Below are 114,824 nucleotides of genomic sequence, written 5' to 3'. Positions count from 1 at the left end.
CCGAGATCGTGGTTTCCTTGACCACCTCGCGGGCCATGGTCACCGGCGAATAGGCGCGCAGTAGCTCCTCCACGGCGGTCGGGATCAGGGCGGGCTCTGCGATCAATCGCTCGCGGTCGGCCGGTGTCCGGGCGAGATGCCACAGCGAGGAGCCGATCGCGCTCCAGGTGGTGTCGATGCCGGCGATCAAAAGCAGGCGCAGCGAGCCCAGCACGTGCGAATCCTCGAGCGGGTTGCCCTCCTTGTCCTTGGCGTTCATCAGATAGGAGATGAGATCGTCGGTCGGCCTCGATCTGCGCTCCTCGATATGCGTCCTGAAATAGTCGCTCATCTCGTGCACGGCCTGGAGCAACATATTTTCGTCCTTGATGCCGAGCTCGAGGATCATGTGGATCCAGTCGACGAAAAGGTCGCTGTCGCTCTCGGGAATGCCGAGCATATGCGCGATGGCCCGAACCGGGATGTACTTGCTGTAGCGCGCGGCAGCATCAACCTTGCCGTCGGCGACGAAGCCGTCGATCAGCTCGTTACAGATCGCGCGAACCCGCGGCTCGAGCTTCTTCATCGCATCCGGCGTGAACGGCGGCAGCAGCAACTGCTTGGCCGGCTTGTGCACGGGCGGATCGGACGTGATCGGAGGGGCGGCGTTCCTGGAAATTTCCGGCCGCACGTCGCGGACAATGATCCGGCGCGAGGAGAAATGCTCGGTGTCGTTGGCGATCTCGCGCACCGCCTCGTAAGTCGTCGGCATGTAACAGCCGAGGAAGCGTTCGGTGTGCACGACCGGGCTTGCGGCGCGCAGCTCATCCCAGATCGGGAACGGATCGTCCGTCCATTGCGGGTCGGTGTGGTCGAAATCGTTGACCCAGTTGGTGACGGGAGGATGGGCGACGGGCTGGCTGACGTCGGACATGTCGGGGGGATCCTCGGGCTGGTGGTCGCTGGAAACACGCGCACGCGGGCGCACGGGACGCGCGCGCTACTCCTCGATCACATCGATTGCGATTTCCGGGCAGTTGGATTTGGCAAGCCACGCCTTGTCTTCGAGTCCCGGCGGGACGGTACCATCGCCGGCTTCATGCGCGTTGCCGTATTCGTCGAGCTCGAACAGCTCCGGCGCCAGCGCCTTGCAGCGGGCGTGGCCCTGGCATTTGTCGGGATCGACGTGAACCCTCAGTCGCTCTGTCATGGCGGCTTCCTCGGTCGTTCGCGAGCACGAAGGGCGGCCCGCGTTTCCTCATGTCAATTCTATCGGCGGCATTTGCCGCTCGCTTTAAGTTATATGCTATTACATTCGCGGCGGGCTTCCCCTGTCAAGCGCAAACTTATAGGCTTCGCCGCAACATGCGTTCACAACTCGCTCGCAAGTCCGAGAACACCTACCACCATGGCGATCTCCGCGACGCCCTGATCAAGGCCGCGTTGCGCGAGGCGGAGCAGGGTGGGGCGGAAGCGATCAGCATCAAGGCGCTGGCGAAACAGCTTGGCGTCTCACAGCCGGCGCCGTACAGGCATTTTGCCGACCGCGAGGCCTTGCTTGCGGCGGTGACGACAGAAGCATTCCGGCAGCTCAGTGCAACCTTTCGGGCGGCGATGGCGAAGCCGTCAAAGCAGTCGAAGCTGTCGCTGCTGGCGCAGGCAATGCTCGACTTCGGATTGCGCCGCAACGGCATCTATCGCCTGATGTTTGCGTCCCGCACAGTGTCCTGCGCCGCCAAGGGCGGCGAGCTGCATGAAGCCACGCGCGAGACGTTTGCGCTTGTCATCGAGGCCCTGGAAGTGCCTGCCGTCGGCTATTTGCGCGAGCGGCAGGCCCTCAAGATCTGGGCGGCGCTGCATGGTGTAGTGATGTTGGCCGAGCAGGGGCTCTTCACCGGCGAAGCCGCGCACGCCACGCGCGAGGAGCTGGTCGAGGATTTCGTCAACGAGACGAAGGCCGCGTTGACGGCTGCGATCAAGGATGCGCGGCGGCGGAAAAAGGCCGGCGTTTAGGCCTTCGCCTGCAGCAGTTTCATCAGCTTGTCGACAGCACTATCGGGAGTGGTCACGACGGGGCGGCCAGTGGCCTCCGCGACCAGCGGCGCCGTCGCTGCGATGCTGAACTGCGCCAGAGCGATGACGTCGCAATCGCGTAAGTCGCGCGAGGCCTCCGCGATCAGCCGGTCATGTGTGGCGCGGTCGCCGCGGTCGAGCGCCGCCAGCGCGCCCTCGGCGAGTTTCGGCACGACCTGGACCGAGGCGGGGAATTCCGGCGGCATCGAGACCAACGTTGGCGGGAAGGTCGAGAGCAGGCCGATTCGCTGGCCCATCGTCACCGCGCGCTCGATCATCGCTTCGTTTGGCTTCAAGACCGACATCGGCGCATGCGCCCGTGCGACGGCCTCGATGCAAGGACCGAACGCCGAGCAGGTGAACAGGATCGCGTTGGCCCCCGTCGCCGCCGCGTAGTCGCCGAGCGCGAGAAAACGCTCGGTCATGGCATCGTTGAGCTGGCCGTCGCGCGCGAGATCCGCAGACAGGCTATCGTCGAGCAGGTTCATCAGCCGCGCCTCGGGCCACGCCCTCGCGAATGCCGCCTCGATCGGGGCGATGGAGTGCTTGAGGGCGTGGATGAGTGCGATGCGAGGGGGCGTCGTCATTGAACGTGACTACCTGGTAGGTCTCGTGCCCCGGACGCAGCGCAATGCGCAGTATTGCGCTGCAGAGCCGGGGCCTATTGTGGCCGTTGGGTCCCGGCTGCGCCGCAGCGCTGCACGCTGCAGCGCGTCCGGGACACGCCGTCCTTTACTTGAACGGCACCGCGTACATCAAGCCGCCCTTGCTCCAGAGGCCGTTGAGGCCGCGATCGAGCTTGAGCGGGCTCGCCTTGCCGACATTGCGCTCGTAGATCTCGCCGTAATTGCCGGTGGCCTTGATCGCGGTGACCAGCCATTTGTTGTCGAGCCCAAGTCGCGAGCCGAGATCGCCCGAAGCACCCAGCAGGCGCTGGATCGCCGGCGTCTGCGACTTCGTCATCTCCTCGACATTGGCTTGCGTGACGCCAAGCTCCTCGGCCTCGATCAGGCCGTAATGCAGCCAGGTGATGATGTCGCTCCAGACCTCGTCGCCGTTGCGGGTGAAGGGACCGAGCGGCTCCTTGCTGATGGTCTGCGGCAGCACGACGTAGTCGGCCGGATTCGGTGCCGCAGTGGTCACCGCGCCGGCGAGCGCGGAGGCGTCCTGGGTCATGGCATCGCAGCGGCCGCCGAAGAAGGTCTGGTACATGGTGTCGACGCGGTCGAACACCAGCGGCTTCCAGTCAATGCCGTTGGCGCGGCCGTAATCGCCGAGCGTGACCTCGTGCGTGGTGCCCTGCGCGACGCAGACCGTGGCGCCCTTGAGGTCCTTCAGCTCCTTCACGCCGAGGTCCTTCTTCACCACAAAGCCCTGGCCGTCGTAGAAGTTGATCGGGCCCTGGCGCAGGCCCAGCGTCACGCCGCGCAAATAGGTCTGCGTCGAGTTGCGGTAGAGCACGTCGATCTCGCCCGATTGCAGCGCGGTGAAGCGGTTTTGCGCCGTCAGCGAGACGTAACGTACCTTGCTGGCATCGCCGAGCACGCCGGCGGCGAGCGCGCGGCAATAGTCGACGTCGAGGCCCTTGTAATTGCCTTGCGAGTCCGGCGCGGAGAAGCCGGCAAACCCGGCGCTGACGCCGCACACCAGCGTGCCGCGGCTCTTCACCGTGTCGAGCGTCGCCGCGTGCGCAACAACCGTCGATGCCGCGAGCACGCCCGCTGCGATAACCACGTTCCTCATACTACTCTCCCCTCAGTGATTGACACTACGCAACACGTTGTCGACGGCCGTGCCGAGCTTGTCGACGATCTGATCGATCTCATCTGCCGATGCGATATAGGGCGGCGCCAGCAGCACATGATCGCCGCGGACGCCGTCGACGGTGCCGCCGCCGGGATAGCAGCCGAGCCCGTTGGCAAAAGCCTCGGCCTTGATCTTCTGGTGCAGCTTGAGCGCGGGATCGAACGAGGCGCGCGTCGGGCGATCGGCAACGAGCTCGATCGCCCAGAACAGCCCGCGGCCCCTGATGTCGCCGACATGGCGGTGGTTGCCGAAGCGCTCGGTCAGACGCTGCTCGAGCTGCCGGCCGCGTTCCTTGACCTTGTCGAGCAGGCCGTCCTCGCGGATCACATCCTGCACCGCGAGCGCGGCCGCGCAGGCGAGGGGATGTGCGAGGTAGGTATGGCCGTGCTGGAAGGCGCCCGAGCCCGCGCGGATCGCGTCGATGATCTTCCCACTCGCAAGCATCGCGCCGATCGGCTGGTAGCCGCCGCCGAGACCTTTTGCGATCGCCTGGATGTCAGGGGCGACGCCTTCCTGCTCCCAGGCATGCGTGGTGCCGGTGCGGCCCATGCCGCTCATGACCTCGTCGAGGATCAACAGCGCGCCGTGCCGGTCGCAGATCTCGCGGACCGCCTTGAAGTAACCGTCGGGGGCCGTCACCGCGCCCGCAGTGGCGCCGACGACGGGCTCGGCCAGGAATGCCGCCACAGTGTCAGGGCCAAGCCGCTGGAATTCGGCTTCGAGCTCCGCGGCCAGTCGCGCCACGAACCGTGCGTCGGATTCCTCCTCGCGCTTCTCGTGATAGGCAAAGGCCGGCGTGACGTGGCTGAATGCTGCGGAAAGCAGCGGTGCATAGGGCGCACGGCGCCAGGCATTGCCGCCGGCGGCGAGCGCGCCGAGCGTGTTGCCGTGATAGCTCTGCCGCCGCGCGATGAAATGCTGCCGCTGCGGCTCGCCGCGCTCGATGAAATATTGCCGCGCCAGCTTGATGCTGGCTTCGATCGCTTCCGATCCGCCGCTGACGAAATAGGCATAGGCGAGGCCGCCGGGCTCGTGTCCGACCAGCCTCTCGGCCAGCGCTTCGGCCGGCTCGGAGGAGAAGAAGGCGGTGTGGGCATAGGCGAGCGTCGAGGCCTGTTTCGCCATCGCCGTGATCACGCGCGGATGCTGGTGGCCGAGGCAGGAGACGGCCGCGCCGCCGGAGGCGTCGATGATGCGGCGGCCGTCTTCGGCAAATAGATAGACGCCTTCGCCGCCGATCGCCTTCGGCGGAGTCTCACGCAACGAACGGTGCAGCACGCGGCTGGTGCGAGTGCTCATGGATCAACCTTTCTCCGAGACGTAGGTGGAGGCCGCGGCAAGCCGAGCCTCGGTATTTTCCAGACGCTTCTTCGCGGCGACGCCGCCAAGCGAGAACGTCACCGCCGCGAGCGACTGCGCGATCGCGATCGCGCCCGTAAGACTGGGGAAAAAGCCGGGCGACGACGCCGCCTCGAACAGCAGCACGTGGTCGGCGCCCTCGGCCATTGGTGCCGAGAGGCTGTCCGCAATCGCGATCAGCGTTGCGCCGCTGCGATGAGCGGCCTGCGCGACGCGGACGCTCGCATGCGTGTAAGGCAGGAAGCCGACGACGATGACGGCTTCGCCGGGACGGAACGCGCCGAGATCGAGATCGTCGGGGCCGGATGCGCCGATGAGCTGCACCTGCTCGGGGCGGAACAGCCGCAGCTCGTAGTTCAACAGCTCCGCCACGCTGCGGCAGCTCCGATAGCCTGCGATCCAGATCCGCTTCGCCTCGTGCAGCGCGCGTGCGGCTTCTGCAATCGGGTGCGCCGGAATGCGTGGAAGGCCGGCGGCCTCGGCTTCGAGCTTGTCGATGACGAGCGCGACATCGGCGTTGGGGCCGTGGCGGCGGCTCTTCGCCCGGCCGGAGAAGGGCGAGGTCTGCGAGGGCCGCCGCGCTTCCGTCAGTGCGGCGCGCAGCTCGTCCCAGCCTGAATAGCCGATCGCCTTGGCGAGCCGCGTGAACGCGGCAGGGTCGGCGCCGGCTTCGGCAGCGAGATCGCGCATCGAACGGGTGGTGGCGTCGTAATCATTGGCGGCGACGAAGCGGCCGACCTCCTGCAGGCGCAGGGGGAGCGATGGCAATGCGATGCGCAGTTCGCTCAGGGGCGAGGATTTCGCGGGCTCGGCCATGAAACATTTGTTGCATGAAACGAGGTTTGGTGCAACAGTTGACGTGCGCCGCCGGAAATCGCTGCATTTGAGAAGGATTTTTGTGCTGTGACCGCCGATCATCCCAGACCGCCGCCGCGCCGCCGCTTCTTCGCGCTCGGGCGCAACGAATTGAAGGGCCTGTTCTGGCAGGTGCTGGTGGTCGGGATCGCGGTCGGAGTGATCGCCTTCCTCTGGTCCAACACAGTCACCAACCTGTCGGCCCGCCGCATCACCACCGGCTTCGCCTTCCTCGGCCGCGAGGCCGGCATGCCGATTGCCGACAGCCTGCTTGCCTACAATCCGAGGGATACGTATCTCTGGGCCTTCGTCGTCGGCATCGCCAACACGCTGCGTGTCGCGGTGATCGGCATCGTGCTCGCGACCGTCCTCGGCACGCTGATCGGCGTCTCCCGGCTGTCGGCCAACTGGCTGCTGTCGCGGCTCGCCGCGGTCTATGTCGAAACGCTCCGCGACATCCCGCTGCTGCTCCAGCTGCTGTTCTGGTACGTCCTGATGCAGGCGCTGCCCGCCGCGCGCGCAGCGTGGCGGCCCGTCGAGGGCGTGTTCCTCTCCAATCGCGGCCTGATCCTGCCGGCGATCCCGTTCGGGCCGCCACAGCTCTGGGTGCTCGGCGCGGCGGTGCTGGGTCTGGCTGTGTTCTATATCATCCGGCGACGGCTGATCGCCCAGCAGATGCGCGACGGCAAGCCGCGACCGGCCTGGCCCTTTGCGCTCGGTCTCATCGTCGCGCTGCCGGCGGCCGTCTCGCTGGTGCTCGGCGTATCCTGGACGATCGAGTGGCCGCAGCTGCGCGGCTTCAACTTCGTCGGCGGGCTGACGCTCGCCCCGGAATATTTTGCGCTGCTGATCGCGCTCGTGACGTACACCTCGGCCTTCATCGCCGAGATCGTCCGTAGCGGCATTCAGTCGGTGCCGCGTGGCCAGTGGGATGCCGCCAATGCGCTCGGCCTGCGCCGCAGCTTCATGCTGCGGCAGATCATCCTGCCGCAGGCGCTGCGCGTGATCGTGCCGCCGATGACGAGCCAGTATCTCAACCTGACCAAGAATTCCTCGCTGGCGGTCGCGATCGGTTACCAGGACGTGGTCTCGGTCGCCAACACCACGCTGAACCAGACCGGGCAGGCGATCGAGGCCATCGCGCTGATCATGGCGGTGTTCCTGACCATCAGCCTTTCCATCAGCTTCTTCATGAACTGGTACAACGCGCGCATCGCGCTGGTGGAGCGCTGAGCATGACTGCGATCACCGACATGCCCGATGCACCCCGCGCCGCCCGCCGGCCGCAGATCGGCAATCCGGTGCTGCGCTGGTTGCGCAAGAATCTGTTCTCGTCGATCCCGAACGGTATCCTCACGATCGTGCTGCTGGCGATCCTCGCCAAGGGCATCTTCAGCTTCTTGCAATGGGGCATCGCCAACGCGGTCTGGTTGACACCGGCCAACGATTCCAGTGCCTGCAAGGCGGCGCGCGGTCTCGGAGCCTGCTGGGCCATCATTCCCGAGAAATACCGCTTCATCCTGTTCGGCACCTATCCTTTCGACGAGCAGTGGCGACCGGCGCTGGCAGTGCTGCTGTTCATCGCGCTGTACTATCTCTCGACCCGCCGCGCGCTGTGGCGGCGCGAGCTTGTCTATCTCTGGATCGGCGCACTGGCGCTGATCAGCGTGCTGATGTGGGGCGGCGTGTTCGGCCTGTCCTTCGTCTCGCAGGACCGCTGGGGCGGCCTTCCCGTGACGCTGATCCTGGCGACGTTCGGTCTTGCCTTCGGCTTCCCGCTCGGCATCCTTGTCGCGCTCGGCCGGCGCTCGAAGCTGCCGGCGATCCGCTCACTCAGCGTGCTCTATGTCGAGCTGATCCGCGGCGTGCCGCTGGTCAGCCTGCTGTTCATGGCGAGCGTGATGTTTCCGCTGTTCATGCCCAGCGGCTTCAACATCGACAAACTGCTGCGCGCCCAGATCGCGATCATCCTGTTCGCCGGTGCCTATCTTGCCGAGGTCATCCGCGGCGGCCTCCAGGCCGTGCCACGCGGACAGTATGAAGCGGCCGACGCGCTGGGACTGTCCTACTGGCGCAAGCATCGGCTGATCGTCCTGCCGCAGGCGATCCGCCATGTCATCCCGCCGCTGGTCAACACCTTCATCGCCTTCTTCAAGGACACCAGTCTCGTCCTGATCATCGGCATCTTCGACCTGCTGACGACAGCCAAGACCGCGATCATCGATCCTGCCTGGCAGCAGTTTTCGGTCGAGGTCTACATCTTCGTGGCCGCGATCTACTTCGTCTTTTGCTTCGCGATGTCGCGCTACAGCCGAAGTCTTGAGGCAAGCACCGCCTCGCGGTAATCCGGGAACACGAACTCTTTATGTCGTGCCTACAACGCGACACGGGATTTCGACTGGGAATCCTACGTCGCGGGATCCACCTGTTCTTTGCTGGTGGCAGTCAACAAGAGGCACGTCGAATCATGATCAAATCTGTTCTCGCCGCGTCGGCCGTTGTGGTCGCGCTTTGCTCTGCCGCCTCAGCCCGCGAGGTGGTGCACCATCCATATGTCGCTTCTGAAACCGCTGCCGGGATGTCGCAGGTGCACCCGGGCTCCATGAGCTCCGCGGCCATGGCGGAGGACGCGGGCTACGATGCGCATCAGTACCACGGCGGCCCGAAGGTGAATGACTAAGAGCTGACCCAGGGCGCCGAGACTCTGGCGACCACGCAAAGATCATTGACGGCGGAAATGCCGGCACCGGCGAAGGCGTGATGCCCTCGCCGGTGCGGCTCCGCTCTATGCCTTCACTTGGGATCGATCGGCGTCGTCCCGCGCAGGCCCAGAATGTCTTCCAGCACCTTCGCGCCGGCAATCACCTGCGCATCGGCGCGCGGGGCGCCGACGACCTGCACGCCGACCGGCAGGCCCGACGCCGTGAAGCCGCACGGCAGCGACAGCGACGGGCAGCAGGCGAGCGTGATGGCGTAGACTATGCCGAGCCATTCGATGTAGTTCTCGAACCTTTTGCCGGCGCATTCGGCGACGTAGCGGTTTTCGATCGGGAAGGGCGGCACGATCGTCGTCGGTGTCAGCAACAGATCATAGCTCTTGAAGAACTCGACCGCGCGGGCGGTCATGCCGACGCGCTGCGCCTCGGCGCGCGCGAGCTGCTCGACCGTGAGCTTGAGGCCCTCCTCGATATTCCAGATCACCTCGGGCTTGAGCAGGTCGCGCTTGGTGCGCAGCAGATTGGCCTTGGTGATCGCGAAATCGAAGGCGCGCAGCACGTGGAAGCATTCATGCGCCTCGCGCCAGTCCGGATGGGCCTCCTCGACGATGGCGCCGGCTTCCGCGAAACGATCGGCGGCCTTCCGCGTGATCGCCTTCACTTCGGGATCAACAGGGGTGATGCCGAGATCGGGCGAGTAGGCGATGCGCTTCGGTCTCTTGCCCGCCTGGGCCGCCGACAGGAACGAGGTTGTGGGGGCGGGCAGCGACAGCGGATCGTCCGCATAGTCGCCGCTCATGGCATCCAGCAGCAGCGCGAGATCCTCGACGTTGCGCGCCATCGGGCCGACCACGCCGAGATTGCGATCGATGCCCGATTTGGGGGTATGCGCGACGCGGCCGATGCTCGGCCGCATGCCGACGACGCCGCAGAATGCCGCCGGGCTGCGCAAGGAGCCGCCCATGTCGGAACCTTGCGCCAGCCAAGCCATGCCGGTCGCGAGCGCCACGGCCGCGCCGCCGGACGAGCCCGCTGCCGATTTCGTCGTATCCCAGGGATTGAGCGTCGCGCCAAACACCTCGTTGAAGGTGTTGGCGCCGGCGCCGAACTCCGGCGTGTTGGATTTGGCGTAGACCACCGCGCCGTTGGCTTCGAGATTCTCGACCATGAGGTCGGACTTCGCGGGAATGTTGTCCTTGAAGATCGGGGAGCCCTGCGTGTTCAGCACGCCCGCGACGTCGGTCAGGTCCTTGATCGGCACCGGCAGGCCTGCGAGCAGTCCGCGCGCACCGGCCGGTTTCTGCATCATGGCTTTCGCATTGGTCCGCGCGCGATCGAAGCACAGGATCGGCAGCGCGTTCACCTTGCCGTCGACCTCACCGATGCGCTTCTCCAGCACATCCAGCAGCTCGAGCGGCGAGACGTCTCCGGAGCGCAGCTTGTCGACGAGGGTGCTGGCGGTTTCGCGGATCAGGTCTTGAGACAACTATCTTACTCCTGTGCTTATTTTAGTTCGTCATTGCGAGCGTAGCGAAGCAATCCAGACTGCTACCCGCGGATAAATTCCTGGATTGCTTCGCTGCGCTCGCAATGTCGAAGGATAGGGCTAACCCCAGCCTGCGCTGATGCCGCCGTCAACCGTGTAGATCACGCCCGAGGTATAGCCGGCGCGATCCGAGGCGAGGAACGCCATGAGGTCGCCGATCTCACGCGCGTGCGCGGGGCGGCCGAGCGGCAGGCTCTTCTGGAATTCCTTGTAGCGGCTCTCGTCGCCGAACTGGTGCTTTGCGCGCGTCTTGAGCAGGGTGAGGTGGCGGTCGGTGCCGACAGGACCGGGATTGATGCCGACCACGCGGATGTTGTCGGCAAGGCTCTTGCCGCCGAGCGCGCGGGTGAAGGCCATCAGCGCCGCATTGCCGGCGCTGCCGCAGATGTAATTGGCGTCGAATTTCTCGCCGGCCGCGCCGATGTCGTTGACGATGACGCCGCCGCCCTTCGCCTTCATCCGGGCGTAGATATGCCGCGTGAGGTTGATGTAGCCGAACACCTTCAATTCCCAGGCGTGCCGCCAGGTCGCCTCGTCGATCTTGTCGATCGAGCCGCCGGGGATGTCGCCGGCGTTGTTGACGAGGACGTCGATGTCGGCTGCTTCCTTGGCAAGCCGCGCCACGTCCTCTTCCTTGCGCAGGTCGACAATGCTCGTTGCGGCGTCGATCTGGTGTGCGGAGCGCAAGCGATCTGCCAGCACCTTGAGCTGGTCGCCGCTGCGGGCGGCGAGCAGGAGATGCGCGCCTTCCTCGGCAAACGCCTCGGCGGCGGCTGCCCCAATGCCCTTGGACGCGCCGGTGATCAGGACGCGCTTGCCGCGCAGATGCAGATCCATGGGGAGTACTCGCGAGGATGGGAACAGGATAAAATCAGTAGGCGCCCGGCTGCGCCATGGTCAACATTGCAGTGCAGCGTTGCACTGCCGTCGACTTTGGTTCATTGCAGTGCGGTCAAAAAAGACGGCGCTGCCGGACCAACCAAGGACGTTCTCGATGAGCAAGAAGCAATACCGGATCGCGGTCATTCCCGGCGACGGCATCGGCAAGGAAGTGATGCCGGAAGGCCTGCGCGTTCTGGAGGCGGCCGCGAAGAAGCATGGAGTCTCCGTGCATTTCGACCATTTCGACTTCTCGTCCTACGATTATTACGAGAAGCACGGCCAGATGATGCCCGATGACTGGAAGGAGAAGATCGGCAAGCACGACGCGATCTATTTCGGCGCGGTCGGCTGGCCGGCCAAGATTCCCGATCACGTCTCGCTGTGGGGCTCGCTGATCAAGTTCCGCCGCGAGTTCGACCAGTATGTGAATTTGCGTCCGGTGCGGCTGATGCCCGGCGTGCCGTCGCCGCTGGCGGGCCGCAAGCCCGGCGATATCGATTTCTGGGTGGTGCGCGAGAACACCGAAGGCGAATATTCCTCGGTCGGCGGCCGCATGTTCCCGGACACCGACCGCGAGTTCGTCACCCAGCAGACGGTAATGACCCGCACCGGCGTCGATCGCATTCTCAAGTTCGCCTTCGAGCTCGCCCAGTCGCGGCCGAAGAAGCACCTGACCTCGGCGACAAAGTCGAACGGCATCTCCATCACCATGCCCTATTGGGACGAGCGTGTGGAGGCGATGGCCAAGAAGTTCCCGGGCGTGAAGTGGGACAAGTACCACATCGACATCCTGACAGCGAACTTCGTGCTGCATCCGGACTGGTTCGACGTCGTGGTCGGCTCGAATTTGTTCGGTGACATCCTGTCCGATCTCGGCCCCGCCTGCACCGGCACGATCGGCATCGCGCCGTCAGGCAACATCAATCCCGAGGGCGATTTCCCCTCGGTGTTCGAGCCGGTGCATGGCTCGGCGCCTGACATCGCAGGGCAGGGCATTGCCAACCCGATCGGTGCGATCTGGTCGGGCGCGATGATGCTCGAGCATCTCGGCGAGAAGGAAGCCGGCAAGTCGATCGTCGATGCGATCGAGCGGACGCTCGCCGAACGCACGCTGCGCACCAAGGATCTCGGCGGCAACGCCGACACCACGGCCTGCGGGAAGGCGGTCGCGGATATGGTGGACTGAGTGTCTCACCCTCTCTCCTTGTGGGAGAGGGTGGCTCGCCGCGCAGCGGCGAGACGGGTGAGGGGTCTGTCTCCGCGGAGACAGGCCTCTATCAATTGCAAAGTAGTTCGCCGAGAGAACCCCTCATCCGGCGCTTCGCGCCACCTTCTCCACAAGGGGAGAAGGGAAGAAGCGCATTCTACACATAAGACTTCCGCGCCGGATCGAAGATCGGCGGATAATCGTTCTCGTCGAGCAGATCGAGAAACGGGTCGAGACCCCTGGTCTTGATGAGCCCGAGCTCCTGATGCGAGATCAGGTTCACGGTCAGGATCTCCACGGGATCGCCCGCGATCTCCAGCGCCTCGGCGATCTGCTTATCGGGGCCGATGATCGGTGTGAGAAACAGGAACGTCTGGAAGTCCGTTCCTGCAACCGGCGGCCACGGCAGCGCGACGCGATGGCCGAAGCCGAACCAGGTCGTGTCGATGAACGGCAGATTGGCCAGCCAGCGCAGATTGGCGCAAACCTCCTCTGTCGGTTCGCGGACATACCACATCAGCTCGGCACGCGGCTTTGCGTCCCCAGGCACCCCCGGCATCCGTTGCTCGCTCATGCCGTTGGTCAGAAGCACGTAGCCTTCGTCAGATCCCTCCTGGCACACCGGCACGAAATCGCGGCCAAAGGCGTGGATGTCGATGCGGCGCTCCGCGCTTTCCTTGAAGCTGTACTCGGGCTCGCCAAGCTCGCTCTCATAGATGGCGAGCCGTTGCCGGTAGGGGTCGGCTGCGTGTGATGGCTCCGCGGAGCCGGATATGAGCTTTGCGAGACGGGAGAGCATGTGAACCTCGAGAGCGGATGTGTGCCGGGATATCCGCGTTGTCGCGAGACGACGCCAGCCGGTTCAAATCCGCCCTTCCGCCATGGCGATCCTTCGCCGTCGTCCACACTCCCGTGCGCAATCGTCCATGAACTCGGAACGACGCTGACGATGCGCTTCGGTCTCGACTAGCCCGCGATCTTCTCGATCGCCGCCTGATCCAGTCCGAACTTCTTCCCGGCTTCGAGAATCTCCTGCCAGGTGGTCGGATCGACCGAAATGCCTTCGGCGAGGCGCTTCCTCTTGGTTTCGCGCTCGGGCTCGCCGGCGATCAGTACCTTGTCGACGCCGGGGCCGGGAGGCGAGCCGGTGTGCCAGGCAACAAAACTCTCGACCTCGCGCGCGAGATTTTCGCCGGTGCCGAGCTTGCCCGGGTCGATGACGATCGAGAGCATGCCGTTGAGGACGTTGTACTTGCCATCGGACGGGCCCTTGACCACCTGCCCGCCGGAGAGCGCGCCGCCGAGGATTTCGCACACGAGCGCGAGCCCCGAACCCTTGTGCTCGCCGAACGGCAGGATCGCGCCGTATGGCGGGATCACAGTGTAGCGCGGGTTGACCGTGGGCTTGCCTTCATTGTCGATGATGGTGCCGGGCTCGAGTTCGACGCCCTTGTTGTGGGCGACGCGGGTCTTGCCCTGCGCGATCCTGCTGGTGGCGAAGTCGAGCACGATCGGGTCCTTGCCCCTGCGCGGGATGCCGACGCAGAACGGATTGGTGCCGTGGCGGGCATCGCTGCCGCCCCAGGGCGCCACGATCGGGCGCGAGATCACGTTGACGAAGTGGATCGAGACCAGCCCGTGGTCGATGCACTGCTCGGCCCAGTGGCCGATGCGGCCGATATGGTGCGAGTTGGAAAGGCCGACGAGGCACACGCCGTTGCTCTTGGCGCGCTCGGCCGCCAGCTCCATCGCTTCATGGCCGATCACCTGGCCGTAGCCGGTGAGGCCGTCGAGCGTGAGAAGGGGACCCGTGTCGAGCACGATCTTGACGTGCGCGTTCACGGCGAGGCCGCCATTGGTGACGCTCTGGACATAGCGTGGAATCATGCCGACGCCGTGCGAGTCGTGTCCCCTAAGGTTGGCCTCGACGAGATTGGTGGCGACGAGCTCGGCCTCGCGATCCGAGGAGCCGCCCGCCTTGACGATGGCGCGGATGGCGTTGGTGAGCGGCTCTGCCTTGAAGGTGCGATAGTCGGCCATTGTTGCTGCTCTTATCCTTTCACGATCCGGCGGCAGTGAACCCACGCCGCTTCAATCAGGTTCTCGCTGGCCTCCGGCGTGCGGAAGGCGGAATGCGCCGACAGCGTCACGTTCGGAATCTTCGTCAGCGGATGATCCGCCGGCAGCGGCTCGATGTTGAAGACGTCGAGGCCGGCATGGCGGATATGGCCCGACTTCAGCGCGTCGATCATCGCGGCTTCGTCGACGATCGCGGCGCGGGCGGTGTTGACGAGGATGACGCCAGGCTTCATCGCAAAGATCCTCTCTCGGGTGATCATGCCGCGCGTCTCGTCGTTGAGCAGCAGGTGCAGCGACACGACGTCGCTCTTGGCCAGCACCGTATCGAGATCGGTGAATTCGACGCCGGGATAGCTCTTCGGCGAGCGGTTCCAGGCGATCACCTTCATGCCGCTGCCTGTGGCGATGCGCGCGACCTCCGCGGCGATGCCGCCGAAGCCGATCAGGCCGAGCGTCTTGCCGGTGAGCTGCATGCCGTCCTCGCGCAGCCAGCTGCCGGCGCGCATCTCGCGATCCATCATCGCGATGACGCGGGCCGAGGCCCACATCAGCGCGATCGCGGATTCCGCCACGGCGGTGTCGCCATAGCCCTTGATGAGGTGCACGGAGATGCCGAGCTCGGCGAGCTCCTCCGGGTTCATGTAGCTGCGCGCGCCGGTGCCGAGGAACACGACGTGCCTCAGACCAGTGCACTTCTTCGCGACCTCGGTCGGCAGCGTCGTGTGGTCGACGATCGCGATCTCGGCGCCGTCAAGGATCTCGGGATATTGCTCGGGCTTGATGTCGGGATCCCGGTGGATCCGCACCTCGGGGTCGCCAGGCTTCTCCAGCCGCTCCATGATCACGGCGAGGGCTTCGTTGGCGTCGACGAAAACTCCGCGCATGGCTCTCTCCGGTCAGGATGCGACGCCGGCAATCGCCAGCACGGTATGCATCAGCACGTTGGTGCCAGCAGTGCAGTCGGGCTGGGTGGCGTCCTCCAGCTCGTTGTGGCTGATGCCGTCCTTGCAGGGCACGAACACCATCGCGGCCGGCATGATTGTGTTGAGGTTGCAGGCGTCGTGGCCGGCGCCGGAGGTGATGCGGCGGGAGGAATAGCCGAGCGTCTTTGCCGCGTTCTCGACCGCCGCGATCAGCTTCGGATCAAAATGTGTCGGCGGCTTGCGCCAGACGAGATCGACCTTGACCTCGACCTTGCGGCGCGCGGCGATCTCGGCGATGGCGGCGCGCAGGTCGCGGTCGAGCGCATCCATGATGGCGCCATCCGCGCTGCGGCAGTCCATGGTGAAGGCGATCTCGCCGGGAATGACGTTGCGCGAGGGGTTTGCGATCACGGCTTCGCCGATGGTGCCGACCGCGTTCGGCCCATGCTTCTTGGCAATCGCCTCCATCGCAAGCACGATCTCCGACAGCGTTGCTAGCGCATCGCGCCGCAGCGGCATCGGGGTCGAGCCCGCATGGCTCTCGAAGCCGGAGATCTTGCCGTCGTACCAGAGCACGCCCTGGCCGGAATCGACCACGCCGATGGTCTTGCCCTCGGCCTCCAAAATCGGGCCCTGCTCGATATGCAGCTCGACGAAGCAGCCGAGCTTCTGGAAGCCGATCGGCTTGTCGCCGCGATAACCGATGCTGTCGAGCGCCTGGCCGACGGTCGTGCCGTCGATGTCCTTGCGCGACAAAATGTCGTCGGTGGTGAAATCGCCGACATAGGCGGCGGAGGCCATCATCGCCGGCGCGAAGCGCGAGCCTTCCTCGTTGGTCCAGTTGACGACGCAGATCGGCGCCTCGGTCTCGATGCCGGCGTCGTTCAGCGTGCGGATCACTTCCAGCGCGCCGAGCGTTCCCAAAATGCCGTCATACTTGCCGCCGGTCGGCTGGGTGTCGAGATGCGAGCCGATGCCGACGGGCAGCTTCGACATATCGCGGCCCTTGCGCAGGCCGAACTGCGAGCCGAGCGCGTCGACATGCACCTCGAGGCCGGCGTCCTCGCAGGCCTTGCGGAACCAATCGCGCACCTGCTTGTCCTCGGCGCTCAGCGTCAGCCGCCGCACGCCGCCCTTGGCCGTCGCGCCGAACTGCGCGGTCTCGTGAATGGAGCCCCAGAGGCGGGCGGAATCGATTTGCAGGTTGGTGGCGGCTCGGCTCATGCGTCTCATCCATTGGTCGCTGTCATTCCGGGGCGCCCGCAGGGCGAACCCGGAATCTCGAGATTCCGGGTTCTCGCTTCGCGAGCCCCGGAATGACGGTAGAAAATCCGGCACTTTTTCAATGACCCGCCAGCGCGGGCGCGTCAACCGCGAGGCTGCTCTGCGCAATCTGACATGCAAGCTCGGCGACGCGCTCCACGGCGACGACGTCGGGTGAGGCGAGCCAGCTTGCGGTGAAGGTCAGCGGTGCGATCGCAAGATCGGTGTCGAGCAGCTGCAACCGGCCGTCGGCGAGTTCGTTCTCGACGATGGCATCGGGGATCACGGCGATGCCGAGCCCCTCGACCGCCATGTGGATCACGGTCGCCAGCGAAGCGGACGCATGCAGCCGGATCGGCGGCAGCTCCGGCCGGTCGAACACCTCGCGCACGACCTCGTAAGGCTTGGTCTTGCGCGGGAAGGTGATGATCGGAAACCGCGCGAGCTCCGCCGGCGTGACCGGGCCCTTGCCGAGTCCGAGCGAGGGGCTTGCGAGGAAACCGATCGGGTAGTCGGCGAGCACGCGGTTATGCACGCCGGAGGCCGACAGCGGCCCGACCACGAAGGCGAGCTCGATCTCCTGCGCGAGCAGGCGCGCGGTGAGGTTCGGCGTGATGTCGACCTCGATTTCGAGCGACAGGTTCGGATAGATCTCGTTCACGCTCTTCACGAGGCGCGGCAGCCAGGTGTGCACGATGGTTTCGGCGACGCCGAGCCGCATCACGCCGCGCATCGCCGAGCGGTCGCCGATCTCCGCCATCATCTGCGCGCGCAGGCCGATCAGCTTCTCCGCGTAGACCATCATCTGCCGGCCGCTCGGCGTCGGCGAGGCGACGCGATGATCGCGGTTCAGGAGCTTCACGCCCATCTCGCGCTCGAGCTGGGCGATGCGCTGGGAGATTGCCGGCTGGGTGGTGTTGAGCCGTGCGGCGGCGCCGCGAAAGCTGCCGAGCTTCACAACCCAGAGGAATGTCTCGATCGACCTGAAGTCCAGCATTGGAAGGATTTTCCCAGTCGATAAATTGGATTTATCGATATTGATTAGAAAGGAAGATTAGACTTTATAGCACGCTTGGTGTTGGCTTGTCTTTGTCGAGTTTATAGGCAGGTCAATCGCATGACTGTTTTGGTGGCAGCGCAGCAAACTGAAACACCTGACGCCCTTCCGAGCCGCCAGGCGCGGCTCGCCTATCGCGCCGGCGAGGTGGGATCGACCGCCGGGATCGCCCCCGGCTTCGTCCAGGGCAATCTGGCGATCCTGCCTGCCGAATATGCCAGCGCCTTTCACCGTTTCTGCCAGCTCAATCCGAAACCGTGCCCGATCATCGGCATGTCCGACGTCGGCAGTCCGCATATTCCGGCGCTGGGCGCCGATCTCGACATCCGCACCGATGTTCCCCGCTACCGCGTCTGGCGCGACGGCGAAGTCGTCGCCGAACCGACCGATGTGAAGAGCTACTGGCGCGACGATCTCGTGACCTTCGTGCTCGGCTGCTCGTTCTCGTTCGAGGAGGCACTGCTCGACGAGGGTATGCCGATCCGCCACATCGAGCAGAACGTGCGCGTGCCGATGTACCGTACCAACATCGCCTGCGGTGAGGCCGGCCCGTTCGCAGGCCCCATGGTGGTGTCGATGCGCCCGTTCAAGCCGGCCGATGCGATCCGCGCGGTGCAGATCACCTCGCGCTATCCCGCAGTGCATGGTGCGCCCGTGCATCTCGGCCATCCGCACCTGATCGGCATCAAGGACATCGCCAAGCCCGACTACGGCGACCCCGTACCTGTCGCCGATGACGAGATTCCGGTATTCTGGGCCTGCGGCGTGACGCCGCAATCGGTGATCAACGCGGCGAAGGTACCCTTCGCGATCACGCATTCGCCCGGCCTGATGCTGGTGACGGATCTGAAGAACAGGACCATGGCCGTGATTTAATGGGCAGCGTTTGCTGCTTCTTCAGGCTTTACGCTATCTGCCAATCGCTTCATTCGATACGCGCAAAATTCGGATAACAGGGGACTTTGCCAATGACGATCAATCGCCGCGACGTTCTGCTCGGAGCCACCGCCGCCGCTGCGCTGCTGCCGCTAGCTGCGCGCGCGCAAACCTCTGAAGTGGTGATCGGCGCAACCTATCCGCTGTCGGGCTCCGGTGCCCAGGTGGGCGTCGATGCGCAGCGTGCGTTCGAGACCGCGATCGACATCATCAACAACGACCAGGACTTCGAGCTTCCGCTGGCAAAGGGCGTCGGCTTGCCGGGCCTCGGCGGCGCCAAGATCCGTATCGTCTATGCCGACACCCAGGGCGACCCGCAAAAGGGGCGCGCCGAAGCCGAGCGCCTGATCACGCAGGAGAAGGTCTCCGCCATCCTCGGTTCCTACCAAAGCGCGGTCGCAGTCACGATCAGCCAGATCTGCGAACGCTACCAGATTCCGTTCATGTCGGCGGACAACTCCTCCCCGAGCCTGCATCGCCGCGGTCTGAAGTATTACTTCCGCGCCTCGCCGCATGACGAGATGTTCTCGGCCGGGATGTTCGACTTCCTCGATGCGATGAAGAAGAAGGGCGCCAAGGCCCAGACGCTGGCGCTGTTCCACGAAGACACCATCTTCGGCACCGACTCCGCCAACGCCCAGACCAAGCTCGCGACCGAGCGCGGCTACAAGATCGTCGCCGACATCAAGTACCGCGCCAACTCGCCGTCGCTGTCGGCTGAGGTGCAGCAGCTCAAGGCTGCCAATGCCGACGTACTGATGCCGTCGAGCTACACCACGGACGGCATCCTGCTGGTCAAGACCATGGCCGAGCTCGGCTACAAGCCGAACGCGATCGTGGCCCAGGCGGCCGGCTTCTCCGAAAAGGCTCTCTACGACGCCGTTGGCGACAAGCTCGAGGGTGCGATCACCCGCGGCAGCTTCTCGCTCGATCTCGCCGCCAAGCGGCCGATGGTCGGCAAGATCAACGATCTGTTCAAGGCGAAGTCGGGCAAGGACCTCAACGACAACACGTCGCGGCAGTTCATGGCCATGATCATCATGGCGGACGCCATCAACCGCGCCAAATCGACCGACGGCGAGAAGATCCGTGATGCGCTGGCCGCGACGGAAATGCCCGGCGAGCAGACCATCATGCCCTGGAAGCGCGTCAAGTTCGACGAGATGGGCCAGAACAACGATGCCGATCCGGTCCTGCTGCAATATGTCGGCGGCAAATTCGTCACCATCTTCCCGTCGCAGGCGGCGGTGGCCGAGCCGATCTGGCCGATGAAGTAAGCGATCAGACCAGCGGGCGGGGGACGAAGCGACGTGACAGCTGAAACGATTATCCAGAGTCTTGCGAGCGGCCTGCTGATGGGGCTGCTCTACGGACTGATCGCCGTCGGCCTGGCGTTGATCTTTGGCCTGATGGACGTCGTCAACTTCGCCCATGGCGAATTCCTGATGCTGGCGATGTACGTGACGTTCTTCCTGTTCACGTTCTTCGCGATCGATCCGCTGCTGTCGGCGCCGCTGGCCGCTGCCGCCCTGTTCGTTCTGGGGGCGGCGGTCTACCTCGTGATCGTGAGGTTTGCGATGCGGGCCAAGGCCAATGTCGGCATGGTGCAGATCTTCGCGACCTTCGGCCTCGCGATAGTGATGCGCGGTCTGGCGCAGCTGTTCTTCACGGCCGACTATCGCAGCGTCCCCAACTCGTGGCTCGGCGGCAAGACGGTATCGGTCGCCGGGATCTTCCTGCCGCAGCCGCAGCTGTTCGGTGCGCTGGTCGCGATCGCCGCGTTCGGCGGGCTCTACCTCTTCATCAACCGCACCGATTTCGGCCGCGCGCTGGAAGCGACCCGCGAGGATCCCGGTGCGGTGGCCCTCGTCGGCATCGACAAGAACCGCGTGTTCGCGCTCGGCTGGGGCCTCGGCGGTGCGCTGGTCGGGCTTGCCGGCGCCATCATGGCGACCTTCTTCTACATCTATCCCGACGTCGGCGCGTCCTTTGCGCTGATCGCCTATGTCACGGTGGCGCTCGGCGGCTTCGGCAGCGTGTTCGGCGCCTTTGCCGGCGGTATCGTCGTCGGCCTGGTCGAAGCCACCACCGCGTTGATCCTGCCGCCATCGTTGAAGTCGGTCGGCATCTACGCGGTCTATCTGCTCGTCGTGTTCATTCGGCCGCGTGGCCTGTTCGGGTCGATGTGATGGACAAGCAATTCGTCGAGCGGCGCCGCCGCGACCTCATCACCGCCGCCGGTCTCGCCGCCGTCGCCGCGATCGTGCCGCTGTTCGTCAAGGACGTCTACGTCCAGAACATCATGGTGCTGACGCTGATGTACGCGGCGTTGTCGCAGAGCTGGAACATCCTGTCCGGCTATTGCGGACAGATATCGCTCGGACACGCGCTGTATTTCGGGCTCGGTGCCTACACCACCGCGCTGCTGTTCACGAAGTTCGGCGTGCTGCCCTGGTTCGGCATGATCGCCGGCGGGCTGATCTCGGCCGCAATCGCGATGGCGCTGGGCTATCCCTGCTTCCGCCTCGGCGGCCACTACTTTGCGATCGCCACCATCGTGATCGCCGAGATCGGATTGCTGCTGATCCAGAACTGGGATTGGGCGGGCGCGGCCCTCGGCATCGACATTCCCGTGCGCGGCGACAGCTGGCTGAAATTCCAGTTCACGCGCTCGAAGCTGCCATACTTCTACTTCGCGCTGGTGCTCGCCTGCGTCGCCTGGTTCGTCACCTGGTGGCTGGAAGATTCCAAATGGGGCTATTGGTGGCGCGCGGTGAAGGACAATCCGCAGGCGGCCGAGAGCCTCGGCGTCGTCGTGTTCAACTCGAAGATGGGCGCGGCGGCGGTCTCTGCCTTCCTGGTCGCGGTCGGCGGCAGCTTCTATGCGCAGTTCGTTTCCTACATCGATCCCGGAAGCGTCATGGGGTTCCAGTTCTCGCTCTTGATGGCGTTGCCGGCAGTGCTGGGCGGCATCGGCACGCTGTGGGGGCCGATGCTCGGCGCCGTTATCCTGATCCCGATCACCGAGCTGACGCGCTCCTATATCGGCGGCTCCGGCCGCGGCGTCGACTTGATCGTCTATGGCGCGCTGATCGTCCTGATCGCACTCGCGCGGCCGGAGGGTCTGGTCGGCCTGTTCTCGCGCCGGCGCAAGGAGGCCACGCGATGACGGCGCTCCTGGAAACCCGCGGCGTCTGGCAGCGCTTCGGCGGCCTGATCGCCAACAGCGACGTCTCGATCTCGGTTGGCCGCGGCGAGATCGTCGGCCTGATCGGCCCGAACGGCGCCGGCAAGTCGACGCTGTTCAACCTGATCGCCGGCGTGTTGCCGCCAACCCAGGGCTCGATCATCTTCGACGGCGAGGATGTCACCAATCTGCCGGCGGCCGCGCGCTGTCAGCGCGGAATCGGGCGCACCTTCCAGGTGGTCAAGAGCTTCGAGACCATGACGGTCATCGACAACGTCATCGTCGGCGCTCTGGTGCGCAACACCGTGATGCGCGAGGCCCGCCGCAAGGCGCATGAGGTGCTGGAGTTCACTGGCCTGGCCGCGCGCGCCGACGTGCTCGCGAGCGACCTCGTGCCGGCCGAGAAGCGCCGCCTCGAAGTCGCGCGTGCGCTCGCGACCGAACCGAAGCTGTTGCTGCTCGACGAGGTCCTCACCGGCCTGACGCCGACCGAGGCGCAGACCGGCGTCGCGCTGGTGCGCAAGGTGCGCGAGACCGGCGTCACCGTGCTGATGGTCGAACACGTCATGGAAATCGTGATGCCGCTGGTCGACCGTGCCATCGTGCTCGACCTCGGCAAGGTGCTGGCCGAGGGCAAGCCCTCCGACGTCGTCCGCGATCCCAAGGTGATCAGCGCATATCTGGGAGATCGTCATGCTGTCGGTGCATGAAGTCACGACCGCCTATCAGGGCCTGGTTGCGATCTCCGCGATCTCGATCAATGTCGAGAAGGGCGAGATCGTCTGCGTTGCCGGCGCCAATGGCGCGGGCAAGTCGACGCTGCTGAAATCCATCGCCGGTGCCGAGCGTCCGCGCTCGGGCACGGTGACGTTCGACGGCAAGCGCCTCGACGGCATGGCGCAGCATCTCATCACCGCAACAGGCATCGCCTATGTGCCGGAGAACCGCCGTCTGTTCCCGCGGCTATCGGTGCGCGACAATCTGCGCCTCGGCAGCTACCTCTACCGCGGTGATGCGAATCGCGAAGGCCCGCTGGATCTCGTCTTCACGCTGTTCCCGCGGCTCCAGGAACGTTTGGAACAGCGCGCCGAGACGCTCTCCGGCGGCGAGCAGCAGATGCTCGCGATCGGCCGCGCGCTGATGACGCGCCCGCGGCTGTTGATGCTGGACGAGCCCTCGCAAGGAATCATGCCGAAGCTGGTCGACGAGATCTTCCAGGCGGTGAAGCGCATCCGCGACGCCGGCATGACCGTGCTGATCGTCGAGCAGCGCATGGCCGAGTGCCTCGAGATCGCCGACCGCGCCTACATCCTGCAGACCGGCCGCGTGCTGATGCAGGGCCCGTCCGCGGAAATCAAGGGCAATCCGGACGTCAGGAAGGCGTATCTCGGATTGTAGCCGCTCGCTACGATCCCTATCCCGATTGCTTCTTGTTCCGGTTCTTGCTTGCGCCGCGCAGCGTCGACGCGGGTGCCGAGGGTTGCCCGAAGCCATTCATCTGGATGCAAGAGAGCAGGTCGACATAGCTTTCGATGCCACCGGCGGTGGCCTCGGTGTAGCATTGGGTACGAATTGTCTCCGGCGTTGTCGTCCAGATGGACCCGAGCTGTTGCTGCGCGGTTTGCTCGTCGTTCATGCAGGCCTCGTAGGACTGCGGCTCGGTCAGCGACTTGTCGATTTCCTGAGTTGCCTTGCAGTTGACCTCGACCTTGAGATCGGGGACACGCGCGGACGTCTGGGCGTTCGCGGAAAGTGGCAAGACAATAAAGCAGGCGGCAGAGAGGAGGGCGCAGGATACTTTGAAATCCATGACAATTCTCCTGGCGATCGATGAAACAACTCCTTCAGTCAATTGCAGGGGGATCATGTGCCCGCGATCCCGCTGATGCAAATCAATTCCGGCAGTGTCAGACGGTGTCGTAGCCCGGATGAGCAAAGCGATATCCGGGCCGCTGGTCCCGCATATCGCTCCGCTCATCCGGGCTACGATCGTCTCGTTCCGCAATCTCTGCCGTCATCCTGAGGTGCGCGCTCTTCGCGCGCCTCGAAGGATGGGCCGCGAGCGCTTGTAGCCCATCCTTCGAGGCTTCACCTTGCGATGCGTTTGCATCGCAAGGCTCGCACCTCAGGATGACGGCGGAGTATGCGGCTAATGTCCGTGCTCGTGCCCGTGCTCCGGCAACGTCACCCCGAACACCTTCACCAGATCCTTCACCTGCTCCGGCGACAGATACCGCGGGTTCAGCCCGCGCAGCAGCAGGTAGAGCCTCGCCGTCTCCTCCAACTCTTCCGTGGCGAACACCGCGGCCTCCAGCGTGTCGCCGGCGACGACAGGGCCGTGATTGGCGAGCAGCACGGATGAATACTTCCCCGCCAGGCGCTTGATCGCGTCCGCCACCGCGGGGTCGCCCGGACGGTAATAGGGCACGAGCGCGGTGGCGCCGCACTTCATCAGGTAATAGGCTGTCATCGGCGGCAGCGCGGCGCGCGGGTCGATCTCGGGCAGCATCGAGAGCGCGACCGAATGGGTGGAGTGCAGATGGACGATCGCACGGGCACTGCCGCGCGTGTCGTAGAGCGCCGTGTGCAGCGGAACTTCCTTGGTCGGGGCATCGCCCGAAACCAGCCGGCCGGTTTCGTCCAGCCGCGACAGCTTTGCGGGATCGAGGAAGCCGAGCGAGGCGTTGGTCGGCGTCACCAGCCAGCCGCCGCCGTCCAGCCTGACGCTGATATTGCCGGAGGATCCCGGCGTCAGCCCGCGCTCGAACAGGGAGCGTCCGAAGCGGCAGATATCCTCACGCAGCCGTGTCTCGTTGCTCGTTTCAGTTCTCATGGCCGTCATGCCCGCTTGTCTCACGCTTTGGCAGCGCGGCCAAGCCGTGTTATTCGGTTGCCAAGCTGCCGCAAAGGGCGGCTATTCGGGAAACGTTCGCAAGGATCAGTTGCATATGTCCGCCTCCACGTCACAAAATCAGCGTATCGCCGTCGTCGGGCTCGGCTCGATGGGGTTTGGCATGGCGACCTCGCTGCAGCGCGCCGGCCACGCCGTCACCGGCTGTGACGTCTCGGCCGATGCGGTGGCGCGCTTCGTGAAGGACGGCGGCGCCGGCGCCAAGACGCCGGCCGAGGCGGCCAAGAGCGCCGACATCGTCGTCAGCGTCGTCGTCAATGCCGCCCAGACCGAGGCGATTCTGTTCGGCAAGGACGGGGCCGCCGAGACCATGCCGAAGGACAGCGTGTTCGTGTCCTCCGCCACCATGGATCCGGAGGTGGCGCGGCGCCTCGCCAAGCAGTTGGAGGCGACTGGCCGGCATTATCTGGATGCGCCGATCTCCGGCGGGGCGCAGCGCGCCGCGCAGGGTGAGTTGACGATCCTGGCCTCCGGCAGTGCCGCTGCTTTTGCGAAAGCGCGACCAGCGCTCGATGCCATGGCGGCAAAGCTCTACGAGCTTGGCGATGCCGCTGGCCAAGGTGCCGCCTTCAAGATGATCAACCAATTGCTGGCCGGCGTGCACATCGCCGCCGCCAGCGAAGCGATGGCGTTCGCGGCCAAGCAGGGGCTCGACATCCGCAAGGTCTATGAGGTGATCACCGCCTCTGCCGGCAATTCCTGGATGTTCGAGAACCGCATGCCGCACGTGCTCGACGGTGATTACACGCCGCGCAGCGCCGTTGAGATCTTCGTCAAGGACCTCGGCATCATCCAGGACATGGCGCGCAGCGCCAGATTCCCGGTGCCGGTCTCGGCCGCCGCCCTCCAGATGTTCCTGATGACGGCGGCCGCCGGCATGGGCCGCGATGACGACGCGTCGGTCGCGCGCATGTATGCGCAGGTCACCGGCGTCAAGCTGCCCGGCGACAAGTAACAAGAGGATCTGCAATGCCCCGTTTCGCCGCCAACCTCTCGATGATGTTCACCGAGGTTCCGTTCCTCGACCGCTTCGATGCCGCCGCCCAGGCGGGCTTCACCGCCGTCGAGTTTCTCTTTCCCTACGAGCATCCGGTGGAGGCTGTCGGCGAGCGTCTCAAGCGCAATGGCCTCACCCAGGCGCTGTTCAACCTGCCGCCGGGCGACTGGAATGCCGGCGAGAAAGGCTTTGCGGCGTTGCCGGCGCGCTTCAATGATCTCAAGGCGAGCCTGGAGACCGCGCTGCCTTATGCCAAGGCGACCGGCGTCAAGCGGCTGCACCTGATGGCCGGCATCGCCAATCGCGGCGAGCGGGTCGCGATCGAGGCGTTCTACAAGTCGGTGGCGTGGGCCGCTGAATTCTTCGCGCCGCACGGCATCGACATCGTGCTCGAGCCGATCAATGCCCGAAACGTGCCCGGCTACTTCCTCAACGATTTCGGCTTCGCGCGCGACCTGATCCAGGAACTGCGGCTGCCGAACCTGAAGCTCCAGTTCGACATCTATCACTGCCAGATCATCCACGGCGACGTCACCATGCGCCTGCGCGAGATGATGCCGATCATCGGCCACATCCAGATCGCCAGCATTCCCTCGCGCAACGAGCCCGACGGCGAGGAGCTGAACTATCCATTTCTGTTCGAAGAGCTCGACCGGCTCGGCTATGCCGGCTTCGTCGGCTGCGAATACAATCCGCGCGGCAAGACCACCGATGGTCTTGCCTGGTTCAAGCCCTATGCGGGAGTGAAGCCGTGACCCTTGCATTGGGCTGCATCGCCGACGACTACACCGGCGCCTCCGATCTCGCCAACACGCTGACGCGCGCGGGCCTGCGCACGGTGCAGACCATCGGCGTACCTGCCGACGATCTGGCGCTGCCCGAGGTCGATGCCGTCGTGGTGTCCTTGAAGAGCCGATCGATCGAGGCCGGCCTTGCCGTTTCGCGCTCGCGCGCAGCGGACAAATGGCTGCGCGGCCGCGGCGCGAGCCACGTGCTGTTCAAGATCTGCTCGACCTTCGATTCCACCGACGCCGGCAATATCGGCCCCGTCATGGACGCGCTGCGCGCCGACTGCGGCGAGGCGAACGTGCTGGTGACGCCGGCCTTTCCGGAGACCGGCCGCACCGTCTACCAGGGCAATCTGTTCGTCGGCGCGGTGCCGCTGAACGAGAGCCCGCTGAAGGACCATCCGCTCAACCCGATGCATGATTCCAACCTGGTGCGCGTGCTGGCGCACCAGAGCAGGACGCAAATCGGCCTCATCGATCTCGCCACCGTCACGCGCGGGGCGGACGCCGTGCGGGCGCGGCTGGCCGAGCTCGCCGCCAAGGGTATCGGCGCTGCGATCATCGACGCTGTCTTCGACCGCGACCTCGAGACCATCGGTCTCGTCGCCGCCGAACATCGGCTGTCGGTCGGCGCCTCCGGCATCGGCCTCGGGCTGGCGCGGGCGCTGGTCTCGACCGGCAAGGTCAAGTCGGCTGCGGCGAGCACCGAAGCCAGCGCTGCGGTGGGCGGACCGGCGGCGTGTCTTGCCGGAAGCTGCTCGCAGGCGACGCTTCAGCAGATCGCGAATGCCGAGCGTGTCATGCCGGTGTTACATCTCGATCCGGACCGTATTCTTGCGGGAGCGGGGGAAGCGCAGCGTGCACTGGACTGGGCAAGGCCGCGACTGGCCGAAGGTCCGGTGCTGATCGCATCGAGCTCGACACCCGATCAGGTCGCCGCGCTTCAGGCGCGTCACGGTCGTGATGCGGCCGGGCACGCCATCGAGCAGACGATGGCCGACATTGCTGAAAGCCTTGTGCAATCAGGTGTCCGGCGTTTGGTCGTTGCCGGCGGCGAGACATCCGGTGCCGTGGTCGATCGGTTGAAGATTCCCGGATTTCTCGTAGGGGTAGAAATTGCCGCCGGCGTTCCGGTGCTGCGTGCGGTCGGTGCTGGCGGCGAGATGTTGCTCGCTCTGAAGTCCGGAAATTTCGGCGGCGCGGAGTTTTTCTCGGACGCGCTTAGGCTCATGCGCTGAGCGCAGGGCATTCTTAGCTGCCTGTTCATTTGTTTCGGGCTTTCGTACTTGTACGGAGTCGTAGTTAACATCTGCGCAGGTGCTCTGGTGTTGGATGTCGGTGCTGCTCCCTTTGGTTGATTCGTAAAACTTCCGGACGCGCCACCGCGCCAGCACAAAGAGACCCGATAATGCTCGCCACCATTTCCATCCGCGCCAAGATCATCAGTGTCGTGGCGTTCCTGCTGGTCGCGATGGCCGGCATGGGCCTGCTCGCTGTCATGAAAATGCGGTCGATGAACGCCAACACGGTCGACATCACCACGAGCTGGATGCCGAGCGTGCGAGTGCTGGGCGAGCTCCGGGCCTCGGTCATCACCTATCGCAGCGTGGTCCGCGAGCACATGCTGGCCGAGACCCTGGAAGAAAAGCTCGCGATGGAAAAAACTGCGGTCACCACCAGCGAGACCCTGGCCAAGGCCCGCCAGAGCTACGAGACCATGATCACCTCGCCGGAGGAGCGGGCGCTCTACACCGAATGGTCCAAGCTGTGGGACGATTACAAGAAGAGCGCCGACGAGGTCTTTGCGTTGTCGCGCAAAGAGGTGGGCAAGGTCCCGCACGAGGCGCATGAGCTGAACGTCAAGACCGCCAACAAGATCGGCATCCAGTCCGACGAAATCCTGCGCAAGGACATCGATCTCAACACCAGGGGTGGCGACCAGGCCGCCCGGGACGCGGACAGCAGCTATTCCTTCGCGTTCATGCTGCTCTCGATCATCCTCGGCGCCGCCATCATCGCCGGCGTCGGCGTCGGCTTCTATCTCGTCCACGACGTCTCCAGCGGCATCAACTCGATCACCTTGCCGATGCAGGCGCTGGGCAGGGGCGACCTCTCCGCCGAGGTCCCGCACCGCGGCGAGAAGACGGAGATCGGCGCCATGGCTGACGTGCTCCAGGTCTTCAAGGAAGCGCTGATCGCCAAGAAGGCTGCTGACGAGGCCGCCGCAGCCGACGCCGAAGCCAAGATCGAGCGCGGCCGCCGTGTCGACAACATCACCCGCGAATTCGAGACGATGATTGGCGAGATCGTCCAGACGGTGTCGTCGGCCTCGACCCAGCTCGAAGCTTCCGCCTCGACGCTGACCTCGACCGCCGACCGCTCCCAGCGGCTGGCGACCACGGTGGCCGGCGCGTCGGAGGAGGCCTCGACCAACGTGCAGTCCGTGGCCTCGGCCACGGAGGAGATGGCCTCGTCCGTGGGCGAAATCAGCCGTCAGGTGCAGGAATCGGCGCGGATGGCGGGCGATGCCGTCGGCCAGGCCCGGGCCACGACCGAGCGCGTCAGCGAGCTCTCCAAGGCGGCGTCCCGCATCGGTGACGTCGTCGAATTGATCAACACCATCGCCGGCCAGACCAACCTGCTGGCGCTGAACGCAACCATCGAGGCGGCGCGTGCGGGTGAAGCCGGCCGCGGCTTTGCCGTGGTCGCCTCCGAGGTGAAGGCGCTCGCCGAGCAGACCGCGAAGGCGACCGGCGAGATCGGCCAGCAGATCTCGGGCATCCAGGCGGCGACCAACGATTCGGTCGGCGCGATCAAGGAGATCTCCTCGACCATCGAGCGCCTGTCGGAAATCTCCTCGGCGATCGCGGCGGCCGTGGAAGAGCAGGGCGCGGCGACGCAGGAGATTGCCCGCAACGTCCAGCAGGCCGCCCACGGCACGCAGCAGGTTTCGTCCAACATCACCGACGTGCAGCGCGGCGCGACCGAGACCGGCACGGCCTCCTCGCAAGTGCTGTCGGCGGCGCAGATGCTGTCGAATGACTCGAACCGGCTGAAGAACGAGGTCAGCAAGTTCCTGACCAACGTCCGCGCGGCTTAAATCCTCGCGTGACCTGTTTATCGAACGACGAGCGGCGCCAAAGGCGCCGCTCGTTTTGTTTGACCTGTAGCATCATCGAAATCGGCATGTTCCTGAACTCGTCCGCGCCGCATGGGCCCGGCCGCATGGCTGCGATGCCAATTTCGCAGTGCGGTAGCAGGGAAGTGAATGCAGGATAGTGCCTGGTAATTAGCGTTTCCGGTGGTGCTCGGGTAAAGGGGAATGAGGATCCCCATGGGGGCGGACTCCGTATCCCTGCCTGACCTGGAATTGCCTGGCGCATGATTGCTCTGGTCCGTATTGCCCTGAGCCGGCCTTATACGTTTGTCGTGCTGGCGCTCCTGCTGCTGATCATCGGCCCGCTCGCAGCGCTGCGGACGCCGACCGACATCTTCCCGGACATCCGCATCCCCGTCATCGGCGTGGTCTGGCAGTACACCGGCCTGCCGCCGGACCAGATGTCCGGCCGCATCACCACGCCGTTCCAGCGCGCGCTGACGACGACCGTCAACGACATCGAGCACATCACGGCCAATTCCTATAATGGCTTCGGCATCATCAAGATCTTCTTCCAGCCGAACGTCGACATCCGCACCGCCAACGCGCAGGTCACAGCGATCTCGCAGACGCTGCTCAAGCAGATGCCGCCGGGCGCAACGCCGCCCCTGATCCTGAACTACTCGGCTTCAACCGTGCCGATCATCCAGGTGGCGCTGTCGGGCGACGGCCTCACCGAGCAGAACCTCGCCGACATCGGCATCAACCAGCTGCGCACGCCGCTGGTCACCGTGCCCGGCGCGGCGATCCCCTATCCGTTCGGCGGCAAGCAACGCCAGGTCCAGATCGATCTCGATCCGACTGCGCTCCAGGCCCGCGGGCTATCGGGCCAGGACGTCGCCAATGCGCTCGCCGCCCAGAACCTGATCACGCCGGTCGGTACCCAGAAAATCGGCCAGTTCGAATACAACATCCAGCTCAACAACTCGCCGCTGAAGATCGACGAGCTCGGCAACCTCCCGATCAAAACCGTCAACGGCGCCATGGTCTATGTGCGCGACGTCGCGACCGTGCGCGACGGCAATCCGCCGCAGACCAACATCGTCCATGTCGACGGCAACCGCTCGGTGCTGATGATGGTGCTGAAGGCGGGCGCGACCTCGACGCTCGATATCATCGCCGGCATCAAGCAGAAGGTGATCGAGGTCAAGGACCAGCTCCCGGACGCCCTGAAGATCGGCTTCATCGGCGACCAGTCGGTATTCGTCCGCGGTGCGATCGAGGGCGTCGCCTTCGAGGGCGTGATCGCGGCATTGCTGACCAGCGTCATGATCCTCCTGTTCCTCGGCAGCTGGCGCTCGACCATCATCATCGCGGTGTCGATCCCGCTCTCGGTGCTGGGCGCCATCATCATGCTGTCGGCGATCGGCGAGACGCTGAACATCATGACGCTCGGCGGTCTCGCGCTCGCGGTCGGCATCCTCGTCGATGACGCCACCGTGACGATCGAGAACATCAACTACCATCTGGAACAGGGCAAGCCGGTCGAGCAGTCCATCCTCGACGGCGCCAACCAGATCGTGACGCCGGCCTTCGTCTCGCTGCTCTGCATCTGCATCGTGTTCGTGCCGATGTTCTTCCTCACCGGCGTCGCGCGCTTCCTGTTCGTGCCGATGGCGGAAGCTGTGATGTTCGCGATGATCTGGTCGTTCATCCTGTCGCGCACGCTGGTGCCGACCATGGCGAACTATCTGCTCAAGGCGCATGTCCATCACGAGGGCGCCCCGCCGAGGTCGCGCAATCCCTTCGTTTGGTTCCAGCGCGGCTTCGAGAAACGCTTCGAGCGCATTCGCGGCGGCTACCACGATTTCCTCGGCCTGGCGCTGGCGCATCGCACCGTGTTCGTGATCGGCTTTATCTGCGTGGTCGGCGCGTCCTTCGCGCTGGTGCCGTTCCTCGGTCGCAACTTCTTCCCCGCGGTCGATGCCGGCAACATCCTGATGCATGTGCGCACGCAAGTAGGCACCCGCGTCGAGGAGACCGCCAACCAGCTCGCCGACGTGCAGAAGGCGGTGCGCAAGCTGATCCCGGGCGAGATCGAGACCATGACCGACAACATCGGCATGCCGATCTCCGGCATCAACATGACCTACAACAACACCGGCGTGATCGGCCCGCAGGACGGCGACATCCAGATCAAGCTGAAGGAAGGCCACAAGCCGACCGAAGAGCACGTGAAGGTGCTGCGCGAGCAACTGCCGCGCCTGTTCCCCGGCGTCAGCTTCGCGTTCCTGCCGGCCGACATCGTCAGCCAGATCCTGAATTTCGGCGCGCCGGCGCCGATCGATCTGCAGATCCGCGGCGCCAATATCAGCGCCAACTTTGCTTACGCCAATAGCCTGCTGGCGGAGGTCCGGCGCATTCCGGGCGTGGCCGATGCGCGCATCCAGCAATCGCCGAGCAATCCGACCTTCAACATCGACGTCGACCGCACCCGCGCCCAATATGTCGGCCTGACCGAGCGCGACGTCACCAACAGCCTCGTGGTCAATCTCGCCGGCTCGTCGCAGGTCGCGCCGACCTATTATCTCAATCCTGACAACGGCGTGTCCTACTCGATCGTGATGCAGACGCCGCAATACCAGATCGACTCGCTCAGCGCGCTGCAGACCCTGCCGATCACCGCCGCCGGCAATGCGCAGTCGCCGATCCTGGGCGGCATCGCCGACATCAAACGCTCGACCTCGAGCGCAGTGGTCTCGCAATACGACATCCAGTCGATGGTGCAGATCTTTGCGACGACCTCGGGCCGCGATCTCGGCGCGGTCGCCGCCGACATCCGGAGGGTGATCGCCGACACAGCGAAAGAGGTGCCGAAGGGTTCTTCCGTGGTGCTGCTCGGCCAGGTGCAGACCATGAACAGCGCCTTCACCGGCCTCTTGTTCGGCCTGCTCGGGGCCGTCGTGCTGATCTACTTCCTGATCGTGGTGAACTTCCAGTCCTGGTCCGATCCGTTCGTGATCATCACGGCGCTGCCGGCCGCGCTCGCCGGCATCGTCTGGATGCTGTTCGCGACGGAGACCACGCTGTCGGTGCCGGCGCTCACCGGCGCGATCATGTGCATGGGCGTTGCCACCGCCAACAGCGTGCTCGTGATCTCCTTTGCGCGCGAGCGCTACGAGGAGCTCGGCGATCCCGTCGCCGCGGCGCTCGAAGCCGGCTTCGTCCGGTTCCGCCCCGTCCTGATGACCGCGCTCGCCATGATCATCGGCATGGCGCCGATGGCCCTGGGGCTGGGCGAGGGCGGCGAGCAGAATGCGCCGCTCGGCCGCGCCGTGATCGGCGGCCTGATCTTTGCAACCTTCGCCACGCTGATGTTCGTTCCCGTGGTGTTCAGCATGGTCCATAAGAAACAAGGCGCCAAAGCCGCCGCCTCATTGGAGACTCCGCATGTCGCCCACTGAATCCCGCTCGGCGGTGTCGCACCGGAAACTGGGCGTTGTCGGCGTGGTGGCGCTGATTGCGGCAGGCCTTGTCGTCGGCACCGGTATCCGCGCCCGCGAGGAGCAGGGCAGCAAGCTGAAGGAATGGACCGATGATCAGGCCGTTCCCAGCGTCGCGGTGACCCTGCCGAATGCCAAGGCCCTCAACGCCACCATCGATCTGCCGGGACGGCTGGAAGCCTATTATCGCGCGCCGATCTTCGCCCGCGTGAGCGGCTATCTCAAAGGCTGGAGCGCCGACATGGGCGCCCGCGTCAAGGCCGGGCAGGTGATCGCCGAGATCGAGGCGCCCGACCTCGACCAGCAGCTGTTGCAGGCCCGCGCCGACCTCGCCAGCCAGCAGGCCAGCGCCAGGCTGTCGGAGGCGACGCTGAACCGCCGCAAGACGCTGGTCGCCTCCAACTTCGTCTCCGCGCAGGAAATCGACGAACGCACCGCCGATCTCTCCAACAAGAACGCCGCCGTCAATTCGGGCAAGGCCAATGTCGAGCGGCTGGAAGCGCTGGCCGGCTACAAGAAGATCACCGCGCCGTTCGACGGCGTCGTCACCGCGCGCGACACCGACGTCGGCGCGCTGATCAATGCCGGCGGCGGCTCGGGCCCGGCGATGTTCGTGATCTCCGACATCACCAAGCTGCGCGTCTACGTCAACGTGCCCCAGAACTACGTGCCGGCGATCAAGATCGGCGCCAAGGCCACCATCACGCTGCCGGAGTACCCAAACCGAAACTTCCAGGCGACGGTGGAGGCTTCCTCGCAGGCCGTCGACGTCGCCTCCGGCACCACGCGCATGCAGCTCGGGCTCGACAATTCGAGCGGCGAGTTGATGCCCGGCGGTTATGCCAGCGTGAAGCTGAACCTGCAGCGCGACGCCGCCCCGCTCAGCATTCCCGCGAGTGCCCTGATCTTCAACGGCAGCGGCCTACGTGTCGCAACGGTTGGGGCGGACGACAAGGTGCTGTTCAAGACCGTGACCATCGCCCGCGATCTCGGCCGCGAGATCGAGCTCGCCTCAGGCATTGCAGCGGATGACCGCGTCATCACCGCGCCGCCGGACGGTCTTGCGGATGGCGATGCGGTGCGCGTCGTCGGCGCCAAGGGCAAGCCGGCGACGGCGTCGGAGAAGCAGCCGCCGAAGAGCTAGGGCGCTTTTGTAGGGTGGGTTAGCCTTGCGACTGCGCAAAGCGCAGTTCGCATGGCGTAACCCACCACTTCTGTCTCCGCGGATACGAACAGTGGTGGGTTACGCCTTCGGCTAACCCACCCTACGAAGCTACGCCACCCGCCACTCCGGCACGCCATCGGCGGCCATCGTGATCTCACCGAGCGAGCCGACCGGCGTGCGATCCATGTTCAGCAAATGCCCTAGCGTCGCGCCATCGCTGGCCGGGACGCGCGCCAGCGTACGCCGATCATCCGCAGTGCGCAGCATCACCACGCCGTGCTCGACATCGCCGCCTCGGCCGTAGAGCACCGTGAAGCTCTCGACCTTGCCGTTGCCCGAGGCTTCCGTCACGAACTCCGGCGCCGCGCGCCTGTTGCGATCGGCCTCGCCTTGCACGCTCGTCTCCTGCGCCAGCGCCTCGCGCGTCGGCGTCTTCGAGACCACCAGCGCGTGATGCTTGGTGACGAAGCCGCCCTGGCCGTAGAGCAGGCCGAGTTTTGCACCATCGCGCACACGCCGCACCATCGCGCAGGCCGCATGCGTCATGTAGGTGTTGAGCGGCGCGCCGAAGAAGGTGAGACCGCCGGTCACGGTCGGCTGCACGTCGGCACCCAGGCCCAGCGTCCGCCGCGCCATCTTGGGCACGCAGGGGAAGCAGCTGTAGAGCTCGATCGCGTCGAATTTCTTGCCGTCGCCCCCGGCGAGGTCCGTCACCGCTTTCAGCACCGCATTCTGCGGATGGCTCTCGTAGAACTGGTCGCGCAGCAGGTAGTCGCGCGGCTCCTCCGCCGAGGCGCCGCCGAGCGGATAGACCAATTTGTCCTCGGCAATGCCCGCTGCGCGCGCCTTGGCGAGGCTCGTCAGCAGCAGCGCGCTGCCCATGTTGACGCTGGGGTTGGCGACCATCAGCTTGTTGTAGGGCCATGCGATCAGCCGGTTGTCCGCCGTCGGCGTCGTGATCTCCTCAGGCGTATAGCGCCGCTTCAGCCAGGCATTGGGATTCTGTGCGGCGGCTTCCGAATAGCGCGACCACAGCGTTCCCGATTCCGCCATCGCCTCGCGCGGCGTCTGGCCCCAATGGGCGGAGGAGGCGGCTTCATAGAACGGATAGACCGTGACGGGCCGGAACACGCCGAGCTTTACCGCCAGCGGCTTCTGGAATGCCGCGCCGCGCTTGGGCTCCTCGACGTCATGCGCGAACGGCGTCCATGGCAGCTTTGCCCCGGCGCGCTCCGCCTTGGTCGCGGTCGACTGCGCCTCCGCGCCGCAGATCGCGGCGACGGTGCATTCGCCGCGCGCGATGCGCTTGGCCGCCTCATGGATGTAGCGGACCGGGCTCTCGCCGCCGACCGGGCCGTAATAGCAATGCGCGGGCGCGATGCCGAGGCGCTCAGCCAAAAGCTTTTCCGGATCGCGATAGCGCCAGCTCAGGAAGTTGACGACGTCGAGCGACTGCACCTCGCCGAGCAGCTTCGCGCCGGCATCCGCCTCGGCGCGCCGCAGCGCCTGCTCGAGCAGATCCAGCGGCTCGAGCCCCTCGGTGATCTCCTTCGGGCGGTCGACGATCTCGCCGATGCCGACGATGACGGGGATGCGGTCTTCGGGATTCTTGGTCTTGTCTGTCATGCTTCAATTCACGATGTCAGTTGTTTCGTCATTGCGAGCGCAGCGAAGCAATCCAGGATCTTTCCACAAAGGCAGTCTGGATTGCTTCGCTGCGCTCGCAATGACGAGAGGGCCATCACTCCGCCACCAGCGCATTCATGTGCTCGACGGCTTCGGCAAAATCTTCCTTGAACTCCTGCACCACCGCGCCCGCCGACTTCACGCTGTCGATCAACCCGACGCCCTGGCCGACGAAGTAGCTGACGAGGTCGCGCGCCTTGGCGTTGCCGCTTGCGGCCGCGCGATCGATCGCGTTGAAGGCGTCGCGGCTGACGATGCTTTGCAGCGGCATCGGCAGCGCGCCGGGGCTCTCCGGCGCGCGGTCCCAGGCATCGGTCCAGACGGAACGGAGCTGCCGTGCCGGCTTGCCGGTGCGTCCCTTCGAGCGCACCGCGTCACGCGAGGACGCTGCGATCATCTTCTCGCGGAAGATCTCCGTGGTCTCCGCCTCCACCGTCGCAAGCCACACCGAACCGGTCCAGGCGCCGGCCGCGCCCATCGCCATGCAGGCCGCCATCTGCCGCCCCGTCATGATGCCGCCGGCCGCCAGCACCGGCACGTCGCGGATGGGCTTGATCGCCTTGATCACCTCCGGCACCAGCACCATGGTCGAGACCTCGCCGCAATGGCCGCCGGCTTCGGTGCCCTGCACCACGAGGATGTCGACGCCGGCCGCGACCTGGCGCAGCGCGTGCTCCTTGGCGCCGACGAGCGCCGCCACCGGCACGCCGTGCGTCTTGCCCATCTCGATCATCGCCTTCGGCGGCACGCCCAGCGCATTGGCGATCAGGCGGATCGGATGATCGAAGGAGACCTCGAGCAGTTGAAGTGCGGTCTTCCCGTCGAACGGCTGCGGCTGATTGTCTGCCACGTCAGTGGTGGTCAGCTCGATATCGTATTTCTTCAGAAGATCGCGCGTGTAGTTGCGGTGCTCTTGCGGCACGCGCGCTTCCAGGCTCTTCCAGGTGACGTCCTTCTCGCCCGCCGTGGAGATGTTCTCGGGGATCAGCACGTCGATGCCGTAGGGCTTGCCGTCGACGTGGTCGTCGATCCATTTCAGCTCGCGTTCGAGCGTGTCGGGCGTGTGCACGGTGGCCCCTAACACGCCGAAGCCGCCGGCGCGGCTGACGGCGGCGACGACATCGCGGCAATGGCTGAAGGCGAGCAGCGGGAACTCGATGCCCAGCATGTCGCAGATCGGCGATTTCATGGCTCTCTCCCCGGCATCTTCGCGTTGGTGTTGTTGCTTTCGCTGCGAAGACCGTTCGACGCTAGCTCATCATTGCCTGCGATGCCATGCCGGATTCGGTCGCGCATCTTGCGTGCAGGCGCCGTGTGCCGGTTGAGCCATTCCGCTGCACAAAATAAGCAAGCCTGGCCCTGCCGATTTGCCTCTTGCGCTTCGGCATGCCCCGGAGAATGCTGGTGCACAACAACAGAAAACAACGAGGGAGCGCCAACCGATGTCGCCAACGCAGTCGAGTCCGTCCGAGGCCGCGGAGACCTACGATGTTGTCGTCGTCGGCGCGGGCTTTGCCGGCATGTACATGCTGTATCGCCTGCGCAGGCTCGGCCTCTCGGCGCGCGTCTACGAGCAGGGCAGTGGCGTCGGCGGCACCTGGTACTGGAACCGCTATCCCGGCGCGCGCTGCGATGTCGAGAGCATGCAATATTCCTACTCCTTCTCCGAGGAGCTCCAGCAGGAATGGGACTGGAGCGAGCGTTACGCGCCGCAAGCAGAGATCTTGAAATACGCCAACCATGTCGCCGACCGTTTCGATCTGCGCCGCGACATCCAGTTCGACACGCGCGTCGAACGCGCCGTGTTCGATGAGCGCGGCAAGCGCTGGTCGGTGACGATCTCCGACGGCAAAACGGTCGAAGCCAAATTCATCGTGCTCGCCACCGGCTGCCTTTCCAACGCGCGCAAGCCCGACATCAACGGCCTCGAAAACTTCAAGGGCCCCGTCTACCACACCGGCAACTGGCCGCATGAGCCCGTGGACTTCACCGGCCTGTGCGTCGGCCTGATCGGCACTGGATCGTCAGGCATCCAGTCCGCGCCCATCATCGCCGAGCAGGCGAAACATCTCACCGTATTTCAGCGCACCGCGAACTTCTCGATTCCCGCCCGCAACGCCGCGCTCTCCGCCGGGGACCGCGATGCGTTCCGCAAGAACTATCCGGAGATCCGCCGCTTCGCCCGCGAGGTCGCGCGCAACGGCATTTTTGCAGAGCAGCCCGATCGGGGCGCGCTCGACGACAGCGACGATACCAGGCGCGGCAAATACGAGAAGCGTTGGGAGCACGGCGGTCTCACCTTCATGTATGCCTACAACAATCTGGGCCTCGACCGAACTGCGAATGACACCGCCGCGGATTTCGTACGTGGCAAGATCGCGGAGATCGTCAAGGACCCGGCGGCCGCAAAGCTGCTGCAGCCGAACAGCCATCCGATCGGGACCAAGCGCATCTGTATCGACACGGATTATTTCGCCACCTTCAACCGGCCGAACGTCTCGCTGGTCGACATCAAGACAACGCCGATCGAGGAGATCACCGCGCATGCGGTTCGCGTCGCGGGGAAGGATCACGAGGTCGACGCGCTGGTGCTGGCCACCGGCTTCGATGCCATGACCGGATCGGTTGCGAAGATCGACATTCGCGGCCGGGAGGGTTGGACCTTGAACCAGAAATGGGCGGAAGGCCCAAAGACCTATCTCGGGCTGATGAGCGCCGGCTTTCCAAACCTCTTCATCGTCACCGGGCCCGGCAGTCCGTCGGTGCTGTCGAACATGATCGTGTCGATCGAGCAGCATGTCGACTGGATCGCCGATTGCCTGACCAACATGCGCAAGCGCGGCCTTGCGACCATCGAAGCGGGCAGGGACGCGGAGGAAAAATGGGTCGCGCACGTCAACGAGGTGGCCCAGGGCACACTCTATCCGCGGGCCAATTCCTGGTACATGGGCGCCAACATCCCCGGCAAGCCGCGCATCTTCATGCCCTATATCGGCGGCGTCGGCACCTACCGGCGGATCTGCGACGAGGTCGCGGCGAAGGGGTATGAGGGATTTTTGCTGGGGCGGGCGGAGCAGGGACTGACTGCGGCCGCGTTTTGAGCCCGGCTCTTTCGGCCGTCATTCCGGGGCGTCGCGGAGCGGCGAGCCCGGAATCCATTTCTCCGAGCATTCATGAGGCCTGATGGATTCCGGGGTCACCCTCCGGGTGCCCCCGGAATGACGTGGGGGAGAGGCGGGCCATTCCAAAACGGCGAGGGTCCTCGGCCATCCCTGCATTTCCGCGCCCTTGTCATCGGCCATCCCAGCGCTAATTAATGCAGGCGCATCTTTCCGCCGGAGCCCCGCATGACCGACGCCCCCGCCTACGAGCCGCCCAAAGTCTGGACCTGGAACAAGGAGAATGGCGGGCAGTTCGCCAGCATCAACCGCCCGATCGCCGGCCCCACCCACGACAAGGAGCTGCCGGTCGGCAAGCATCCGCTCCAGCTCTATTCGCTGGCGACCCCGAACGGGGTGAAGGTCACGGTGATGCTGGAGGAGCTGCTGGCGCTCGGCCACAAGGGCGCCGAATACGACGCCTGGCTGATCAGGATCGGCAATGGCGACCAGTTCGGCAGCGGCTTTGTCGACATCAACCCGAACTCGAAAATTCCCGCGCTGATGGATCGCTCCGGCCCGGAGCCGATCCGTGTGTTCGAGTCCGGCTCGATCCTGTTCTACCTCGCCGAGAAGTTCGGCGCCTTCCTGCCGAAGGACATCAAGACCCGCACCGAAGCGATGTCCTGGCTGTTCTGGCAGATGGGCAGCGCGCCCTATCTCGGCGGCGGCTTCGGCCATTTCTACGCCTATGCGCCGTTCAAGATTGAATATGCCATCGACCGCTTCGCCATGGAGACCAAGCGCCAGCTCGACGTGCTCGACCGTCGCCTTGCCGACAACGAATATCTCGCAGGCAACGAGTACACCATCGCCGATATCGCGGTGTGGCCCTGGTACGGCGCGCTCGCCAAGGGGCTGGTCTACGGCGCCGGCGAATTCCTCTCCGTGCAGGACTACAAGCACGTGCAGCGCTGGACCGACCAGATCGCCAAGCGTCCGGCCGTGAAGCGCGGCCGCATGGTCAACCGCGTCTCCGGCGATCCCGCCAGCCAGCTCCACGAGCGCCACGACGCCGGCGATTTCGAGACGAAGACGCAGGACAAGCTCGAGGCCGCGACGTAGGGCGGTTGCTTCTTCACCTCTCCCCGCTTGCGGGGAGAGGTCGGAATTGAAACTGCGGATTCCGGGTGAGGGGGTACAGATCTCACTGCGATCTCAGTCTCGTAGGGTGGGCAAAGCGAAGCGTGCCCACCACGTCTTGCGCCGGCCGCAGCTGGTGGGCACGGCGCGCGAAGTGCGCGCCTTTGCCCACCCTACGGCTCTTCCCGAGCGGGGAGAGGCGACGCGTTACGCCATGCTCAGTTCGTGCCGTCCCACCACCATCCAGTGCACCTCGTCCGGACCGTCGGCAAAACGCAGGTGTCGCACGTCCTGATACATCTCCGCGAGCGGGGTCCAGTGCGAGATGCCGGTGGCGCCGTGCATCTGGATTGCCTGATCGATGATCTTGCAGGCACGCTCGGGCACCATGGCCTTGACCATGGAGACCCAGACGCGGGCCTCCTTGTTGCCGAGCACGTCCATCGCCTTGGCGGCCTTCAGCACCATCAGCCGCATCGCCTCGATCTCGCAGCGCGCCTGCGCGATGATCTGCATGTTGCCGCCGAGATGGGCGATCTTCTTGCCGAAGGCTTCGCGGGTGAGGCCACGCTGCACCATCAGATCCAGCGCCTTCTCGGCCTTTCCGATGGTGCGCATGCAGTGATGGATGCGGCCCGGACCGAGGCGCAGCTGCGAGATCTCGAAACCGCGGCCTTCGCCGAGCAGCATGTTCTCCTTTGGCACGCGCACATTGTTGAAGCGCATGTGCATGTGACCGCGCGGGGCGTGATCCTGGCCGAACACGTACATGGGGCCGAGCACCTCGACGCCGGGCGTGTCGCGCGGCACCAGGATCTGCGACTGCTGCTTGCTCGGCGCTGCGTCCGGATTGGTCTTCACCATCACGATGAGGATCTTGCAGCGGGGATCGCCGAGACCGGAGATGTAATACTTCTCGCCGTTGATGACCCATTCGTCGCCGACGAGCTTGGCCGTGGTCGAGATGTTCTTGGCGTCTGAGGAGGCGACGTTCGGCTCGGTCATGACATAGGCGGAGCGGATCTCGCCGTTGAGCAGCGGCTTCAGCCACTTCTCCTTCTGCTCCTTGGTGCCGACGCGCTCCAGCACCTCCATGTTGCCGGTGTCCGGCGCCGAGCAGTTCATGGTCTCGGAGGCCAGCGGGCTCTTGCCGAGCTCGACCGCGATATAGGCATAGTCGAGATTCTTCAGGCCCTGGCCGGTGTCGTCATCGGGCAGGAAGAAGTTCCAGAGGCCTTCCTGCTTGGCCTTGTTCTTGGCCTTCTCCAGCACCTCGAGCTGCTTCGGCGTGAAGCTCCAGCGATCCTCCTTGCCTTCGCCCGCCTTGGCGAATTCGATCGACATCGGCTCGACGGTGTCGCGGATGAACTTCTTGACGTGATCGTAGAGCGGTCGGACTTGGTCCGACATGCGCAGGTCGTTGAGCTCGTCGCCCGGATTGAGCGCGTAGTTGGTGATGCGGGGAATGTAGGTGTGTTTTGTCATTGGTCCTCCCGGGGGCGCTGAGTTCGCGTTGGCCGGCAGAATAGTCGTAGCGACGCCAAAGTGCGAGCGCGTATTTTTCACGTGGGGCCATTGCCACGCGATGGAATTTCGCGAGAGCGTTTGAAATGTTGTTTGAATGGGGGGCGGCGCGCAAGTGGGCTGGAGCGCCGTCCGATCCCCAGGACTCCGTCATTGCGAGCGCAGCGAAGCAATCCAGTATCTTTACCGCGGCGGCAGTCTGGATTGCTTCGTCGCAGGAGCTCCTCGCAATGACGAGGAGAGTCCGGTCGGTCTCAAGCCGGCATTCGGTGCATCGCGCAGATCTTGTTGCCGTCGAGGTCGCGCAAATAGGCGAGATAGAGCTTGTTCCCCGCGCCCTCGCGGATGCCGGGCGGATTTTCAATCGGCGTTCCGCCGGCGGCGATGCCGGCTGCGTGCCATTTGTCGACCTGCTCCGGCGAGTTGGCGGCAAAGCCGATGGTGCCGCCGTTCGCACAGGTCGCCGGCTCGCCGTTGATCGGCCTCGTCACCGAGAACACGCCGGTCTTGGTGAAGTAGAAGATGCGATGGCCGTCGACCTTGGCCGGCCGCACCTCGAGCGTGCTCAGCAGGCTGTCGTAGAACGCCTTGGCCTTGTCGAGATCGTTGGTGCCGATCATGATGTGCGAGAACATTTGCCCATTCCCCTCAGAGTTTGTAGCCCGGATGGAGCGCAGCGTAATCCGGGTCTTGCTTGCTTCTGGAAATCCCGGATTACGCTTCGCTCCATCCGGGCTACGGGCGTCAAAACGCCGTATATCCGCCGTCGATCACGAACGTGTCCGCGGTGTGATACGACGACGCCTTGCTCATCAGGTATACGGCGATGCCGCCGAAATCGGAGGCTTCCCCGAAGCGGCGCTGCGGAATCCGCGGCATCACGTTGGCGACGAATTTCTCGTTGGCCATGAGACCTGATGTCATGTCGCTCTTGATCCAGCCGGGCAGGATCGCATTCGCGGTAACGCCGTGGCGCGCCAGCTCGACGCCGAGCGCGCGCACCAGCGCGTTGATCGCGGCCTTGGTCGCGGCATAGTGCTCGTTGCGCGCGGTGCCGAAGATCGAGGCGAGGCTCGAGGTCGCAACCAGCCGGCCGAAGGGATCGCCGGCATTGGCGCGCTCGGTCATGTGTTTCGCGGCGGCCTGGAACGCGTGGAAGACGCCGTCGAGATTGGTCGCAAACATCGTGCGCCATTCCTCATCGGTGCGCTCGATGAAGGAGCGCCGGCCACCGCCGCCGATGCCGGCATTGGCGAAGCAGCCGTCGACCCGGCCGAAGGTGTCGAGCGTGGCCTTCATCGCGGCATTCACGGAAGCTGGATCGGTGACGTCGCAAACGCGGGTATCCACCTTGCCTGACAGCCCCGCCATGCTCGCGGCAGCAGCCTTGTTCTTGTCAGCATTGCGGCCCCAGATCGAGACGTTGCAGCCCTGACCGGCAAGCGCCTGTGCGATGCCGAGCCCGATGCCGCCATTGCCGCCGGTGATCACGGCGACGCGGCCGGAGAGGTCGAAAATGTTCATGGCGCGTTTCCTGGTCCTGGCGAGGTTTCTTGGCAAGGTTTCTTGGCAAGGTTTCTTGGCAAGGTTTCTTGGTATGGCGCGCGTCAGCCGGTGCGCGCAAGATCGTGCGATATGACGGTGGGGTATGCTTTCGTCACCATGGACAAGACCGCGCCAAAAATCAAATATGCGCCCCGGCAAAAAGTAATTCCGGTCTGCGAAACTGACGCAGGCCGCAACTGACGAGGAAACAATGCAGTTCAAACACGTCACGCTCGATTTCGATGGCTCGGTCGCGATCCTCAAGCTCGACCATCAGGAGGTGATGAACGCGGTCTCCATCGACATGCTCGGCGGGCTTGCCGAGGCGCTCGACACGATCGAGGAGAAGAAGGACGAGGTGCGCTGCATCGTGCTGACCGGCGCGGGCCGCGCCTTCTGCACCGGCGCGAATCTGCAGGGCCGCAACAACCAGTCGAAGAAGACCAAGGCCGGCCTGACACTGGAGACCGGCTTTCATCCCTTCCTGCGCCGCATCCGCAACCTGCACTGCCCGATCATCACGGCGGTCAATGGCCCGGCTGCCGGCGCCGGCATGAGCTTCGCGCTGCTCGGCGACATGATTCTGTGCGCGCGGTCCTCTTACTTTCTTCAAGCGTTCCGGCGCATCGGCCTCGTGCCTGATTGCGGCTCGACCTGGCTGCTGCCGCGCCTCATTGGCCGTGCCCGTTCGATCGAATTGTCGCTGATGGGCGAACGGCTGCCGGCCGAGAAGGCGCTGGAATGGGGCCTCGTCAACCGCGTCTATGACGACGGTGTGCTGATGGAGGAGGCGATGAAGCTCGCGCGCGATCTCGCCAGTGGCCCGACGGTGGCGCTGTCGCTGATCCGCAAGCTCTATTGGGACAGCCCGGAAAATTCCTTCGAGGACCAGCTCAACCTCGAATTCCAGTGCCAGCTCCGCGCCGGCGACACCCAGGACTTTCGCGAGGGCGTCGGCGCGTTTCTTGAGAAGCGTCCCGCGCAGTTCAAGGGCAAATGATCGAGACGGAGCTTTCCCGCAGCGTTCAGCGCTGGTGCAAGGGCGCGACCGGCGTCACCGGCGCGGCAAAACTCTCCGGCGGCGCCAGCCAGGAGACCTGGCGCTTCGACATCGTGCATCCCAAGGGGCCGATCGGCGCGATCCTGCGCCGCTCGCCGAAAGGCTATGGTGCCGCGCCGACGCGCGCGGCAGGCCTCGCCGCCGAAGCGCAGCTGATGCAGCTTGCCTTTGAAGCCGGTGTGCCGTCGCCGCGCGTGATGCATGTGCTGACGGCCGAGGACGATCTCGGCACCGGCTTCATCATGCAGCGGGTCGAGGGCGAGACCATCGCGCGCAAGATTCTTCGCGATGAGGAGTTTGCCGCGGCGCGGCCGCTGCTCGCACGGCAGATCGGCGGCATTCTCGCGGGCCTGCACAGGCTGCCGCAGGACAAATTGCCCGAGCTGCGCAGCCGCGGCGCGACCCAGGAGATCTCTGAGTTCGAGCGCGACTATCGCAGCCTGAATTGGCCAAAACCCGTGTTCGAGCTGGCGTTGCGCTGGCTGCGCGACCACGATCCCGGCCCCTCAGTCGAGACCACGCTGGTGCACGGCGATTTCCGCAACGGCAATCTCATCATCGGCGTCGACGGCGTCCGCGCCGTGCTCGACTGGGAGCTGGCCCATCTCGGCGACCCCATGGAGGATCTCGGCTGGGTCTGCGTCAACTCCTGGCGCTTCGGCGAGATCGACAAGCCCGTCGGCGGTTTTGGCTCACGCGAGGAGCTGTTCGCGGGCTACGAGGCGGCAGGCCGAAAAGTCGATCCCGCGCGCGTAAAGTTCTGGGAAGTGATGGGGACGCTGCGCTGGGGCATCATGTGCGGCGGCATGATGCAGCGGTTTCGCGAGGGTCCGGACCATTCCATGGAGCGCGCCATGATCGGCCGCCGCGCCTCCGAGACCGAGATCGATCTGTTGCGGCTCTTGGCGCCGCGCGGGAGTTGACGCATGCAGGACGAACCGACACCGATCGAGCTGACCAAGTCAGTCGCCGACTTCCTCCGCAGCGACATCACGCCGCTGATCTCCGGCCATCAGGCCTTCAAGCTGCGCGTCGCCATCAACATCCTCGAGCTCGTTACGCGGCAGCTGACGCAGGAGGAGGGGAGCGAAGCGAAGGAGGTGGAGCGCCTGCGCGCGCTGCTCGGCGTCGACGGCTCGGTGACCGAGCTCAACCGCGTGCTTGCGGAGCGCATCGCCAGGGGCGAGGTCGATTTGGCGACGCCGGGGCTCGCCGAGCATCTGTGGGCGACCACGATGGACAAGCTGGCCGTGGATCAGCCGAACTACGCGTCGTACAAGCGGGAGCTGGGGCGAGATTCGTAGGATGGGTAGAGCGAAGCGAAACCCATCATCTCGCACCTTGCTCTGCCATTGATGGGTTTCGCTGCGCTCTACCCATCCTACGCACTCTATCCGCCGTCATTGCGAGGAGCCCTTGCGACGAAGCAATCCAGACTGCCTCCGGGGCGAGATTCTGGATTGCTTCGCTGCGCTCGCAATGACGATGGAAAGACCGCGTTACCTCCCCACCCATTTCGGCGGCCGCTTCTCCGAGAACGCCTTCGGGCCCTCGATGTAATCCTGCGACGCCACCATCGCCTGCACGGCCGGATAGTCGCGCTGCTCCGCTATCGCCTGCTCCAGTGATACGCCAAGCCCCCGCTGAATGGCTTGCTTGGACGCCCGGATCGACATCGGCGAGTTCTTGGTGATCGTCTCGGCCCAGCGCAGCGCGGCGACGAGCGCTTCGCCCTGCGGCACCACCTCGTTGACGAAGCCGAGCTCAAGACCTTCCTTGGCGCTGACATGGCGTGCGGTGAGGATCATGCCCATGGCGCGCTTCAGCCCGATCTGACGTGGCAGCCGGTGCAGGCCGCCGGCGAGCGCGGCAAGGCCCACGCGCGGCTCGGGCAGGGCGAAGGTCGCGTTCTCCGCGGCGATGATCAGGTCGCAGGCGAGCGCGATCTCGAAGCCGCCGCCCATCGCAACGCCGTTCACCGCGGCGATGATCGGCTTGTCGCAGTCGAATCGCGAAGTCAGGCCGGCGAAGCCGCCCTTGTCCCAGCCGCGCTTGCCGCCCGCCGCCTGCCACTTCAGATCGTTGCCGGCGCAGAACGCCTTGTCGCCGCTGCCTGTGACGATCGCAATCCACTGCTCGGGATCGGCCGAGAAATCGTCGAATACCTTCTGCAGCTCGAAATGCGCATCCGTGTGCAGCGCGTTGTAGACCTCGGGCCGCGACAGCGTGACGATCGTGATCGGTCCCTTGCGTTCCACCTTGGAAAATTTCAGCTCCATCGCGCGCTCCCGCATTTTCTCGTGAAGGAATATCGGCGTCATACTAACGCGCGTCACCGCATGAGCACCATCGAATTGCGCAACGCGCTTTGCGCGGCCGGCACATCTCGGCTTGCTTGACTTGCATGGGCTCTTCTCACCTTAATCGCGCGAAGCAAAGATGCGCCTAGCGCCTTAACGCAAAACGAGAAAATCAATCCGGGAGAGAGTCATGGATTTCTCATTGCCTGCCGACCTCGTCGCCTATCTCGGAGAGCTCGACCGCTTCATCGAACGCGAGATCAAGCCGCTGGAGGCGGCCGACGACAACATCCGCTTCTTCGACCACCGCCGCGAATGGGCGCGTACCGATTTCGAGAATGGCGGCCTGCCGCGTCATGAATGGGAAGCGCTGCTGCGCAAGGCCAAGGATCTCGCCGACGCCGCCGGGCATCTGCGCTTTCCGGTGCCGAAGCAATATGGCGGCAAGGACGGCTCCAATCTCTGGATGGCCGTGATCCGCGAGCATTTCGCTGCCAAGGGCCTCGGCCTGCACAACGATCTCCAGAACGAGCATTCCATCGTCGGCAATTTCCCCGTCGTCACCATGCTCGACCGCTACGGCCGCGACGACCAGAAGGCGATGATCGACGGCTCGATCAGGGGCAAGTACCGCATCACGTTTGGCCTGACCGAGCCGCATCACGGCTCGGACGCCACCCACATGGAGACGCGCGCGGTGCCCGCGACCCGCGACAACGTCAAGGGCTGGATCATCAACGGCGAGAAGATGTGGACCACCGGCATGCACGTCGCAACGCACTGCGCGCTGTTCGCGCGCACCAGCGGCAATGACGGCGATGCCCGCGGTATCACCTGCTTCCTGGTGCCGGCAAAGAGCCATGGCGTCAAGGTCGAGGAATACATGTGGACCTTCAATATGCCGACCGACCATCCACGCGTCAGCTTCACCGACGTGTTCGTGCCTGAGGATGCTCAGTTCGGCGAGGTCGGCCGCGGCCTGTCCTTGGCACAGTGCTTCGTGCACCAGAACCGCATCCGTCAGGCCGCGAGCTCGCTGGGCGCGGCCGTTTACTGCATCAACGAGAGTGTCAAATACGCGCGCGAGCGAAAACCGTTCGGCAGGGCGCTCGCCGAGAACCAGGCGATCCAGTTCCCGCTGGTCGAGCTTGCGACGCAAGCCGAGATGCTGCGCCTGTTGATCCGCAAGACCGCCTGGGAGATGGACCAGCTCACCGAGGAGCAGATCGAGCGCACGCTCTCCGACCGCGTCTCCATGTGCAACTATTTTGCAAACCGCCTCTGCTGCGAATCCGCCGACCGCGCCATGCAGGTCCACGGCGGCATGGGCTATTCACGCCACAAGCCGTTCGAGCATATCTACCGCCACCACCGCCGCTACCGCATCACCGAAGGCAGCGAGGAGATCCAGATGCGCAAGGTGGCGGGGTTCTTGTTCGGCTATATGGGGCCGGGGAAGCACTAGGCTTGCACCGCTATCGTAGGGTGGGCAAAGCGAAGCGTGCCCACCACCTGTTACAAGCGTGAAAGAACGGTGGGCACGGCGCTTTGCGCCTTTGCCCACCCTACGGCACCGCAGGATCAATTCACCCGTCGATCCTTCCCCGCCCAATACGGCTCGCGCAACTGCCGCCGCAAAATCTTGCCGCTTGGATTGCGCGGCAGCGCCGGCAAGAACTCCACGCTCTTCGGTGTCTTGTAGCCGGCAATGCGCTCGCGGGTGAAGTTGATGATGTCGGCGGCGCTCGCCTGCTTGCCGGGCTTCATCACCACCACCGCCTTCACCGCTTCGCCCCATTTGTCGTCGGGCACGCCGATCACGGCGGCTTCGGCGACATCTGGATGGTCGCACAGCGCGCTCTCGACCTCGGCCGGATAGATGTTCTCGCCGCCGGAGATGATCATGTCCTTGATGCGGTCGTGGATGTAGAGATAGCCGTCCTCGTCCATGTAGCCGGCATCACCCGTGCGCAGCCAGCCGTCGCCGCGCAGCGTCGCGGCGGTCGCCTCCGGCAGGTTCCAGTAGCCCGCCATGTTGGAGCCCGAGCGCGTTGCGATCTCGCCGACGTCGCGCGGCGGCAACGGCTTGCCGTCCGCATCCAGGATCGCGATCTCGACGCCCGGTAGTGCCTTGCCGGCCGAGCGCATCCGCTCGAGCCCCTCGACGTGATCTTCCGGCGGCAGTGCGACGATGGTGCCCGTGGTCTCGGTCATGCCGTACATCTGCACGAAGCCGCATTTGAAGATCTCGATGCACTCCTTCAGCAGCGCCGCCGGAATGGGGGAGGCGCCGTACAGCATGTATTTCAGCCTGGAGAAATCGACCGTCCTCGCGCGCGGCTGCCGCACCACGAATTGCATCGCCGCCGGCACCATGAACAGCTTTGTGATCCCCGACTGCTCGAAGAAATCCAGCACCCTGGTCGGATCGAACTCGCGCGCGATCACGCCGCGGGCGCCGTGATAGAGCCCCATCACGCCCCACCCCGAACCGCCGATGTGGAAGATCGGCATCGCCACCAGCGAGACGTCGTCGGTCGACCACCGGTTCCATTCCGGCTTGTCCTCGGCATTGCCCGTCTGCACGAGGTTGAGGAAGTTCGCGTGCGAGAGCATGGCGCCCTTCGGCTTGCCCGTGGTGCCCGACGTGTAGAGCTGGATCGCGATGTCCTTCGTGTCGATCGGCACCTTCGGATCTTCGCCTCTCTGCGCGTCCCGCCAGGCCGTGAAATCCCGCCATTCCGGCGCGCCGCCCTCGGTGGTGATGATCGTGCGCACGCCCGGGATCTGATCCTTGATCTGCCGGACCTGCGTGATGAACTCAGGTCCGACGAACAGCACCGGCGCCCTGCAATCCGACACGATGAAGGCGACCTCCGGCCCCGCGAGCCGCCAGTTCACCGGCGCCATCACCACGCCGGACTTCATCGCGCCCATCAGCAGCTCGAAATAGAGATCGCTGTTCTTGCCGAGATAGGCGATGCGATCGCCCTTCGTCACGCCCATGGCGATGAGTGCGTTCGCGACCTTGTTCGTTTTGATGTCGAACTCGGCAAAGCTGGTGGCGCGGCCCTCGAACTCATAGGCAATGGCGCTGCCGCGGCTTCTCGCGCGCTCGCGCACCATGTCGGCGAGATTCGCCAGTTTTGGTGATGCGGACATGTCTCTCCCTTGGCGTCTTGTTTTTATGCCTGGGAGTGTGGCGTCATCCGTGGGTGAAGACAAGACGGCGCCCCGCTGTCGTCCCGGCGAAGGCCGGGACCCATAACCACTGAACGCAATTTGGCGAAGACTGGCGGTGACCAATCTTCGCCAAACCGGATACGGTGGCTATGGGTCCCGGCCTTCGCCGGGACGACGGTTGAGAATCTTCGTCGTCCTGGACAAGCGCAGCGAAGCGGAGCGCCGATCCAGGATCCATAGCCACAAAACGCAATTTGGCGAAGACTGGTCATGGCCAATCTTCGCCAAACTGGATTCGTGGTAATGGGTCCTGGCTTTCGCCAGGACGACTACGGTGGGCGCATCACCCCCGCTTCGCCCGGTCCTTCTCGTTCTGCGCCATGATGCTCTCGCGCGCGGTCTTCCAGTCGTCGTCGCTCCAGTCGCGGAGCTGGTAGAAATTGCCGCCCATGGCGAGGGCCTGGGCGCCGTCCATGGCGATGGTCTCGCCGTTGATCCAGTCGCAGCCGCCGGAGATCAGGAACACGGCGAGGTTCTGCAACTCCTCCATGGTGCCGACACGGCCCATCGGGTTCATCGCCCTGGTGCGCGCGCCGGCTTCATCGCCCGGCTTGATGCGCTTGCTCATGCCCTCGGTCGGGATCTCGCCCGGCGCGATGGTGTTGAGGCGGATGCCGTAGCGGCCCCATTCGGTCGCGAGCGACATCGTCATGGCATGGATCGCCGACTTGCTCATCGCCGACGGCACCACGTAGGGCGAGCCGTTGCGCACCCAGGTCACGGTGATGGACACGACATTGCCGGGCTGCTTCAACGCAATCCAGCGCTTGCCGATCGCGTGCGTCACGTAGAACGTGCCGTGCATGACGATATTGGCGACCGCGTCGAAGCCGCGTGGCGACAACTCCTCGCTGCGCGAGATGAAATTGCCGGCAGCGTTGTTGATGAGGTCGGTGAGGGGACCATCGCGAAAGATGTTCTCGATCATCTCGTCGACCGCGAGCGCGTTGCGGATGTCGACGCCGTGGCTGGTGACGCGGCCGCCATAGAGATCCATCAGCTCGGTCGCGGTCTCGTCGCACACGATCTTGCGCCGGCCGCAGATATGGACCTCGGCGCCGAGCTGCAGAAAGCGCGCCGCCATCGACTTGCCGAGCCCGGTGCCGCCGCCGGTCACGAGAATGCGCCGTCCGGCCAGAAGATTTTCCTTGAACATCGCTGTTTCTCCCGTACCGATTGTCAGTTAATTGGTCGATTGACTAAATCCGGCCGTCAGCTTTCTGTAAAGCGGCACCGAACAAGAACAGGGGAGAATTCATCCATGGAAGAGCGCGTCTCGATCTCGATCTCGGAAGGCGTCGCCGACGTGCGCCTGGTGCGCGCGGACAAGATGAACGCGCTCGATCAGGCCATGTTCGAGGCCCTTGTGGCCGCAACGGACCGGCTTTCCAAGGACAAGAGCGTGCGCGCCGTCGTGCTCTCCGGCGAAGGCCGCGCCTTCTGCGCCGGTCTCGACATGGGGCGTTTCGCCGCCATGAAGGAGAAGGGCGGCAACGGAATTCCGGGTGGCGAAAATCGTGACCTCACCAAGCGCACGCACGGCCAGGCGAACTTTCCGCAAGCCGCGGTATGGGGATGGCGCCAGCTTCCGGTTCCCGTGATCGCGGCCGTGCATGGCGTCGCCTTCGGCGGCGGCTTCCAGCTCTCGCTCGGCGCCGACATGCGGTTCCTTAGCGCCGATGCGCGGATGTCGGTGATGGAGATCAAATGGGGCCTCGTCCCCGACATGGCGGGCACGCCGATCCTGGCCTCGCTAGTGCGCGACGATATCCTGCGCGATCTCACTTACACCGGCCGCATCTTCTCCGCGCAGGAAGCGATGTCTTACGGCCTCGCCACGCGCATCTGCGATGATCCACGCGCGGCCGCCCTCGAAGTTGCGCGCGAGATCGCGGGAAAAAGCCCCGATGCGATCCGTGCCGCGAAGCGTTTGCTCAACAATCTCTCGGTCGATCCGGGTCCTGCGCTGCTGGCAGAGTCCGTCGAGCAGCAGAAGCTGATCGGCAGTGCGAACCAGACCGAGGCGGTGCGGGCCAATCTGGAGAAGCGCGCGCCGAAGTTTGCGGATTGATGATCTCGCCGTCGTTCCGGGGCGATGCGCAGCATCGAACCCGGAACCTCGAGATTCCGGGTTCGGTCCTACGGACCGCCCCGGAATGACAGCTATCAACACTGCGACAACCCGACGAAAGATCGGAAAATAAAGATGAGCGAAGCGTCCAATTTCCTCGGCATCGTCTCCGGCGACCGCCGCCGTTCCCACACCGAAGTCACCAATCGCGCCGACCGCATCGCAAGCGGCCTCGCCACAATCGGCGTCCGCCAGGGCGATTGCGTCTGCATGCTGATGCGCAACGACATCGCCTTCCTGGAAGCCGCCTATGCCGCGATGCGGCTCGGGGCCTATGGCGTTCCGATCAACTGGCACTTCAAGCCGGAGGAGATCAACTACATCCTGAACGACACCGGCACGTCCGTGCTGATCGGGCATGCCGACATGCTGCACGCCTTGCGCGATGCGGTTCCTGAGGGAGTCACCGTCCTCAGCGTCCCGACCCCGCCGGAGATCCTGTCCAACTACAAGATCGATTCCGATCATCTGAAGACGCCGGACTTCGCGATCGATTTCGAATCCTGGCTCGGCCAGCAGCAGCCCTATGACGGCCCGATCGTGCCGCAGCCCATGAACATGATCTACACATCAGGCACGACAGGGCATCCCAAGGGCGTGCGCCGCAACGCGCCGACGCCGGACCAGCAAGCCGCCGGCGAACGCATGCGCGCGATGATCTATGGGCTCAAGCCCGGCGCCCGCGCGCTGCTGCCCGGTCCGCTCTATCATTCCGCACCGAACTCGTTCGGCATCCGCGCCGGCAAGCTCGGCGGCGCGCTGGTGCTGATGCCGCGCTTCGAGGCGGAGGAATTTCTGCAAGCGATCGAGCGATACAAGATCGACACCATCTTCATGGTGCCCACCATGTTCATCCGCCTGATGAAGCTGCCGGAGGGGGTCCGCAGGAAGTACGACGTCTCTTCCTTGCGCCACGTCATCCACGCCGCCGCGCCGTGCCCGGCCGACGTCAAGCGCGCCATGATCGAATGGTGGGGGCCGGTGATCTACGAATTCTACGGCTCGACCGAATCCAGCGCCGTGACCTTCGCGACCTCCGAGGACGCCCTGAAGAAGCCCGGCACCGTCGGCAGGATCTCGCCCGGCGCCGAGCTGCGCTTCATCGGCGAGGAGGGCCGCGTGCTCGGCGTGGGCGAGATCGGCGAGATCTATTCCCGCATGGCCGAGCTTGCCGACTTCACCTACCACAACAAGCCGGAGAAGCGCGCCGAGATCGACCGCGACGGCTTCATCACCTCCGGCGATGTCGGCTATATCGACGAAGACGGCTACGTCTTCATCTGCGACCGCAAGCGCGACATGGTGATATCAGGGGGCGTCAACATCTATCCGGCCGAGATCGAATCCGTGCTGCACGCGGTCCCCGGCGTGCACGATTGTGCGGTGTTCGGCATCCCCGATGCCGAATTCGGGGAAGCGCTGATGGCCGTGGTCGAGCCGCAAGCCGGCGTCACGCTCGGTGCCGCCGATGTCCGCGCACGGCTGAAGACTTCGCTGGCGGATTACAAAGTGCCCAAGCACATCGAGATCCGCACCGGGTTGCCGCGCGAAGACTCCGGCAAGATCTTCAAGCGCCGCCTGCGCGATCCCTATTGGGAGCAGGCGGGCCGGAAGATCTGACGATATCGTAGGGTGGGCAAAGCGTCCGCCGTCGCTCGAAGAGCGAGGGCGGAGGCGTGCCCACCAAATTCGCTTACGGAGACAGATCGTGGGCACGGCGCAAGGGCGCCTTTGCCCACTCTACGAGACTTCGCTCCATCCGGGCTACGTCTTGCGGGCATTGAGGCGTCTTAGCAGGGACAGATTTCGATCCTATATGGATGGCGTCATCCTCTTGCGGATCATGCCATGACCCCCGTCTCCATCCTGCTCAACATCCTCTGGATCCTCATCGGCGGCGCCTGGATGGCGTTCGGCTGGCTGGTGGCCGCGGTCATCATGGCCGTCACCATCATCGGCCTACCCTGGGCGCGGGCGGCGTTCAACATCGCCGTCTACACGCTGCTGCCATTCGGCTCGCGAGCGGTCAGCCGCTACGAGGTTACCGGTGTCGAGGATATCGGCACCGGCCCGCTCGGGGTGATCGGCAACATCATCTGGTTCGTGCTGGCCGGCTGGTGGCTAGCGCTCGGCCACCTCGTGACTGCGCTAGTGCTCGCGATCACCATCATCGGCATTCCCTTTGCCTGGGCCCATCTGAAGCTCGCCGGCATCGCGCTCTGGCCGATCGGCAAGGTGATCGTGCCGGCGTGAGGTGCGGATCGTAGGATGGGTAGAGCGCCAGCGAAACCCATCAAGCCGTCCGCCGATGACGAAGCATGATGGGTTTCGCAAGGGCTCTACCCATCCTACGCACTGACCACGTTCATGCGGGTGTTATCGCGCCGCGATGCCAAGTCTTGTATGGTACGGCAAGAGACCTGTCGGCAGGAGCCACCCATGCTCGCCTCGATCACGTTTAGCTTGGTCGTCATCGGGTTGATGTTCTGGTGCGGGCGTGTAACGGCCAACTTCGCGGCAGAGAGGGGCCGCTCTAAGCGTATTTGGTTCCTCTGGGGAGCGCTGTTCTTTCCCCTTTTTCCGGCTCAATGGTTCGTCTTGGGGCTGCTGCCAAAAAAGTAAGCTTCAACCCATCCTACGCGCTGGGCCCATCTGAAGCTCGCTGGGATCGCGCTCTGGCCGATCGGCAAGGTGATCGTGCCGGCGTAGGGCGAACTCGTGGCTGGTAGCAAGGATGGGTAGAGCGGAAGTCGCACGGGGCGGGGGCGTTGTCAGCTTTTGACCCAAAGCGGACCTCGCCCAGAGTGTCTGTGCTAAGGTCGGTGGAGACCATCAGACCGATTCCTGTTTTCCCAGCGCAATGCCGGTAAACTGCTCGGCCTCGAGAGCCATGGCCAAAGGGTCGGATAGGTAGGGGCCATAGAGGGGCAGAAAGATATCGCTCCACGCATGCCTGCCGCCGATCTGCGCGTTATTGAAGACGAGCTTCGGCTCAGCATTGACATCAATTCCGGGCGGAATTTCTTGCTTCCGCCTAACTAAATCGCGCGCCGGAACCCAAAGTCCCTTAGATAGAATCATCGTCGTATGCGCGCGATCAACACTGTCAATCCGGTTGCATGCAACGAAGACGTGCCGCTTGGCGAGAACAGCTCCATGACCATCGACATAGTCGAGCGGTAGGAATTGATGGACACCCGGCTCGAATTTTTCGACGATCTCGCGAAAACGATCGGACACTACGAGCAAGCCACGCACCGTTTCGACGTCCGGCACCGGACCGCTTTCCTGCCACTCCACCTTGGTGAAGACGTGGTCCGGCAGGATCGGGCGACCTTGGCGAGCCGGATAGGTGGCGGCCGTATTCGCGTCGAACCCGGCATCCGGCGTCTTGTCCGCCACTTCGATCTTGAACACGTCGCCGTCGAGCGTCTCTTGGTTGGAATAGTGTCCCAGCGTGGGCAGCGATCCCAGAGCGTAAACCATCAAACGCCTCCGAACTGCTGAATGAATTGAGTTGTCGTGTTGACCAAGAGACTGCACCAGCAAGTGTAAACTAAAAGTTGTTAAATCGATACAACCCAACCCTCGTTTTACCGCCGTCCGCATCTGCCTCCGACCGTTCGAGCGCCCGCTGTTGGCCCGATTGAGACATGCCGTCACACACTGCGCATGTCTGCTGGTCGGGGTAGATCAGAAGTGACCGGCCGACAGTCAAAGCGGCGCTTTGACCCGCTGCGAACAACGCCGCCATGGGCGGGCGCCTAGCGTTACCAAGGATTAATTCGACAGGAGGCAGAAAGAACGATCTTCTAAGATGGCCTCAGTAGAGGGGAGATCGAGCCATCGCCATGCGCCACGGCTTCCTCTTGCGCGCTGTTACCACAGCCGGTCTGTTCCTGGGATCCAACCTCGTCTCAGATGCATCTGCCGCGACCGCCGGCCACGCGCTGGCTGTCTCCGTCGACGATTTCATTTATATCGACACGTCGAATGAGCCCACCGATCAGACGGCCGCGCATGAAAAGCGATTGCGGGCTTTCATGACCGCGCTGCGGGACGACGTCACGGCAGACCGCCGCTTTGAGCTGGTGCCGTCGCCCTGCGCATCAAATTGTCCGACCGACGGACCGGCGTTGCGCGATCGGCTGCGCGCGGCGTCACAGGCCGGCACGCAGATTCTGATCATCGGTATCGTTCACAAAATGAGCACGCTGGTGCAGATAGCGAGGACTGCTGCCATCGATGTAACATCCCAGCGCGTCGTGTTCCGGAAATACTTCCAGTTCCGCGGCGACAATGACGAGGCATGGCAGCGGGCGGAGCGCTTTGTATCTGAAGAGGTCCGCGCCCGGCTGCTTGAAAGCAGATCGCAGCAATAGGCTACGCGCGACGCCTAGGTTGCTATACCCAATATGCCGCTGAGCGCGGCGACCGATCATACATTCGGCGGCAGTGGATAGCATTGTTGCCTGATCAGTCGTTCACGCTGATATCCGTAAAAAGGAACCCGGCCGGCGTCTTGGTAAAGACGAAGATAAGCTCGCCGCAGAAGACGAAGTAAGAGTCATTCTTGTATTGATCGCGATCGTAGATGGCCTTGCCGCGCTGGATACACGCGCGATTTTTCGCCGTGAACGAGCTCGCATAGGTCTTGGCGCGAAATTGCGCGGCGTCGCGAATTGCGCTGTCGTTCATGAACGGCAATCGTGTCATACCGGCGACGGCGGCGGAATCGTTTGTTCTCAGCGCCGCGCGAAACTTCTCGATGAAGTCATCGAATTCCTTCTGCAACGCAGGAGAAGCGACGGCGTTCTTCGGCGCCGCGGCGACGACTGGAGCAAGGTTCACGAGGGCGGCTGCAAGCATGATTCTCAGCAAAAATTTCACGGGTCGGCTCCGTCCATCTTCCAATCAAAGGTCTTCCGAATCCATGGTGTTCTGTCGCGTCACGGACTTTCTGGTTCACCGGCGTAGCGTTGACCCCGCCCAGGCGTGGACCGACAGCATTCGCCGGAGCATGCACTGGCATGTTTTGCCGCGCCTGTTTAAGGCAGAAATTGGCCCATAGCTGCCCTTGCGGCACTGCCGGTCGAGCGTCAGCTTCTGGCCCAAAGGCGAACAGAGGGGCGAGCGCCGCTGGGGCCGCTCTTTGTGGCGGAGCGGACATCGGTCTACGTCCGGCACTGCGGTGCTCAGCCGTTGCCACGGATGCGATGCCTCGCGTTGCCCGACGGGCAAAACACGCCACATGCAGGTCAAGAGATGTCGCGTAAAATATTCCGATTGACCGAATTTTCATCTTCGGTTAAACCGCAATCCATCCCGGCCCGTCAAAGGGACGTTTCGCGATCGTCACGATACGTAGGCCGGGATGCGATGGACGCGGCAGCGCCGGCGCGTGACGGGGTGGCAGGGCGGGCAACCCTCGTGAGCCATCACGATCCGCGCGATCGACACGGCGCTGTCACAGCGTTTCCTTTCGGCTTCGGGGGCGAGCACGCGCGAGCTTCCGGATGTTTGGGGGGGACGTCCGCGGACGGCGAAAGCGTGTGGTCCTGACGCCCGGGGTCTGTGCGTCAAGGCTTGCGGTGGTGAAGCGGCCCGACCGGGCGCGCGCATCAGTGATCCGCAAGGCGACGGGGGCAATAGTGCATCGCTCCCCGGGGAGAGCGCGCCATAAGCCGTAAAACCTTTCGCGCAGGGAAGGCCGGGATGTCCGGCATCACCTGTGGTCACCCCGCGTGCGTTTCTCGCGTGCGGACCTTGGGTGCCAGCCGGCGCCCGGCCTTCCCTGCGCCCTCTCTTCTCGAAGAGGGTGAAACGGCCAGCAAAGCTTCGGGCGCTTGCGCCGCGAGAAGGCGAAGGTGTGCGCTTCTCTATCCATCCCGCCACGGTCAGCCATCCTGCCGCGCCGCCACCAAGTTCATCTTGCACTGCGGCAGAAAAATATCGCACACTCGGCTGGACCGGGCCGCCAAGGGCGCGAGAAGGGGAGCGAGCCATGTCCCTCCAGACCATACCATCCGACGCCACTGAGCATCGCCCCAACCGCCCTGAGGACGCCCAGGCGCTGGAAGCGGATGCCCGGCTGCGCGACGACATCCGTCTGCTCGGGCGCATCCTGGGCGACACGGTGCGCGACCAGGAGGGGGCCGATGTGTTCGACCTGGTCGAGCGTATCAGGCAGACCTCGATCCGGTTCCACCGCGACGAGGACCGGCTCGCCCGCCGGGAGCTCGAGCAGATCCTCGACAGCATGTCGACCTCCGAGACGGTGCGGATCGTGCGCGCCTTCAGTTATTTCTCCCACCTTGCCAACATCGCCGAGGACCAGAACAACATCCGTCAGATGCGTGCCCGCAGCGCCGCCAGGGAGACTGGAGCGCGCGGCGGCTCCGGCGTGCTGGCGGAGACGCTGGCGCACGCCAAGGCGGCGGGCATCGGCCCCGACCAGCTCCGCACTTTCTTCAAGACCGCGCTCGTCAGCCCGGTCCTGACCGCGCACCCGACCGAGGTCCGCCGCAAGAGCACCATGGACCGCGAGATGGAGATCGCTGGCCTGCTCGATCGCCGCGAGCGCGTCGCGCTGACCGCGGACGAGGCCGCCGCCAGCGACGAGCAGCTCCGCCGCGAGGTGCTGACGCTGTGGCAGACCAACCTCCTGCGCAGGACCAAGCTCACCGTGCTCGATGAGGTCGGCAACGGCCTGTCGTTCTATGACTACACCTTCCTGCGCGAGGTGCCGCGGCTCGTCAACGTGCTGGAAGATCGGCTGGAAGAGGGCGAGCAGGCGGCGGGCGAGCTCGCCTCGTTCCTGCGCATGGGCAGCTGGATCGGCGGCGACCGCGACGGCAATCCCTTCGTCACCGCCGACGTCATGCGCGGCACGCTGCGGCTGCAGTCGAGCCGGGTGATGCAGTTCTATCTGAACGAGCTGCACGTGCTCGGCGCGGAACTGTCGATCGCGGCCCACCTGGCCGACGTATCCGAGGAGCTGCGCACGCTGGCGGAGCGCTCGCCGGACACTTCACCGCACCGGAGCGGCGAGCCCTATCGCCTCGCCGTGTCAGGCATCTATGCGCGCCTCACCGCGACGGCCGAAGCGCTCGAGGTCGAGATCACGCGCCGGCCGGTCGGCAAGGGCAGGCCTTACGAGAGCGTAAGGGAGTTGCAGGCCGATCTCGACGTGCTGCACCGTTCGCTGATTTCCAACAACGCCCGCGTCATCGCCCGCGGCCGGCTGCGGCTGCTCCGCCGCGCGGTGGATTGCTTCGGCTTCCATCTGGCGCGGCTCGACATCCGCCAGAACTCGGCGGTTCACGAGCGCACCATTGCCGAGCTGATGGACGCCGCCAATCCCGGCATGTCCTATCTCGCGCTCGGCGAGGAGGCGCGCATCTCGCTGCTCACCAACGAGCTGCGCTCGACGCGTTCGCTGGTCTCGCCCTTCGTCAAATACAGCGACGAGACCATGGGCGAGCTCAATGTCTTCCATGCGGCCGCGGAGGCGCATGCGAAGTTCGGCTCGGACGCCATTCCCCAATGCATCATCTCGATGTGCAAGGGCATGTCCGACATGCTCGAGGTCGCGGTGCTCTTGAAGGAGGTCGGCCTCGTCCATCCCTCCGGGCGCAGCGCCATCAACATCGTGCCGCTGTTCGAGACCATCGAGGATCTGCAGGCCTCCAGCGGCATCATGGACCGCATGCTGTCGCTGCACGATTACCGCCGCCTCGTCGACAGCCGCGGCAGCGTGCAGGAGGTCATGCTCGGCTATTCCGACTCGAACAAAGATGGCGGCTTCGTCACTTCGGGCTGGGAGCTCTACAAGGCCGAGATCGGCCTCGTCGAAGTGTTCGAGCGTCACCACGTCCGTTTGCGCCTGTTCCACGGCCGTGGCGGCTCGGTTGGCCGCGGTGGCGGGCCGAGCTATGACGCCATCATCGCGCAGCCTGGCGGCGCTGTGAACGGCCAGATCCGCATCACCGAGCAGGGCGAGATCATCTCGTCGAAATATTCCAACGCCGAAGTCGGCCGGAATAATCTGGAGATCCTGGCCGCCGCGACGCTCGAAGCAAGCCTGCTGCATCCGCGCCAGAGCGCGCCGCGCCGCGAATATCTGGTCGCGATGGACGAGCTTTCGAATCTCGCCTTCAAGGCCTATCGCGGCCTCGTCTACGAGACCGAAGGCTTCGTCGATTACTTCTGGGCCTCCACAGTCATCAATGAGATCGCGACGCTTAACATCGGCAGCCGCCCGGCCTCACGCAAGAAGACCCGCGCGATCGAGGACCTTCGCGCGATCCCCTGGGTGTTCTCATGGGCGCAATGCCGCCTGATGCTGCCGGGCTGGTACGGTTTTGGCAGCGCGGTCGAGCAGTGGATCGCGGAGCATCCGCAACAGGGCATGCCGTTCCTGAAAGAGCTCTACAAGGAATGGCCGTTCTTCCGCATGCTGTTGTCGAACATGGACATGGTGCTCGCGAAAAGCTCGATCGCGATCGCCTCGCGCTATGCCGAGCTCGTGCCTGACGAAGCCTTGCGCGAAAAAATCTTCGGCCGCATCCGCCGCGAATGGCATTCCTGCATCGAGACGCTGCTCGACATCATGGGCCAGGACCGGCTGCTCCAGGGCAACCCGCTGCTGGAGCGCTCGGTGCGCCACCGCTTCCCCTATCTCGACCCGCTCAACCACGTGCAGGTCGAGCTATTGAAAGAGCATCGCGCGCAGAATCCCGACGAGCAGGTGCTGCGCGGGATTCAGCTGACGATCAACGGCATCTCGGCGGGATTGAGGAATACGGGGTAGGGATAGCGAACAGGCGGGCGCCGCCCGCTGTTCGCTACCCCACCCGCTATTCGGTCAAGGCTTCATCGCGCCCTGCACACTGGTGTAGACGGCATAGAGCGATGTCGAGCCGCAAATATAAAGCCTGTTTCGCTGCTGGCCGCCGAAGCACAGATTCGCCACGGTCTCCGGAATATGGATCTTGCCGAGCAATTCGCCCGATGCCGTATAGCAGCGCACGCCGTCTTCGTTGGTGTCGCCCCAGCCGACCGAACACCAGACCCGACCTTCGGTGTCGCAGCGGACGCCGTCGGTGATGCTCGGTTTTGGCATATCGGCGAAGACCTTGCTGTTCGATGCCTTCCCGGCGGCCACGTCGAGGTCGAACACGCGGATATGGGATGGGTTGTCCGGCCCATCGGTGAAGCCGGTGTCGCAGATGTAGAGCTTCTTCTCGTCGGGTGAGATGGCGAGCCCGTTGGGCTCGACAAAATCGTCGACGACGACCTTGACCTCTCCGGACTTCGGATCGACCCGGTAGACATTCTTCTTCTCCTGCTCGGGTTCGGCTTTGATACCCTCGTAGAAGCCGCCGATGCCGTAGGCGGGATCGGTGAACCAGATCGCACCATCGGCGGTGACGACCGCATCGTTGGGCGAATTCAGTCGCTTGCCGTTGAATTTGTCCGCAATGATGGTGATCGAGCCGTCGAGTTCGGTCCGCGTCACGCGCCGGCCGCTATGCTCGCATGTGATCAGGCGTCCTTCGCGATCGATGGTGTTGCCGTTCGAGTTCATCGAGGGCTGGCGGTAGACGCTGAGGTGACCGTCATCCTCCGAGAAGCGCATGATGCGGTTGTTCGGAATGTCGCTGAACAACAGGTATCGTCCGGCTGGGAAGTACACCGGTCCCTCAGCCCAGCGAAAGCCGGTGGCGACGCGCTCGACGGCCATGGTGCCGGCGAAGGCCGGAAAACCGGGGGGCCCGAATGACGGCGGTCCCTTTTTGGCGGATTCCAGGTGGGAGTCAGGGTAGCGGCTCCCCGGCAGTGGTCCCAGGGGCAATGGCGCGGTCGATCTCGTCGGCGCGCCCGTCTGGCCCAAGGGCGCGACGGAGGCCGCCAAGGTCGCGTTCACGGTAACGCCCGTCGCCGCAACTGCGGCCGCCGCGCCCTTCAACAGGGTGCGGCGTGCGAGAAAGGGCTCGCCGGGTTCGGCAGAAATGGTCAGTGGCTTCGTCATAGTCGCCTCCCATATTTTTGTTTGGGAGGAAACCATCCGCTGGCAATCGGGCGTAAAGCGGGCGATCCCCGGCCGGGCAACCGGAGATCGCAATGCAGCAAAGTCGGGACCGACTAGACGGGATCCCAGGTGAAGATGTCGGCGGAGCGGTCGAGCTTGTAGAACGAGCCCTTCAATGCCGGCATGCCGTGTTCGGCGATCGATTGCGGCGTCCAGCCTTCGCTCCGTTGCACCGAGCGGATCGGCCGGTTCTGGCTGAACAGGAAGATCTCGTTCATGCGCACGCCGAAGATCTGGCCGGTGACGTCCTTGGCGGAATCGCCGAGCAGATAGCCGCAGAGCGGCGCGATCTTCTCCGGTCCCATCTGCTTGATCTTCTCGACGCGCGCCTTCTCGGCGTCGGTCTCGGTCGGGATGGTGCCGATCATGCGGGTCCAGGCGAACGGCGAGACGCAGTTGGAGCGGACGTTGAAGCGGCCCATGTCGAGCGCGATCGACTTCGATAGCCCGACGATGCCGAGCTTGGCGGCGGCGTAATTGGCCTGGCCAAAATTGCCGATCAGGCCCGAGGTCGAGGTGAAATGCACGAAGGAGCCGCTTTCCTGCTCGCGGAAGATGCGCGCGGCTGCGTGGCTGACGTAGAACGAGCCCATCAGATGCACCTTGATGACGGCCTCGAACGCCTCCACGCTCATCTTGTGGAAGATCATGTCGCGCAAAATGCCGGCATTGTTGACGACGCCGTCGAGCCGGCCGAAATGATCGGTTGCGGTCTTCACGATCTTGCTGGCGGGGATCGCTTCAGCCACCGACTCGAAATTGGCGACGGCAGTGCCGCCGCGCTTCTTGATCTCCTCGACCACTTCTTCCGCCGGCGCAGCGTTCGAGCCGGCGCCGTCGGAAGCCCCGCCGGGATCGTTGACGACGACCTTGGCGCCTTCGCCGGCGCACAAGAGCGCGATCTCGCGCCCGATGCCGCGGCCTGCGCCGGTGACGATGATGACCTTGTCTTGCAGTGATTTGCTCATGTGGGTGCCTCCTGTTGTGTCCGTCATTCCGGGATGGTGCGAAGCACCAGACCCGGAATCTCGAGATTCCGGGTTCGCGCTGCGCGCGCCCCGGAATGACGGTGCTTCACCTCTCGTTCGTAAACACGATGGTGCCACTCGCCGCGAACATACCGCCGACGCCGTGACACACTGAAATCTTCGCATTCGGCACCTGCGCCGGTGCAATCCCGCGCATCTGGCGCACGCTCTCCTGAAGCGCGTACATGCCGTACATGCCGGAATGCATGTAGGACAGGCCACCGCCATTGGTGTTGAGCGGCAGCTTGCCGCCGGGCCGCGTGTTGCCGTCCGCGATGAACCGGCCGGTTTCCTCATACGGCATGAAGCCGAGGTCGCCGAGCCCGAACAGCGGCAGATGCGCAAACGCATCGTAGATCATGACATGATCGACGTCCTTGTGCGCGATGCCGGCTTCCCTGAACGCCAGGGGCCCTGCGACCTTGAAGGCGCGCGAGGAATTGAACGTCTCCATCTGGCTGACCATCGGCGTCTCGACGCTCTCGCCGGTGCCCATGATGTAGACGGGCTTGCGCGGAAAATCCCTGGCCCTGTCCGCCGAGGTCAGGATCAGCGCGCCGCCGCCGTCGGTGACGAGGCAGCACTGCAGAAGCCGGAACGGATAGGCGATCATGCGCGAGTTGAGGACATCAGTGACCGTGATCGGGTCCTTCATCATTGCCCGCGGATTTTTCGCGGCCCATTCCCGCTGCACCACCGCAACCGAAGCCAGCTGCTCGTGCGTGATGCCGTAGGTCTTCATGAAGCGCAGTACGGGAATCGGGAACATGCTGGGCGGGCCGTAGACGCCGTAGGGGGCCTCGAACTGGCCCTGCAGGCTGTCGGCGGGGATCGAGCGCGGCAGCTTGCCGATCATCGACTTGCCGCTCTCGGCATGGGTGATCAGCACGGTCTTGCAGAGGCCGGCCTCGATCGCGGCGGCCGCGTGGCGGACGTGCAGCATGAACGAGCAGCCGCCGACCGAGGTGCCGTCCACCCAGGTCGGCTTGATGCCGAGATAGTGGCAGACCTGCTGAGGTGTCTCGACCGCGGTGGCAAAGCCGTCGATGTCGGAGAGCTTCAGCCCGGCGTCGGCGATGGCATTGAGCGCCGCATCCGCGTGAAGCTGGAGCTGGGAGGCGTTGGGGATGACACCGAGCTCGGTGGTCTCGGCCGCACCGACGACGGCAACCTGGTTCCTGCGCATGGCCTTACCCCTTCGCCGGACGGAACACGGGAAGGGTGATCTTGTCGTCCAGTACCTGGAAGGCGACCTCGAGCTTCATGTCGAGCTCCAGCGCTTCGGGCGTCTGCGGGCAGTCGATGATGTTGCTCATCATCCGCGGCCCCTCGGCGAGCTCGACCACCGCGATCGCGTAAGGCGGTGTGAAGCCGGGTGCGGCGGGGCGGTGATTGATCACGTAGCTGTAGAGAAAGCCCTTGCCGCTCGCCTTGAAGACAGAGACTTTGCGCGAGGCGCAGGATGGGCAGAACGGGCGCGGCGGAAAATAGACGTGCGCGCAGGCGTCGCAGCGCTGCAGGCGCAATTCGCCTGCCTTGGTGCCGTCCCAGAAATGCTGGGTCTCCGGCGTCGGTTTCGGTCGCGCCCGCTGCGGTTCGGCCATGTCGGAAAACCTCCCAGAGCTTCTTCTGACAAGGAACGGGCTTCACGCCCGCCTGTTTCGATCTTGATGCGACAATCGACCATGGCGCGTCAACGGTCCAGCAATGCGCATGCATGCCATCATGCGCACAATGCTTGTGTCGAACTGAGCCAGCGCTATAGATTGCGCGCGCCAATATTCCGTGAGACAGACATGCCCGATTTTCCGACGCTGGCGAAGCTCGCCGAAGACCTCGAAAGCGGCCGCACCACCTCCCGCAAGCTGGTGGAAGCGTGCATCGCCAGGATCGCCGATCCCTCAGGCGAGGGGCAGCGTGCCTTCATCCATGTCGACAAGGATGCCGCGCTGACCACCGCCGACGCCATGGATGCCCTGCGCAAGGTCAAGGCGGCGCCCTCGCGCTATGCCGGTATTCCCATCTCGATCAAGGATCTCTTCGACATCAAGGGGCAGACGACGCGCGCCGGCTCCCGTGCGCTCGACGATTCCGATCCGGCGGAGCACGATGCGGCGGCGGTCGCGCGCCTGCGCAAGGCCGGCTTCGTGCTGATCGGGCGCACCAACATGACCGAGTTCGCCTATTCCGGCATCGGCATCAATCCGCATTACGGCACGCCGAAGGGGGCTTGGAACCGGGCCGAGGGCCATGTGCCCGGCGGCTCCTCCTCGGGCGCTGCGGTGTCCGTGCTCGACGGCATGGCGCATGGCGCGCTCGGCACCGACACGGGCGGCTCCTGCCGCATCCCTGCGGCCTATAACGGCATCGTCGGTTATAAGCCGACGCAGCGCCGCGTGCCGCTGGACGGCGCGGTGCCGCTGTCCTTCTCGCTCGACAGCATCGGGCCGCTGGCGCGATCGGTCAGCTGCTGTGCCATTCTCGATGCCGTGCTCGCCAACGAGCCGGTCAAACCGCTGAAGCCGCGCCCCGTGAAGGGCATGCGGCTCGCGGTGCCGACCACGATCGCGCTCGACGATCTCGACGCGGAGGTCTCCGAGACCTTCGAGCGGGTGCTGAAGACGCTCGCCGACCATGGCGCCATCATCGAGCGGAGCGAGATGTCCGAATTCCACGATATCGGCCCGATGAACGCGAAGGGCGGCTTTGCGGCCTCGGAGAGCTACGCCTGGCACCGCTATCTCATCGCGGCCAAGGGCGACGTCTACGATCCCCGCGTGTTCGTCCGCATCATGCGCGGCGAGGCGCAGAGCGCGGCCGACTACATCGATCTCCTCAACGAGCGCCGCTCGCTGATCGCCCGCGTCAACGCGCGCATCGCGCCCTATGACGCCCTGGTGCTGCCGACCACCGCCAACACGCCGCCGAAGATCGCCGATCTCGCCGACGACAAGGCGTTCACCACCCAGAACCTGCGCGCGCTGCGCAATTGCACCCTCATCAACATGATCGACGGCTGCGCCATCTCGCTGCCCGCGCATCGCGCGGGCGACGTCCCGGTCGGCCTGATGCTGGCGGGCGCGGGCGGCTCGGACCGCCGTATCTTTGAACTTGCTGCCGGCATGGAGGCCGTCATTCGTGTTTGATCTCACTTTCACCGTCGATGCCCAGGACACCACCACGCCGCTGACGCTGGCGATCGACCAGATGGTCATCGCCGGCTGGACCGGCCGCGATCCCGTCGCCCGCGACAAGCACATCAAAGAGCTGCAGGAGATGGGCATCGCCCCGCCGGCCTCGACGCCGATCTACTATCGCGCCTCGGCGCGGCGGCTGACGCAGGAAGACCGCATCGAATGCACCGGCGGTGATTCCTCCGGTGAAGTCGAGTTCGTGCTGATCGGCTGGCAGGGCCGCATCTTCGTCGGCTGCGGCTCCGACCACACCGACCGCAAGGTCGAGGCCTACAACGTCACGGTCTCCAAGCAGATGTGCGACAAGCCAATCGCCGCGACGCTGTGGGAGCTCGAGGACGTCATCGGTCATTGGGACAAGATGATCCTGCGCTCCTACGCGACGATCAAGGGCGAGCGCGTGCTCTATCAGGAGGGCACGCTCGATGCGATGCTACCGGTCAATGACCTCATCGCGCGCGGTTTTGAGGGTGAGAAGTTCCCCGACGGCTGCGCCATGTTCGGCGGCACGTTTGCGGCCAAGGGCGGCATCCGCCCGGCGGAGCGCTTCGACTTCGAGCTAGAAGACCCCGTGCTGAAGCGGATGATCAGGCACGGCTATGACGTGACGACGTTGCCGGTGAGGGGCTGAACCGTCTCCCCGCCGTCATTGCGAGGAGCCCTTGCGACGAAGCAATCCAGACTGGTTCCGCGGAGGGATCCTGGATTGCTTCGCGGAGCCTGTCATCGGGCCGCGCTTCGCGCGGACCCGTTGGCTCGCAATGACGGGGAGATAGTCATCGGAAATCGGGTGGCGGAGGGCGAGTCTGCTTTGCGAAGGTCGCAGCCATGACAGCAACAGCACGCAAATCGCCCCAGAAGCCATCCGCTGACCTCGCCGCCCACGTCGACACTCTCGACTGGCCGCAGATCACCGCCGAACTCGACACCCAGGGCTGCGCCGTCCTGAAGAGCCTCCTGACGCCCGACCAATGTCGCGTCATCGCCGCGCTCTACCCGGACGACGCGCACTTCCGCAGCCGCATCGTCATGGGCCGCCATGGCTTTGGCCGCGGCGAGTACAAATACTTCTCCTATCCGCTGCCCGATCTGATCGCAGAGCTCCGCCCGGCGCTCTATGAGCATCTTCAAGCCGTCGCCAATCGCTGGAACGAGGCGATGGGGATCGACATCCGCTATCCCACGGCGCATGCGGCGTTCCTGAAGCGTTGCCACGAGGCGGGACAGGCGCGGCCGACGCCGCTGCTGCTGCAGTATGAGGCGGGCGACTACAACTGCCTGCATCAGGACCTCTACGGCGAGCACGTGTTCCCGATCCAGGTCGCTACACTCTTGTCCGAACCGGGCCGCGATTTTACCGGCGGCGAGTTCGTGCTGACCGAGCAGCGCCCGCGCATGCAGTCGCGCGCGGAGGTGGTGCCGCTCGCGCAGGGCGACGCAGTCGCCTTCGCTGTGCATCACCGCCCGGTGCAGGGGACACGCGGCACCTACCGCGTTAATCTCCGCCATGGTGTCAGCCGTATCAGATCCGGCCAGCGCCACACCCTGGGTGTGATCTTCCATGATGCCAAATGAGCGGAGCCATTGACGGCTGATTTGTTCGACAGCGTTGCCGAGGCGCAGCCGTCGCGCGAGGAGATCGCGGACGGTGCCGTGCTGCTGCGTGGCTTCGTCAGGCCGATCGAAGGCGAGCTGATCGACGCCGTGCGCGCCATTGTGACGCAGTCGCCGTTCCGGCGCATGACCACGCCCGGCGGCTACCAGATGTCGGTGGCCATGACCAATTGCGGCGAGCGCGGCTGGATCACCGATCACACCGGCTATCGCTATGATCCGATCGATCCGCGAACCGGCGCGCCATGGCCGGCGATGCCGCCGGTGTTTTGCGATCTCGCCCGCCGCGCGGCAGAGCAGGGCGGTTTTGCCGGCTTTTCGCCCGATGCCTGCCTCGTCAATCGTTACGAGCCGGGCACGCGGCTGTCGCTGCATCAGGACAAGGACGAGCTGGATTATTCGGCACCGATCGTGTCGGTCTCGCTCGGCCTGCCCGGGACCTTCCTGTTCGGCGGCCTCGCGCGCGCCGACAAGCCGCGGCGGTTCCGGCTGGTGCATGGCGATGTCGTGGTCTGGGGCGGGCCGAGCAGGCTCGCCTATCACGGCGTCGCGCCGCTCGCCGAAGGCGAGCATGCGCTGCTGGGACGGAAGCGGATCAATCTGACGTTCCGCAGGACGCGGTAACGTTTGGCGTAGTCGTTCCGGGGCGATGCGAAGCATCGAACTATGGTGCGCACTTGCGCACCTGAGAACCTCGAGATTCCGGGTTCGCGCTACGCGCGCCCCGGAATGACAGAAACTAAGGCTTCGGCGGGTGGATGAACGCCCACGGGCTGACTTCGGAATCCCTGGTCACCTCGACCGAGATCAGATACGGCCCGCCATGCGCGAGCGCCTTCTCCATCGCCGCCTTGAACTGGTCCGGCGCCGTCACGCGCGCAGACGCAACACCAAACGACTCCGCGAGCTTGACGAAATCCGGATTGACGAGGTCCGACGCCACCACGCGGCCATCAAAACGCTCGCGCTGGTCGCGGCGGACATTGCCGTAGGCATTGTTGTTGAACACCAGCGTCACCACCCCGATGTTGAACTGCACGGCGGTGGCAAGCTCCTGCACGCCGAACATGAAGCCGCCGTCGCCGGTGATGGCGACCACAGGCTTGTCGAGGTTCGCGACCTTGGCGCCAAGCGCGGTCGGGAAACCCGAGCCGAGCGTGCCCTGATAGCCTGAGGTGATGAAGGTGCGCGGCTGGTAGATCGGAAAGCCGTACCAGGAAGCGAAGCCGACCTGCGACAATTCATCTGTCACGATCGCGTTCGCCGGCAGCACCTCGCGCAGGATGTTGAGATACGCCATCTGCGGCTGGACGCGCTGGATCTCGGCTTGTGCGCTCGCGGTGGCCTCGCGGATCGCGCCGCGGCGGCCGGCGGTCTTGCTGTAACCCACCTTGCTGACGGCGGCGGCGAGATCGGCGGTCGCGGCCTTGGCATCGGCGACGATCGCGGTGTCGGACGAGAACCGCCGCATCTCGACCGGATCGATGTCGATGCGGATGCTCTTCAGGCCAGCCGGCTGATACGGCCAGCGGGACATGGTCGGCAGCTCCAGCCGCGTGCCGATGCCGATCATGAGATCGGTGTTCGGCCACAGCTTGTAGGCGGCGGCCATGGTGAGGCCGAGCTCATGCGCATTGGAGACGATGCCGCGGCCGCTACGGAAGGCGACCACGGGCGCATCGATCATCTCGGCAAGCTCGAGGATCTCCTCGCCTGCATCGATCGCGCCGCTGCCGACGAAGATCATCGGCGCCTTGCTCGCCTTGATCAACGCGGCTGCCTGCTTGATCATATCAGGATCGGGCAGCGGCGCGGGCAGGGGCTCCAGCACCTTTGCCGCGGCGGTGTCCGCGCGCTGGGTGAAGATGTCCCAGGGCATTTCGACCGAGGCGGGGCCGCGCCGCCCCGAGGTCATCTCCTGGAAGGCGCGCGCGACGGTGGTCGGCGCGTTGCCGGGTGTTTCGATGCGGTCGGCCCATTTCACATAGGTGCGTAAGGTCGCGAGCTGGTCCGGCATCTCGTGGAGATGGCCGCGGCCCTTGCCGAGGAATTGCGTCGGCACCTGGCCGGTGACGCACAGCACCGGCTCGTTGCAGCCATAGGCGGTGAGCAGCGCCGCGCTGGCGTTGAGCACGCCGGGGCCGGGCACCACGCTGAACACGCCGGGCCGACCGCTGGCGCGCGCATAGCCGAACGCCATGTAGCCGCAAGCCTGCTCGTGCCGCGCGCCGATCACCTTGAGTTGGGCCTGGTGGAAGGCGTCGAACAGGCCGTAGATTTGCGCGCCGGGCAGGCCGAACACGGTGTCGACGCCGTGGGCGACAAGCCCGCTTACGATCGCTTCGCCGCCGGTGAGGGTGGTCATTGCACTATTCCACTTTCGTTGTTGGTCAGGCTTCGTCGACGACGCCGTTGCGCAAGGAGCCGATGCCCTCGGCCGCGACCTCGATGACGTCGCCCGGCTTGAGGTAGCGCGGCGGATCGAACCGCGCACCTGCGCCGGTCGGCGTGCCCGTGACGATGACGTCGCCGGGGACGAGCGTCGCGAAGGTCGAGATATAGCTGATGAGATAGCGGAACGGAAACATCAGCCGGCTGGTCCGGTCGTCCTGCCTGAGCTCGCCATTGACATGCGTGGTGAGCCGGATGTCGGCGATCTGGGACTCCTTCGTGTAAGGCACGAGCCACGGGCCGAGGCTGCCGCTGGAATCGAAATTCTTGCCCTGGGTGACGTTGAACTTGGCATGGCGCAGCCAGTCTCGCACCGAGCCTTCGTTGCAGAGCGTGAGTGCTGCGATGTGGTCGAGTGCCGCGCTTTCCGCAATGTGCCGGCCTTGCTTGCCGATCACCAGCACGATCTCGCCCTCATAGTCGAGCTGGGCGGATGCGCGCGGACGCACCAGCGGCGTGTCATGGCCGACGAAGGAGCGTGGGCTCCGCATGAACATGCTCGGGTATTTCGGCGCGTCCTGGCCGTCCTTGTACTCGGCGTTGCGGTCGGGATAGTTGACGCCGATGCAGATGATCTTTTCCGGCGCCGGCACCGGCGGCAGCCAGGTGATCTCAGTGAGCGCGTGATCCGGCGCACGGCCTGCGGCTTGCTCGGCAAGGCTCACGAGCTTGTCGGCCGCGATCACCTCGCGCAGCGTGGGATAGTCCTTGGCGTAGCGCGCGGAGAGATCGACGATGCCGCCCTCCAGGACGGCGCCGTAGCTGATGTCACCCTTGACGGAATACGTGGCGAGGCGAGGGAGTTTCATAGGCAGCTCATTATCTTGCGTTGTCCCGGCTTTCGCCGGGACGACGGGAGAGAGTTTTGCTCGGTAACCCGCATCAATCCGCCACCAGCACGTCGGCCACGAATTTCGGCTCGCGCACGGCTTGCCCGCTGAACGGCGAACCCTGCTCGAACCAGGAACGCGGCGCAGGCGCGCCCCACAGCGTCTGGCGGCGCGGATCGCGCAGCGACCAGCGCAGCGGCTCGTGGTCGTGATCGCCCGTAAAATAGTCGCTGGTGTAGAGCTCCAGCCGATGGCCGTCAGGGTCGCGCACGTAGAGGAAGAACGCATTCGAGATGCCGTGACGGCCCGGGCCGCGCTCGATGTTCTTGACGAAGCCCTGCGAGGCCATGACGTCGCAGAGATGGATGATGTTCATCGCCGTCGGCGTCCAGTAGGCGAAATGGTGCAGCCGCGGGCCCTTGCCGTTGGTGATCGCGAAATCGTGGACGTTGCCCTTGCGATGCATCCAGGCCGCGGCGATGCGCCCGTTCGGGCCGTCCTCCTCGGCATATTCGGTGAGGCGGAAGCCGAGCCGCGCGTAGAAATCGACGGTGTCCTGCACCTCGGCGGCAAAGACGTTGAAATGGTCGAGCCGCTGCGGGTGGCAGCCCCGGTAGAGGTCGTAGCGGCGGAGCAGATGCGGCCGCCGGTCCATCGACGCATAGAGCTCGATCTGGAAGCCGAACGGATCGGTGAACTGAAGCGTGCGGCCCTGGAAGGCCTGGTCGACGAAGGCGTAAGCGAGGCCGTTCTCGGAGAGGAACGTGGCGGCCTTGTCGAGATCCTTCTCGTTGCCGACCTTGAAGCCGAGCCGGGCGCAGGCCGGTGCGGCCGCTTTCCGCAGCACCAGCGAGTGATGCTGGTGCTCCTCCGCCGCGCGCAGGTAAACGACCTTGTCGTCGGCATCCTCGACATGCATGCCGACGGTGGTTTCGTAGAACTCGCGGCTCAGCTTCAGATCGGTGACGTCGAGCACGACGTGGCTGGAGCGGATGATGTTGAACGGCGGCTCGAAGACGTGTTGCGGTACGGGCATGTGCGTTTCCCCTCGTTAGGCCCCCGTCATTCCGGGGCGGTCCGTCAGGACCGAACCCGGAATCTCGAGGTTCCGGGCTCGTGCTGCGCACGCCCCGGAATGACCGTTTCCCTAGATTCCCAGCTTCTGAATCTTGTGCGTGCCCCGCGCCAGCGAGACGTGCTTGGTTTCCATGTAGAAGTCGAACGAGTAGTCGCCGCCGTCGCGGCCGATGCCTGAGGCCTTCATGCCGCCGAACGGCGTCGGCAGATGACGGACGTTTTCCGAGTTCAGCCAGATCATGCCGGCCTCCAGCGCATCGGCGACACGCAGCGCACGGCCGACATCGTTGGTCCAGACATAGCCGGTGAGGCCATAGCGGATGTCGTTGGCGATCTCGATGGCATCCTTTTCGTCCTTGAACGGCAGCACCGTGAGGAATGGCCCGAACACCTCCTCCTGCGCCACGCGCATCTTGCCGTGCGCGCCTGTTACCAGCGTCGGCTCGACATAGTGTCCGCCGCCCGGGCCGTCATAGGCCTTGCCGCCGACGGCGATCGTCGCACCGTCCTGGCGCGCGACGTCGAAATAGGAACAGACCTTTGCGAGGTGACGCTCGTGGATCAGTGGCCCGATCTCGGTGGCGGGATCGAGGGGATGGCCGACCTTCAGCGCCTTGACGCGCGCCGTCAGCTTCTCGATGAACTTGTCAGCGATGCTCTGCTGGATCAGCAGGCGGCTGGATGACGTGCAGCGCTCGCCGTTGAGCGAGTAGATCATGAACACGACGGCATCGAGCGCGCGGTCGAGGTCGGCATCGTCGAATACGATCACGGGGTTCTTGCCGCCGAGCTCGAAATGCACGCGCTTCAGCGTGGGCGCGCCCTGAACCATGATCGCCGAGCCCGTCGCGCTCTCGCCGACGAAGCCGATCGCCTTGATGGCGGGATGCTCGGTCAGCGCCTTGCCGGCTTCCTCGCCAAAGCCGTGCACGGTGTTGAGCACGCCGTCGGGCACGCCGGCTTCCTTGACGAGCCTTGCCAGAATGGAAGCCGTCACCGGCGACCATTCGGCGGGCTTGTGCACGACGGTGCAGCCGGCTGCGAGCGCCGGGGCGATCTTCCAGGTCGAGAGCATGAACGGCGTGTTCCACGGCGTGATCACGCCGACCGGGCCGATCGGCACGCGCGTCGAGATATTCCAGTGCTCGTCGCTCGGCGTGTTGAGGCCGTCGCGCGCCTCCGCGCATTTGTCCGCGAAGAAGCGGAAGTTCTCGGCGGCGCGGATCGCGGCCTTGGCCATGAAGCGGTAGGCCTGTCCGGTGTCGATGCATTCGAGCACGGCGATGTCGTCGGCATTGTCCTCGATCGCATCAGCCACCCGATGCAGCAGCTTGCGCCGCATCGCCGGGCCCATGTCGCGCCAGGATTTGAACGCGAGCGCAGCGGCGGTGGCCGCGCGATCGATATCCTCCGCATTGCCGCGCGCGACGCTGGCGAGCACGGCGCCATCGACCGGCGATCTGGTCTCAAAGGTCTCGCCGGAGATCGAGGCGACGGTGTTGCCGTCGATCATGTGGCCGATGCCGTCCGCGCGCAGCGTTTTCAGCAGCGGCGCGACGCGATCGCGGTTGGCCTGGAACACATCGGCTTTCGGGGCGGGCTTATCCATGGGCGGCCTCCACTTTCAGGGCGTCGTGGATGTTGTTGCGCTTCCAGCTGGTGTCCTTGTCGTTGATCTGCATGTCGAACGACAGAGCGAACTTGCTGGCGGCGAAGACGGGATCGAGATGCTTTGAGAGTGCCTGGAAGACATGCTCGCCGGCCTTCTGGCGTGTGGGAAGGTCGCGGCCTTCGCCGATGCGCAGCACCATGTCGAGGAAGCCGTAATCCTGCCGCGCGTCCGCGATCGCATAATGCTCGCAGCGGATCGCGCGGACGCGGATGCCGCCGAGCGGGAAGATGCCGGTCTCCACCGCCGCATTGCGCACGACCTCGCACACAGTGTCGATGTCGAGGCGGCCGTCGAGATTGGCCGAATATTCGATCGTGAAATGCGGCATCGCGGTTTCACTCCCTGTCTTTTTTGTTCGGTTAAGCGAAGTAGCAGCTCACCGAGCCGTAGGCGCCATAGTCGGCCTGGATTGTGTCGCCCTTGCGGGTCTCGATCGGACGGATGAAGGACCCCGCGAGCACGACCTGACCGGGCTCCAGCGATAGCTCAAGCGGCGCGATCTTGTTGGCAAGCCACGCCACGGCCGTCGCAGGATGATTGAGCACGCCGGCGGCAAGGCCGGTCTCTTCGAGCTGGCCGTTCTTGAAACAGAGCGCACCGATCCAGCGCAGGTCGGCATCGAGGGGACGGATCGGCCGCCCCCCGAGCACGATGCCCGCATTCGCCGCATTGTCGGCGATGGTGTCGAAAATCTTTCGCGTTGCCTTGGACTTGGTATCGACGCGTTCGATCCGCGTATCCAAAATCTCCAGCGCCGGCACCACGAAGTCGGTGGCGTTGAGCACGTCGAACATCGTGCAGTTGGGTCCGGTGAGCCGCTTGCTCATGACGAAGGCGAGCTCGGCCTCGACGCGCGTCGCGATGAAGCGCTCGGTTGGAACGAGGCCGCCATCGGCGAAGAACATGTCGTCGAGCAGCACGCCGGAATCCGGCTCGTCGATATTGAGCGCGCTCTGCATCGCCTTCGAGGTCAGGCCGATTTTGTGGCCCTTGACGATGCGCCCCTCCGCGATCTTGACGTCGACCCAGGCCTTCTGAATCGCGTAGGCATCGGCAATGCTGATCTCTGGGAAATCCTGCGAGAGCTGGCGGATCTGCGTGCGGGTCTTCTCCGCCTGGTGCAGACGCCTCGCGCAAGCCTGGATATCGTCGTTGGAAAGCGCCATTCGTGATCTTACAAATCGTGGTGCCCGGAGATACTTAACATGTTAAGTGAATGCGTCAAACAGAATTTGAGATTGCTGCACTGCAACCGTTTCGCGGTCTGAAGGGGCGTCATGAGCAAGAGACCGGCTGATCCCACCAATGGAAGCGCGCCTGCCGCGCGGCAAGTGCCGATGCGCGACTTCTCGCGCTCGCTGCCGATGTCGCTGCTCAGGGCGCGCGAGGCGGTGATGCGGCAGTTCCGTCCCTCGCTGCGCGAGCATGGGTTGACGGAGCAGCAATGGCGCATCCTGCGCGCGCTGGCCTCCATCGAGGCCGTCGAGGTCACGGAACTCGCGCGCACCGCGTTCCTGCTCGGGCCGAGCCTGTCGCGCATCCTGCGCGACCTCGAGGCGCGCAACCTGATCGAGCGCAAGACGGCGAAGGCGGACCAGCGCCGCAGCATGGTCTCGATCTCGAAGGAGGGCGTCAAGCTGATGGCCTCCGTGGCGCCGACGTCGGAGGCGATCTACGCCGAGATCACCAGCCGCTTCGGCGCCCGCAAGCTCGCTGAATTGCAGGAGATGCTCGGCGAGCTCGAACAGAGTCTTGCGGAGCTCGGCGCCGGCAACGAGGCAAGTGCCGAGGAGTGACAGCAGATATGCGCTCCCGCGCGGCAACTGTCATGGACATGGCCGCATTTTTTCGCTCAAAGTGCCGCCCAGGCCGATCGCTCGAAAGTCGGCGCCGGGACGGATGACGCCCCCTGCCGGACGACATCTTCCGTCATTGCGAGCGTAGCGCGGCGATCGACTTCGCGGTAATAACGGCATCGCCTTGTCGCGGCGCTCGTCATGGTGACGACGGTCCAAACAACAAAGAAGGAAGGCAACGTGGCGAACAAAGTCAAAGAGATCTGGAAGTCGGGCAAGGCCGTGGTCAATGCGTGGCTGGCTATTCCCTCCGGCTTCTCGGCCGAGATGGTCGCGCAATGCGGCTTCGACAGCGTCACGGTCGACATGCAGCACGGCGTGCAGGACTATCTCTCGATGGTGCAATGCTTCCAGGCCATGGACAAGCACCCGGTGACCCCGATGGTCCGCGTGCCCTGGAACGAGCCCGGCATCATCGGCAAGGTGCTCGATGGCGGCGCCTATGGCGTGATCTGCCCGATGGTCAACACGCCGCAGGAAGCCCGGAACCTCGTCTCCTATGCGAAATATCCGCCGAAGGGCGTGCGCTCCAACGGCCCGATCCGCGCCGGCATGTACGGCACCGCCGGCTCCTACCAGAAGACGGCCAACGACGAGATCGTGCTGCTGCCGATGATGGAGACGAAGACCGCGGTCGAGAACATGGAAGCGATCCTCGACGTCGAAGGCATCGACGGCGTCTATATCGGTCCCTCCGATCTCGGCTTCTCCTACGGCCTCGAGCCCAAGCTCGACCGCAGCGAGCCCGAGATCCTCGCGATCTACGAGAAGATCATCAAGGAATGCGGCAAGCGCGGCCTCAACCCGGGGATCCATTGCAGCGGCGCCGAAGGTGCCGCGCGCGCCATCAACATGGGCTTCAAGCTGGTGACGCTCTCGAACGAGGTCGGCCTGATGACCACCTACGCCAAGATGCAGGTCAACGCGACCCGCAAGGATTCGGCCGGCAAGGCCTGACAACCCCGCGAATGGCGAATGGGGAGTGGCGAATCGCGCTGCTCCCCATTTCCATTCGCCACTCGCTACTCACTATTCGACCAAGGAGATACCCATGACCATCATCAGCCCCGTCATCCGCCTGCATCCCGATGATGGTGTGGTGATCGCGCGCGCGAGCCTGCCGCCGGGAACATTGGTGGCCGACGGCGTGACCACGGTCGATCGCATTCCCTCCGGCCACAAGGTCGCGATCAAGCCGATCGCCGTCGGTGAGCCGGTGATCCGCTATGGCCAGATCATCGGCTTTGCGACCATTCCGATCGCGCCGGGCCAGCACGTGCACGTGCAGAACTGCGGCATGGGCGACTTCGCCAAGGACTACGCCTATTGCGCCGACGTCAAGCCGACGCTGAATTTCGACCTGCCGGCGACCTTCGAAGGCATCCGCCGCCCGGACGGCCGCGTCGCCACGCGCAACTATATCGGCATCCTCACCTCGGTGAATTGCAGCGCGCATGTCGCAAGCCTCGTCGCCGACGTCTTCAAGAAGAATCCCTTCACCGGCGACAATCCGCTCGCCGACTTCCCCAACGTCGACGGCGTGGTCGCGCTGACCCACAAGACCGGCTGCGGCATGACGCAGAACGAGCCGCTGGCATTGCTCCGCCGCACGCTCGGCGGCTATGCGCGCCACGTCAATTTCTCCCACGTCATCGTGCTCGGCCTCGGCTGCGAGGTGAACCAGATCGGCGGGCTGATGGAGGAGCAGAAGCTCGCCGGCCGCCTGCGCGCGATGGACATCCAGGAGGTCGGCGGCACCCGCAAGACGGTCGAAGCAGGCATCGCTTTCGTGCGCGAGGCGCTCGCCGACGCCAACAAGGTCAAACGCGAGACGGTGCCGGCGAGCGAGCTGACGGTCGCTCTCCAATGCGGCGGCTCGGACGGCTATTCCGGCGTGTCGGCCAACCCTGCGCTGGGCGCCGCCAGCGATCTCGTCGTCCGCCACGGTGGCACCGTGATCCTGTCGGAGACGCCCGAGACCTACGGCGCCGAGCATCTCTTGACGCGCCGCGCGGTCAGCCGCGAGGTCGGCGAGAAGCTGGTCGACCTGATGCGCTGGTGGGACGAGTACACGACGCGCGAAGGCGCCGAGATGAACGCCAATCCGAGCCCCGGCAACAAGGCCGGCGGCCTCACCACCATCCTGGAGAAATCACTCGGCGCGATGGCGAAGGCCGGCACCACCAACCTCGTCGAGGTGCTGCGCTACGCCGAGCCGGTGACCAAGCGCGGCTTCGTGTTCATGGATACGCCCGGTTACGACCCCGTCGCGGCGACAGGGCAGGTCGCCGGCGGCGCCAACCTCGTGTGCTTCACCACGGGGCGCGGCAGCGTGTTCGGCTGCAAGCCGGCACCCTCGATCAAGCTCGCCACCAACACGCCCATGTACAAGCGCATGGAAGAGGACATGGACGTCAATTGCGGCACCATCCTCGAGGGCGAGGAGAGCGTCGAGCAGTGCGGCAAGCGCATCTTCGACCTGATCCTCAAGACGGCGTCCGGACAGCCGACCAAGAGCGAAAGCTTCGATTTCGGCGGCGCCGAGTTCGCGCCCTGGGTGCTGGGCGCGACGATGTAACGGTGCTGATGCACCTCGCTGCAGGACGTCGACACCTACGTAGTGATACGTAGGTGTCATATGGCCGCGGGAGTCCCCGCGGTCACTCGGGATTAACATTTCGCACCGTAATCGTGAGGTGATGCGGGCTACCCTTCGAGGGCGCTGCCCTTCGACAGGATTCGTCAACGATGACGCGTGCGATACGGCCAACTGGCGTGGAAAACCTCCTCGGCGAGGAGGAACTGATCGTCTCCAAGACCGATCTCAAGGGCCGCATCACCTACGCCAACGACGTCTTCATCCGCATGGCGAAATACTCTTACGCCGAGCTGATGGGCGCGCCCCACAGCCTGATCCGCCATCCCGACATGCCGCGCGCAGTGTTCAAGCTGCTGTGGGACACGCTTCAGTCCAGGCAGGAGATCTTCGCCTACGTCGTCAACCTGGCGAAGGACGGCAGCCATTACTGGGTGTTCGCCCACGTCACGCCGACCTTCGACGAGCGCGGCAACATCGTCGGCTATCACTCCAACCGTCGCAAGCCCGATCCTGCGCAGGTCGAGCGCATCAAGCCGATCTACAAGACGCTGTGCGCGGAAGAAGCGCGGCATGCCAATGCCAGGGACGGCATGCATGCGAGCTTCGAGGCGATGGTCGGGCTGCTCAAGCAACAGGGTGTCGGTTACGATGAATTTGTGCTCTCTCTCTAAAGCGCAGGGAGCGACCGCGCTCGCGTGTGGTCTTGCCGTCGTTGCATTCGTTCTCTCGCTTCTCGGTGTGACCGGCATCGTCAGTGCTGTTTTGCTCGGCACGACGGTTGCGCTGCTCTTCCATGCCGTCTGGTGCCAGCATCGCACCGCGGTGGCGGTCGATGAGGTCGCCGACGTCTGCCGCAAGGCGGCGCATGGCGATCTCGAGGCGCGTATCCTGAGTGAGCGGCAGGCCGGGCGGATCGGAGCCATCCAGAAATCCGTCAACGACATGCTCGACATCACCGATGCCTTCCAGCGCGAAGCTTCGGCATCGATGGAGTATGCCAGCCGCGGCAAGCATTTCCGCAAGATCCTTGCACGCGGATTGCCCGGCTCGTTCCGCCGTTCGGCCACCGTCATCAATTCCGGCACCGACAGCCTCGGCCGCCGCGTGGTCGAGATCGCCGATCTCGCAAAACAGTTCGGCACGCATCTCGACGACGTCGCCGGCACGCTGATGGGCGCAGCGACCGATCTCGAATCCGACGCCCACCAGATGGCAGCGGCAGCCGACAAGACCAGCCGGCAGACCTCCGGCGTGCTCAGTGCCTCCGACCAGGCCTCGCGCAATGTCGCGACGGTGGCCAGTGCCGCGGAGCAGCTCGCATCGTCGATCGCCGAGATCAGCCGCCAGGTGGCCGGCTCGACCGCGAGCACGGGGCGGGCAGTGAACGAAGCCAATCGCGCCGGCAGCGAGATCCGTAACCTCGCGGACGCGGCCATGCGGATCGGCGACGTCGTCAAGCTGATCAGCGAGATCGCCTCGCAGACCAATCTGCTCGCGCTCAACGCCACCATCGAGGCGGCGCGGGCAGGCGAGGCCGGTCGCGGCTTTGCGGTGGTGGCCTCCGAGGTCAAGAGCCTCGCCAACCAGACCGCGAAGGCGACCGAGGAGATCAGCGCCAAGGTCGGCGAGATGCAGCAATCGACCACCAATTCGGTCGCGGCCGTCGAGGCCATCGCGCAGACGATCGCTGAGATCAACGGCATCACCGCCAGCATTGCGGCCTCGATCGAGCAGCAGGGGGCCGCGACGCGCGAGATCGCCCGCAACGTCCAGGAAGCCTCGGCCGGCACCTCCCAGGTCTCCTCCAACGTCACAGGCATCAGCGATGCCGCCGCCGACACCGGCCGCGTCGCCAGCCGCGTCAACAGCGCCTCCGAGCGCGTCCACGGCGAAGTCGAGACGCTCCGCCGCGAGGTGACGCAGTTCCTGCAGCGGCTGACCTCGGCGGCGTAGGGCTTTCGCGGAGAGCACGCTGCTGCTTACCCTTTTCCCTTTGCTTGAGGGGTATTTCCCCGCGAGTCCGGAATCGTATGGTGGGCAAAGGCGCACTTGCGCCGTGCCCACCATCGATCCAACACCGCAACAGAAGCGGTGGGCACGCTTCGCTTTGCCCACCCTACGATACTGCCCGCGTAGCCCGGATGGAGCGCAGCGCAATCCGGGGCGGTCCATCCGCGGGTGAAGGATCCCGGATTACGCTTCGCTCCATCCGGGCTACGGGTCCGCGACGGATACTTCCTAGGCACCCTCTGCCCGTTGTTAATGCTTGATCGCATTGACGTCAGGTGTTCTGCTCAAAAAAGCTGCTGGAGCATCGCACCCCGTGTCGATCTACGTCGCATTACACCACGTCACGCACTACAAATACGACCGCCCGATCGATCTGGGACCGCAGACCATCCGTCTGCGGCCGGCGCCGCATACGCGCACGCCGGTGCTGAGCTATTCGCTCAAGGTCACCCCGGCCAACCACTTCGTGAACTGGCAGCAGGACCCGCAAGGCAACTGGCTCGCCCGCTACGTCTTCCCGGAGAAGACCACCGAGCTGAAATTCGAGGTCGACTTCACGGCGCAGATGACCACGGTCAACCCGTTCGACTTCTTCGTCGAGCCCTATGCCGACAGCTTTCCGTTCGACTATCCGAAGGACCTGAAGACCGAGCTTGCGCCGTATCTGGAGACCATCAAGCCCGATCGTCTGTTCGCGAAATTTCTCGACTCGATCCCGCATGAAGCCCCGAACACGGTCAACTTCCTGGTCGATCTCAATCGCGAGCTTCAGAAGCACGTCCGCTACATCATCCGCATGGAGCCCGGCGTGCAGACGCCGGAGGAGACGCTTTCCTCTGGCGCCGGCTCTTGCCGCGACTCCGCCTGGCTCCTGATCCAGACGCTGCGTCATCTCGGCCTCGCCGCCCGCTTCGTCTCCGGTTATCTGATCCAGATCCGTCCGGACATCGACCCGATCGAGGGGCCGCCCGAGGTCGAGAACGATTTCACCGATCTGCACGCCTGGGCCGAGGTCTATCTGCCCGGCGCGGGCTGGATCGGATTTGATGCGACCTCCGGCATGCTCGCGGGCGAGGGGCACATCCCGGTCGCTGCCACGCCGCATTATCGCTCGGCTGCGCCGATCTCCGGCGGCGCCGGCTTTGCCGAGGTCGAGTTCGCCTTCGACATGAGCGTCAAGCGCATCCGCGAGGCGCCGCGCATCACAAAGCCGTTCTCGGATGAATCCTGGGCGCGGCTCAACGATCTCGGCGAGCAGGTCGATGGCGATCTCGCCGCGCAGGACGTGCGGCTCACCATGGGCGGCGAGCCGACCTTCGTTTCGGTCGACGATCTCGAAGCGGGAGAGTGGAATACGGAAGCCGTCGGCCCGACCAAGCGCACGCTCGCGGACGATCTGATCCGGCGCCTGCGCGATCGCTTCGCGCCCGGCGGCTTGCTGCATTACGGCCAGGGCAAATGGTATCCGGGCGAGAGCCTGCCGCGCTGGGCCTTCGGGCTCTACTGGCGCAAGGACGGGTTGCCGATCTGGAAGAACGCCGAGCTCATCGCCAAGATCGAGAATCCCCGGCCCGCCGACACGAAGGACGCCGAGGCCTTCATGGAGGGCGCGGCGCTGCGGCTCGGACTCGATCCCGGCTACATCATGCCGGCCTATGAGGACACCGCGCTCTGGCTTCAGAAGGAGGCCGAGCTTCCCGTCAACGTCGATCCGACCGACTCGAAGTTGTCCGACCCTGAGGCGCGTGCGCGCATCGCGCGGGTGTTCGAGCAGGGCCTCAATACGCCGCGCGGCTTCGTGCTGCCGGTGCAGCGCTGGAACGCGCCGCCGCGCTGGCGCAGCGAGCGCTGGCAGCTCCGGCGCAATCATCTGTTCCTGACGCCGGGCGATTCACCACTCGGCCTGCGCCTGCCGATCGGGTCGCTCGGCTACGTCCCGCCCAACCAATATCCCTACATCATCGAGCGCGACCCGATGGAGCCGCGCGGCAAGCTGCCGGTGTTCACCCTCGCGGCGCGCCCGGAAGCCCCGCCACGCGTCGCGCCCGAACATCTCAACACGTCCATCCCGGTCCGCACCGCGATGTCGGTCGAGGTCCGCGACGGCGTGCTCTGCGCGTTCATGCCGCCGGTCGAGCGTATCGAGGATTATCTCGAGCTGATCGCAGCGCTCGAAGCGACCGCCGAGGAGATGCAGCTCCAGGTCCATGTCGAAGGCTATCCGCCGCCGTTCGATCCGCGCATCGAGGTCATCAAGGTCACGCCCGACCCTGGAGTCATCGAGATCAACATCCAGCCGGCCAAGAGCTGGCGCGAGGCGGTCGAGATCACCTCTGGCCTTTATGAGGATGCGGGCAAGGTGCGCCTCGGCGCCAACCGTTTCCTGGTCGACGGTCGCCACACCGGCACCGGCGGCGGCAATCACGTCGTGGTCGGCGGCTCTTCACCGCAGGATTCGCCGTTCCTGCGCCGTCCGGATCTGCTCAAGAGTCTCGTGCTGTACTGGCAGCGCCATCCCTCGCTGTCCTATTTCTTCTCGGGCCTCTTCATCGGCCCGACCAGCCAGGCGCCGCGCATCGACGAGGCGCGTCACGACAGCATCTATGAGCTCGAGATCGCGCTCTCGCACGTGCCGCCGCCCGGCTACCAGACGCCGCTGTGGCTGGTGGACCGGCTGTTCCGCCATCTGCTCGTCGACATCACCGGCAACACCCACCGCGCCGAGATCTGCATCGACAAGCTCTATTCGCCGGAAGGATCCACGGGCCGCCTCGGCCTCGTCGAATTCCGCGCGCTCGAAATGCCACCGGATCCGCGCATGTCGCTGGCACAGCAGCTCCTGATCCGCGCGCTGATCGCGAAGATGTGGCGCGAGCCGCAAGCCGGCAAGTTCGTGCGCTGGGGCACCGCGCTGCACGACCGTTTCATGCTGCCGCATTTCATCTGGGAGGATTTTCTGGACGTGCTCTCCGAGCTCAAGCAGTTCGGCTATCCGTTCGAGCCGGAATGGTATCTGGCCCAGCTCGAATTCCGCTTCCCCGCCTTCGGCCGCGTCCATCATGGCGGCGTGACGCTGGAGCTGCGGCAGGCGCTGGAGCCGTGGCACGTGCTGGGCGAGGAGGGCTCGGCCGGCGGCACCGTGCGCTATGTCGATAGCTCGGTCGAGCGGCTCCAGGTCAAGGCGGAGGGCTTTGTCGAGGGCCGCCACATCGTCACCTGCAACGGCCGCCGCCTGCCGATGACCTCGACCGGCCGCTCCGCCGAGGCCGTAGCCGGCGTCCGCTTCAAGGCCTGGCAGCCGGCCTCCGGCCTGCACCCGACCATCCCGGTCCACGCGCCCCTGACCTTCGACCTGATCGACACCTGGAACGGCCGCTCGCTCGGCGGCTGCGTCTACCACGTCGCCCATCCCGGCGGGCGCAACTACGACACCAAGCCGGTCAACACCTACGAGGCCGAGGCGCGGCGGCTGGCGCGCTTCCAGGACCACGGCCATACCCCCGGTCCGATGCAGCCGCCGCCCGAGGAACGCACAAATGAATTTCCGCTGACCCTCGACTTGCGGACCCCGCTCCTGCAATGAGTATGAGGGTGGGAAAGGGAAAGGCCCATGGGCGAGGGCGCAGCGGAAGACAACGACCAGGCGGGCAGGGCACAGGCCCAGCAGCGGATCGCGCAATGGGTTCGCGACTATAGCCGTTTGCCGGGTATTCCCGACGAGTTCCTTCGGCCTGACGGTGCGCCGCGCGCTGTCTGGAGCCGCTTCTTCGACGCCTTCGCCGCGCTCGCGCCCGACGAGATCGAGCGGCGCTTCGGCATGGCCGACCGTCACCTCCGCGAGGCCGGCGTCACCTACCGCGCCCCCGGCGACAGCGCCGACCGGCCCTGGTCGCTGAGCCATCTGCCGCTGTTGATTGATGAAGCCGACTGGCAGCAGCTCTGCGCAGGCATCACCCAGCGCGCCGAGCTGCTCGAGCTCGTGCTGCGCGATATCTATGGCGAGGGCCGCCTCGTTGCGGAAGGCGCGCTGCCCGCGGCCGCGATCGCCGGCAGCCCCGAATATCTCCGCCCCGTCTGCGGCGTGCCGCCGCCCGGCGGGCGCTACCTTTCGATCTATGCCGCCGATGTCGGCCGCGGCCCCGACGGCCGCTGGTGGGTGCTCGGCGACCGCACCCAGGCGCCGTCGGGCGCGGGCTACGCGCTGGAGAACCGCCTCGTGCTCTCGCGCGCCTTCTCCGATCTCTACAAGTCGATGAATGTGCCGCGCGTCGCGCCGTTCTTCGAGGCGTTCCGCGACAGTCTGCGCGCGCGCGCGGATCGCGACGAGCCGCGCATCGGCGTGCTGACGCCCGGCAGCTTCAGCGAAACGTATTTCGAGCACGCGACGCTGGCGCGCTATCTCGGCTTCCTCCTGGTCGAGGGCGACGATCTCGCCGTCAGCGACAATCGCATCCACATCCGCACCGTCGCCGGCCTGAAGCGGCTCGACGTGCTCTTGCGCCGCGTCGATTCCAACTCGCTCGATCCGCTCGAGCTCGATGCCTCCTCGCGGCTCGGCGTGCCCGGTCTGATCGACGTGCTGCGCAAGGACGGCGTCGTCGTCGCCAACATGCCGGGCTCGGGCGTCTTGGAGGCGCGGGCGCTGCTCGGCTTCCTGCCGGCGCTGAGCCGCCGCCTGCTCGGCGAAGAGCTGAAGATGCCGCACATCGCGACCTGGTGGTGCGGCCAGCGCAGCGCGCGCGACGAGGTGTTGTCGCGGCTCGACGAGGTCGCGATCGAGGGTGCCTATCGCCGCGGCGTTCCCGGCTTCGACTCGAGCGGCCCGGTGCTCGCGAGCGAGCTCGATGCCGCCGGCCGCCAGCGCCTGATCGACGCCATCGCTGCGCGCGGCATGGACTATGTCGGTCAGGAGGTGGTGCGGCTGTCGACCATGCCGGTGTGGGAGCAGGGCCAGATCACGCCGCGTCCCTTCGTGCTGCGCGTCTTCGCGGCCGCCACGGCCGACGGCTGGGCCATCATGCCCGGCGGCTTCTGCCGGATCGCCGAGCAGGCCGATGCGCGCGCGGTGTCGATGGGCGACGGCGCCCGCGCCGCCGACGTCTGGGTCGTCTCCGACAAGCAGGTCTCGACCGCGACGCTCTTGCCCGCGACCGACAAGGTCCGCATCCGCCGCATCGCCGGCGTGCTGCCGAGCCGCGCCGCCGACAATCTGTTCTGGCTCGGGCGCTATCTCGAACGCGCCGAGGCGACGCTGCGCCTGGTGCGCGCGCTGGGCTCGCCGAGCGGGCCCAACAAGGGCACCGCGGCCTCGCTGCAATCCTCCGAACGCATCCAGCGCATGCTGGTGGCCTGGGGCGCGATCTCGCAGACCTCGCGCGCGGCATCCGGGCGCATCGTCGCCGAAGCGTTGCAGAGTGCGGAGCGCTTCGGCTCGGCGCTGTCGCTGGTCCGCGCGGCGCAGCGCACCGCGACGTCCTTGCGCGAGCGGCTGTCGCCGGACGCCTGGCAGGTCATCACCGAGATGGCCGACCGCCTCGCCTATGAGGTCGAGGGCGACGACAGCGTGCTGAGCGCAGCCGAGTTGACCCTGCAGGAGCTGGCGAGTTTTGCCGGCCTTGCGCAGGAGAACATGAACCGCGCCGCCGGCTGGCGCTTCCTCGACATCGGCCGCCGCACCGAGCGCGCCATCAACACCACGCGCTTTGCACGTCAGTTTGCATATGACGAGGCCGGCGACGAGGATCTCGACATCCTGCTGACGCTGGTGGATTCCCAGATCACCTACCGCTCGCGCTATCTGCTGGCGCCGATCCTGGCTCCGGTGCGCGACCTCGCGGTGCTCGACAGCTACAATCCGCGCTCGGTGGCGTTCCAGGTCGCGACGCTGAACGAGCACATCGCGGCGCTGCCGAGCCTGAAGGAGCACGGCCTGATCGAGCAGCCGCAGCGGCTTGCCGTGGCGGTGCAGGCGATGCTGGCGACGGCCGAGGCCGAGAAGCTCGAAGTCAAGACGCTGTTCGCGCTGGAGCAGGATCTGCTCAGCCTCGCCGAGGCGATCGGGCTGCACTATTTCCCGCACGGCCCGAACGCCAGTCGGCCGGAAAAGCTGACGGGGCTGGCGTGATCTACGACATCCGTCACGTCACCACTTACGAATACGAAAGTCCGGTCAGCTTCGCCCGCTGCACGCTGCGGCTGGAGCCCAGAAGCGGCAGCGGCCAGGAGCTGATCTCGCACCGGGTCGAGATCCGTCCGCGCCCGTCCGAGCGCAACGTGCGTCGCGACTTCTTCGGCACGCTGACCGAGAGCGTCGTCATCGAGGCCGCGCATCGAAACTTGCGCATCGACTCGCGCTCGCGCGTCTCCGTATCGCGCCGGCCTCCGGCGCGCGATGTGGTCAGTCCGCCCTGGGAGAGCATTCGCGACGTCGCGTTCGAGGCGACCAGCCTCGGGCCGTCCTCGCCGGTCGGCTATGTCTTTGCCAGCCCGCTGGTGCCGGTGCTGCGCCCGGTCAGCGCCTATGCGGCGGAAAGCTTTCCACCCGGCGAGGGCATCCTCAAAGGCGCGGTCGATCTCATGCATCGCATTCGCAACCAGTTTCGCTACGACCCCAAGGCCACCGTGATCTCGACGCCGCTGAACGAGGTCTTCGACAAGCGTCACGGGGTCTGCCAGGATTTTGCCCATGTGATGATCGCAGGGCTGCGCGGGCTCGGTCTGCCAGCGGCCTATGTCAGCGGTTACTTGCGGACCATTCCGCCGCCGGGCCAGCCGCGCCTGCAGGGCGCCGACGCCACCCATGCCTGGGTGTCGCTGTGGTGCGGGGCGGAGCTGGGCTGGGTCGATTTCGATCCGACCAACGATCTCCTGGTCGCGAACGACCATATCGTGCTCGCGGTGGCACGCGACTTCTCCGACGTCTCGCCGGTCGACGGCATCATCGTCGGTTCGCCCAAGCAGAAGCTCGGTGTCGCCGTCGACGTGCTGCTGGTGGAGTGACGGCGCGCTCCGCCGTCCCGGCCGCGAAGACGATGCAGGCGCATGCGCCAGGCTGCGGTGCATTGCGCCAGCCTTGCGCTGACGTCCGATAAAGCGAATTTGATTTCCGCGCCTGGGCGGAGCCCAAGACCGGTCGGGTCCGGCTGTGTCGAGCCGTGACCGCAACCACGATCTCGCAGAGCACAAGAGTAACTTAATTTACGGATTTTGCGCCCGGGATTTGGTCCCTCGGCCCAAGTTGGGTTATGCTGGCCCTCGCGTCGAGGACAACAATGGGGCGTCGGGAGCTGGCGTGGGACACCACCGACAAGCGGGGCTGCATCCATGATGACGTTGCCAAGACTGGCGGCCGAATCCCTGGAGAAGTTGCTGGGCACGTTCATGCGTCGGCGGTACGACGAGGACTCTGCAAGGATCGTAGAGGGAGCGACGCGTACGGCGCTTGAGTGCATTGGCAACAGTGACGCGCTCTACCACAATATCGAGCATACCATGCTGGTGACGCTGGCGGGCCAGGCGATCCTCCAGGGCCGCCATCTGCATGCGCACCTTTCGGCGGAGGATTACACCCACATCCTGGTCGCCTGCCTCGCCCATGACATCGGCTATGTCCGAGGCCTGTTCGAGGAGGATGACGAGGACGGCTTCGTGATCGATGCGGCCGGGACCAAGGTCTCGTTGCCGCGCGGTGCATCGGATGCCAGTCTGATGATGTATCACGTTGATCGGTCGAAGCTTTACGTAGAGCAGCGGCTCCAGCCGGTCGCCGGTCTCGACAGCAAGCGCATTGCCCGCGCCATCGAGGGAACGCGTTTTCCGGCACGCGAGGGCCAGGACTACGACGAGGACGCCTCGATCCTGCGCGCAGCCGATTTCATCGGCCAGCTCGGCGATCCCAATTATCTGCGCAAGGCCAACGCGCTCTACTACGAGTTCGAGGAAGTGGGCATGAACCGGCAGCTCGGCTACGACTCGCCCGCCGACATCGTGAACCGCTATCCACAATTCTACTGGAACAGCGTCGCACCGCACATCCAGACCGAGATCGGCTATCTCAACAAGACCGAGATCGGCCGGCAGTGGATCGCCAATCTCTACAGCAACGTGTTCCGCGCCGAACGCGACATCTCGCTGTCCGGGCCGCAGAAGTAAGGCTCTTGTAGCCCGCATGGAGCGAAGCGGAATGCGGGGACGCCTGTATCCGCTACATCCCGGATTGCGCTGCGCTCCATCCGGGCTACGACCGCGCAACTCCGTGAGAAAACCATGCAACAAAAAACCATCACCACGGATGTCCTCGACATCGCCTATCTCGACTACGGCGCGGCCGATGGCTGGCCCTGCATCATGGGCCACGGCTTTCCCTATGACGTGAACGCCTATGCCGAGGCCGCGCCGATCATCGCGCGGGCGGGCGCACGGGTGCTGGTGCCCTGGCTGCGCGGCTACGGGCCGACGCGTTTCCGCTCCACCGCAACACTGCGCTCCGGCGAGCAGGCCGCGCTGGGCGCCGATCTGCTCGCCTTCATGGACGCGCTTCACATCGAACGCGCGATCGTCGGGGGCTACGATTGGGGCGGACGCGCGGCCTGCGTGGTCTCTGCGTTGTATCCCGAGCGCGTCGTCGGGCTCGTCTCCGGCAATTCCTACAACATCCAGAACATCGCCCGATCCATGGAGCCGGCCTCCCCGCCGGAGGAGGCGGCGCTCTGGTACCAATATCTCTTCCACAACGAGCGCGGCCGCCGCGCGCTGGAGCGCAACCGGCGCGGCTTCGCCCGCCAGCTCTGGTCGATGTGGTCGCCAACATGGACCTTCGACGATGCGACGTTCGAGACCAGCGCTGTGTCCTTCGACAATCCTGATTTCGTCGACGTCGTGATCCACTCCTATCGCCACCGCTATGCGCTGGTCGAAGGCGATCCCGCCTATGCCGCGATCGAAGCAAAGCTCGCCGCGCAGCCGCCGATCCGCGTCCCGACCATCGCAATCGACGGCGACAGCGACGGCGTCAATCCCGGCACCGCGCACCATGCGGGCAAGTTCGAGGGCTTCTTCGAGCGGCGCGTGTTCGCCGGCGCCGGTCACAATTTGCCGCAGGAGCGGCCTGCCGAATGGGCGCAGGCCGTGCTGGATGTGCGCGCAGCCGGGTCCTGATTTTCGCGATCGCGGGAACTTTTCGCTCGTCCCGCCGTCCAATTCCTGAGTTGCGCGTGAGGCTGTCAGGAGGTGACCATGAGCGAGGACAAGAACCCAAGCGGGCCGGATCTGACCACGGGCGTATCACTCGCCGACTTCAAGGACGGCAAGCTGCTCGGCCATGTCGGGGACGAAGACGTCCTGCTGGTGCAGGCCGGCGGCGAGATCTTTGCGATCGAGCCCGCCTGCAGCCACTATCACGGTCCGCTCGCCGAGGGCCTGGTCGTGGACGACACCATCCGCTGTCCGTGGCATCACGCCTGCTTCTCCTTGCGCACAGGCGAGGCCACGCGCCCGCCGGCGCTGAATGCGCTGGCGGTGTGGGAGGTGACACGGGACCAGGACAGGATTCTGGTTCAGCGCAAGCGTGAGGCGCCGAAGCCGTCGGCCGCGCATCGTACTGCGCCGACACCCGAAAAATTCGTCATCGTCGGCGGCGGCGCCGCCGGCTTTGCCGCGGCCGAGACGCTGCGGCGCGAAGGCTTTGCCGGCGCCATCACCATGCTGAGCAATGACGGCGCGATGCCGGTTGACCGGCCCAATCTCTCCAAGGATTACCTTGCCGGCAACGCGCCGGAGGATTGGCTGCCGCTGCGCGGGGAGGACTACTATCAGAGCGCCGGCATCGATCTGAGGCTCAGCACCAACGTCGTGGCGATCGATCCAAGAGCACGCAACGTGACCCTCGGCAATGGCGACAGGCTGCCATTCGACCGCTTGCTGCTCGCGACCGGCGCCGAGCCCGTCAAGCTGCAGATCCCGGGCGCGGAGCAGCCGCACGTCCACACCTTGCGCTCCGTCGCCGACAGCCGCGCCATCATCAAGGCCGCCGCCGGCGCGAAGCGTGCCCTGGTGATCGGCGCCAGTTTTATTGGCCTCGAAGTCGCGGCATCACTGCGGGCGCGCAAGCTCGAGGTGCATGTCGTCGCACCCGAGGAGCGACCGATGCAGAAGGTGCTCGGGTCCGAGATGGGCGACTTCATTCGCACGCTGCATGAAGAGAACGGCGTCAACTTCCACCTCGAGGACACCGTGGAGAGGCTCGACGGCGCCCGCGCCACGCTGAAGAGCGGCGCCGTCATCGAGGCGGACCTGGTCGTGGTCGGCATCGGCGTCAGGCCGCGCCTTGCGCTGGCCGAGCAGGCGGGCCTTGCCGCCGATCGGGGCGTCAGCGTGACCGAATATCTCGAAACCAGCGTCGCCGGCATCTTCGCCGCCGGCGATATCGCGCGCTGGCCCGATCCGCATTCGCGGCACACCATCCGCGTCGAGCATTGGGTGGTGGCGGAGCGCCAGGGCCAGACCGCGGCGCGCAACATGCTGGGCAGGCGCGAACGCTTCGACGCCGTGCCGTTCTTCTGGTCCCAGCACTACGACGTCCCGATCAACTATGTCGGTCACGCCGAGAGCTTCGACGACGTCGCCATCGACGGCAGCATTTCCGGCAAGGACTGCCTGCTGAAGTACCGCAAGGGCGGCCACGTGCTTGCCGTCGCTTCAATTTATCGCGATCTCGACAATCTCAAGGCCGAGCTCGAGATGGAGCGCTCGCGCGGCTGATGCACCGCATTCGACCTTGATTTGCGTCAATGTTGCTGCCGGTACGGGTGCTCTGCTGGCTGTCGTCCCGGCACGGTGCGTGCTATTCTGGCGCGTGCCCCCGGGCTACGCAAGCAGGAGTGGCCGTCATGACCAGTGCTTCGGACACGTCTCATCACCCAAGTCTCGGCTCCGGCATCGCGGCGCTGCATGCCAAATGGGGCTGGATCGTCGCGCTCGGCGTCGTCTATCTCATCGCCGGCTTCGTTGCGCTCGGCGCCATGATGATCGTCGCCGGCGTCACGGAGATCATCGGCGCGTTCCAGATGAAGAGCTGGGGCAAGTTCCTGATCTGGGCCCTGCTCGGCGTGCTCTACGTGATCGCGGGCTTCCTGACCTTCGAGAATCCGCTGTTCGCGGCCGTCCTGCTGACGCTGTTTCTCGGCGTCTCGCTGATCGCCTCGGGCGCCGTCAGGCTGTTTCTCGCCTTCAGCATGAAGCGCGAGAGCCCGTGGATCTGGGTGGCGCTGTCGGCCGTCATCACGCTGCTGCTTGGCCTCTTGATCGTGGCACGCTGGCCGGTGAACAGCGTCTATATCCTCGGCCTCTTCCTCGGCATCGACCTGATCATGGCCGGTGCCGGCTGGATCAGCCTCGGCTTCAGCCTGAAGCGGCGCGGCTGAAACCTCCGGCGACGTGCGCGGTGTTGAAGCGCGATCAGATTTGGATGGATCGTCATCGCGCTTCAGGTTGATGTTTGCGCATGACCTTTCCGGATGATGCTTTAGCAGATCAATCCAGTGGCATCTCGTCGAGCGGCCAGATGGGGCGGCGGACCCTGCGATAAATGAGGGTCGTGTAGTCATTCGTGGCAAGGCCGCCGCTGTCGGCCAGGATCACCTCCTTGGCCATCGGCCCGAAAGCGGCGCGGAAGTGGTGGGCGGACTTCACTACGACGACCCGAAACTGCGCCGGCTCCGCGCCGAGAATTCGGAACATTTCCTGATCATAGGTTTGCAGCGTGTTTGTCGACAGGGCGATCGAGATGCCGTTCACCTCGAGCAGGGCGGAGGGGCCGAGTGTCATGGGCTGACCGGCATTCATCGGTCCCTCGCAGACGAAGGCACCGTCCGACAGCGCGGCGACGCGTCCCGCCAGCGTGAGTGGCGGCCCGTAGCTTGCGGGATCGCGCTTGGCGCCGACAACGACGTCGAGGCTGGCTCCGAGACCTGCGGCATGACAGCGGGCGGCGGCTTCGGGATCGCCGAGGACGCCGAGGAGCACGCCTTTGACGTTCGCCTTCAGCAGCGCCTCCAACAGCCGGACGCCGTCGCCATAGGCGCCTGAACCGGGGTTGTCGCTGTAGTCGGAAATGACAAGGGGACGGGTATCGGCGACATCGGCTGCGGCCTCCACGGCAAGCCTGGTCGCGGTCGGCAAATCATGCACCGCGACGGTGACCTCGGCGCGGCGACGGTAGATCTCGTCATAGAGCGCGGCCGCAGCCTGCCGCGCCGCCGTCTCGGCGGCGTTGTGGGAGGCATCGTAGGTCACCTGCACGCTGGGGCCGACCTCGGCAATGTCCGAGCGGCTGAAACCCGCGCAGACATCGACCGACAACAGGCCGGGCGTTTGTGCCTCCATACCTGCTGCGCGCGCCAACAGATCGCTCATCACGCCGCCCTGGGTTCGTCCGTGATTGCATCCGTCGAGCAGCGGTCCTTGCAGGTGGACGACCTTCGGACGGATCTTGCCGTCCATCGCCGATTGCAGCAGATCGGCCGCGCGGAGTGCGGTCTCGTATTGGTCGATATGCGGATAGGTCCGGTAGGGCAGCATGATGTTGGCCAGCCGGCCCATGCGTTCGGTGACGTTGGCATGCAGGTCGAGCGTCACCGCGATCGGGATCGTCTCGCCGAGCCGCTTGCGCAATCCTTCCAGCAGCGCACCCTCGGCATCCTCGTCGGTCTCGGTCACCATCGCGCCGTGCAATGCGAGGATGACGCCGTCGAGCGGTCCCGTCTCGCAGGCCTCGTAGACCAGGCGTTGCAGTTCGGCCCAGCAGTCGGCCGTCACCTTGCCGGACGGCGTGGCCGAGGCTGCAATCGGCTGCACGAGGGTCCAGCCGTAGCGTTTGGCCGCAGCCAGATGCCCGGCAATCTCCATCTTGGTAGCGCCGAGCGCGGGGGCGATCTCCGCTCCCAGGAGAAACAGCCGCTTGCGATAATCATCGAGCGTGGTCGGAACGATCGAGAACGTGTTGGTCTCGTGGGCGATCTGCGCGGAGAGCACACGTCGCGTCTGGCTCATGGGGGCTCCTTGTTGTTCATGGAAGCCGCGGGCCTGATCTCGCGTCCTCACTGGGCATTTCGCTAGCATCGAATCGGGCTGCGCCACCAGCAACTTGACGCAAGACCGTCATGCCGAACTCCGCTGATCTGGCATGCTGACAAAAGCAGCGCGCTGTGCGGCCGCTTCGCCGCGCGGCGATCATCATCGGGGAGACACCATGAGAGCCGCTTTGGCCCTGGCCGCAGCTTTGGCTGCCGCCTGCCTGTCCACGCCTGCTTCCGCACAAAAATCCTACGGTCCCGGCGTCAGCGACACCGAGATCAAGATCGGCAACACCATGCCCTATAGCGGGCCGGCCTCGCCTCTCAGCATCACCGGAAAGGTGATCGCGGCCTATTTCGACGAGGTCAACGAGAAGGGCGGCGTCAATGGCCGCAAGCTCAATCTGATCTCGCTGGATGACGCGTTCTCGCCGCCCAAGACCATGGAGGCCGCACGGCGCCTCGTCGAAGGCGACGGCGTCGCCTTCATCTTCGCCACCATGGGCACCGCGCCGAGCTCGGCGATCGCAAAGTATCTCAACAGCAACAAGGTGCCGCAGCTCTTCCTGATCAGCTCGGCCTCGAAGTGGAACGATCCCGCCAACATGCCCTGGTCGATGGCGCTGCCCTGGGCGCCGAACTACACCAGCGAGGCCGCGATCGACGTCGCCTATGCCCGCGCCAAGAACCCGAATGCGCGCTTTGCGGTGCTCTATCAGAACGACGACGCCGGCAAGGAATATCTGCGCGGCGTCAGGGAGGCGCTCGGCGCCGACGCCGACAAGGCGATCGCAATGGCCTCGAGCTTCGAGGTTGCCGATCCCACCGTCGATTCCCAGGTGCTGACACTCGCCAACACCAAGGCCGACGTCTTCATGATCTACTCGGTGACGCCGCGCGCCTGCGCGCAGGCGATCCGCAAGGCGCACGAGGTCGGCTGGCAGCCGACGCGCTTCCTCGCCTCTGGCTGCGCCAACAAGGCGACCGTGATGGCGCCGGCCGGCCTCGAGGCCGGCAAGGGCGTGCTGTCGCTCGGCGCGCTCAAGCCGTTCGTCGAGGCGCCGAAGGACGACCCGGCGATGACGGCCTATATCGACTTCATGAAGAAGCGCCTGCCCAACGCCGACATCAACAACGTCGCCGGCCTCTACGGCTACACCGTCGCCGAGGCCCTGGTGGTGCTGCTGAGGCAGTGCAAGGACAATCTGACCCGCGAGAACATCATGGCGCAGGCGGCCAACCTGAAGAACGTGCCGCTGTCGCTTCTGATGCCCGGCATCACCCTCAACACCACCCCGCAGGATTTTCGCCCGATCAAGGACGGCTACATGCTCCAGTTCGACGGCAACGATTGGGTCGTGGCGAGCGAGCTGTTGCGCGGGACGTGAGGCGGCGCTCTCTCCGCGAATTCGGAATCGTAGGGTGGGCAAAGGCGCCCTTGCGCCGTGCCCACCACCGGTCAACATCGAAACAAAGGCGTGGGCACGCTTCGCTTTGCCCACCCTACGAGACTGACGTGCGGCGGAGACGGTGCACCCTCTCCCCTTGCGGGAGAGGGTGGATCGCATCGAAGATGCGAGCCGGGTGAGGGCTATGCCTCCGCGAGACACCCTCGTGCAGGAGTGTTCGCCGGGAGAAAACCCTCATCCGGCGCTTCGCGCCACCTTCTCCCGCAAGGGGAGAAGGAAGAAGGAGACCACCATGGACTTTCAACACTCCGCCCGCTCGCTGGATCTCCAGGAGCGCGTCCGCCAGTTCATGCGGACTCATGTCGAGCCGGTCGAGGAGCTCTACTACGAGCAGGTGAAGCCGGAGGCCGCGCGTTACAGGACGCCCGCAGTGCTCCAGGATCTGAAGCGGCTGGCGCGAGAGCAGGGGCTCTGGAATCTGTTCCTGTCAGGCGAGCATGGCCAAGACCCTCACAACATTGGCCTCACCAATCTCGAATATGCCCCCGTGAAGGAGATCATGGGCCGCATCCTCTGGGCGCCCGAGGTCTTCAACTGCTCGGCGCCCGATGTCGGCAACATGGAGGTGCTGGCGAACTACGGCACGAAGGCGCAGCAGGAGCGCTGGCTGACGCCGCTGCTGGAAGGGCGCATCCGCTCCGGCTTCTCGATGACGGAGCCGCAGGTCGCCTCCAGCGATGCCACCAACATCCAGTGCGAGATCAAACGCGACGGCGGTGATTACGTCATCAACGGCCGCAAATGGTTCACGTCAGGCGCGATGAACGAGGATTGCGAGATCCTGATCGTGATGGGCAAGACCGCGCCCGACCATCCTGATCGCCATCGCCAGCAATCCATGATCCTGGTGCCGAAGAACGCACCCGGCGTGCGCATCGTCCGCGACATGCTGACCTATGGCTATGACGACGCCCCGGTCGGCCATCCCGAGATCGTCTACGACAACGTCCGTGTGCCCGCCGAGAACATCCTGCTGGGCGAAGGCCGCGGCTTCGAGATCGCGCAAGGCCGGCTCGGTCCCGGCCGCATCCACCATTGCATGCGCCTGATCGGCTGCGCCCAGCGCGCGCTGGAATTGATGTGCCAGCGATCGGTCTCGCGCGTCGCCTTCGGCAAGCCGCTCGCCGAGCAGGGCTCGGTGCGCGAGGACATCGCAAACTCCTTCTGCGAGATCGCGCAGGCGCGGCTGCTCACGCTGCAAGCCGCCGACAAGATGGACCGCGAAGGCAACAAGGCTGCGCGCGACCTGATCGCGGCCGCCAAGATCGTGGTCCCCAGCATGGCCGCCCGCGTCATCGACCGCGCCATCCAGATCCACGGCGCCGCCGGCGTCTCGCAGGACACCTTCCTCGCGCGTGCTTACGTCTACGCCCGCTTCATCCGTATCGGCGACGGACCGGACCAGGTGCATCTGGCGGCCTTGGGCAAGGAACTGATCAGGCGGGGCGGGGTGATGGTGGGGTAGAGGTGTTGCCCCGCGCCACGATGCGCGCAGAGGAATGCAGCGGACCCGCGCACGGCCGCGAACCGCGCTTTGGCTTACTGCTCGGCTACGAGGCTGGCAGATGACTATTGGCTGACCGTATTGTCGCTCGCATGCTCAAGCGGTAGCCGACTGCCGCTCATTCACTGCCTCGGCGCGCGGCTGGTCGCCGGGGCCTGGCTAAATTTTCATCGCGATGGCCGTTCCGAGTGTTTCGGAGAGTTACCACTTTTGGGAGGGCTTGCCGCGCCGGGTCCATTCGGCAACACTGCCCGTATTTCAAGTAGTTGTTTTACAGGGGGCCTTTCATGCCCGAGACATTGGAAAGCCTGTTGTGGTGTGCCGCGCTGGCGACGTGGCTGATGCTTCTCTTCAGGATCATGGCTGAGTACTTGAAGCCGCTCTCGAAACGCTTCGGCCATCTGCTCGAACTTGCTTTCAGGCCGAGAGCGAAGTGATGCGGTAACGGCCTTCCTTCAAGGCCGCATCGTGTAGCCCCAGCGCATTCGCGGCTCCGCGAGTGGCGAAGACATTTGCGCCGCGATTGCCGGCAGGTTCGGGTAGTTATCGGCTGCACCGCGGAAGAGGCTGAAACGATTGACGCTGCTAGCCTGTCAGCCTCCGGTCGAGTGAGAACCGGCCCGCCCCGGTGACAAACATCAACAGAGCGCCGCCCATGATAGTGATGTTCTTCAGGAAATGATTGTACTGCCCGATCTGCTGAGCTCCGGCGGGATATTCCCAGTAACGATGTCCGATTGCAGTCGCCGAGAGTACGAACAAGAACATCACGACTGCGCAGTAGCGCGTGCCAATGCCGAGGATCAGACAAGCCGACATTACAATTTCCAGCGCGACGGTGAAGGTCGTGAACAGCACGGGTGCGGGAACGCTCAGCGACCGGAAATAGCCGACTGAGCCGCTGAAGTTGGTCAATGCGCCGTACGCGCTGCCGACGAAGACCCAGGCAAGCAGGATGCGGCCGACCAGGATCAGCAGGTCGGCATTGCCGGTGGCGACCTTGTCGATCGCAGATGTGGACCAGGGAGAGCGCAATAACATGGTGGCTGCCTTATCGCTGAGGACGGCACCTGAATATCGATGATCCTATCACGATCGGCGAACTGCATGAAGGGCGCCTTGCGTGGCGCATGATGCGCTGCAAGCGCCCCCCCTTTGCTCATGCTTGTGTGAGCGCGAGCCGCCGACAACTTCGCAAGGCCGCGTCCGCGTCGTGACCACTCCGGCGAGGCGACCATCCGCATTCCTCGGAGCGAAGCGACGGGAACTCCCGTGCTTTGGCCCCGAAGTAATATTGTTTCAGATTATTGTAGGACAATAGTAACGACTACTGATTGAGAATAGCGCATCCTGCACCTTGCGGGTTTACGCAAGTTGAACGAGAGCAGGCCGCTTCCGCGCGACGAGAGGGCTTTGCCTGCGTCGGAGGAGGCAGTCCCTGGACTACGCCTGGAAACAGCTACGGCATGAATCAGCGTTGGATCATCGTGGCCGCGATCCTCCTGACGGCCCTGCTTGTTCAAATACCCGCCGTTCTCAACCCGGACTTGAGCTGCCTGCTTTCTGAAGGAGAGCAAATTCTCGATGGCCGGAAGTTGGGGGGCGACCTCTTCGAACTGAATCCGCCGCTATCGATCTACCTGTACATGCCGGCGGTGCAGCTTGCGCGATTGACCGGCATCGCGCCCGAGATCATCGTGATCGTCCTCGTGATGATCGAGATCATTGGCTCGCTTGTCGTGATCGATCGCGCCGCTGCGGCGGCAAAGCTGGGTGCTGAAGAGCGAAGTATTTGGACGTGCCTGCTCGCTTTCTTGTTCGTAGTCCTTCCGAGCGCCGTATTCGGGCAACGTGAACACATAGCCGTCATTGCACTGACTCCCTTTGTCGCCATCACCGCCATTCGCTGGCGTCGGCTTTCCCCCGGTTCGGTCGCGATCCTGGCAGGACTGGGTGCCGGGCTCGCCATCAGCATCAAGCCCCAGCTTGCTCTCGTGGCAGGGCTTCCGATCATCCTTGGCGCCATCCACCAACGTTCTCTCAGGTCATTGTTCACCCCTGAAGCGTGCGCAGCCGCCGCTGTTGTCATCGGTTACGGGGCGGTGCTCGTTGTCATCTTTCCCGACTATCTGTTGACCCATGCCCCGATGGTCGCTGCCGCCTATCTGCCAATGAGGCGGGATTTAGCGGGCCTGCTTCCTTTCCCGATCGTCGTGATAACTGCCTCTATTTTGTTTCTGCGCCAGGTGGCTCCGCAAGGCCTAAGAATGGGAGGCGATGCAATCCCGTGGCTGGCAGCAGCCGTTGGCGGTGCCGCGAGTTTCGTTCTTCAGGGTAAGGGCTGGACCTACACGCTCTACGCGCTTTGCGTTTTCGCGATTGCCGCACCGTTGCTGCATGTTCGCACCAGGACGTTGCCGGCCTCGGTCAGGATCGGCGGCTTCGCTGGCGTTGTGCTCATCGGATTCTGCTTGTCCTTGTCGGTCCGTGAGTTTCCGTCGCTGGAGCGGCACGTTCAGGCGCTTGCAAAACATCCGAGGCTGCTCACGATCACCGATCACATCGCGCTGGGGCATCCGCTCGTTCGCCAGATCGACGGGAGGTGGGTGGGTAGTTCGTGTGCCCAGTTGCTGACGGCCGGCGCAATTTTGGCCCAGAACGGCTCACAGCCGACCCAGGGAGAGCGGGCAAAACTCGACGGCATCATCCATTTCGAGCGGCGGCAGTTGCTGGCAGACCTGCGAAACGGTCGCCCGGACGTGATTCTCGTGGATACCTATCTGCAGAGTTCGGTCCCGTTCGATTGGCTGGCTTGGGCCAGTGCAGATCCCGAGCTCGAAATCGAGTTGCGTCGCTATCGTGAAGTCGCGGATGTCGGCCGTGTTCGCATATTCGTCGATCGATCGACTCCGGAGCGATAGTTCACTTTGGCTCGGCGCATCAGCGGGGAGGAACTGTCATGCAGCAACACTATTTCAGGTGGTTTCTGTATTGTTACAGATCATTGCAGCACAATAGTAACGACTTCTGATTGAAGGTTGCCCTGATCACCCATGACGAGGTGCGCAGGTGCAAGAAAATCGACCGCTTCAGCGTTGGATGATCGTGGTCGCGATCCTCCTGACGGCCCTGCTGGTGCAAATCCCTGTCGTTCTTAATGCGGATTTGGGCTGCCTTCTGACCGAGGGCGAGAAGGTTCTAGATGGCGGAAAGCTTGGGGCCGACGTCTTCGAGCTGAATCCGCCGCTATCGGTCTATTTGTACATGCCGGCAACAATGCTTGCGCGAATGACCGGAATTGCGCCCGAGGTGATCGTGATCATTCTCGTCATGATCGAGATCGCTGGCATGCTCTTCATGATCGATCGGGCCGCCGCGGCGGCAAGGTTGGAATCTGCAGAGCGAAGTGTCTCAACATGCTTGCTCGCCTTCTTGTTCGCAATTCTTCCTACCGCCGTATTTGGACAGCGCGAGCATATCGCGGTCATTGCACTGACACCCTTTGTCGCCATCACTGCGATCCGCTGGCGCGGTCTTGCACCAGGACCGGTTGCGATCCTGGCAGGACTGGCTGCCGGGCTGGCCGTCAGCCTTAAACCTCATCTTGCTGCCGTGATAGGCCTTCCGATCATCCTTGGTGCCTTCCGGCATCGGTCTCTCAGGTCCCTGTTCACCTCTGAAGCCTGTGCGGCCGCTGCTGTCGTCATCGGCTACGGGGCGCTGCTCGTCAGCGTCTTTCCTGACTATCTGTTTACTTACGCCCCGATGGTCACCGCCGCCTATCTTCCATTGAGGGTGGACTTGGGTCGCCTGCTTCCTTTCCCGCTTCTTGTGATAGCGGCTTCTCTTGCGCTTCTGCGCATGGTCACTTCGCAAGACGTCAAAGCGGCAGGCGACGCAACCCCATGGCTTGCCGCAGCGATCGGGGGAGCCGTGAGCTTCCTTCTGCAAGGCAAGGGCTGGACCTACACGGCATTTGCGCTTTGCATGTTTGCGATTGCCGCGCCATTGCTCCACGTTCGCACAGGGAGGGTGCGGGCGCCGGTCATGATGGGCGGCTGTGCTGCCATCGTGTTCATCGTGTTCATCGGGTTCTGGTTGTCCGTGCCGGTCCGGACGTTCCCGCCACTGGAGGATCGTATCCAGTCACTTGCAAAGCATCCGCGGCTGATCACGATCGGTGATCACGTCGCTCTGGGCCATCCGCTCGTCCGTCAGATTGACGGGACTTGGGTGGGCAACTCCTGTGTGCAGTTGCTGGCGGCCGGCGCAACGCTGCTCAAGAACACCTCGCAGCTAACTCAAGGCGAGCAAGCGAGACTCGACAGCATCATACATTTCGAGCGGCGGCAGTTGCTGGCGGACCTGCGAAGCGGCCGTCCTGATGTAATTCTTGTGGATACCTATCTGCTGAGTTCATTCCCGTTCGACTGGCTGGCCTGGGCGAATTCCGATCCAGAGCTCGAAAGAGAGCTGCGTCGCTATCGCGAAGTCGAGAATGTTGGCCGTGTTCGAATATTCGTCGAGCAATCGCGAGCGGAGCGACAACCCACTCTTGCTCGACGCATCGAGGGCGAGGAAGGTGCGCAATAACGCCTCATCGCCATGATGACATCATGCCGGTGTTTTGCCCGACGAGTCAAATCGAATTCGTAAAATCAGCAGCTACCGGGCCGGCGGCCAAGCCATTGATAAGGCTGCTGCCGGCTACTGTGCATGGGGTTGTTTTCGCACTTTTTGTGTGAGCGTGAGCCGCCGTCGGCTTCGCGCGCTGCTACCCCGCCCTGGCGATACGACCGTCCGCCGCCCCCGCGCGCAGGTTCTGGAAGAACGTCTCCACCTCCCGCGACAGCGTCGCCGCCGTCTCGGTCAGGCTGCTCGCCGCCGTCAGCACGGATGCGGCCGCCGTGTCGGTCTCGCCGATGGCGTCGCGCAGCGAGGTGATGTTGGCGACCAGAGTCTCGTTGCCCTGGGCTGCGCTTTGCGCGTTGGACGAGATCTCGCGCGTGGCCTGGTCCTGCTGGCCGACGGCACCGGCAATGGCAGACGTGACCTCGTTGATCTCGCGCACCGCGCCGCCGATCTCGCGCACGGCGTCGACCGCGTTGCGGGTCGAGGCCTGGATCATCGCGACGTTCTGGCTGATGTCGGCGGTCGCTTTCGCGGTCTGTCCCGCCAGCGCCTTGACCTCGTGGGCAACGACGGCGAAGCCGCGGCCGGCTTCGCCGGCGCGTGCGGCCTCGATGGTGGCATTGAGCGCGAGCAGGTTGGTCTGCTCGGCGATCGCCTGGATCAGGCTGAGCACGCCGTCGATGCGCTGGGTGGCGGCCGCAAGGCTCTCGATCTCGGCGATCGACTTCTCGGTGCGCTGGCCGGTCTGCTCGACCGCGCCGGCGCTCTGGCGCACCTGGCGGCCGATCTCCTCGACCGAGGCCGACAGCTCCTCGGCCGCGCCCGCGACCGCAGTGACGTTGTGCGAGGCCTGCTCGGTGGCGCTCGCCGCCGTGCCGGCGCGGCTGCTCGCGTCGGCCGTGACGCGGGTGATGGTCTGGGCGGTTTCGCGCATGACGGAGGCGTTGTCGCTGAGGCCGCGCATGATCGCGCCGATCGCCTCGCGGAACGCTTCGACGGACTGCTCGATATGGCGGGCGCGGGCCTCGCGCGCGGCGGAGTCCTGCGAGACCTGCGAGGCGAGGTTGCGATTGCGCGCCATCGCGTCCTGGAACACCTGGATCGCGCGGGCGAGTGCGCCGATCTCGTCGGCGCGGTCGGAGTGCGGCACCACGACGTTCTCGGCGCCGTCGGCGACCTGCTTGATGGTCGCGGTGATCGCGGCGAGCGGCCGCGCGATCGAGCGGGCGATGATGACGATGCCGATCACGACGAGGGCCAGCGCCACGCCGCCGAGGCAGGTCAGGACGAAGGACAGGGTGCGGTTGGTCTCGGTTTGCTGGGCGATCTGCCTGGCCCGCTCGGCATAGACCTTGGACAGCGCCTCGAGATCCTTGTTGAGCGCCGAACGCACGGCGCGGTTGGCGTCGTTGTCGCCCCATTCGCGGCCCGCGGCCGCGTTGATCTCGACGCCGCGGCGCACCAGCTCCTTGCGGAACTCGACGAACTGCTCGATGCGCTTCTTGAAGGTTGCGAACTGCTCGGCATCATCGGCTTTGACGATGGTTTCCCAGCGCTTCACGACATCGAGGATCTGGGCGTTGAACTTGAGCAGGCCCTCGCCGTATTTCTTCACCACGGCGGGCTCGGTCGACATGTAGACGCCGCGCGATTCCATCACCACCGCATAGACCAGCGAGTTGACGCGCTCGACGTTCAGCGCGGCCGCATTCGCGGTCTCGATCGCGCTGGTCAGCTCGGCGCTGCGGCGGCTGTTGTAGTCGGACAGCATCGCGATCGCCGCCGTCAGCAGCGCGAACAGTGCGAAGATCGCGTAGAGCTTGGTGGCAAGCGTAAAACGGCCCGCCAGGGTGGCGGCATTCCCAGATCGGTCGGATGTCATGGTGTTCAGGGGCCCGAAATGGCCGGAAGCGGCCGGTGAGCGCGGTCGTGCGGAATTGATGCAAAACTATGCGAAACGAAGATGGACGCGGCGTTAACGCGCTGCTTGGCTCCCTTCGTCCTTAGTCGAAAGAAAGGTAAGTTATTTCAGCGTCTTGATCAGGAGGTATAGTTTCAGGATAGTGCTGGAGTCGGCCGTTGGCCGACGAGCCCCGGAGAGGTCCTTGGTCTACCGCCACACCATCGACGCCACGACCTACACTTTCCCTGACCTGCGCGACCTGCTCGCCAAGGCGACCCCGCCGCGCTCCGGCGACCGGCTGGCCGGAATTGCCGCTGCCAGCTCCGAGCAGATGATCGCGGCGCGGATGGCGCTCGCGGATGTGCCGCTCGGGCAGTTCCTGCAGGAAGCCGTCATTCCCTACGAGGCCGACGAGGTCACCCGCCTCGTCATCGACAGCCATGACGCCAGGGCCTTTGCGCCGGTGGCATCGCTGACCGTCGGGGCCTTCCGCGACTGGTTGCTGTCGGACGCCGCGACGTCCGAAGTGTTGAAGAGGCTGGCGCCCGGCATCACGCCCGAAATGGCGGCCGCGGTGTCAAAACTGATGCGCAACCAGGACCTGATCCTGGCGGCGCGGAAATGCGAGGTCACCACCGCCTTCCGCAACACCATCGGCCTGAGGGGGCGAATGAGCACGCGGCTGCAGCCGAATCATCCGTTCGACGATGCCAGGGGCATCACCGCCTCGATCCTCGACGGCATTCTGCTGGGGGCGGGCGATGCCTGCATCGGCATCAACCCGGCGAGCGACGATCCCGCCGTCATCGCCCAATTGCTGCGGCTGCTCGACGAGATCATCGCGCGGCTGAAGATTCCGACGCAAGCCTGTGTGCTCACCCATGTCACGACAACGCTGTCGCTGATCGGGCAGGGCGTGCCGGTCGACCTCGTCTTCCAGTCGGTCGCCGGCACCGAGGCCGCCAACCGCAGCTTTGGCATCGACCTCGCGCTGCTGAAGGAGGGGCAGGAGGCCGGGCTGTCGCAGCGGCGTGGCACGGTCGGGCAGAACGTGATGTATTTCGAGACGGGCCAGGGCTCGGCGCTGTCGGCGGGCGCCCATCACGGCGTCGACCAGCAGACCTGCGAGGCCCGCGCCTACGCGGTCGCGCGCGCCTTTGCGCCGCTCCTCGTCAACAGCGTGGTCGGGTTCATCGGCCCGGAATATCTCTACGACGGCAAGGAAATCATCCGGGCGGGCCTGGAGGATCATTTTTGCGGCAAGCTGCTCGGCCTGCCGCTCGGCATCGACATCTGCTACACCAACCATGCCGAGGCGGACCAGGACGACATGGACAATCTGCTGACGCTGCTTGCGGCTGCCGGCGTCACCTTCATCATGGGCGTGCCCGGCGCCGACGACGTCATGCTGAACTACCAGTCCACGTCATTTCACGACGCGCTCTATGTCCGGGACGTCTTCAGTCTGCGCCGCGCGCCGGAATTCGACGACTGGCTGGTGCAGTCGGGGGTTGCGGGCGCCGATTTCCGCCTTGTCGGCGATGCAGGCCTGCTACCCGATTTCGCCTCGCGGCTGATCGCGTGACGCGACGCCCCGGGCCGTGAGGAAACCATTGGTCCCCCTCGGAATTATGCTCACGCCACAATATTGAGAAATTCCGGCGACGGCATTACGCTATGTGTCTGGCTGGCAATTTCCGCAACCAGGTCGAGCGTGGCGGGGGAGCTTAGATGCGAGCTGAAAACAACGGTACGTCCCGGCGGATTCTCTGCGTGTTTCCGCGCTACACGTCTTCGTTCGGTACCTTCGAGCATTCCTACCCCCTGACCGATGGCGTCCGCGCCTTCATGCCGCCGCAGGGCCTGCTGCTGATCTCCGCCTATCTTCCGAAGGACTGGCAGGTCAAATTCGTCGACGAGAACCTCCGCCGCACGACCCAGGAAGAGTTCGAATGGGCGGAAGCCGTCTTCGTCAGCGGCATGCACATCCAGCGCCAGCAGATGAACGACATCTGCCGCCGCGCCCATGAGTTCGATCTGCCGGTCGCGCTCGGCGGTCCCTCCGTCAGCGCCTGTCCGGACTACTATCCATCGTTCGACTATCTCCATGTCGGCGAGCTCGGCGATGCCACCAACCAGCTGATCGAGATCCTGTCGCGCGACACCTCGCGTCCTGACGAACAGGTGGTCCTCACCACCAAGGACCGCGTGCCGATGACGGAGTTTCCGATTCCCGCCTACGAGCTCGCCGACGTGAAGAAATACTTCCTCGGCAGCATCCAGTACTCCAGCGGCTGTCCCTATCAGTGCGAGTTCTGCGACATCCCCGGCCTCTATGGCCGCAACCCGCGCATCAAGTCGCCGGAGCAGATCATCGCCGAGCTCGACCGCCTGCGCGAATGCGGAATGACCGATACGGTCTATTTCGTCGACGACAATTTCATCGGCAACCGCAAGGCGGCGATGGACCTGCTGCCGCATCTGATCGAGTGGCAGAAGCGGACGGGCTACGTGGTGCGGCTCGCCTGCGAGGCGACGCTCAACATCGCCAAGCGCCCGGAGATCCTCGAGAAGATGCGCGAGGCCTATTTCATCACCATCTTCTGCGGCATCGAGACGCCCGACCCCGACGCCCTGAAGGCGATGCACAAGGACCACAACATGATGGTCCCGATCCTGGAGGGTGTGCACACCATCAACTCCTACGGCATGGAGGTCGTCTCGGGCATCATCATGGGGCTCGACACCGACAAGCCGAACACTTCGGAGGCGCTGCTCGCCTTCGTCGAGGAGTCCCGGATTCCGCTGCTCACCATCAACCTGCTCCAGGCGCTGCCGAAGACGCCGCTATGGGATCGGCTGGAGAAGGAAGGGCGCCTGATCGAGGACGACGGGCGCGATTCCAACGTCGACTTCCTGCTGCCTTACGACGAGGTCGTCGCTTCCTGGAAGCACGCCATGGCGGTCGCTTACGAGCCCGAGAAGGTCTACGCGCGCTTCCAGTATCAATGCGACCAGGTCTATGTGCACCGCCTCAAGGTGCCGGTCGCGGACGAGATGAAGACCTGGCCCAATATCAGGCGCGCTCTCGTCATGCTGCGCAACATCTTCTGGAAGGTCGGCGTGCTCGGCGACTACAAGCGCGTGTTCTGGAAGTTCGCGTTCGGACGCATCAAGCGTGCCGACATCGAAGGCCTGATCGGCTGCACCCTGATCGCGCACCATCTCATCACCTTTGCGCGCGCGGCCTCCAGCGGCAAGCAGAACGCCTCGAACTACTCGATCCGGCTGCGCGAGGCCGCCGTTCCCGCCGAATGAGCGACAGATCCGTTCCAGAGCGTCCGACCCTCGACCTCAAGTCGTTCACGCCCGCGCGCGTTGCGCTCGGGCGCAGCGGCGCAAGCGTGCCGACGCGGGCGCTGCTCGATTTCACGCTGGACCATGCCCGCGCCCGCGATGCCGTGCATGCCGTCTTCGAAGCGCCACGCCTGGTCGCCGATCTCGGCGCGCTCGGTCTTGCCGTCAGCGAGGCGAGGAGCCAGGCCGTCGACCGCGGGGACTATCTGCGGCGGCCGGATCTCGGACGACAGCTCGATCCAGCGTCCGCCGAAGCTCTCGCGCGAAGCGCTGCCGGGCCATGCCAGCTTGCGCTCGTGATTGGCGACGGCCTCTCGGCGGCGGCGGTCCACGCCCATGCGGTGGCGCTGGTCGCGCGCCTGCTGCCGCTGCTCGCGGAGGGCGATGCTGTCGCGCCCGGCCATGTCGTCGTCGCCTCAGGCGCGCGCGTCGCGCTCGGCGACGAGATAGGCGCGATTCTCGGTGCCCGCATGGTCGTGATGCTGATCGGCGAGCGGCCCGGCCTGTCCGCGCCCGACAGTCTCGGCGCCTATCTGACCTTCGCGCCGAAGCCCGGCCGCACCGATGCCGAGCGCAATTGCGTGTCGAACGTCCACAAGTCTGGGTTGAGTCATGACGAGGCTGCCTTCAAGATCGCCTGGCTGATCCGCGAGGGCCTGGCCCGGGAGGTCACCGGCGTGGCGCTAAAGGACGAGAGCGCCGACCGGGCGCCGCGTCGAATTGGCACAACGCGGCCGGAATGACGGGCATTCCGGCAAAATCGCCGCATCTTGATCGATTCGGCCACCTTCCGCCTGCTTGCGAAAAGGCCTTTTGACCTGCTAAACCGCTGCCGGCGATTTTCCGCGCATTTTCAACGGGCAAGCCTCCCATTGGTATGGCGTTTTCAAGCCGTTCGCGGGGCGCAATAAGCTCACAAGACCGAGCCGATTTAGGAACTGGACAAGGCATGCTCGAAAAGCACAGCGAGAGTGAGGTTCATGTCGACAAGGTCGAGCAGGGACCTGCGTCCTCCATCGCCTTCGGGCTGGAGCGCATCGGGCTGATCGCCGTCCGGGCTCCGATCATCTCCTGCATCGTCCTGCTCGCCCTGATTGTTGGCGCCGTCTTCGGCATCTACCGGATCAAGATCGACGATTCGCTGTCGCAGCTGTTTCGTTCCGACACACGCGAATTCAAGCAGTATGAAGAGGTGACCAAGAAGTTCCCGGCCGAGGAGTTCGACGTCCTGGTCGTGGTCGAGGGCAAGACCCTGCTGGCGCGGAACAACCTCGAGAAGCTGCGCGACTTCGTCACCGACATGCAGCTGGTCGAAGGCACGCGTGGCCTCGTCTCGCTGTTCTCGGCGCGCCAGGCCCCGGCGCCGGGCAAGCTGCCGGCGGCGCTGTTCCCGCCCGAGCTGCCCGAGGGCGCGGCCTATGACAAGTTCATCGAGACCGTCAAGAACAACGAGATCATCCGCGGCAAGCTGCTGTCGGAGGATGGCACGCTGGCGCTGATCGTGCTCTCGCTCGATCCGGAGGTGGTCGCCTCCAGCAAGCTGACCAAGACCGTCGGCGACATCCGTGCGCTGATGAAGGAAGACCTCAGCGACACCGGGCTCAACGTGCAGCTCTCCGGCGTGCCGGTGATGCAGCTCGAGATCCGCAACGCGGTCGAGCGCGACGGGCTCACCTACAACATCCTCGGCATTCTCGCCGGCTGCGTCATCGCCATCATCTTCTTCCGCAAGATCTCCTTCATGATCGCGGCGGCGTTCCCGCCGATGATCGCGATCCTGCTGGCGCTCGGCGCGCTCGGCTGGGCCAATTTCAACCTCAACATGTTCCTGAACGTGATGACGCCGCTCATCATGGTCATCAGCTTCTCGGACTCGATGCAGCTGACGTTCGCCGCGCGCGACCGGCTGATCGCCGGCCAGGACAAGTTCACCGCGTTCAAGAACGCGGTGCTGGTGGTCGGGCCGGCCTGCGTGCTGACGCACGGCACCGCCGGCATTTCCTTCATCGCGCTCCAGTTCTCCGACTCCGATTTGATCCGCAAGTTCGGCGAGGCGGGCCTTGCCGCGACCATCATCGCGCTGGTCGCGGTGCTGTCGCTCGTGCCTGTTTTCGGCGTGCTGTTCGTGCGCAACGAGAAGGTCTTCGCGGTCAAGTTCCAGGGCGCCGATGCCGGCGTCCAGGCGCTGCGCAACTTCTGCTACTGGATCGCGGTGCGCATGGTCGGCCGGCCCGGCCTGTTCAGCCTGATCGCGGTGCTGTTCGTCGGCGGCCTCGGCGTCATCTACGCCAATCTGGAGCCGCGCTACCGGCTCGCCGACCAGGTGCCGGACAAGCGCCAGGCGGTCGCCGCCAGCGACCGGCTCGACGCCAAGCTCACCGGCGCCAACCCGGTCAACGTGCTGATCCAGTTCCCCAAGGGTGAAACGCTCTATTCGCCGGAGACGCTGCAGACCATCGCGGACGTGCATGCGACCGTGGAGAAGGCGGCCGGCGTCGGCAACGTCTGGTCGCTCGAGACCCTGCGCCGCTGGCTCGCGGAAAAGGCCGGCAGCGCCGACGTGGCGACGCTGAAGGAATATGTCAGCGTCATCCCCGAGCATCTGGTGCGGCGTTTCATCGACGCCGAGCAGGATGCCGTCGTGGTCGCGGGCCGCGTGCCGGACAAGGATTCCAGCCAGCTCCTGCCGATCGTCGACAAGCTCGATACAGAGCTCGACGCCGTCCGCAAGAAGCATCCCGGCTACGAGATCGCGGTGACCGGTCTTGCCGCGATTGCCGCGCGCAACTCGGCCAGCATGATCGAGAAGCTGAACCGCGGCCTCACGGTAGAATTCGCGCTGGTCGCGATCTTCATCGGTCTTGCCTTCCGCTCATGGGTCGTGATGTTCGCTTGCATCCTGCCGGGCATCTTCCCGGTGGTGATGTCGGGCACGGTGCTGTGGGCGATGGGCGAGGGGCTGCAATTTGCCAGCGTCGTCGCGCTCACCGTCTCGTTCGGCCTGGGCCTGAGCGCCACCATCCACTTCCTCAATCGCCTCAGGCTCGAGAGCAAGCCGGGCGTCGGCTCGGCGCTCGCGGTGGAGCGGGCGACCGTGCTGGTGGGACCGGCGCTGATCCTGACCACGGTGGTGCTGGCCTGCGGCCTCGTCGTCACCGTGTTCTCCGACCTGCCGTCGCTGCGGCTGTTCGGCTGGCTGAGCGCCTTCTCGATGGTCATGGCGCTCGTCGCCGACCTCTTCATCCTGCGGCCGACCGCGATGTGGCTGATCAACCTGCACGGCAAGCTGCAGGGCCCGGACAAGCCGGCGATCTGAGCGGCTTCATCAGTCGGACATGGAATCGGCGCAGTCTGAACGACTGCGCCGGCGTTCCGGCCGAGGATGCAGCCAATGCGGCACGACAGCTCCATCGTGGCGTTTCAGCAGAAGCGGGGCGGCGATTGCGCCGCCTTTTTCGTCCCGTTCCTGACGTCGGACATGATCCTGCTCGACGCCGGCTGCGGACCGGGGACCATCACCGCGGCGCTCGCAGGCCTTGTCGGGAGGGCCGTCGGCGTCGATATCGAGCCGAAGGCAATCGCCGCAGCCAATCAGCTCGCCGCGAGGACCGGCCTCACCAACGTGGCCTTTATCGAAGCCGATATGACCGCCGTTCCGTTCGAGGACGGGACGTTCGATACCGTGCTCTTTCACGCGGTGCTGTACCATCAGAGCAAGGCGGTGCTGGCGCGAACGCTGGCGGAAGCCCGGCGCGTGCTGAAGCCGGGTGGCCTCGTCGCAACGCGTGACGCCGATGTCGGCGGCAATGTGCTCCACCCCGAGCTCGACGGCGTACGCCTCGCGCTCGATCTCTGGCAGCGCTGGTACGAGCACGATGATCCCGCGTCGCTTCGCTTCGGCCGCCGGCAGGGCTCCATCCTCCGCGCCCACGGCTTTACACCGGTCTGGGCCGGCGCCAGCTACGTCAACCACAGTGCCGATGCGGAGAGCCGCAGCGAGGCTGTTGCCGATGCGCGGCGAAGCCTGCTCGGGCTTGGTCCGCAACTCGTAAGCAAGGGGCTCGCGACGGACGATGAGATCCAGATTGCGCTTGCCGGATGGGAAGCCTGGGGACGCGATCCGGACGCGGTCTATTTCCGATGCCGGTGCGAATGCGTCGCGCGCAAGGACTGATGCGGCGCGCTTCGGCTCACGCCTCGATCCGGACGATCCCGTACGGATTGAACTTGAAATCGTCCTCGGCGTAGTCCTGCTCGCGCGACAGCGTCAGATTGCGGTCGCGCAGCGTCGCCTCAACGCCGTGCTCGGCCATGGCGTTGGCGATCTCCTCCATCAGCATCACCGCGGACCATTCGTTGCCGCGCGATTTCGCGACATAGACCTCCGGCAGGCCGATGAGGTGATAGCCGACGGTCTCGTAGTAGCTGTTACCGCCGAGCGGGCGCTTGGCGAAGGCAAGGCGACAGGCCTTGGCGAGGGCGAGCGTCATCCCGAGGCCCTGGCTGGTCTTTGCGCCCGTGCGTGCCTGATCGGCGAGGCTGCGCCATCTCGCAACGCCGTGGGCGACGCCGGCGCTTTCGCCTTTCGCAGCGATGGCGCCCGCGTCGAACATCTCGTCCACGATCTGCAAGGCGGCTGCTGAATAGGCGGTCGCTTTCTGCTGATCCATCGGCGGGCTCAGCACGTAGAGTACCGCCTTGTGATTGACGACGGCCGCTTCGTCTGCCGCGGACCACGCTTTCGGGAAGACGCGGTCCCAGCACACGCCGAACGACCGCTCCATATGTGGATCGGGTTTGGCCTGCGAATAAGTGCGGTCGATCTCGAAGCCGAAATCGGCGATTGTCTTGGCCATTGCTTTCGGCGGATGCAGCAGGCTTTCATTCTTGCCGAGGAAACAGAGCACGTGACGCGGCTTCACGGATGAAGGCTGCATGTTCGTTTCCCGCTGATTTGGCGGTTGATCGTCGGCGAAGGCGCGACTGGCCACGAAGAGCCCGGCGGCTTTCAGCAGATGTCTGCGGATTGGGTCCATCTCAGCAGGTCCATCCGGGCAAGTTCATGTCAGCAAAAAGCCCCCGGCTCGCGGAGAACCGGGGGCGTGTTCCTCATCGGTGGGGAAGGGCAATCAGCCCTTCGTCATCGTGATGTTGACGCCGCGGATCTCGCCCTTGGAGGAGATCTGCACCGTCTGCTTGGTGCCGTTGGTGCGCAGCGACAGATTGGCGGCGAAGCCGTTGGCCTCGACGAACACGTCGATCTGGCCGCCGCCGGCGGTGCCCTGGAGGTTGCCGAAGATGTTGCGGCTCGCCTCGCTCCAATTGCCGGAGATGCGGTCGCCCTGGCTCGTCACGTCGCTGGTGAGGTCGAACTTGTAGCTGTCGGAGGCGCAGTGCAGGGCCTGCTTGAGGTTGAGGCCGCTGCCGGCGACCTTGTAGTCGGCCTTGCAGCGGATGCGTTCGGTGGAGCCGTCGGACAGCGAGACCGTGCCGGTGCCGGTCCACGCGCCGTCGAAGCCGGCAAACGGTCCGGACGACTGTGCGTGGCTCGTCGAAACCGAGAAGAGCAGCGCAGCGCCAACGCCGGCCGCAGTGATTGCCAGTCCAGATCGCCCAAAGAATTTCATCACAAATATCCCGTTTTGGAACGACGTCCGTTCAAGGTTAAGGACGTCTCGCCACATCGAAGGTTTAGTGTTCCGAGCCTGTGTCAGGTTCAACGCGCCAGGACCAGAGATAGTGGTTCACCGGGCGTCGGCGAGGGGCCCGGACCTTGCGATTTGCTGTGTTTCGGCGTGTTTCTGGCCGAAACGGCGGGGCGGAGAGATGCAGCGCTGCAACAGCCGTGCAGTAAAATGCGAACCTTCTGAATTATGACGTAGTATCAAACCCTTACATCTGCCAATGAAGGTGCAGGGAAGACCTGATTTGGTGGGGGCGGCGCCAATTTGGCCGCATTTGCCAGTGCTTGTGCCTTCTCTGAGGCCGCTACCCTGCGGCGACTTGCCATCAGAACAATCCGTTCCGGTCCTCCGCCCAGTGCTGTCCGGGATTGGTGCGATTCTGCCGTCAGAATGAAGGAATACAATGCGTAAGCTTCTCGTCGCTCTCACCCTGCTGTCGGCATCCCTTTCGACGGCGGCGTTCGCCCAGCAAGGGCGCGGCACGGACGCCGAGCAGAAGGCCTGCACGCGCGATGTGCAGAAGTTCTGCCGTCCGGTCATCGACCAGGGCGATTTCACCATCCTGGCCTGCCTGAAGGAGAACCGGGCCAAGATCTCACAGGCCTGCGACCAGGTCCTGAAGAACCACAACCAGTAAGCTCGGCCACTGGCCCACCCAAGGCGGCCCCCGGGCCGCCTTTTTCGGGCCGGATCCGCGAAGGGCAGCCATCGAGAGCAGGATTGGTTTTGCGGCCGTATTCCCCTATATGGGGGCCGCGGCGGCATCGCCGGCATGAGCCCGCGCGTGCGAAAAAGCCCTTCCTGTCCAAACGATTGTAAACCAGCCCTCGATGACCTCTGCGAGCGAATTGCGATCCGGCAAGGGTGACCGCGACGAGAATTTTCCCGTCGCGTCCTGGATCATTCATCCACGTCATCGCGCCCTGATCCTGGCCTATTACAATTTCGTCCGCACCGCCGACGACATCGCCGACCACGCCACGCTGCCGCCCGACCAGAAGCTCGCTTATCTCGACCTGCTCGAGGCGGAACTGCTCGGCAAGGGCGACACCCAGCTTGAGGCCGTCACCCTGCGCCGTGCGCTGGCCGAGCGCGGCATGGCGCCGCGTCACGCGCTCGACGTGCTGATCGCGTTCCGCATGGACGTGACCAAGCTGCGCTACGAGACCTGGGACGAGGTCATCCACTATTGCCGCTATTCTGCGATGCCGGTCGGCCGCTTCATGCTCGACGTTCACGGTGAGAGCACCTCGACCTGGGCCGCCTCGGATGCGCTCTGCGCCGGCCTCCAGATCAACAATCACCTGCAGGATTGCGGCAAGGATTTCCGCGAGCTCAACCGCGTCTATCTCCCGCGCGACGCGCTGGCAGCACACGGCGCCTCGGTCGAGCAGCTTGGGCTTGCGCAATCGCCGCCGGCGATGCTGGCCTGCCTGCAGTCGCTCGCCGCGCGTAACGAGGCGCTGCTCGACGAGGGCAGGTCATTGAGCGCGGAGATCCGCGATTTCCGCCTCGGGGTCGACGTCGCAGTGATCCAGGCCTATGCCGACCGCATCGTGCGCCTCTTGAAGGTGCGCGATCCCCTGCGCGAGCGCGTGCACCTGAACAAGTTCGAGCTTCTCACCTTCAGCCTCGCCGGCATGATCGGCGAAGTCGGCCGCCGCGCGATCGGACGCAAGGCCATAACCAGACCGGGGACTGCACATGACGCTTGAGGCGGCCACGCCCGGCGCCAGTTATGGCTCGACCGCATCCGGCAGCTCGTTCTATGCCGCGATGCGCATCCTGCCGCACGACCAGCGCGAAGCGATGTTTCAGATCTACAGCTTCTGCCGCCAGGTCGACGACATCGCCGATTCCGACGGTCCGCGCGACGAGCGGCTCGCCGCGCTCCAGCAATGGCGCAACGACATCGACGCGCTCTACCATGGCAATCCGCCGCCGCGGCTGAAGGACTACGTCGCCTCGGTGAAGACCTTCGGGCTCAAGCGCGAGGATTTCCTGGCCATCGTCGACGGCATGGAGATGGACGTGCCGCAGGACATCCGCGCGCCCGACATGGCGACGCTGGATCTCTATTGCGACCGCGTCGCCAGCGCCGTGGGGCGGCTGTCGGTGCGGGTGTTCGGCATGCCGGAGGAAGACGGCATCCTGCTCGCCCATCATCTCGGCCGCGCGCTGCAGCTGACCAACATCCTGCGCGACATCGACGAGGACGCCGGCCTCGGCCGGCTCTATCTGCCGCGCGAGGCGCTGCTGCATGCAGGCATCACCTCCAATGATCCGAACCGTGTGATCGCCGAGCGCGCGCTGCCGAAGGTCTGCGTGCCGTTGACGCAGCGTGCGAAGATGCATTTCGAGAAGTCGGACGAGATCATGAACCGCAACAAGCGCCGCGCCGTGCGCGCGCCGCGGATCATGTCGAAATACTATCATTCCATTCTGGACCTCCTGATCGCGCGCGGTTTCAACGCGCCGCGCGAGCCGGTGCGTGTGTCGAAGATCACACGCATCCTGATCCTGCTCCGTTACGCTTTCATCTGATGCAAAACACAGCTCACATCATCGGCGCTGGAATTTCCGGCCTCACCGCCGCCGTGCGGCTCGCCAATGGCGGCTTCAAGGTCGCCGTGCACGAGGCGACGCACCAGGCCGGCGGCCGCTGCCGCTCCTATTTCGACGGCGCCACCAACCTCACCATCGACAACGGCAATCATCTGC

99 protein-coding genes (2 of these 99 cut by a window edge) are annotated in these 114,824 nt (G+C 64.9%); 59 read left to right on the top strand and 40 right to left on the bottom strand.

Features of this window, described 5'->3' with window-relative positions:
• A protein-coding gene (locus QA649_RS32265; RefSeq protein ID WP_283020747.1) for a cytochrome P450 crosses the window boundary here: on the bottom strand, positions 1-913 show its 5' portion. 308 nt of this gene lie to the left of the window's left edge; 913 of the gene's 1,221 nt are visible here — the first part of the coding sequence; it begins with the start codon at positions 911-913; the stop codon falls past the left edge of the window.
• Positions 914-979: 66 nt separating this feature from the next.
• Positions 980-1,189, bottom strand: a complete 210-nt coding sequence (locus QA649_RS32260) for a ferredoxin (protein ID WP_007607931.1) — start codon at positions 1,187-1,189, stop codon at positions 980-982.
• A 155-nt stretch (positions 1,190-1,344) separates the two neighbouring features.
• On the opposite strand from QA649_RS32260, the gene QA649_RS32255 reads away from it, so the two are divergent.
• Positions 1,345-1,992 (top strand): TetR/AcrR family transcriptional regulator, encoded by a 648-nt coding sequence (locus QA649_RS32255; RefSeq protein ID WP_283020745.1) that lies wholly within the window; start codon positions 1,345-1,347, stop codon positions 1,990-1,992.
• On the opposite strand, the gene QA649_RS32250 is transcribed toward QA649_RS32255, so the two are convergent.
• The 4 genes from QA649_RS32250 to QA649_RS32235 form a co-directional block, all read right to left on the bottom strand.
• Positions 1,989-2,639, bottom strand: a complete 651-nt coding sequence (locus tag QA649_RS32250) for an aspartate/glutamate racemase family protein (RefSeq protein WP_283020744.1) — start codon at positions 2,637-2,639, stop codon at positions 1,989-1,991. The two genes, QA649_RS32255 and QA649_RS32250, sit on opposite strands and share 4 nt — an antisense overlap.
• Before the next feature lie 145 nt (positions 2,640-2,784).
• A complete protein-coding gene (locus QA649_RS32245) occupies positions 2,785-3,795 on the bottom strand; it encodes an amino acid ABC transporter substrate-binding protein (protein WP_283020743.1) in 1,011 nt (336 codons plus the stop codon).
• 12 nt (positions 3,796-3,807) lie between these two features.
• Entirely contained in the window at positions 3,808-5,157 is a 1,350-nt protein-coding gene (locus QA649_RS32240; RefSeq protein ID WP_283020742.1) for an aspartate aminotransferase family protein, read from the bottom strand.
• Between the two features lie 3 nt (positions 5,158-5,160).
• The gene (locus tag QA649_RS32235) at positions 5,161-6,033 is read right to left on the bottom strand and encodes a MurR/RpiR family transcriptional regulator (protein WP_283020741.1); all 873 of its coding nucleotides are present in this window, start codon (positions 6,031-6,033) and stop codon (positions 5,161-5,163) included.
• An 87-nt stretch (positions 6,034-6,120) separates the two neighbouring features.
• Here QA649_RS32235 and QA649_RS32230 point away from each other — a divergent pair, with 87 nt between their 5' ends.
• The 3 genes from QA649_RS32230 (at position 6,121) to QA649_RS32220 (ending at position 8,752) form a co-directional block, all read left to right on the top strand.
• Positions 6,121-7,305, top strand: coding sequence for an ABC transporter permease subunit (locus tag QA649_RS32230; RefSeq protein WP_283020740.1), 1,185 nt, complete (start codon positions 6,121-6,123; stop codon positions 7,303-7,305).
• Between the two features lie 2 nt (positions 7,306-7,307).
• Positions 7,308-8,417 (top strand): amino acid ABC transporter permease, encoded by a 1,110-nt coding sequence (locus QA649_RS32225; RefSeq protein WP_283020739.1) that lies wholly within the window; start codon positions 7,308-7,310, stop codon positions 8,415-8,417.
• Between the two features lie 122 nt (positions 8,418-8,539).
• A complete protein-coding gene (locus tag QA649_RS32220) occupies positions 8,540-8,752 on the top strand; it encodes a hypothetical protein (RefSeq protein ID WP_283020738.1) in 213 nt (70 codons plus the stop codon).
• A 113-nt stretch (positions 8,753-8,865) separates the two neighbouring features.
• Here QA649_RS32220 and QA649_RS32215 read toward each other — a convergent pair whose 3' ends face one another.
• Entirely contained in the window at positions 8,866-10,275 is a 1,410-nt protein-coding gene (locus QA649_RS32215; protein WP_283020737.1) for an amidase family protein, read from the bottom strand.
• A 120-nt stretch (positions 10,276-10,395) separates the two neighbouring features.
• Positions 10,396-11,172 carry an SDR family oxidoreductase gene (locus tag QA649_RS32210; RefSeq protein ID WP_283020736.1) on the bottom strand — a complete coding sequence of 259 codons (777 nt, stop codon included), beginning with the start codon at positions 11,170-11,172 and terminating at the stop codon, positions 10,396-10,398.
• A 157-nt stretch (positions 11,173-11,329) separates the two neighbouring features.
• On the opposite strand from QA649_RS32210, the gene QA649_RS32205 reads away from it, so the two are divergent.
• A complete protein-coding gene (locus tag QA649_RS32205; protein WP_283020735.1) occupies positions 11,330-12,403 on the top strand; it encodes a tartrate dehydrogenase in 1,074 nt (357 codons plus the stop codon).
• Between the two features lie 178 nt (positions 12,404-12,581).
• Here QA649_RS32205 and QA649_RS32200 read toward each other — a convergent pair whose 3' ends face one another.
• From QA649_RS32200 to QA649_RS32180, 5 genes are all read right to left on the bottom strand, one after another.
• Positions 12,582-13,223: a suppressor of fused domain protein gene (locus QA649_RS32200; protein ID WP_283020734.1), complete on the bottom strand. Its 642-nt coding sequence runs from the start codon at positions 13,221-13,223 to the stop codon at positions 12,582-12,584.
• A 167-nt stretch (positions 13,224-13,390) separates the two neighbouring features.
• Positions 13,391-14,464 carry a malate/lactate/ureidoglycolate dehydrogenase gene (locus QA649_RS32195; RefSeq protein ID WP_283020733.1) on the bottom strand — a complete coding sequence of 358 codons (1,074 nt, stop codon included), beginning with the start codon at positions 14,462-14,464 and terminating at the stop codon, positions 13,391-13,393.
• A gap of 11 nt (positions 14,465-14,475) precedes the next feature.
• Positions 14,476-15,387, bottom strand: a complete 912-nt coding sequence (locus tag QA649_RS32190; protein ID WP_283020732.1) for an NAD(P)-dependent oxidoreductase — start codon at positions 15,385-15,387, stop codon at positions 14,476-14,478.
• Between the two features lie 12 nt (positions 15,388-15,399).
• Complete coding sequence (locus tag QA649_RS32185) at positions 15,400-16,650, bottom strand: Zn-dependent hydrolase (protein ID WP_283020731.1); 1,251 nt, start codon at positions 16,648-16,650, stop codon at positions 15,400-15,402.
• Positions 16,651-16,768: 118 nt separating this feature from the next.
• Positions 16,769-17,686, bottom strand: coding sequence for a LysR family transcriptional regulator (locus QA649_RS32180; RefSeq protein WP_283020730.1), 918 nt, complete (start codon positions 17,684-17,686; stop codon positions 16,769-16,771).
• Between the two features lie 120 nt (positions 17,687-17,806).
• Here QA649_RS32180 and QA649_RS32175 point away from each other — a divergent pair, with 120 nt between their 5' ends.
• From QA649_RS32175 to QA649_RS32150, 6 genes are all read left to right on the top strand, one after another.
• A complete protein-coding gene (locus QA649_RS32175; protein WP_283020729.1) occupies positions 17,807-18,622 on the top strand; it encodes a putative hydro-lyase in 816 nt (271 codons plus the stop codon).
• A 92-nt stretch (positions 18,623-18,714) separates the two neighbouring features.
• Positions 18,715-19,959 (top strand): ABC transporter substrate-binding protein, encoded by a 1,245-nt coding sequence (locus tag QA649_RS32170; RefSeq protein WP_283020728.1) that lies wholly within the window; start codon positions 18,715-18,717, stop codon positions 19,957-19,959.
• Positions 19,960-20,037: 78 nt separating this feature from the next.
• Entirely contained in the window at positions 20,038-20,871 is an 834-nt protein-coding gene (locus QA649_RS32165; RefSeq protein WP_244635555.1) for a branched-chain amino acid ABC transporter permease, read from the top strand.
• A complete protein-coding gene (locus QA649_RS32160) occupies positions 20,871-21,851 on the top strand; it encodes a branched-chain amino acid ABC transporter permease (protein ID WP_018648088.1) in 981 nt (326 codons plus the stop codon). The genes QA649_RS32165 and QA649_RS32160 overlap by 1 nt, the downstream gene beginning before the upstream one ends.
• Positions 21,848-22,579 (top strand): ABC transporter ATP-binding protein, encoded by a 732-nt coding sequence (locus tag QA649_RS32155; protein WP_283020727.1) that lies wholly within the window; start codon positions 21,848-21,850, stop codon positions 22,577-22,579. The genes QA649_RS32160 and QA649_RS32155 overlap by 4 nt, the downstream gene beginning before the upstream one ends.
• Positions 22,563-23,267: an ABC transporter ATP-binding protein gene (locus QA649_RS32150; RefSeq protein WP_283020726.1), complete on the top strand. Its 705-nt coding sequence runs from the start codon at positions 22,563-22,565 to the stop codon at positions 23,265-23,267. The genes QA649_RS32155 and QA649_RS32150 overlap by 17 nt, the downstream gene beginning before the upstream one ends.
• A gap of 16 nt (positions 23,268-23,283) precedes the next feature.
• Here QA649_RS32150 and QA649_RS32145 read toward each other — a convergent pair whose 3' ends face one another.
• Positions 23,284-23,679 carry a hypothetical protein gene (locus QA649_RS32145; protein ID WP_283020725.1) on the bottom strand — a complete coding sequence of 132 codons (396 nt, stop codon included), beginning with the start codon at positions 23,677-23,679 and terminating at the stop codon, positions 23,284-23,286.
• 339 nt (positions 23,680-24,018) lie between these two features.
• Positions 24,019-24,711, bottom strand: coding sequence for an aldolase (locus tag QA649_RS32140; RefSeq protein WP_283020724.1), 693 nt, complete (start codon positions 24,709-24,711; stop codon positions 24,019-24,021).
• Positions 24,712-24,817: 106 nt separating this feature from the next.
• Here QA649_RS32140 and ltnD point away from each other — a divergent pair, with 106 nt between their 5' ends.
• From ltnD to QA649_RS32110, 6 genes are all read left to right on the top strand, one after another.
• Complete coding sequence (ltnD, locus tag QA649_RS32135; RefSeq protein ID WP_283020723.1) at positions 24,818-25,735, top strand: L-threonate dehydrogenase; 918 nt, start codon at positions 24,818-24,820, stop codon at positions 25,733-25,735.
• Between the two features lie 14 nt (positions 25,736-25,749).
• Positions 25,750-26,532, top strand: coding sequence for a 2-oxo-tetronate isomerase (gene otnI, locus QA649_RS32130; protein WP_283020722.1), 783 nt, complete (start codon positions 25,750-25,752; stop codon positions 26,530-26,532).
• Positions 26,529-27,803 carry a 3-oxo-tetronate kinase gene (gene otnK, locus QA649_RS32125; RefSeq protein ID WP_283020721.1) on the top strand — a complete coding sequence of 425 codons (1,275 nt, stop codon included), beginning with the start codon at positions 26,529-26,531 and terminating at the stop codon, positions 27,801-27,803. The genes otnI and otnK overlap by 4 nt, the downstream gene beginning before the upstream one ends.
• 170 nt (positions 27,804-27,973) lie before the next feature.
• Positions 27,974-29,665 carry a methyl-accepting chemotaxis protein gene (locus QA649_RS32120; protein ID WP_283020720.1) on the top strand — a complete coding sequence of 564 codons (1,692 nt, stop codon included), beginning with the start codon at positions 27,974-27,976 and terminating at the stop codon, positions 29,663-29,665.
• A 281-nt stretch (positions 29,666-29,946) separates the two neighbouring features.
• Positions 29,947-33,126: an efflux RND transporter permease subunit gene (locus QA649_RS32115; RefSeq protein WP_283020719.1), complete on the top strand. Its 3,180-nt coding sequence runs from the start codon at positions 29,947-29,949 to the stop codon at positions 33,124-33,126.
• The gene (locus QA649_RS32110) at positions 33,113-34,309 is read left to right on the top strand and encodes an efflux RND transporter periplasmic adaptor subunit (RefSeq protein WP_283020718.1); all 1,197 of its coding nucleotides are present in this window, start codon (positions 33,113-33,115) and stop codon (positions 34,307-34,309) included. Before QA649_RS32115 ends, QA649_RS32110 begins: the two co-directional genes overlap by 14 nt.
• Before the next feature lie 129 nt (positions 34,310-34,438).
• On the opposite strand, the gene QA649_RS32105 is transcribed toward QA649_RS32110, so the two are convergent.
• A complete protein-coding gene (locus tag QA649_RS32105; protein WP_283020717.1) occupies positions 34,439-35,956 on the bottom strand; it encodes an acetyl-CoA acetyltransferase in 1,518 nt (505 codons plus the stop codon).
• A 115-nt stretch (positions 35,957-36,071) separates the two neighbouring features.
• Positions 36,072-37,205 carry a nitronate monooxygenase gene (locus QA649_RS32100; protein ID WP_283020716.1) on the bottom strand — a complete coding sequence of 378 codons (1,134 nt, stop codon included), beginning with the start codon at positions 37,203-37,205 and terminating at the stop codon, positions 36,072-36,074.
• 253 nt (positions 37,206-37,458) lie between these two features.
• On the opposite strand from QA649_RS32100, the gene QA649_RS32095 reads away from it, so the two are divergent.
• Positions 37,459-39,117 carry an NAD(P)/FAD-dependent oxidoreductase gene (locus QA649_RS32095; RefSeq protein ID WP_283020715.1) on the top strand — a complete coding sequence of 553 codons (1,659 nt, stop codon included), beginning with the start codon at positions 37,459-37,461 and terminating at the stop codon, positions 39,115-39,117.
• 246 nt (positions 39,118-39,363) lie between these two features.
• Complete coding sequence (gene yghU / locus QA649_RS32090) at positions 39,364-40,239, top strand: glutathione-dependent disulfide-bond oxidoreductase (protein ID WP_283020714.1); 876 nt, start codon at positions 39,364-39,366, stop codon at positions 40,237-40,239.
• Between the two features lie 225 nt (positions 40,240-40,464).
• Here yghU and QA649_RS32085 read toward each other — a convergent pair whose 3' ends face one another.
• The 3 genes from QA649_RS32085 to QA649_RS32075 form a co-directional block, all read right to left on the bottom strand.
• Positions 40,465-41,742 (bottom strand): acyl-CoA dehydrogenase family protein, encoded by a 1,278-nt coding sequence (locus QA649_RS32085; RefSeq protein ID WP_283020713.1) that lies wholly within the window; start codon positions 41,740-41,742, stop codon positions 40,465-40,467.
• Positions 41,743-42,035: 293 nt separating this feature from the next.
• Positions 42,036-42,416 carry a VOC family protein gene (locus tag QA649_RS32080; RefSeq protein WP_283020712.1) on the bottom strand — a complete coding sequence of 127 codons (381 nt, stop codon included), beginning with the start codon at positions 42,414-42,416 and terminating at the stop codon, positions 42,036-42,038.
• Positions 42,417-42,525: 109 nt separating this feature from the next.
• The gene (locus tag QA649_RS32075; RefSeq protein WP_283020711.1) at positions 42,526-43,305 is read right to left on the bottom strand and encodes an SDR family oxidoreductase; all 780 of its coding nucleotides are present in this window, start codon (positions 43,303-43,305) and stop codon (positions 42,526-42,528) included.
• Between the two features lie 232 nt (positions 43,306-43,537).
• Between QA649_RS32075 and QA649_RS32070 the strand changes: the two genes are divergently transcribed.
• The 3 genes from QA649_RS32070 to QA649_RS32060 are packed head-to-tail and all read left to right on the top strand — an operon-like array spanning position 43,538 to position 45,690.
• Positions 43,538-44,326, top strand: a complete 789-nt coding sequence (locus tag QA649_RS32070; RefSeq protein ID WP_283020710.1) for an enoyl-CoA hydratase/isomerase — start codon at positions 43,538-43,540, stop codon at positions 44,324-44,326.
• Complete coding sequence (locus QA649_RS32065) at positions 44,323-45,309, top strand: phosphotransferase family protein (RefSeq protein ID WP_283020709.1); 987 nt, start codon at positions 44,323-44,325, stop codon at positions 45,307-45,309. Before QA649_RS32070 ends, QA649_RS32065 begins: the two co-directional genes overlap by 4 nt.
• Positions 45,310-45,312: 3 nt before the next feature.
• Positions 45,313-45,690: a DUF6285 domain-containing protein gene (locus QA649_RS32060; RefSeq protein ID WP_283020708.1), complete on the top strand. Its 378-nt coding sequence runs from the start codon at positions 45,313-45,315 to the stop codon at positions 45,688-45,690.
• 195 nt (positions 45,691-45,885) lie between these two features.
• Here the strand turns inward: QA649_RS32060 and QA649_RS32055 are convergent, their stop codons facing one another.
• Positions 45,886-46,665: an enoyl-CoA hydratase-related protein gene (locus QA649_RS32055; RefSeq protein ID WP_283020707.1), complete on the bottom strand. Its 780-nt coding sequence runs from the start codon at positions 46,663-46,665 to the stop codon at positions 45,886-45,888.
• Between the two features lie 211 nt (positions 46,666-46,876).
• On the opposite strand from QA649_RS32055, the gene QA649_RS32050 reads away from it, so the two are divergent.
• The gene (locus tag QA649_RS32050) at positions 46,877-48,151 is read left to right on the top strand and encodes an acyl-CoA dehydrogenase family protein (RefSeq protein ID WP_283020706.1); all 1,275 of its coding nucleotides are present in this window, start codon (positions 46,877-46,879) and stop codon (positions 48,149-48,151) included.
• A 116-nt stretch (positions 48,152-48,267) separates the two neighbouring features.
• Here the strand turns inward: QA649_RS32050 and QA649_RS32045 are convergent, their stop codons facing one another.
• Both QA649_RS32045 and QA649_RS32040 read right to left on the bottom strand, forming a co-directional pair.
• Positions 48,268-49,848: a fatty acid--CoA ligase gene (locus QA649_RS32045; protein ID WP_283020705.1), complete on the bottom strand. Its 1,581-nt coding sequence runs from the start codon at positions 49,846-49,848 to the stop codon at positions 48,268-48,270.
• A 364-nt stretch (positions 49,849-50,212) separates the two neighbouring features.
• The gene (locus QA649_RS32040) at positions 50,213-51,085 is read right to left on the bottom strand and encodes an SDR family oxidoreductase (protein WP_018648063.1); all 873 of its coding nucleotides are present in this window, start codon (positions 51,083-51,085) and stop codon (positions 50,213-50,215) included.
• Between the two features lie 105 nt (positions 51,086-51,190).
• Between QA649_RS32040 and QA649_RS32035 the strand changes: the two genes are divergently transcribed.
• The 4 genes from QA649_RS32035 to QA649_RS32020 all read left to right on the top strand — a co-directional run bounded on the left by QA649_RS32035 (position 51,191) and on the right by QA649_RS32020 (position 54,682).
• Positions 51,191-52,000: a crotonase/enoyl-CoA hydratase family protein gene (locus tag QA649_RS32035; RefSeq protein ID WP_283020704.1), complete on the top strand. Its 810-nt coding sequence runs from the start codon at positions 51,191-51,193 to the stop codon at positions 51,998-52,000.
• Positions 52,001-52,135: 135 nt separating this feature from the next.
• Positions 52,136-53,680: an acyl-CoA synthetase gene (locus QA649_RS32030; protein WP_283020703.1), complete on the top strand. Its 1,545-nt coding sequence runs from the start codon at positions 52,136-52,138 to the stop codon at positions 53,678-53,680.
• A 228-nt stretch (positions 53,681-53,908) separates the two neighbouring features.
• Entirely contained in the window at positions 53,909-54,313 is a 405-nt protein-coding gene (locus QA649_RS32025) for a YccF domain-containing protein (RefSeq protein WP_183240804.1), read from the top strand.
• A gap of 186 nt (positions 54,314-54,499) precedes the next feature.
• Entirely contained in the window at positions 54,500-54,682 is a 183-nt protein-coding gene (locus QA649_RS32020; protein WP_283020702.1) for a hypothetical protein, read from the top strand.
• A gap of 210 nt (positions 54,683-54,892) precedes the next feature.
• Here QA649_RS32020 and QA649_RS32015 read toward each other — a convergent pair whose 3' ends face one another.
• Positions 54,893-55,546, bottom strand: coding sequence for a DUF1629 domain-containing protein (locus QA649_RS32015; RefSeq protein WP_283020701.1), 654 nt, complete (start codon positions 55,544-55,546; stop codon positions 54,893-54,895).
• 365 nt (positions 55,547-55,911) lie between these two features.
• Between QA649_RS32015 and QA649_RS32010 the strand changes: the two genes are divergently transcribed.
• Positions 55,912-56,442, top strand: a complete 531-nt coding sequence (locus tag QA649_RS32010) for a DUF2380 domain-containing protein (RefSeq protein WP_283020700.1) — start codon at positions 55,912-55,914, stop codon at positions 56,440-56,442.
• Positions 56,443-56,536: 94 nt separating this feature from the next.
• Here the strand turns inward: QA649_RS32010 and QA649_RS32005 are convergent, their stop codons facing one another.
• Positions 56,537-56,950 carry a hypothetical protein gene (locus QA649_RS32005; RefSeq protein ID WP_283020699.1) on the bottom strand — a complete coding sequence of 138 codons (414 nt, stop codon included), beginning with the start codon at positions 56,948-56,950 and terminating at the stop codon, positions 56,537-56,539.
• 1,114 nt (positions 56,951-58,064) lie between these two features.
• Here QA649_RS32005 and ppc point away from each other — a divergent pair.
• Complete coding sequence (ppc, locus tag QA649_RS32000; protein ID WP_283020698.1) at positions 58,065-60,872, top strand: phosphoenolpyruvate carboxylase; 2,808 nt, start codon at positions 58,065-58,067, stop codon at positions 60,870-60,872.
• A 54-nt stretch (positions 60,873-60,926) separates the two neighbouring features.
• Here ppc and QA649_RS31995 read toward each other — a convergent pair whose 3' ends face one another.
• The 4 genes from QA649_RS31995 to QA649_RS31980 all read right to left on the bottom strand — a co-directional run bounded on the left by QA649_RS31995 (position 60,927) and on the right by QA649_RS31980 (position 64,785).
• Positions 60,927-62,093 carry an SMP-30/gluconolactonase/LRE family protein gene (locus QA649_RS31995; RefSeq protein WP_283020697.1) on the bottom strand — a complete coding sequence of 389 codons (1,167 nt, stop codon included), beginning with the start codon at positions 62,091-62,093 and terminating at the stop codon, positions 60,927-60,929.
• Positions 62,094-62,206: 113 nt separating this feature from the next.
• Positions 62,207-63,121 (bottom strand): SDR family NAD(P)-dependent oxidoreductase, encoded by a 915-nt coding sequence (locus QA649_RS31990; protein WP_283020696.1) that lies wholly within the window; start codon positions 63,119-63,121, stop codon positions 62,207-62,209.
• Between the two features lie 106 nt (positions 63,122-63,227).
• Positions 63,228-64,367: a thiolase gene (locus tag QA649_RS31985; RefSeq protein ID WP_283020695.1), complete on the bottom strand. Its 1,140-nt coding sequence runs from the start codon at positions 64,365-64,367 to the stop codon at positions 63,228-63,230.
• Positions 64,368-64,371: 4 nt separating this feature from the next.
• The gene (locus tag QA649_RS31980) at positions 64,372-64,785 is read right to left on the bottom strand and encodes a Zn-ribbon domain-containing OB-fold protein (RefSeq protein ID WP_283020694.1); all 414 of its coding nucleotides are present in this window, start codon (positions 64,783-64,785) and stop codon (positions 64,372-64,374) included.
• Between the two features lie 192 nt (positions 64,786-64,977).
• Here QA649_RS31980 and QA649_RS31975 point away from each other — a divergent pair, with 192 nt between their 5' ends.
• From QA649_RS31975 to alkB, 4 genes are all read left to right on the top strand, one after another.
• Positions 64,978-66,327 carry an amidase gene (locus QA649_RS31975; protein ID WP_283020693.1) on the top strand — a complete coding sequence of 450 codons (1,350 nt, stop codon included), beginning with the start codon at positions 64,978-64,980 and terminating at the stop codon, positions 66,325-66,327.
• On the top strand, positions 66,320-67,006 hold the full coding sequence (locus QA649_RS31970; RefSeq protein ID WP_283020692.1) for a DUF2848 domain-containing protein: 687 nt from the start codon (positions 66,320-66,322) through the stop codon (positions 67,004-67,006). Before QA649_RS31975 ends, QA649_RS31970 begins: the two co-directional genes overlap by 8 nt.
• Before the next feature lie 197 nt (positions 67,007-67,203).
• Positions 67,204-67,950, top strand: coding sequence for a 2OG-Fe(II) oxygenase (locus tag QA649_RS31965; protein WP_283020691.1), 747 nt, complete (start codon positions 67,204-67,206; stop codon positions 67,948-67,950).
• A gap of 9 nt (positions 67,951-67,959) precedes the next feature.
• Positions 67,960-68,613, top strand: a complete 654-nt coding sequence (alkB, locus tag QA649_RS31960) for a DNA oxidative demethylase AlkB (RefSeq protein ID WP_283020690.1) — start codon at positions 67,960-67,962, stop codon at positions 68,611-68,613.
• Between the two features lie 115 nt (positions 68,614-68,728).
• Here alkB and QA649_RS31955 read toward each other — a convergent pair whose 3' ends face one another.
• The 6 genes from QA649_RS31955 to hpaH form a co-directional block, all read right to left on the bottom strand.
• On the bottom strand, positions 68,729-70,354 hold the full coding sequence (locus QA649_RS31955; protein WP_283020689.1) for a thiamine pyrophosphate-dependent enzyme: 1,626 nt from the start codon (positions 70,352-70,354) through the stop codon (positions 68,729-68,731).
• Between the two features lie 25 nt (positions 70,355-70,379).
• Complete coding sequence (locus QA649_RS31950) at positions 70,380-71,249, bottom strand: fumarylacetoacetate hydrolase family protein (RefSeq protein WP_283020688.1); 870 nt, start codon at positions 71,247-71,249, stop codon at positions 70,380-70,382.
• 73 nt (positions 71,250-71,322) lie between these two features.
• The gene (gene hpaD / locus QA649_RS31945; RefSeq protein ID WP_283020687.1) at positions 71,323-72,306 is read right to left on the bottom strand and encodes a 3,4-dihydroxyphenylacetate 2,3-dioxygenase; all 984 of its coding nucleotides are present in this window, start codon (positions 72,304-72,306) and stop codon (positions 71,323-71,325) included.
• A 111-nt stretch (positions 72,307-72,417) separates the two neighbouring features.
• Positions 72,418-73,956, bottom strand: a complete 1,539-nt coding sequence (gene hpaE / locus QA649_RS31940) for a 5-carboxymethyl-2-hydroxymuconate semialdehyde dehydrogenase (protein ID WP_283020686.1) — start codon at positions 73,954-73,956, stop codon at positions 72,418-72,420.
• Positions 73,949-74,347, bottom strand: a complete 399-nt coding sequence (locus QA649_RS31935; protein ID WP_283020685.1) for a 5-carboxymethyl-2-hydroxymuconate Delta-isomerase — start codon at positions 74,345-74,347, stop codon at positions 73,949-73,951. The genes hpaE and QA649_RS31935 overlap by 8 nt, the downstream gene beginning before the upstream one ends.
• Positions 74,348-74,378: 31 nt before the next feature.
• Complete coding sequence (gene hpaH, locus QA649_RS31930) at positions 74,379-75,185, bottom strand: 2-oxo-hept-4-ene-1,7-dioate hydratase (RefSeq protein WP_283020684.1); 807 nt, start codon at positions 75,183-75,185, stop codon at positions 74,379-74,381.
• Between the two features lie 111 nt (positions 75,186-75,296).
• On the opposite strand from hpaH, the gene hpaR reads away from it, so the two are divergent.
• The 12 genes from hpaR to QA649_RS31870 all read left to right on the top strand — a co-directional run bounded on the left by hpaR (position 75,297) and on the right by QA649_RS31870 (position 91,904).
• Positions 75,297-75,815, top strand: a complete 519-nt coding sequence (gene hpaR / locus QA649_RS31925; protein WP_283020683.1) for a homoprotocatechuate degradation operon regulator HpaR — start codon at positions 75,297-75,299, stop codon at positions 75,813-75,815.
• A gap of 240 nt (positions 75,816-76,055) precedes the next feature.
• Positions 76,056-76,832, top strand: a complete 777-nt coding sequence (locus tag QA649_RS31920; RefSeq protein ID WP_260385139.1) for an aldolase/citrate lyase family protein — start codon at positions 76,056-76,058, stop codon at positions 76,830-76,832.
• 94 nt (positions 76,833-76,926) lie between these two features.
• Positions 76,927-78,453, top strand: coding sequence for an altronate dehydratase family protein (locus QA649_RS31915; RefSeq protein WP_283020682.1), 1,527 nt, complete (start codon positions 76,927-76,929; stop codon positions 78,451-78,453).
• A gap of 170 nt (positions 78,454-78,623) precedes the next feature.
• A complete protein-coding gene (locus QA649_RS31910; RefSeq protein ID WP_283020681.1) occupies positions 78,624-79,145 on the top strand; it encodes a PAS domain-containing protein in 522 nt (173 codons plus the stop codon).
• Positions 79,123-80,427: a methyl-accepting chemotaxis protein gene (locus QA649_RS31905; protein WP_283020680.1), complete on the top strand. Its 1,305-nt coding sequence runs from the start codon at positions 79,123-79,125 to the stop codon at positions 80,425-80,427. Before QA649_RS31910 ends, QA649_RS31905 begins: the two co-directional genes overlap by 23 nt.
• 370 nt (positions 80,428-80,797) lie before the next feature.
• Complete coding sequence (locus QA649_RS31900) at positions 80,798-84,067, top strand: transglutaminase family protein (protein WP_283020679.1); 3,270 nt, start codon at positions 80,798-80,800, stop codon at positions 84,065-84,067.
• Positions 84,068-84,094: 27 nt separating this feature from the next.
• Positions 84,095-86,608, top strand: coding sequence for a circularly permuted type 2 ATP-grasp protein (locus tag QA649_RS31895; RefSeq protein ID WP_283020678.1), 2,514 nt, complete (start codon positions 84,095-84,097; stop codon positions 86,606-86,608).
• Positions 86,605-87,483 carry a transglutaminase family protein gene (locus QA649_RS31890; RefSeq protein ID WP_283020677.1) on the top strand — a complete coding sequence of 293 codons (879 nt, stop codon included), beginning with the start codon at positions 86,605-86,607 and terminating at the stop codon, positions 87,481-87,483. The genes QA649_RS31895 and QA649_RS31890 overlap by 4 nt, the downstream gene beginning before the upstream one ends.
• 324 nt (positions 87,484-87,807) lie before the next feature.
• Positions 87,808-88,635: a metal-dependent phosphohydrolase gene (locus tag QA649_RS31885; RefSeq protein ID WP_283020676.1), complete on the top strand. Its 828-nt coding sequence runs from the start codon at positions 87,808-87,810 to the stop codon at positions 88,633-88,635.
• A gap of 114 nt (positions 88,636-88,749) precedes the next feature.
• Positions 88,750-89,640 carry an alpha/beta hydrolase gene (locus QA649_RS31880; RefSeq protein ID WP_283020675.1) on the top strand — a complete coding sequence of 297 codons (891 nt, stop codon included), beginning with the start codon at positions 88,750-88,752 and terminating at the stop codon, positions 89,638-89,640.
• 78 nt (positions 89,641-89,718) lie between these two features.
• Positions 89,719-91,242: an FAD-dependent oxidoreductase gene (locus QA649_RS31875; protein WP_283020674.1), complete on the top strand. Its 1,524-nt coding sequence runs from the start codon at positions 89,719-89,721 to the stop codon at positions 91,240-91,242.
• Between the two features lie 128 nt (positions 91,243-91,370).
• Entirely contained in the window at positions 91,371-91,904 is a 534-nt protein-coding gene (locus QA649_RS31870) for an HdeD family acid-resistance protein (RefSeq protein WP_283020673.1), read from the top strand.
• A gap of 109 nt (positions 91,905-92,013) precedes the next feature.
• On the opposite strand, the gene QA649_RS31865 is transcribed toward QA649_RS31870, so the two are convergent.
• A complete protein-coding gene (locus QA649_RS31865; RefSeq protein ID WP_283020672.1) occupies positions 92,014-93,531 on the bottom strand; it encodes a M81 family metallopeptidase in 1,518 nt (505 codons plus the stop codon).
• Between the two features lie 199 nt (positions 93,532-93,730).
• On the opposite strand from QA649_RS31865, the gene QA649_RS31860 reads away from it, so the two are divergent.
• The 3 genes from QA649_RS31860 to QA649_RS31850 all read left to right on the top strand — a co-directional run bounded on the left by QA649_RS31860 (position 93,731) and on the right by QA649_RS31850 (position 96,964).
• The gene (locus QA649_RS31860; RefSeq protein ID WP_283020671.1) at positions 93,731-94,942 is read left to right on the top strand and encodes an ABC transporter substrate-binding protein; all 1,212 of its coding nucleotides are present in this window, start codon (positions 93,731-93,733) and stop codon (positions 94,940-94,942) included.
• A 313-nt stretch (positions 94,943-95,255) separates the two neighbouring features.
• Positions 95,256-96,488, top strand: coding sequence for an acyl-CoA dehydrogenase family protein (locus QA649_RS31855; RefSeq protein ID WP_283020670.1), 1,233 nt, complete (start codon positions 95,256-95,258; stop codon positions 96,486-96,488).
• Positions 96,489-96,814: 326 nt separating this feature from the next.
• Positions 96,815-96,964, top strand: coding sequence for a hypothetical protein (locus QA649_RS31850; protein ID WP_018648027.1), 150 nt, complete (start codon positions 96,815-96,817; stop codon positions 96,962-96,964).
• A 148-nt stretch (positions 96,965-97,112) separates the two neighbouring features.
• Here the strand turns inward: QA649_RS31850 and QA649_RS31845 are convergent, their stop codons facing one another.
• Complete coding sequence (locus QA649_RS31845) at positions 97,113-97,568, bottom strand: DoxX family protein (RefSeq protein ID WP_283020669.1); 456 nt, start codon at positions 97,566-97,568, stop codon at positions 97,113-97,115.
• A 425-nt stretch (positions 97,569-97,993) separates the two neighbouring features.
• Between QA649_RS31845 and QA649_RS31840 the strand changes: the two genes are divergently transcribed.
• Positions 97,994-99,448: a hypothetical protein gene (locus QA649_RS31840; protein ID WP_283020668.1), complete on the top strand. Its 1,455-nt coding sequence runs from the start codon at positions 97,994-97,996 to the stop codon at positions 99,446-99,448.
• Between the two features lie 178 nt (positions 99,449-99,626).
• A complete protein-coding gene (locus QA649_RS31835; protein ID WP_283020667.1) occupies positions 99,627-101,120 on the top strand; it encodes a hypothetical protein in 1,494 nt (497 codons plus the stop codon).
• 181 nt (positions 101,121-101,301) lie between these two features.
• On the opposite strand, the gene QA649_RS31830 is transcribed toward QA649_RS31835, so the two are convergent.
• On the bottom strand, positions 101,302-103,041 hold the full coding sequence (locus tag QA649_RS31830) for a methyl-accepting chemotaxis protein (RefSeq protein WP_283020666.1): 1,740 nt from the start codon (positions 103,039-103,041) through the stop codon (positions 101,302-101,304).
• A gap of 223 nt (positions 103,042-103,264) precedes the next feature.
• Here QA649_RS31830 and QA649_RS31825 point away from each other — a divergent pair, with 223 nt between their 5' ends.
• From QA649_RS31825 to QA649_RS31805, 5 genes are all read left to right on the top strand, one after another.
• Positions 103,265-104,647: an ethanolamine ammonia-lyase subunit EutB gene (locus tag QA649_RS31825; protein WP_283020665.1), complete on the top strand. Its 1,383-nt coding sequence runs from the start codon at positions 103,265-103,267 to the stop codon at positions 104,645-104,647.
• Between the two features lie 146 nt (positions 104,648-104,793).
• Positions 104,794-106,380, top strand: a complete 1,587-nt coding sequence (locus tag QA649_RS31820) for a B12-binding domain-containing radical SAM protein (RefSeq protein ID WP_283020664.1) — start codon at positions 104,794-104,796, stop codon at positions 106,378-106,380.
• Entirely contained in the window at positions 106,377-107,162 is a 786-nt protein-coding gene (eutC, locus tag QA649_RS31815; RefSeq protein ID WP_283020663.1) for an ethanolamine ammonia-lyase subunit EutC, read from the top strand. The genes QA649_RS31820 and eutC overlap by 4 nt, the downstream gene beginning before the upstream one ends.
• A gap of 206 nt (positions 107,163-107,368) precedes the next feature.
• Positions 107,369-109,735, top strand: a complete 2,367-nt coding sequence (locus tag QA649_RS31810; RefSeq protein WP_283020662.1) for an MMPL family transporter — start codon at positions 107,369-107,371, stop codon at positions 109,733-109,735.
• A 75-nt stretch (positions 109,736-109,810) separates the two neighbouring features.
• Positions 109,811-110,593 carry a class I SAM-dependent methyltransferase gene (locus QA649_RS31805; protein WP_283020661.1) on the top strand — a complete coding sequence of 261 codons (783 nt, stop codon included), beginning with the start codon at positions 109,811-109,813 and terminating at the stop codon, positions 110,591-110,593.
• Between the two features lie 16 nt (positions 110,594-110,609).
• Here the strand turns inward: QA649_RS31805 and QA649_RS31800 are convergent, their stop codons facing one another.
• Positions 110,610-111,455, bottom strand: a complete 846-nt coding sequence (locus tag QA649_RS31800; RefSeq protein WP_283020660.1) for a hypothetical protein — start codon at positions 111,453-111,455, stop codon at positions 110,610-110,612.
• Between the two features lie 93 nt (positions 111,456-111,548).
• Positions 111,549-112,046 (bottom strand): hypothetical protein, encoded by a 498-nt coding sequence (locus QA649_RS31795; protein ID WP_283020659.1) that lies wholly within the window; start codon positions 112,044-112,046, stop codon positions 111,549-111,551.
• Positions 112,047-112,506: 460 nt separating this feature from the next.
• On the opposite strand from QA649_RS31795, the gene QA649_RS31790 reads away from it, so the two are divergent.
• From QA649_RS31790 to hpnE, 4 genes are all read left to right on the top strand, one after another.
• Positions 112,507-112,740: a hypothetical protein gene (locus tag QA649_RS31790; protein ID WP_008553259.1), complete on the top strand. Its 234-nt coding sequence runs from the start codon at positions 112,507-112,509 to the stop codon at positions 112,738-112,740.
• Between the two features lie 193 nt (positions 112,741-112,933).
• Positions 112,934-113,818, top strand: a complete 885-nt coding sequence (gene hpnC / locus QA649_RS31785; protein ID WP_283020658.1) for a squalene synthase HpnC — start codon at positions 112,934-112,936, stop codon at positions 113,816-113,818.
• Positions 113,808-114,647: a presqualene diphosphate synthase HpnD gene (gene hpnD / locus QA649_RS31780; protein WP_283020657.1), complete on the top strand. Its 840-nt coding sequence runs from the start codon at positions 113,808-113,810 to the stop codon at positions 114,645-114,647. The genes hpnC and hpnD overlap by 11 nt, the downstream gene beginning before the upstream one ends.
• Positions 114,647-114,824: the beginning of a hydroxysqualene dehydroxylase HpnE gene (gene hpnE, locus QA649_RS31775; RefSeq protein WP_283020656.1), read on the top strand. 1,079 nt of this gene lie beyond the right edge of the window; the window shows 178 of its 1,257 coding nt (coding positions 1-178); it begins with the start codon at positions 114,647-114,649; its stop codon lies beyond the right edge, outside the window. The genes hpnD and hpnE overlap by 1 nt, the downstream gene beginning before the upstream one ends.

Source organism: Bradyrhizobium sp. CB1717, assembly GCF_029714325.1.
In the GTDB taxonomy this organism is placed as follows: Bacteria; Pseudomonadota; Alphaproteobacteria; order Rhizobiales; family Xanthobacteraceae; genus Bradyrhizobium.
The sequence above is the reverse complement of the archived record's forward strand: the minus strand, read 5'-3'. Positions and strand labels throughout refer to the sequence as shown.

Bases quoted from the DNA above. Each gene is read 5' to 3' on its own strand.
- QA649_RS31875 (WP_283020674.1), top strand. From the start codon at position 89,719: ATGAGCGAGGACAAGAACCCAAGCGGGCCGGATCTGACCACGGGCGTA.
- QA649_RS31795 (WP_283020659.1), bottom strand. From the start codon at position 112,046: ATGAAATTCTTTGGGCGATCTGGACTGGCAATCACTGCGGCCGGCGTT.
- QA649_RS31865 (WP_283020672.1), bottom strand. From the start codon at position 93,531: ATGAGCCAGACGCGACGTGTGCTCTCCGCGCAGATCGCCCACGAGACC.
- QA649_RS32200 (WP_283020734.1), bottom strand. From the start codon at position 13,223: ATGCTCTCCCGTCTCGCAAAGCTCATATCCGGCTCCGCGGAGCCATCA.
- hpaR (WP_283020683.1), top strand. From the start codon at position 75,297: ATGAGCAAGAGACCGGCTGATCCCACCAATGGAAGCGCGCCTGCCGCG.
- QA649_RS32120 (WP_283020720.1), top strand. From the start codon at position 27,974: ATGCTCGCCACCATTTCCATCCGCGCCAAGATCATCAGTGTCGTGGCG.
- QA649_RS31800 (WP_283020660.1), bottom strand. From the start codon at position 111,455: ATGGACCCAATCCGCAGACATCTGCTGAAAGCCGCCGGGCTCTTCGTG.
- QA649_RS32070 (WP_283020710.1), top strand. From the start codon at position 43,538: ATGCAGTTCAAACACGTCACGCTCGATTTCGATGGCTCGGTCGCGATC.
- QA649_RS32105 (WP_283020717.1), bottom strand. From the start codon at position 35,956: ATGACAGACAAGACCAAGAATCCCGAAGACCGCATCCCCGTCATCGTC.
- QA649_RS32145 (WP_283020725.1), bottom strand. From the start codon at position 23,679: ATGGATTTCAAAGTATCCTGCGCCCTCCTCTCTGCCGCCTGCTTTATT.
- QA649_RS32225 (WP_283020739.1), top strand. From the start codon at position 7,308: ATGACTGCGATCACCGACATGCCCGATGCACCCCGCGCCGCCCGCCGG.
- QA649_RS31840 (WP_283020668.1), top strand. From the start codon at position 97,994: ATGAATCAGCGTTGGATCATCGTGGCCGCGATCCTCCTGACGGCCCTG.
- QA649_RS31845 (WP_283020669.1), bottom strand. From the start codon at position 97,568: ATGTTATTGCGCTCTCCCTGGTCCACATCTGCGATCGACAAGGTCGCC.
- QA649_RS32140 (WP_283020724.1), bottom strand. From the start codon at position 24,711: ATGACGGCCATGAGAACTGAAACGAGCAACGAGACACGGCTGCGTGAG.
- QA649_RS32040 (WP_018648063.1), bottom strand. From the start codon at position 51,085: ATGTTCAAGGAAAATCTTCTGGCCGGACGGCGCATTCTCGTGACCGGC.
- QA649_RS32195 (WP_283020733.1), bottom strand. From the start codon at position 14,464: ATGGCCGACTATCGCACCTTCAAGGCAGAGCCGCTCACCAACGCCATC.
- QA649_RS31805 (WP_283020661.1), top strand. From the start codon at position 109,811: ATGCGGCACGACAGCTCCATCGTGGCGTTTCAGCAGAAGCGGGGCGGC.
- QA649_RS32075 (WP_283020711.1), bottom strand. From the start codon at position 43,305: ATGAACATTTTCGACCTCTCCGGCCGCGTCGCCGTGATCACCGGCGGC.
- QA649_RS32110 (WP_283020718.1), top strand. From the start codon at position 33,113: ATGTCGCCCACTGAATCCCGCTCGGCGGTGTCGCACCGGAAACTGGGC.
- QA649_RS31905 (WP_283020680.1), top strand. From the start codon at position 79,123: ATGAATTTGTGCTCTCTCTCTAAAGCGCAGGGAGCGACCGCGCTCGCG.
- QA649_RS32150 (WP_283020726.1), top strand. From the start codon at position 22,563: ATGCTGTCGGTGCATGAAGTCACGACCGCCTATCAGGGCCTGGTTGCG.
- QA649_RS31935 (WP_283020685.1), bottom strand. From the start codon at position 74,347: ATGCCGCATTTCACGATCGAATATTCGGCCAATCTCGACGGCCGCCTC.
- QA649_RS32220 (WP_283020738.1), top strand. From the start codon at position 8,540: ATGATCAAATCTGTTCTCGCCGCGTCGGCCGTTGTGGTCGCGCTTTGC.
- QA649_RS32155 (WP_283020727.1), top strand. From the start codon at position 21,848: ATGACGGCGCTCCTGGAAACCCGCGGCGTCTGGCAGCGCTTCGGCGGC.
- QA649_RS32175 (WP_283020729.1), top strand. From the start codon at position 17,807: ATGACTGTTTTGGTGGCAGCGCAGCAAACTGAAACACCTGACGCCCTT.
- QA649_RS32165 (WP_244635555.1), top strand. From the start codon at position 20,038: ATGGGGCTGCTCTACGGACTGATCGCCGTCGGCCTGGCGTTGATCTTT.
- QA649_RS32240 (WP_283020742.1), bottom strand. From the start codon at position 5,157: ATGAGCACTCGCACCAGCCGCGTGCTGCACCGTTCGTTGCGTGAGACT.
- QA649_RS31790 (WP_008553259.1), top strand. From the start codon at position 112,507: ATGCGTAAGCTTCTCGTCGCTCTCACCCTGCTGTCGGCATCCCTTTCG.
- QA649_RS31975 (WP_283020693.1), top strand. From the start codon at position 64,978: ATGCCCGATTTTCCGACGCTGGCGAAGCTCGCCGAAGACCTCGAAAGC.
- QA649_RS32045 (WP_283020705.1), bottom strand. From the start codon at position 49,848: ATGTCCGCATCACCAAAACTGGCGAATCTCGCCGACATGGTGCGCGAG.
- QA649_RS32205 (WP_283020735.1), top strand. From the start codon at position 11,330: ATGAGCAAGAAGCAATACCGGATCGCGGTCATTCCCGGCGACGGCATC.
- QA649_RS31810 (WP_283020662.1), top strand. From the start codon at position 107,369: ATGCTCGAAAAGCACAGCGAGAGTGAGGTTCATGTCGACAAGGTCGAG.
- QA649_RS32160 (WP_018648088.1), top strand. From the start codon at position 20,871: ATGGACAAGCAATTCGTCGAGCGGCGCCGCCGCGACCTCATCACCGCC.
- QA649_RS31985 (WP_283020695.1), bottom strand. From the start codon at position 64,367: ATGCGCAGGAACCAGGTTGCCGTCGTCGGTGCGGCCGAGACCACCGAG.
- hpaH (WP_283020684.1), bottom strand. From the start codon at position 75,185: ATGGCGCTTTCCAACGACGATATCCAGGCTTGCGCGAGGCGTCTGCAC.
- QA649_RS32100 (WP_283020716.1), bottom strand. From the start codon at position 37,205: ATGAAATCGCCGATCTGCGACATGCTGGGCATCGAGTTCCCGCTGCTC.
- hpaE (WP_283020686.1), bottom strand. From the start codon at position 73,956: ATGGATAAGCCCGCCCCGAAAGCCGATGTGTTCCAGGCCAACCGCGAT.
- QA649_RS32235 (WP_283020741.1), bottom strand. From the start codon at position 6,033: ATGGCCGAGCCCGCGAAATCCTCGCCCCTGAGCGAACTGCGCATCGCA.
- QA649_RS31980 (WP_283020694.1), bottom strand. From the start codon at position 64,785: ATGGCCGAACCGCAGCGGGCGCGACCGAAACCGACGCCGGAGACCCAG.
- QA649_RS32050 (WP_283020706.1), top strand. From the start codon at position 46,877: ATGGATTTCTCATTGCCTGCCGACCTCGTCGCCTATCTCGGAGAGCTC.
- QA649_RS32025 (WP_183240804.1), top strand. From the start codon at position 53,909: ATGACCCCCGTCTCCATCCTGCTCAACATCCTCTGGATCCTCATCGGC.
- QA649_RS32065 (WP_283020709.1), top strand. From the start codon at position 44,323: ATGATCGAGACGGAGCTTTCCCGCAGCGTTCAGCGCTGGTGCAAGGGC.
- eutC (WP_283020663.1), top strand. From the start codon at position 106,377: ATGAGCGACAGATCCGTTCCAGAGCGTCCGACCCTCGACCTCAAGTCG.
- QA649_RS32180 (WP_283020730.1), bottom strand. From the start codon at position 17,686: ATGCTGGACTTCAGGTCGATCGAGACATTCCTCTGGGTTGTGAAGCTC.
- QA649_RS32055 (WP_283020707.1), bottom strand. From the start codon at position 46,665: ATGGAGCTGAAATTTTCCAAGGTGGAACGCAAGGGACCGATCACGATC.
- QA649_RS32170 (WP_283020728.1), top strand. From the start codon at position 18,715: ATGACGATCAATCGCCGCGACGTTCTGCTCGGAGCCACCGCCGCCGCT.
- QA649_RS31995 (WP_283020697.1), bottom strand. From the start codon at position 62,093: ATGACGAAGCCACTGACCATTTCTGCCGAACCCGGCGAGCCCTTTCTC.
- QA649_RS31855 (WP_283020670.1), top strand. From the start codon at position 95,256: ATGGACTTTCAACACTCCGCCCGCTCGCTGGATCTCCAGGAGCGCGTC.
- QA649_RS32080 (WP_283020712.1), bottom strand. From the start codon at position 42,416: ATGTTCTCGCACATCATGATCGGCACCAACGATCTCGACAAGGCCAAG.
- QA649_RS32190 (WP_283020732.1), bottom strand. From the start codon at position 15,387: ATGCGCGGAGTTTTCGTCGACGCCAACGAAGCCCTCGCCGTGATCATG.
- hpnD (WP_283020657.1), top strand. From the start codon at position 113,808: ATGACGCTTGAGGCGGCCACGCCCGGCGCCAGTTATGGCTCGACCGCA.
- QA649_RS31955 (WP_283020689.1), bottom strand. From the start codon at position 70,354: ATGACCACCCTCACCGGCGGCGAAGCGATCGTAAGCGGGCTTGTCGCC.
- QA649_RS31895 (WP_283020678.1), top strand. From the start codon at position 84,095: ATGGGCGAGGGCGCAGCGGAAGACAACGACCAGGCGGGCAGGGCACAG.
- QA649_RS32250 (WP_283020744.1), bottom strand. From the start codon at position 2,639: ATGACGACGCCCCCTCGCATCGCACTCATCCACGCCCTCAAGCACTCC.
- QA649_RS32085 (WP_283020713.1), bottom strand. From the start codon at position 41,742: ATGACAAAACACACCTACATTCCCCGCATCACCAACTACGCGCTCAAT.
- QA649_RS31885 (WP_283020676.1), top strand. From the start codon at position 87,808: ATGATGACGTTGCCAAGACTGGCGGCCGAATCCCTGGAGAAGTTGCTG.
- hpaD (WP_283020687.1), bottom strand. From the start codon at position 72,306: ATGCCCGTACCGCAACACGTCTTCGAGCCGCCGTTCAACATCATCCGC.
- QA649_RS31830 (WP_283020666.1), bottom strand. From the start codon at position 103,041: ATGACATCCGACCGATCTGGGAATGCCGCCACCCTGGCGGGCCGTTTT.
- QA649_RS31950 (WP_283020688.1), bottom strand. From the start codon at position 71,249: ATGAAACTCCCTCGCCTCGCCACGTATTCCGTCAAGGGTGACATCAGC.
- QA649_RS32255 (WP_283020745.1), top strand. From the start codon at position 1,345: ATGCGTTCACAACTCGCTCGCAAGTCCGAGAACACCTACCACCATGGC.
- ppc (WP_283020698.1), top strand. From the start codon at position 58,065: ATGTCCCTCCAGACCATACCATCCGACGCCACTGAGCATCGCCCCAAC.
- QA649_RS31820 (WP_283020664.1), top strand. From the start codon at position 104,794: ATGCGAGCTGAAAACAACGGTACGTCCCGGCGGATTCTCTGCGTGTTT.
- otnI (WP_283020722.1), top strand. From the start codon at position 25,750: ATGCCCCGTTTCGCCGCCAACCTCTCGATGATGTTCACCGAGGTTCCG.
- QA649_RS31910 (WP_283020681.1), top strand. From the start codon at position 78,624: ATGACGCGTGCGATACGGCCAACTGGCGTGGAAAACCTCCTCGGCGAG.
- hpnC (WP_283020658.1), top strand. From the start codon at position 112,934: ATGACCTCTGCGAGCGAATTGCGATCCGGCAAGGGTGACCGCGACGAG.
- QA649_RS31835 (WP_283020667.1), top strand. From the start codon at position 99,627: ATGATCGTGGTCGCGATCCTCCTGACGGCCCTGCTGGTGCAAATCCCT.
- yghU (WP_283020714.1), top strand. From the start codon at position 39,364: ATGACCGACGCCCCCGCCTACGAGCCGCCCAAAGTCTGGACCTGGAAC.
- QA649_RS31965 (WP_283020691.1), top strand. From the start codon at position 67,204: ATGACAGCAACAGCACGCAAATCGCCCCAGAAGCCATCCGCTGACCTC.
- QA649_RS32115 (WP_283020719.1), top strand. From the start codon at position 29,947: ATGATTGCTCTGGTCCGTATTGCCCTGAGCCGGCCTTATACGTTTGTC.
- QA649_RS31915 (WP_283020682.1), top strand. From the start codon at position 76,927: ATGACCATCATCAGCCCCGTCATCCGCCTGCATCCCGATGATGGTGTG.
- QA649_RS32035 (WP_283020704.1), top strand. From the start codon at position 51,191: ATGGAAGAGCGCGTCTCGATCTCGATCTCGGAAGGCGTCGCCGACGTG.
- QA649_RS32015 (WP_283020701.1), bottom strand. From the start codon at position 55,546: ATGGTTTACGCTCTGGGATCGCTGCCCACGCTGGGACACTATTCCAAC.
- QA649_RS31990 (WP_283020696.1), bottom strand. From the start codon at position 63,121: ATGAGCAAATCACTGCAAGACAAGGTCATCATCGTCACCGGCGCAGGC.
- QA649_RS32210 (WP_283020736.1), bottom strand. From the start codon at position 11,172: ATGGATCTGCATCTGCGCGGCAAGCGCGTCCTGATCACCGGCGCGTCC.
- QA649_RS32185 (WP_283020731.1), bottom strand. From the start codon at position 16,650: ATGAGCCGAGCCGCCACCAACCTGCAAATCGATTCCGCCCGCCTCTGG.
- QA649_RS32010 (WP_283020700.1), top strand. From the start codon at position 55,912: ATGCGCCACGGCTTCCTCTTGCGCGCTGTTACCACAGCCGGTCTGTTC.
- QA649_RS31880 (WP_283020675.1), top strand. From the start codon at position 88,750: ATGCAACAAAAAACCATCACCACGGATGTCCTCGACATCGCCTATCTC.
- QA649_RS32095 (WP_283020715.1), top strand. From the start codon at position 37,459: ATGTCGCCAACGCAGTCGAGTCCGTCCGAGGCCGCGGAGACCTACGAT.
- QA649_RS32020 (WP_283020702.1), top strand. From the start codon at position 54,500: ATGCTCGCCTCGATCACGTTTAGCTTGGTCGTCATCGGGTTGATGTTC.
- QA649_RS32030 (WP_283020703.1), top strand. From the start codon at position 52,136: ATGAGCGAAGCGTCCAATTTCCTCGGCATCGTCTCCGGCGACCGCCGC.
- QA649_RS31870 (WP_283020673.1), top strand. From the start codon at position 91,371: ATGACCAGTGCTTCGGACACGTCTCATCACCCAAGTCTCGGCTCCGGC.
- QA649_RS31850 (WP_018648027.1), top strand. From the start codon at position 96,815: ATGCCCGAGACATTGGAAAGCCTGTTGTGGTGTGCCGCGCTGGCGACG.
- QA649_RS32260 (WP_007607931.1), bottom strand. From the start codon at position 1,189: ATGACAGAGCGACTGAGGGTTCACGTCGATCCCGACAAATGCCAGGGC.
- ltnD (WP_283020723.1), top strand. From the start codon at position 24,818: ATGTCCGCCTCCACGTCACAAAATCAGCGTATCGCCGTCGTCGGGCTC.
- QA649_RS32060 (WP_283020708.1), top strand. From the start codon at position 45,313: ATGCAGGACGAACCGACACCGATCGAGCTGACCAAGTCAGTCGCCGAC.
- QA649_RS32245 (WP_283020743.1), bottom strand. From the start codon at position 3,795: ATGAGGAACGTGGTTATCGCAGCGGGCGTGCTCGCGGCATCGACGGTT.
- QA649_RS31860 (WP_283020671.1), top strand. From the start codon at position 93,731: ATGAGAGCCGCTTTGGCCCTGGCCGCAGCTTTGGCTGCCGCCTGCCTG.